The sequence below is a fragment of the Pseudomonas sp. P20 genome, from assembly GCF_016463925.1.
Lineage (GTDB): Bacteria > Pseudomonadota > Gammaproteobacteria > Pseudomonadales > Pseudomonadaceae > Pseudomonas > Pseudomonas aeruginosa.
In genome coordinates this window covers 1-111,827 of sequence record NZ_JAEMVM010000003.1, presented here as the reverse complement: position 1 = coordinate 111,827, position 111,827 = coordinate 1, and the positions used below count along the sequence as shown (strand labels likewise).

The 111,827-nt window shown below is 66.8% G+C and carries 102 protein-coding genes, 1 tRNA gene and 1 pseudogene (1 of these 104 running past the window's edge); 52 read left to right on the top strand and 52 right to left on the bottom strand.

The genetic code is table 11. The annotated features are described in order from the left end of the window. The 4 genes and pseudogenes from JHD77_RS04700 to ggt all read left to right on the top strand — a co-directional run. A protein-coding gene (locus JHD77_RS04700) for a GMC family oxidoreductase (protein ID WP_003102870.1) crosses the window boundary here: on the top strand, positions 1–1,409 show its 3' portion. It extends 187 nt beyond the left edge of the window; the window shows 1,409 of its 1,596 coding nt (coding positions 188–1,596); its start codon lies beyond the left edge, outside the window; the stop codon is at positions 1,407–1,409. A 151-nt stretch (positions 1,410–1,560) separates the two neighbouring features. Continuing rightward, positions 1,561–2,040 carry a pantetheine-phosphate adenylyltransferase gene (gene coaD, locus JHD77_RS04695; protein ID WP_003084466.1) on the top strand — a complete coding sequence of 160 codons (480 nt, stop codon included), beginning with the start codon at positions 1,561–1,563 and terminating at the stop codon, positions 2,038–2,040. Positions 2,041–2,160: 120 nt separating this feature from the next. Then, complete coding sequence (locus JHD77_RS04690) at positions 2,161–2,412, top strand: YfhL family 4Fe-4S dicluster ferredoxin (RefSeq protein WP_003084462.1); 252 nt, start codon at positions 2,161–2,163, stop codon at positions 2,410–2,412. 127 nt (positions 2,413–2,539) lie between these two features. Further along, positions 2,540–4,273: pseudogene (ggt, locus tag JHD77_RS04685) on the top strand (gamma-glutamyltransferase). 104 nt (positions 4,274–4,377) lie between these two features. Here the strand turns inward: ggt and JHD77_RS04680 are convergent. The 5 genes from JHD77_RS04680 to JHD77_RS04660 form a co-directional block, all read right to left on the bottom strand. Next, a complete protein-coding gene (locus tag JHD77_RS04680) occupies positions 4,378–5,364 on the bottom strand; it encodes a tetratricopeptide repeat protein (RefSeq protein WP_003112969.1) in 987 nt (328 codons plus the stop codon). A 269-nt stretch (positions 5,365–5,633) separates the two neighbouring features. Continuing rightward, a complete protein-coding gene (locus JHD77_RS04675) occupies positions 5,634–5,978 on the bottom strand; it encodes a hypothetical protein (RefSeq protein WP_003084452.1) in 345 nt (114 codons plus the stop codon). A gap of 82 nt (positions 5,979–6,060) precedes the next feature. After that, complete coding sequence (locus tag JHD77_RS04670) at positions 6,061–6,639, bottom strand: lysophospholipid acyltransferase family protein (RefSeq protein ID WP_003084450.1); 579 nt, start codon at positions 6,637–6,639, stop codon at positions 6,061–6,063. Positions 6,640–6,720: 81 nt separating this feature from the next. Beyond that, complete coding sequence (gene mutM / locus JHD77_RS04665) at positions 6,721–7,533, bottom strand: bifunctional DNA-formamidopyrimidine glycosylase/DNA-(apurinic or apyrimidinic site) lyase (RefSeq protein WP_003123869.1); 813 nt, start codon at positions 7,531–7,533, stop codon at positions 6,721–6,723. 58 nt (positions 7,534–7,591) lie between these two features. Beyond that, positions 7,592–8,416, bottom strand: coding sequence for an HDOD domain-containing protein (locus JHD77_RS04660; RefSeq protein WP_003118789.1), 825 nt, complete (start codon positions 8,414–8,416; stop codon positions 7,592–7,594). A 215-nt stretch (positions 8,417–8,631) separates the two neighbouring features. Here JHD77_RS04660 and pfpI point away from each other — a divergent pair, with 215 nt between their 5' ends. The 5 genes from pfpI (at position 8,632) to JHD77_RS04635 (ending at position 14,834) form a co-directional block, all read left to right on the top strand. Continuing rightward, positions 8,632–9,171, top strand: a complete 540-nt coding sequence (gene pfpI / locus JHD77_RS04655; RefSeq protein WP_003102879.1) for a protease PfpI — start codon at positions 8,632–8,634, stop codon at positions 9,169–9,171. Positions 9,172–9,243: 72 nt separating this feature from the next. After that, on the top strand, positions 9,244–10,440 hold the full coding sequence (locus JHD77_RS04650) for a class I SAM-dependent rRNA methyltransferase (RefSeq protein ID WP_003084438.1): 1,197 nt from the start codon (positions 9,244–9,246) through the stop codon (positions 10,438–10,440). 328 nt (positions 10,441–10,768) lie between these two features. Continuing rightward, positions 10,769–12,607, top strand: a complete 1,839-nt coding sequence (gene ilvD, locus JHD77_RS04645; RefSeq protein WP_003084436.1) for a dihydroxy-acid dehydratase — start codon at positions 10,769–10,771, stop codon at positions 12,605–12,607. A gap of 229 nt (positions 12,608–12,836) precedes the next feature. Continuing rightward, positions 12,837–14,222, top strand: a complete 1,386-nt coding sequence (locus tag JHD77_RS04640) for a nucleobase:cation symporter-2 family protein (protein ID WP_003102887.1) — start codon at positions 12,837–12,839, stop codon at positions 14,220–14,222. A 138-nt stretch (positions 14,223–14,360) separates the two neighbouring features. Beyond that, positions 14,361–14,834, top strand: coding sequence for a metallophosphoesterase family protein (locus JHD77_RS04635; protein ID WP_003102894.1), 474 nt, complete (start codon positions 14,361–14,363; stop codon positions 14,832–14,834). Positions 14,835–14,849: 15 nt separating this feature from the next. On the opposite strand, the gene JHD77_RS04630 is transcribed toward JHD77_RS04635, so the two are convergent. The 3 genes from JHD77_RS04630 to JHD77_RS04620 form a co-directional block, all read right to left on the bottom strand. After that, complete coding sequence (locus JHD77_RS04630; protein ID WP_003084430.1) at positions 14,850–15,356, bottom strand: dihydrofolate reductase; 507 nt, start codon at positions 15,354–15,356, stop codon at positions 14,850–14,852. An 82-nt stretch (positions 15,357–15,438) separates the two neighbouring features. Then, positions 15,439–16,479 carry a hypothetical protein gene (locus JHD77_RS04625; protein ID WP_031757012.1) on the bottom strand — a complete coding sequence of 347 codons (1,041 nt, stop codon included), beginning with the start codon at positions 16,477–16,479 and terminating at the stop codon, positions 15,439–15,441. After that, on the bottom strand, positions 16,476–17,570 hold the full coding sequence (locus JHD77_RS04620; protein ID WP_031693604.1) for a hypothetical protein: 1,095 nt from the start codon (positions 17,568–17,570) through the stop codon (positions 16,476–16,478). The genes JHD77_RS04625 and JHD77_RS04620 overlap by 4 nt, the downstream gene beginning before the upstream one ends. A gap of 209 nt (positions 17,571–17,779) precedes the next feature. Here JHD77_RS04620 and JHD77_RS04615 point away from each other — a divergent pair, with 209 nt between their 5' ends. After that, on the top strand, positions 17,780–18,931 hold the full coding sequence (locus tag JHD77_RS04615) for a glycerophosphodiester phosphodiesterase (RefSeq protein WP_003102904.1): 1,152 nt from the start codon (positions 17,780–17,782) through the stop codon (positions 18,929–18,931). A gap of 36 nt (positions 18,932–18,967) precedes the next feature. Here the strand turns inward: JHD77_RS04615 and JHD77_RS04610 are convergent, their stop codons facing one another. Further along, a complete protein-coding gene (locus tag JHD77_RS04610; protein WP_003102907.1) occupies positions 18,968–19,330 on the bottom strand; it encodes a hypothetical protein in 363 nt (120 codons plus the stop codon). 191 nt (positions 19,331–19,521) lie between these two features. Here JHD77_RS04610 and JHD77_RS04605 point away from each other — a divergent pair, with 191 nt between their 5' ends. The 3 genes from JHD77_RS04605 to JHD77_RS04595 are packed head-to-tail and all read left to right on the top strand — an operon-like array spanning position 19,522 to position 23,024. After that, complete coding sequence (locus JHD77_RS04605; RefSeq protein ID WP_196994400.1) at positions 19,522–20,820, top strand: DUF2868 domain-containing protein; 1,299 nt, start codon at positions 19,522–19,524, stop codon at positions 20,818–20,820. After that, positions 20,813–22,192 (top strand): GTPase/DUF3482 domain-containing protein, encoded by a 1,380-nt coding sequence (locus JHD77_RS04600; RefSeq protein ID WP_023117225.1) that lies wholly within the window; start codon positions 20,813–20,815, stop codon positions 22,190–22,192. The genes JHD77_RS04605 and JHD77_RS04600 overlap by 8 nt, the downstream gene beginning before the upstream one ends. Positions 22,193–22,226: 34 nt before the next feature. Beyond that, the gene (locus JHD77_RS04595) at positions 22,227–23,024 is read left to right on the top strand and encodes an FkbM family methyltransferase (RefSeq protein WP_031755852.1); all 798 of its coding nucleotides are present in this window, start codon (positions 22,227–22,229) and stop codon (positions 23,022–23,024) included. A 26-nt stretch (positions 23,025–23,050) separates the two neighbouring features. On the opposite strand, the gene JHD77_RS04590 is transcribed toward JHD77_RS04595, so the two are convergent. The 3 genes from JHD77_RS04590 to JHD77_RS04580 form a co-directional block, all read right to left on the bottom strand. Further along, positions 23,051–23,845: a thymidylate synthase gene (locus JHD77_RS04590; protein ID WP_016263933.1), complete on the bottom strand. Its 795-nt coding sequence runs from the start codon at positions 23,843–23,845 to the stop codon at positions 23,051–23,053. Between the two features lie 205 nt (positions 23,846–24,050). Next, the gene (gene lgt / locus JHD77_RS04585) at positions 24,051–24,851 is read right to left on the bottom strand and encodes a prolipoprotein diacylglyceryl transferase (RefSeq protein ID WP_003112963.1); all 801 of its coding nucleotides are present in this window, start codon (positions 24,849–24,851) and stop codon (positions 24,051–24,053) included. 9 nt (positions 24,852–24,860) lie between these two features. Beyond that, complete coding sequence (locus tag JHD77_RS04580; protein ID WP_003110587.1) at positions 24,861–25,664, bottom strand: sulfite exporter TauE/SafE family protein; 804 nt, start codon at positions 25,662–25,664, stop codon at positions 24,861–24,863. Positions 25,665–25,785: 121 nt separating this feature from the next. Between JHD77_RS04580 and JHD77_RS04575 the strand changes: the two genes are divergently transcribed. Next, the gene (locus JHD77_RS04575; RefSeq protein ID WP_003112962.1) at positions 25,786–26,541 is read left to right on the top strand and encodes an NRDE family protein; all 756 of its coding nucleotides are present in this window, start codon (positions 25,786–25,788) and stop codon (positions 26,539–26,541) included. A 3-nt stretch (positions 26,542–26,544) separates the two neighbouring features. Here JHD77_RS04575 and JHD77_RS04570 read toward each other — a convergent pair whose 3' ends face one another. The 3 genes from JHD77_RS04570 to JHD77_RS04560 all read right to left on the bottom strand — a co-directional run bounded on the left by JHD77_RS04570 (position 26,545) and on the right by JHD77_RS04560 (position 30,482). Beyond that, positions 26,545–27,582, bottom strand: coding sequence for a sensor domain-containing diguanylate cyclase (locus JHD77_RS04570; protein WP_003112961.1), 1,038 nt, complete (start codon positions 27,580–27,582; stop codon positions 26,545–26,547). A 118-nt stretch (positions 27,583–27,700) separates the two neighbouring features. After that, the gene (gene ptsP, locus JHD77_RS04565) at positions 27,701–29,980 is read right to left on the bottom strand and encodes a phosphoenolpyruvate--protein phosphotransferase (protein WP_003084404.1); all 2,280 of its coding nucleotides are present in this window, start codon (positions 29,978–29,980) and stop codon (positions 27,701–27,703) included. Positions 29,981–30,002: 22 nt separating this feature from the next. Then, the gene (locus JHD77_RS04560) at positions 30,003–30,482 is read right to left on the bottom strand and encodes an RNA pyrophosphohydrolase (protein ID WP_003084400.1); all 480 of its coding nucleotides are present in this window, start codon (positions 30,480–30,482) and stop codon (positions 30,003–30,005) included. Between the two features lie 203 nt (positions 30,483–30,685). Here JHD77_RS04560 and JHD77_RS04555 point away from each other — a divergent pair, with 203 nt between their 5' ends. Continuing rightward, positions 30,686–31,339, top strand: coding sequence for an HAD family hydrolase (locus JHD77_RS04555; protein ID WP_003110585.1), 654 nt, complete (start codon positions 30,686–30,688; stop codon positions 31,337–31,339). 49 nt (positions 31,340–31,388) lie between these two features. Then, a complete protein-coding gene (locus tag JHD77_RS04550; RefSeq protein ID WP_023118981.1) occupies positions 31,389–32,630 on the top strand; it encodes an MFS transporter in 1,242 nt (413 codons plus the stop codon). Here the strand turns inward: JHD77_RS04550 and JHD77_RS04545 are convergent. The 4 genes from JHD77_RS04545 to ilvA all read right to left on the bottom strand — a co-directional run bounded on the left by JHD77_RS04545 (position 32,603) and on the right by ilvA (position 36,514). Further along, positions 32,603–33,070, bottom strand: coding sequence for a DUF2269 family protein (locus JHD77_RS04545; RefSeq protein WP_003158448.1), 468 nt, complete (start codon positions 33,068–33,070; stop codon positions 32,603–32,605). The two genes, JHD77_RS04550 and JHD77_RS04545, sit on opposite strands and share 28 nt — an antisense overlap. After that, complete coding sequence (locus JHD77_RS04540) at positions 33,067–34,338, bottom strand: SDR family oxidoreductase (RefSeq protein ID WP_003118778.1); 1,272 nt, start codon at positions 34,336–34,338, stop codon at positions 33,067–33,069. The genes JHD77_RS04545 and JHD77_RS04540 overlap by 4 nt, the downstream gene beginning before the upstream one ends. 50 nt (positions 34,339–34,388) lie before the next feature. Further along, complete coding sequence (locus JHD77_RS04535) at positions 34,389–34,856, bottom strand: DUF2269 domain-containing protein (protein ID WP_003112958.1); 468 nt, start codon at positions 34,854–34,856, stop codon at positions 34,389–34,391. A 119-nt stretch (positions 34,857–34,975) separates the two neighbouring features. After that, positions 34,976–36,514 carry a threonine ammonia-lyase, biosynthetic gene (gene ilvA / locus JHD77_RS04530; protein WP_017001827.1) on the bottom strand — a complete coding sequence of 513 codons (1,539 nt, stop codon included), beginning with the start codon at positions 36,512–36,514 and terminating at the stop codon, positions 34,976–34,978. Positions 36,515–36,748: 234 nt separating this feature from the next. Between ilvA and rpiA the strand changes: the two genes are divergently transcribed. Then, positions 36,749–37,420, top strand: a complete 672-nt coding sequence (gene rpiA, locus JHD77_RS04525) for a ribose-5-phosphate isomerase RpiA (RefSeq protein WP_003084386.1) — start codon at positions 36,749–36,751, stop codon at positions 37,418–37,420. 122 nt (positions 37,421–37,542) lie between these two features. Then, on the top strand, positions 37,543–37,875 hold the full coding sequence (locus tag JHD77_RS04520; RefSeq protein WP_003117874.1) for a YegP family protein: 333 nt from the start codon (positions 37,543–37,545) through the stop codon (positions 37,873–37,875). Positions 37,876–37,917: 42 nt separating this feature from the next. Here the strand turns inward: JHD77_RS04520 and JHD77_RS32835 are convergent, their stop codons facing one another. Beyond that, the gene (locus JHD77_RS32835) at positions 37,918–38,643 is read right to left on the bottom strand and encodes a CatB-related O-acetyltransferase (protein WP_003084381.1); all 726 of its coding nucleotides are present in this window, start codon (positions 38,641–38,643) and stop codon (positions 37,918–37,920) included. 289 nt (positions 38,644–38,932) lie between these two features. On the opposite strand from JHD77_RS32835, the gene JHD77_RS04510 reads away from it, so the two are divergent. After that, a complete protein-coding gene (locus JHD77_RS04510) occupies positions 38,933–40,876 on the top strand; it encodes an autotransporter outer membrane beta-barrel domain-containing protein (protein WP_031755854.1) in 1,944 nt (647 codons plus the stop codon). A 39-nt stretch (positions 40,877–40,915) separates the two neighbouring features. Here the strand turns inward: JHD77_RS04510 and JHD77_RS04505 are convergent, their stop codons facing one another. Then, positions 40,916–41,881, bottom strand: coding sequence for an SdiA-regulated domain-containing protein (locus JHD77_RS04505; protein ID WP_014602377.1), 966 nt, complete (start codon positions 41,879–41,881; stop codon positions 40,916–40,918). Between the two features lie 327 nt (positions 41,882–42,208). Between JHD77_RS04505 and JHD77_RS04500 the strand changes: the two genes are divergently transcribed. The 6 genes from JHD77_RS04500 to aphB all read left to right on the top strand — a co-directional run bounded on the left by JHD77_RS04500 (position 42,209) and on the right by aphB (position 48,925). Further along, complete coding sequence (locus tag JHD77_RS04500) at positions 42,209–43,258, top strand: ABC transporter ATP-binding protein (protein WP_003112954.1); 1,050 nt, start codon at positions 42,209–42,211, stop codon at positions 43,256–43,258. Next, the gene (locus JHD77_RS04495; RefSeq protein ID WP_003112953.1) at positions 43,255–44,184 is read left to right on the top strand and encodes an ABC transporter permease; all 930 of its coding nucleotides are present in this window, start codon (positions 43,255–43,257) and stop codon (positions 44,182–44,184) included. The genes JHD77_RS04500 and JHD77_RS04495 overlap by 4 nt, the downstream gene beginning before the upstream one ends. Next, the gene (locus JHD77_RS04490) at positions 44,181–44,969 is read left to right on the top strand and encodes an ABC transporter permease (protein ID WP_031755855.1); all 789 of its coding nucleotides are present in this window, start codon (positions 44,181–44,183) and stop codon (positions 44,967–44,969) included. Before JHD77_RS04495 ends, JHD77_RS04490 begins: the two co-directional genes overlap by 4 nt. A gap of 47 nt (positions 44,970–45,016) precedes the next feature. After that, complete coding sequence (locus JHD77_RS04485) at positions 45,017–46,060, top strand: ABC transporter substrate-binding protein (protein ID WP_003084365.1); 1,044 nt, start codon at positions 45,017–45,019, stop codon at positions 46,058–46,060. Between the two features lie 420 nt (positions 46,061–46,480). After that, positions 46,481–47,875, top strand: a complete 1,395-nt coding sequence (locus JHD77_RS04480) for an APC family permease (protein ID WP_191519395.1) — start codon at positions 46,481–46,483, stop codon at positions 47,873–47,875. A gap of 15 nt (positions 47,876–47,890) precedes the next feature. Then, on the top strand, positions 47,891–48,925 hold the full coding sequence (gene aphB, locus JHD77_RS04475; protein ID WP_003110574.1) for an acetylpolyamine amidohydrolase AphB: 1,035 nt from the start codon (positions 47,891–47,893) through the stop codon (positions 48,923–48,925). 80 nt (positions 48,926–49,005) lie between these two features. Here the strand turns inward: aphB and JHD77_RS04470 are convergent, their stop codons facing one another. The 4 genes from JHD77_RS04470 to JHD77_RS04455 all read right to left on the bottom strand — a co-directional run bounded on the left by JHD77_RS04470 (position 49,006) and on the right by JHD77_RS04455 (position 52,679). Next, positions 49,006–49,356 (bottom strand): NirD/YgiW/YdeI family stress tolerance protein, encoded by a 351-nt coding sequence (locus JHD77_RS04470; RefSeq protein ID WP_003084357.1) that lies wholly within the window; start codon positions 49,354–49,356, stop codon positions 49,006–49,008. A gap of 83 nt (positions 49,357–49,439) precedes the next feature. Continuing rightward, the gene (locus JHD77_RS04465) at positions 49,440–50,429 is read right to left on the bottom strand and encodes an SdiA-regulated domain-containing protein (protein WP_003121726.1); all 990 of its coding nucleotides are present in this window, start codon (positions 50,427–50,429) and stop codon (positions 49,440–49,442) included. A 98-nt stretch (positions 50,430–50,527) separates the two neighbouring features. After that, the gene (locus JHD77_RS04460; protein WP_003110705.1) at positions 50,528–51,193 is read right to left on the bottom strand and encodes a fumarylacetoacetate hydrolase family protein; all 666 of its coding nucleotides are present in this window, start codon (positions 51,191–51,193) and stop codon (positions 50,528–50,530) included. A 91-nt stretch (positions 51,194–51,284) separates the two neighbouring features. Next, on the bottom strand, positions 51,285–52,679 hold the full coding sequence (locus JHD77_RS04455; protein WP_003112948.1) for an FAD-binding oxidoreductase: 1,395 nt from the start codon (positions 52,677–52,679) through the stop codon (positions 51,285–51,287). A gap of 203 nt (positions 52,680–52,882) precedes the next feature. Between JHD77_RS04455 and serA the strand changes: the two genes are divergently transcribed. Further along, positions 52,883–54,112, top strand: coding sequence for a phosphoglycerate dehydrogenase (gene serA, locus JHD77_RS04450; RefSeq protein ID WP_003112947.1), 1,230 nt, complete (start codon positions 52,883–52,885; stop codon positions 54,110–54,112). Between the two features lie 57 nt (positions 54,113–54,169). On the opposite strand, the gene JHD77_RS04445 is transcribed toward serA, so the two are convergent. Continuing rightward, on the bottom strand, positions 54,170–54,607 hold the full coding sequence (locus tag JHD77_RS04445; RefSeq protein WP_003084345.1) for a DUF4399 domain-containing protein: 438 nt from the start codon (positions 54,605–54,607) through the stop codon (positions 54,170–54,172). Positions 54,608–54,899: 292 nt separating this feature from the next. Between JHD77_RS04445 and JHD77_RS04440 the strand changes: the two genes are divergently transcribed. Continuing rightward, the gene (locus JHD77_RS04440) at positions 54,900–55,670 is read left to right on the top strand and encodes a cystine ABC transporter substrate-binding protein (protein ID WP_003112946.1); all 771 of its coding nucleotides are present in this window, start codon (positions 54,900–54,902) and stop codon (positions 55,668–55,670) included. A 71-nt stretch (positions 55,671–55,741) separates the two neighbouring features. After that, positions 55,742–56,434, top strand: coding sequence for an amino acid ABC transporter permease (locus JHD77_RS04435; RefSeq protein ID WP_003084339.1), 693 nt, complete (start codon positions 55,742–55,744; stop codon positions 56,432–56,434). Between the two features lie 2 nt (positions 56,435–56,436). Here the strand turns inward: JHD77_RS04435 and JHD77_RS04430 are convergent, their stop codons facing one another. Then, entirely contained in the window at positions 56,437–56,931 is a 495-nt protein-coding gene (locus JHD77_RS04430; protein WP_003112945.1) for a DUF523 domain-containing protein, read from the bottom strand. Between the two features lie 265 nt (positions 56,932–57,196). On the opposite strand from JHD77_RS04430, the gene JHD77_RS04425 reads away from it, so the two are divergent. Then, on the top strand, positions 57,197–57,751 hold the full coding sequence (locus JHD77_RS04425; RefSeq protein WP_003084327.1) for a DUF6160 family protein: 555 nt from the start codon (positions 57,197–57,199) through the stop codon (positions 57,749–57,751). Between the two features lie 21 nt (positions 57,752–57,772). Here JHD77_RS04425 and JHD77_RS04420 read toward each other — a convergent pair whose 3' ends face one another. Beyond that, a complete protein-coding gene (locus JHD77_RS04420) occupies positions 57,773–58,471 on the bottom strand; it encodes a 2OG-Fe(II) oxygenase (RefSeq protein ID WP_074231566.1) in 699 nt (232 codons plus the stop codon). Between the two features lie 48 nt (positions 58,472–58,519). Between JHD77_RS04420 and JHD77_RS04415 the strand changes: the two genes are divergently transcribed. Next, positions 58,520–59,272, top strand: coding sequence for a hypothetical protein (locus tag JHD77_RS04415; RefSeq protein WP_003084320.1), 753 nt, complete (start codon positions 58,520–58,522; stop codon positions 59,270–59,272). A 19-nt stretch (positions 59,273–59,291) separates the two neighbouring features. On the opposite strand, the gene JHD77_RS04410 is transcribed toward JHD77_RS04415, so the two are convergent. Next, the gene (locus JHD77_RS04410; RefSeq protein WP_003084318.1) at positions 59,292–60,233 is read right to left on the bottom strand and encodes an alpha/beta hydrolase; all 942 of its coding nucleotides are present in this window, start codon (positions 60,231–60,233) and stop codon (positions 59,292–59,294) included. Positions 60,234–60,309: 76 nt separating this feature from the next. Here JHD77_RS04410 and JHD77_RS04405 point away from each other — a divergent pair, with 76 nt between their 5' ends. Both JHD77_RS04405 and JHD77_RS04400 read left to right on the top strand, forming a co-directional pair. Then, positions 60,310–60,921: a DUF6436 domain-containing protein gene (locus JHD77_RS04405; protein WP_003118762.1), complete on the top strand. Its 612-nt coding sequence runs from the start codon at positions 60,310–60,312 to the stop codon at positions 60,919–60,921. 104 nt (positions 60,922–61,025) lie between these two features. Then, positions 61,026–61,529 carry a transcriptional regulator gene (locus JHD77_RS04400; RefSeq protein WP_003110710.1) on the top strand — a complete coding sequence of 168 codons (504 nt, stop codon included), beginning with the start codon at positions 61,026–61,028 and terminating at the stop codon, positions 61,527–61,529. Here the strand turns inward: JHD77_RS04400 and JHD77_RS04395 are convergent. Continuing rightward, positions 61,508–62,560, bottom strand: coding sequence for an AraC family transcriptional regulator (locus JHD77_RS04395; RefSeq protein ID WP_003112941.1), 1,053 nt, complete (start codon positions 62,558–62,560; stop codon positions 61,508–61,510). The two genes, JHD77_RS04400 and JHD77_RS04395, sit on opposite strands and share 22 nt — an antisense overlap. Positions 62,561–62,670: 110 nt before the next feature. On the opposite strand from JHD77_RS04395, the gene hacB reads away from it, so the two are divergent. Continuing rightward, on the top strand, positions 62,671–65,058 hold the full coding sequence (hacB, locus tag JHD77_RS04390; RefSeq protein ID WP_031755859.1) for an N-acylhomoserine lactone acylase HacB: 2,388 nt from the start codon (positions 62,671–62,673) through the stop codon (positions 65,056–65,058). A 177-nt stretch (positions 65,059–65,235) separates the two neighbouring features. On the opposite strand, the gene JHD77_RS04385 is transcribed toward hacB, so the two are convergent. From JHD77_RS04385 to JHD77_RS04350, 8 genes are all read right to left on the bottom strand, one after another. Beyond that, on the bottom strand, positions 65,236–66,105 hold the full coding sequence (locus JHD77_RS04385) for an ABC transporter permease subunit (protein WP_003084307.1): 870 nt from the start codon (positions 66,103–66,105) through the stop codon (positions 65,236–65,238). Between the two features lie 82 nt (positions 66,106–66,187). Further along, on the bottom strand, positions 66,188–67,069 hold the full coding sequence (locus tag JHD77_RS04380; protein WP_003121722.1) for an ABC transporter permease subunit: 882 nt from the start codon (positions 67,067–67,069) through the stop codon (positions 66,188–66,190). A 26-nt stretch (positions 67,070–67,095) separates the two neighbouring features. Further along, on the bottom strand, positions 67,096–68,250 hold the full coding sequence (potA, locus tag JHD77_RS04375) for a polyamine ABC transporter ATP-binding protein (protein WP_003084303.1): 1,155 nt from the start codon (positions 68,248–68,250) through the stop codon (positions 67,096–67,098). A gap of 54 nt (positions 68,251–68,304) precedes the next feature. Continuing rightward, on the bottom strand, positions 68,305–69,402 hold the full coding sequence (gene spuE / locus JHD77_RS04370; protein WP_003118141.1) for a spermidine-binding protein SpuE: 1,098 nt from the start codon (positions 69,400–69,402) through the stop codon (positions 68,305–68,307). A 418-nt stretch (positions 69,403–69,820) separates the two neighbouring features. Beyond that, on the bottom strand, positions 69,821–70,924 hold the full coding sequence (gene spuD / locus JHD77_RS04365; protein ID WP_003084299.1) for a putrescine-binding protein SpuD: 1,104 nt from the start codon (positions 70,922–70,924) through the stop codon (positions 69,821–69,823). Between the two features lie 115 nt (positions 70,925–71,039). Then, entirely contained in the window at positions 71,040–72,410 is a 1,371-nt protein-coding gene (gene spuC / locus JHD77_RS04360; protein WP_003084297.1) for a putrescine--pyruvate aminotransferase, read from the bottom strand. Between the two features lie 65 nt (positions 72,411–72,475). Continuing rightward, a complete protein-coding gene (locus JHD77_RS04355) occupies positions 72,476–73,834 on the bottom strand; it encodes a glutamine synthetase family protein (protein ID WP_003084290.1) in 1,359 nt (452 codons plus the stop codon). Between the two features lie 40 nt (positions 73,835–73,874). Further along, entirely contained in the window at positions 73,875–74,627 is a 753-nt protein-coding gene (locus tag JHD77_RS04350) for a gamma-glutamyl-gamma-aminobutyrate hydrolase family protein (protein WP_003112938.1), read from the bottom strand. 278 nt (positions 74,628–74,905) lie between these two features. On the opposite strand from JHD77_RS04350, the gene JHD77_RS04345 reads away from it, so the two are divergent. The 5 genes from JHD77_RS04345 to aguA all read left to right on the top strand — a co-directional run bounded on the left by JHD77_RS04345 (position 74,906) and on the right by aguA (position 80,558). After that, positions 74,906–76,282 carry a glutamine synthetase family protein gene (locus tag JHD77_RS04345; protein WP_003112937.1) on the top strand — a complete coding sequence of 459 codons (1,377 nt, stop codon included), beginning with the start codon at positions 74,906–74,908 and terminating at the stop codon, positions 76,280–76,282. Between the two features lie 255 nt (positions 76,283–76,537). Then, positions 76,538–77,599 carry a polyamine ABC transporter substrate-binding protein gene (locus JHD77_RS04340; protein ID WP_003107781.1) on the top strand — a complete coding sequence of 354 codons (1,062 nt, stop codon included), beginning with the start codon at positions 76,538–76,540 and terminating at the stop codon, positions 77,597–77,599. 60 nt (positions 77,600–77,659) lie between these two features. Continuing rightward, positions 77,660–78,325, top strand: coding sequence for a TetR/AcrR family transcriptional regulator (locus JHD77_RS04335; protein WP_003107783.1), 666 nt, complete (start codon positions 77,660–77,662; stop codon positions 78,323–78,325). Between the two features lie 162 nt (positions 78,326–78,487). Beyond that, on the top strand, positions 78,488–79,366 hold the full coding sequence (aguB, locus tag JHD77_RS04330; protein WP_003111119.1) for an N-carbamoylputrescine amidase: 879 nt from the start codon (positions 78,488–78,490) through the stop codon (positions 79,364–79,366). Positions 79,367–79,451: 85 nt separating this feature from the next. After that, positions 79,452–80,558 carry an agmatine deiminase gene (aguA, locus tag JHD77_RS04325; RefSeq protein ID WP_003144947.1) on the top strand — a complete coding sequence of 369 codons (1,107 nt, stop codon included), beginning with the start codon at positions 79,452–79,454 and terminating at the stop codon, positions 80,556–80,558. A gap of 134 nt (positions 80,559–80,692) precedes the next feature. On the opposite strand, the gene JHD77_RS04320 is transcribed toward aguA, so the two are convergent. From JHD77_RS04320 to desA, 6 genes are all read right to left on the bottom strand, one after another. Next, positions 80,693–82,075, bottom strand: a complete 1,383-nt coding sequence (locus JHD77_RS04320) for an OprD family porin (protein ID WP_003084265.1) — start codon at positions 82,073–82,075, stop codon at positions 80,693–80,695. Between the two features lie 612 nt (positions 82,076–82,687). Continuing rightward, positions 82,688–83,659 carry a GGDEF domain-containing protein gene (locus JHD77_RS04315; protein ID WP_003104500.1) on the bottom strand — a complete coding sequence of 324 codons (972 nt, stop codon included), beginning with the start codon at positions 83,657–83,659 and terminating at the stop codon, positions 82,688–82,690. Positions 83,660–83,771: 112 nt separating this feature from the next. Beyond that, the gene (locus tag JHD77_RS04310) at positions 83,772–84,734 is read right to left on the bottom strand and encodes a LysR family transcriptional regulator (RefSeq protein WP_003128540.1); all 963 of its coding nucleotides are present in this window, start codon (positions 84,732–84,734) and stop codon (positions 83,772–83,774) included. A 52-nt stretch (positions 84,735–84,786) separates the two neighbouring features. Continuing rightward, on the bottom strand, positions 84,787–85,743 hold the full coding sequence (gene speB, locus JHD77_RS04305; RefSeq protein WP_003104498.1) for an agmatinase: 957 nt from the start codon (positions 85,741–85,743) through the stop codon (positions 84,787–84,789). Between the two features lie 55 nt (positions 85,744–85,798). Continuing rightward, entirely contained in the window at positions 85,799–87,184 is a 1,386-nt protein-coding gene (locus JHD77_RS04300) for a sodium:solute symporter (protein ID WP_031755862.1), read from the bottom strand. Between the two features lie 228 nt (positions 87,185–87,412). Further along, positions 87,413–88,591 carry a delta-9 fatty acid desaturase DesA gene (gene desA / locus JHD77_RS04295; protein WP_003104496.1) on the bottom strand — a complete coding sequence of 393 codons (1,179 nt, stop codon included), beginning with the start codon at positions 88,589–88,591 and terminating at the stop codon, positions 87,413–87,415. Between the two features lie 171 nt (positions 88,592–88,762). On the opposite strand from desA, the gene JHD77_RS04290 reads away from it, so the two are divergent. From JHD77_RS04290 to JHD77_RS04265, 6 genes are all read left to right on the top strand, one after another. Next, the gene (locus JHD77_RS04290; protein ID WP_003118721.1) at positions 88,763–91,045 is read left to right on the top strand and encodes a putative bifunctional diguanylate cyclase/phosphodiesterase; all 2,283 of its coding nucleotides are present in this window, start codon (positions 88,763–88,765) and stop codon (positions 91,043–91,045) included. Between the two features lie 163 nt (positions 91,046–91,208). Next, positions 91,209–91,391, top strand: a complete 183-nt coding sequence (oscA, locus tag JHD77_RS04285) for a sulfur starvation response protein OscA (RefSeq protein ID WP_003084246.1) — start codon at positions 91,209–91,211, stop codon at positions 91,389–91,391. A 176-nt stretch (positions 91,392–91,567) separates the two neighbouring features. Further along, positions 91,568–92,566: a sulfate ABC transporter substrate-binding protein gene (locus JHD77_RS04280; RefSeq protein ID WP_003084243.1), complete on the top strand. Its 999-nt coding sequence runs from the start codon at positions 91,568–91,570 to the stop codon at positions 92,564–92,566. Between the two features lie 161 nt (positions 92,567–92,727). Beyond that, entirely contained in the window at positions 92,728–93,546 is an 819-nt protein-coding gene (gene cysT, locus JHD77_RS04275; RefSeq protein ID WP_003084241.1) for a sulfate ABC transporter permease subunit CysT, read from the top strand. Positions 93,547–93,556: 10 nt separating this feature from the next. After that, entirely contained in the window at positions 93,557–94,426 is an 870-nt protein-coding gene (cysW, locus tag JHD77_RS04270) for a sulfate ABC transporter permease subunit CysW (RefSeq protein WP_003084239.1), read from the top strand. 3 nt (positions 94,427–94,429) lie between these two features. Continuing rightward, a complete protein-coding gene (locus JHD77_RS04265; RefSeq protein WP_003084237.1) occupies positions 94,430–95,419 on the top strand; it encodes a sulfate/molybdate ABC transporter ATP-binding protein in 990 nt (329 codons plus the stop codon). A 13-nt stretch (positions 95,420–95,432) separates the two neighbouring features. Here the strand turns inward: JHD77_RS04265 and JHD77_RS04260 are convergent, their stop codons facing one another. Beyond that, entirely contained in the window at positions 95,433–96,131 is a 699-nt protein-coding gene (locus JHD77_RS04260) for an ArsR/SmtB family transcription factor (RefSeq protein ID WP_003104488.1), read from the bottom strand. A 93-nt stretch (positions 96,132–96,224) separates the two neighbouring features. Between JHD77_RS04260 and JHD77_RS04255 the strand changes: the two genes are divergently transcribed. After that, positions 96,225–96,977: a sulfite exporter TauE/SafE family protein gene (locus tag JHD77_RS04255; RefSeq protein WP_022580821.1), complete on the top strand. Its 753-nt coding sequence runs from the start codon at positions 96,225–96,227 to the stop codon at positions 96,975–96,977. Between the two features lie 171 nt (positions 96,978–97,148). Continuing rightward, the gene (locus tag JHD77_RS04250; RefSeq protein ID WP_003112168.1) at positions 97,149–97,907 is read left to right on the top strand and encodes a M48 family metallopeptidase; all 759 of its coding nucleotides are present in this window, start codon (positions 97,149–97,151) and stop codon (positions 97,905–97,907) included. Positions 97,908–97,946: 39 nt separating this feature from the next. Here the strand turns inward: JHD77_RS04250 and JHD77_RS04245 are convergent, their stop codons facing one another. Then, a complete protein-coding gene (locus JHD77_RS04245; protein WP_003107722.1) occupies positions 97,947–98,462 on the bottom strand; it encodes an Mpo1 family 2-hydroxy fatty acid dioxygenase in 516 nt (171 codons plus the stop codon). A 75-nt stretch (positions 98,463–98,537) separates the two neighbouring features. On the opposite strand from JHD77_RS04245, the gene JHD77_RS04240 reads away from it, so the two are divergent. The 4 genes from JHD77_RS04240 (at position 98,538) to JHD77_RS04225 (ending at position 102,462) form a co-directional block, all read left to right on the top strand. After that, the gene (locus tag JHD77_RS04240) at positions 98,538–99,224 is read left to right on the top strand and encodes a Crp/Fnr family transcriptional regulator (RefSeq protein ID WP_003107720.1); all 687 of its coding nucleotides are present in this window, start codon (positions 98,538–98,540) and stop codon (positions 99,222–99,224) included. A gap of 108 nt (positions 99,225–99,332) precedes the next feature. Continuing rightward, positions 99,333–100,103: a hypothetical protein gene (locus JHD77_RS04235; protein ID WP_003107718.1), complete on the top strand. Its 771-nt coding sequence runs from the start codon at positions 99,333–99,335 to the stop codon at positions 100,101–100,103. A gap of 162 nt (positions 100,104–100,265) precedes the next feature. Further along, complete coding sequence (locus JHD77_RS04230) at positions 100,266–101,480, top strand: CynX/NimT family MFS transporter (RefSeq protein ID WP_034022425.1); 1,215 nt, start codon at positions 100,266–100,268, stop codon at positions 101,478–101,480. 49 nt (positions 101,481–101,529) lie between these two features. Beyond that, entirely contained in the window at positions 101,530–102,462 is a 933-nt protein-coding gene (locus JHD77_RS04225; RefSeq protein WP_003106255.1) for a LysR family transcriptional regulator, read from the top strand. Here the strand turns inward: JHD77_RS04225 and JHD77_RS04220 are convergent. Genes JHD77_RS04220 through JHD77_RS04210 form a run of 3 tightly spaced genes read right to left on the bottom strand, consistent with a single transcriptional unit; the run spans position 102,459 to position 103,633 of the window. Continuing rightward, on the bottom strand, positions 102,459–102,743 hold the full coding sequence (locus JHD77_RS04220) for an antibiotic biosynthesis monooxygenase family protein (protein WP_003106257.1): 285 nt from the start codon (positions 102,741–102,743) through the stop codon (positions 102,459–102,461). The two genes, JHD77_RS04225 and JHD77_RS04220, sit on opposite strands and share 4 nt — an antisense overlap. Positions 102,744–102,776: 33 nt before the next feature. Next, entirely contained in the window at positions 102,777–103,184 is a 408-nt protein-coding gene (locus JHD77_RS04215; RefSeq protein WP_003084212.1) for a cupin domain-containing protein, read from the bottom strand. Positions 103,185–103,195: 11 nt separating this feature from the next. After that, a complete protein-coding gene (locus JHD77_RS04210) occupies positions 103,196–103,633 on the bottom strand; it encodes a carboxymuconolactone decarboxylase family protein (protein WP_003084211.1) in 438 nt (145 codons plus the stop codon). Positions 103,634–103,759: 126 nt separating this feature from the next. Between JHD77_RS04210 and pdxR the strand changes: the two genes are divergently transcribed. Beyond that, positions 103,760–105,181: a MocR-like pyridoxine biosynthesis transcription factor PdxR gene (pdxR, locus tag JHD77_RS04205; RefSeq protein WP_023092283.1), complete on the top strand. Its 1,422-nt coding sequence runs from the start codon at positions 103,760–103,762 to the stop codon at positions 105,179–105,181. Positions 105,182–105,334: 153 nt separating this feature from the next. On the opposite strand, the gene JHD77_RS04200 is transcribed toward pdxR, so the two are convergent. The 3 genes from JHD77_RS04200 to gabD form a co-directional block, all read right to left on the bottom strand. Continuing rightward, positions 105,335–106,534, bottom strand: a complete 1,200-nt coding sequence (locus JHD77_RS04200) for an HDOD domain-containing protein (RefSeq protein WP_003084206.1) — start codon at positions 106,532–106,534, stop codon at positions 105,335–105,337. Positions 106,535–106,859: 325 nt separating this feature from the next. Next, positions 106,860–108,140 (bottom strand): 4-aminobutyrate--2-oxoglutarate transaminase, encoded by a 1,281-nt coding sequence (gene gabT, locus JHD77_RS04195; protein WP_003106268.1) that lies wholly within the window; start codon positions 108,138–108,140, stop codon positions 106,860–106,862. A 244-nt stretch (positions 108,141–108,384) separates the two neighbouring features. Further along, positions 108,385–109,836 carry an NADP-dependent succinate-semialdehyde dehydrogenase gene (gene gabD, locus JHD77_RS04190; RefSeq protein ID WP_003106269.1) on the bottom strand — a complete coding sequence of 484 codons (1,452 nt, stop codon included), beginning with the start codon at positions 109,834–109,836 and terminating at the stop codon, positions 108,385–108,387. A 629-nt stretch (positions 109,837–110,465) separates the two neighbouring features. On the opposite strand from gabD, the gene JHD77_RS04185 reads away from it, so the two are divergent. After that, positions 110,466–110,542: transfer RNA gene (locus JHD77_RS04185), tRNA-Arg, on the top strand. Positions 110,543–111,827: the final 1,285 nt, after the last annotated feature.

The window sequence follows — 111,827 nt, the reverse complement described above, 5'->3', positions numbered from 1 at the left end:
CGCTGAAGACCAGCAGCGATTTCAAGATGCAGGAGGCCGACGCCTACCCCGAGCTGTACCAGGAAGGCATCGGCCGGATGAGCAAGGACGGCGCCATCACCATCCTCCAGGGCCGCGCCGTGGGCGGCACCACCCTGATCAACTGGACCAGCAGCTTCCGCACCCCGGAACCGACCCTGCAGCACTGGGCCCAGGTCTACGGGGTCAAGGGCCACAGCGCGGAGGACATGGCGCCCTGGTTCGAGAAAATGGAGCAGCGCCTGCACGTGGCGCCCTGGGCGCTGCCGCCGAATGCCAACAACGACGTGATCCGCCTGGGCTGCGAGAAGCTCGGCTATCACTGGAAGGTCATCCCGCGCAACGTCCTCGGTTGCTGGAACCTCGGCTACTGCGGCATGGGCTGCCCGGTCAACGCCAAGCAGTCGATGCTGGTCACCACCATCCCGGCGACCCTCGACAAGGGTGGCGAGCTGCTCTACCTAGCGCGCGCCAACCGGCTGCTGCTGGACGGCGACAAGGTGACGGGCCTCGAATGCCTGGGCATGGATGAGCGCTGCGTGGCGCCCAACGGCCGCCGGATCAGGGTCCGGGCCAGGCACTACGTGCTCTCCGGCGGCGGCATCAACACCCCGGCGATTCTTCTCCGCTCGAAGGCGCCTGATCCGAGCCAGCGGGTCGGCAAGCGCACCTTCCTGCACACGGTGAATTTCAGCGCGGGGCTGTTCGACCGGGTGATCAACCCCTTCTACGGCGCACCGCAGTCGATCTACTCCGACCATTTCCAATGGGACGACGGTGTCACCGGACGCATGTCCTACAAACTGGAGGTGCCGCCGCTGCAACCGTCGCTGGCCTCGGTGCTGCTCGGCGGCTTCGGCAGCGACAACGCCCTGCGCATGGAACAGCTACCGCATACCAACATGATGCTCGCCCTGCTCCGCGACGGCTTCCACCCGGACAGCGCGGAGGGCTCGGTCGGCCTGCGCGGCGACGACACCCCAGTGCTCGACTACCGGATGACCGACTACACCTGGGACGGTATCCGCCGTGCCTTCCATACCATGGCGGAGATCCAGTTCGCCGCCGGCGCCCGGGAAGTGCGGCCGGTGCACAGCGACGCGCGTAGCGCGAAGAACCTGCAGGAGGCGCGCGGGATCATCGACGGCCTGCGCCTGGAGATCTACCGCACGCGCCTGGGCAGCGCCCACGTCATGGGCGGCTGCGCCATGGGCGAAGACCCGGCCGTGGCGGTGGCCGACAGCCTCGGCCGCCATCACCACCTGCGGAACCTGTCGATCCACGACGGCTCGCTGTTCCCCACCAGCATCGGCGCCAACCCGCAGCTCTCGGTCTACGGTCTTACCGCGCAACTGGCCAGCGCGCTGGCCGAACGCCTGGCCAGGGCCTGAACCGCCGCCGCCGGGCCGGCCGCGCGCCGCGGCAGCCGGCCCGGCGCCATCAGACCTATGGGCTAAAGGCCGATGGCCCGTGCGTCTTGGCCGCACGGGCATCCCTGCGCTACCATCCGATTCCCTTACGAAACCCTGCCAGGACGTAGCGATGAACCGAGTGCTGTACCCAGGCACCTTCGATCCCATCACCAAGGGTCACGGCGATCTGATCGAACGTGCTTCACGGCTTTTCGACCATGTGATCATCGCGGTCGCCGCCAGCCCCAAGAAGAACCCCCTGTTCAGCCTGGAACAGCGGGTTGCGCTGGCCCAGGAGGTCACCAAGCACCTGCCGAACGTCGAGGTGGTGGGCTTCTCCACCCTGCTGGCGCACTTCGTCAAGGAGCAGAAGGCGAATGTCTTCCTCCGCGGCCTGCGCGCGGTTTCCGACTTCGAGTACGAGTTCCAGCTGGCCAACATGAACCGCCAGCTCGCCCCCGACGTGGAAAGCATGTTCCTCACCCCGTCGGAGAAGTATTCCTTCATTTCCTCGACGCTGGTCCGGGAAATCGCCGCTCTCGGCGGGGATATCAGCAAGTTCGTGCATCCGGCCGTGGCAGACGCCCTGGCGGAACGTTTCAAGCGCTGATCCGCGTCTCTCCGCCGGCCTCCCGTCGGCGTCCCGCGTGCACTGCGGGCGCCGATGCGGCACAATTCCGCTATTCCCGTTACCGATGCCGTGGCTGTCCGTCGCGGTTGGAGTTGTTAGATGTCCCTGAAAATCACTGACGATTGCATCAATTGCGACGTCTGCGAACCCGAATGCCCGAACGGCGCGATCTCGCAAGGCGAAGAAATCTATGTGATCGATCCCAATCTCTGCACCGAGTGCGTCGGCCACTACGACGAGCCGCAGTGCCAGCAGGTCTGTCCGGTGGACTGCATTCCCCTTGACGACGCCAATGTCGAGAGCAAGGACCAGTTGATGGAGAAATACCGGAAGATCACCGGCAAGGCCTGATCCCCGCCGGCGCCTGTCCTTCAGGGACGGTTCGCGCCCCGTCCGACGCGCTTTTGGCTATCCTTGGCAATCCAGTCTGAGGCGTTCGCGGCCCCGTCCCGCGAACGCCGCTGAACAGTGAGCCGCCATGTCCTTCCTGAACCTGCCCGTCCGTACCCTGGTCGCCGCCTGCGGCCTGTCCCTGCTCAGCCTCGCGGCGCATGCCGACAGCTTTCGCGGCGACGCCCACGCACCGCAGCAGGCCGCCGTCGCCACGCCACATCCGGCCGCGACCGTCGCCGGCCTGGAAACCCTGGCCAATGGCGGCAACGCCTTCGACGCTGCGGCGGCCATCGCCGCTGCCCTGGCGGTAGCCGAGCCTTACGGCTCGGGACTCGGCGGCGGTGGATTCTTCCTTCTGCGCCAGGCCGGTGCGCAGCCGACCTATCGCTTCCTCGACGCCCGCGAGCGCGCGCCGAAGGCCGCCTACGCCGACATGTACCGGCGCAATGGCAAGGTCGACCCCAGGCTGTCCGTCGACGGCCCGCTGGCGGCGGCGATCCCCGGCCTGCCGGCGGCGCTGGTCGAATTGAGCAGCCGCTACGGACGCAAGCCCCTGGCCGACAATCTGGTGCCGGCGATCCGCCTGGCGGTGGATGGCGTATCCGTCGACCGGATCTACCGTGACCGCGCCGCCATGCGCCTGGAAGCGATGCGCAAGGACCCGGAAACCGCGCGGATCTTCCTCGACAAGGGCGGAATCCCCGACGAATGGAACCTGCTCCGCCAACCGCAGTTGGCACGTACCCTGGAACGCCTCGGGCGCTACGGGCGGATCGGTTTCTACGAAGGCGAGACAGCGGACAAGCTGCTCACCGGGGTCCGCGCCGGCGGCGGCATCTGGAGCGCGGCCGACCTGCGCGACTACCGGGTGATCGAACGCCGCCCGCTGGAGGTGAAGCTGGCCAACGGCCGCGAACTGATCAGCGCACCGCCGCCCTCGGCCGGCGGCGTCGCCCTGGCGCAGAGCCTGCAGATGCTGGAACAGCTGCCGTGGCAGAAGGCCGAGCCGGTACAGCGCGCCCATTACGTGCTGGAGGTCCTGCGCCGTGCCTAGCGCGATCGAGGCCTGCTCGGCGACCCGGACTTCGTCGCCAACCCGCTGCCCAGTTTGCTGGCGCCGGACTACCTGAAGCGCCTTGCCGCCGGCATCGACCCGCGCCGCGCCACGCCCAGCTCGGCGCTGCCGGAGGCGCCGGCCTGGCGCGAAGGCGACCACACCACCCACTTCGCGGTGATCGATGCCCAGGGCAACGCGGTGGCCGCCACCCTCTCGGTGAACCTGCCGTTCGGCGCCGCCTTCACCGTTCCCGATACCGGCGTGGTGCTGAACAACGAGATGGACGATTTCGCCGCCGACACCCAGGGCGCCAACAGCTACGGCCTGGCCGGCAGCCAGGCGAACGCGGTGGCGGCCGGCAAGCGCCCGCTGTCGAGCATGAGCCCGAGCTTCCTGGAAAGCCCGACCGACTTCGCCGCCTTCGGCACCCCTGGCGGCAGCCGCATCCCGAGCATGGTGCTGATCTCCATGCTGCAGTACTTCGACGGCCGCCCGGTCGGCCAATGGGTCGCCGCGCCGCGCTACCACCACCAGTACAAGCCGGACGTCGTCGAGTACGAACCGCGCGCCTTCAGCGATGCCGAGGCCGCCGAACTGCGCCGGCGCGGCTATCAGCTCAAACGCCTGGAGCGCAGCTACGGCAACCAGCAGGTGCTCTACTGGGACAAGCGCAGCGGCCGCGTCGACGCCGCCAGCGACCCGCGCGGGATCGGCTACTCGTCTCTGTCCCTGGAGGCGCAAGCGCAGCCTCGGCCGCACTGAACAAACGAGAGACAGCGCTCAAAAAATGTTCGACGATCTCACCCAGATAGGCGCCGCGTAGGGATTTCGCCGACGAGTCCGGCTGGCAATCCAGGCGGCGTGCCTCACTGGCTCGCCGCTTCAACCGCCTGCTGCGCATCCTCCGCACTGGCTTCCACCGCCTCCGGGTCAGACGGGGCGCCCTCCATGCCTCGGCCGGAGTGCCGGCGATCGGCGGCACCGGAGCAGTCGGCGACGCCGGACAGCTCTCCATCCAGCGCAGCGTGAATCCAGTTTTCCAGGCGGGTGTACCAGGCTGCGTTCGCGGCGCTCTCCAACCAGGCGATGGCATCCGCATCCTGCTGCTGTGCGGCCTTTTCCAGCCAGAGCCGCGCTTGCAGCTTGTTCATCCCGGCACCGGAACCGTTCCAGTAGGCCTCGCCCACCTTGAACTGGGCACGGGCATCTCCCTGGGTCGCAGCCTTGCAGAACCACTGGAAGGCCTTTTCCCGGCTGCCGGCATAACGGTCCAGCAGGGCGGCTTCCTCGTCTGAAGTGGCGGAATAGACGCCTTGCGAGTCGTCCAGGTAGAACCATCCCAGATTGGTTTCGGCGTCTTCGCTACCGCTGGCCGCCGCGCGTTCGAACCAGGTCCCGGCCTTCACCCGGTCCTGGTCGACCCCTTCGCCTCTCCAGTAGAGAACGCCCATTTCATTCTGGGCGGCGGCATCCCCCTGCTCCGCGGCCTTCCGGAACCAGCGTGCCGCCTCGGTCTTGTCCTGTGGCCCGCCGTCACCATCGCGATAGAGCATGGCCAGTTGGATCTGCGCGCGGACCATCCCCGCAGCGGCCGCCTTGCCCCACCATTCGCGCGCGCTGGCGTAGTTCTGTTGCTGGTAGAAGTAGGCGCCGAAATCGAACAGAGCCTGCGGCTCCCCCGTCTCGGCGGCCTGGCGGAGGCGGGTGAATTCGGCGAACAGTTCATCGCCGCGCTTGTCGCCCTGCTCGGCCTTGGACTGCTCCCTGGCGAGGTCGGACACCGCATCCTCCGCCCAGGCGAACGAGGGTACGGCAAGAGCAAGGACGGACAGGAACACCCACTGACTGAACATACGCGAAATCCTTATCTTGGTTGAGTCGGTCGGCCACCCCTGGTCGACCTTGTGACCTTGCTGGTCAGCAGGACACTGTCACCATCGGAGAGTCCGATCAAGTGCCGCGAACGGTCCGTGCGGAACATCTGTCATCGGCCGATACGGCGCTATAGCTGCCGCCTGCCGTGGCGGAAGAAAAGACTTAGCCCAATCTCCGTGCCCCCTGCAATGCATCGAGAAAACAAAAAGCCGGTCGATGACCGGCTTTTTTTCATTCCGTTGGAAACTCAGCTTTCGTCGTGGTTATAGCCGCTGGTGGTGCAGCCCAGGCAACGGACGAAGGCTTCCTTGCCCGGATCGACCACCAGCGCCTGGCCGGCCTTGCCGACGCTGCCGCTGGCCGCGGTGAACGGCAGGCTGACCACGAAGGCCACCGCCCCGACGGCCGTGGCGGCGATCAGGAAGGGACGGGCGATGAGCAGATCGCCGATCATGGCGTACGCGGGGGGCGCTTCGACGGTGTACATCGGGTCGCCGCTGGCGTTTTCCTGCACGGCATCCGCCAGCGCGGGCATGGACGAGAGCCCGGTGGTCAGCGCCAGCACGAGCGCGGTGGTGCGAAACAGGTTCATGGAGGCGGTCCTTTCTGGTTTTTGGTTGGGCAGATATCGCCTAACTATAACAGCGCTGCGGGTAGTGCCAGCGTGACCGCCTTCAATCGCCGAGGAATGCGTAGTGCGGCTTTTTCGGGATGAACGGCCGGTAGAAGCCGATCAGGCTGCACAGGTCGGCGTCCTCGTTGCCGGTCGGCCAGAAGGGTTCGCCGATGACGATCCGCCGGTTTTCGTAGTCCAGCGCCGCCGGCACCACCGGTACGCCGGCGCCACGGGCGATGTGGTAGAAGCCCATGCGCCAGCGGTCGACCTTCTTGCGTGTGCCTTCCGGAGCGATGATCAGCATGAACTCACGGTGCTCGCGGAAGGCCTGGATCGCCTGGTCCACGGTATTCAACTTCAGGTGGCGCTGGATCGGGATGCCACCCCAGCGCCGCATCAGGCCGCCCAGCGGGCCGTTGAACAGGGTGTGCTTGCCGAACCAGCGGGCGTTCAGGCGCAGGACGAACTTGGCGGCAAGGAAGGCCACGAAGTCCCAGTTCGAGGTGTGGTGGGCGCCAATCACCACGAACTTGTCGAGCGCGGGCAATTGGCCCTCGATCTTCCAGCCGGAGAGTTTCAGCATGGCATGGCCGAGCGACTCGACCAGGGTGTTGCGAGGCAGGTAATTGCCGGACATCGTGCACCTTTCTTATGGCAGGCCGCTCACCGTGGCGGCCCTTCTTGTGGCGGTAGAGTATGCGCGGCGCGGCGCGGCGCTTCAGCGTTGGCAGCGCGGGCAGTACACGCTGGCGCGCTGGCCTAGGCGGATCTCGCGCAGGGTGCTGCCGCAGACCTTGCAGAACTCCCCGCCACGGCCATAGACGAACAATTCCTGCTGGAAGTAACCGGGCTGGCCGTCGCCGCCGACGAAATCGCGCAGGGTGGTGCCGCCGCGCTCGATGGCGATCGCCAGGATTCGCTTGATCTCCTCCGCCAGGCGCAGGTAGCGCGCCTTGGAGATGCTCCCGGCGGGCTTGCGCGGATCGATGCCGGCGGCGAACAGCGCTTCGCTGGCGTAGATGTTGCCGACCCCGACCACCACCGCGTTGTCCATGATGAACGGCTTGACCGCCATGCTCCGCCCGCGCGACAGCTCGAACAGACGCTGGCCGGCGAAAGCGTCGGTCAGCGGTTCCGGGCCGAGGTTGCGCAGCAACTCGTGTTCCAGTGGCGCCAGGCTCCAGAGCATGGCGCCGAAGCGCCGCGGATCGGTGTAGCGCAGGGCCATGCCCGAGGCCAGCTCGATGTCGACGTGCTCGTGGCGACTGGCCGGGGTGCCGCTCTCCACCAGCCTCAGGCTGCCGGACATGCCCAGGTGGCTGATCAGCGTACCGGACTCGGCGCCCAGCAGCAGGTACTTGGCGCGGCGCTCGACGCTGACGATGCGTTGTCCGGACAGGCGCACGTCCAGGTCTTCGGGAATCGGCCAGCGCAGGCGCCGCTCGCGCACGATCACGCGCTCGACGCGCTGGCCTTCGAGGTAGGGGGCGATGCCCCGGCGGGTAGTTTCGACTTCGGGTAGTTCGGGCATGGCGGCAGCAATCCGGTTGACCGCGGCACCTTAGCAGGAAGCGCCGCGGCGCGGCCAGTCAGTAGCTGCCCTGGCCGACGCCCAGCTCGAGGATCGAGCCCTTGAGGTTCTCGAAGTCGTAGTCGGTGAGCCCGACGTAGTCCAGCACCAGCGCACCGATGCTGTTCCATTCGTGGTCTTCCGGCTGGTTGCCGAGGACCCGGTGCGAACCGCAGATGTGTTCGGCCATCTTCAGGATCGCCAGCAGGTTCTTCAGTTGGGTATCGCGTGCCGATTCGTCGCCGAAGATCGACAACGCGTTGTGGTGGTTGGCGATCGCCTCGCAGACGTGCTCCGGCAGGCGCCAGGAGCGCGCGGTGTAGTAGCCGACCACCGCATGGTTGGTGTTCAGCACGCGGTTCTCGGTGTCCACCACCCGGCGTTCGTCGCTGGCGGCGGCGTAGGCCTCTTCCAGCACCGCCATGTAGTGCGGGAAGCGCTTGAGCATCAGCGGGATGCCGCAATTGTGGAACAGGCCGAGAGCGTAGGCTTCGTCCACCGATTCGTAGCCGATCCGCTTGGCCAGGCTCAGGCAGCTCATGGCCACGTCCTGGGCGGTGTCCCAGAAACGGTTGAGGGTGACGATGGTGTCGTCGCTCATCTCACCCTTGATCGACTGGGCGTTGATCAGGTTGATCACCGAACGACTGCCCAGCAGGTTCACCGCGCGCTGGATCGAAGTGATGCGATTGGCCAGGCCGAAGAACGGCGAGTTCACCAGTTTCAGGAGAGCCCCGGAAAGGCCCGGGTCCTGGCTGATCAGCCTGGCAATGTTCTTCAGGTCCGGATTGGGCATGACCTGCTCCATCTGCAGGTCGACCATGATCTGGGGTTGCGGCGGCACGCTGATGCCTTGCAGGACCTGGCGGATCTGCTCGGCGGTGAGTTCTTGGACCATGAGGACGGAGGCGAAAGTTGACGGTGCGCGCAGTTTACCCGGAGAACCCCGCCATGGGGCGGGCTTCTACCGGAAAAGCGGCGCCAGGCAACGGACATGGAACTTTTCCCGCAGCCGCCAGGGTCGGAATGAATACCCCTTCTGATATCGGGAGACATGCCATGACCCAATCCCTGCACGGCAAGGTCGTCGCCGCCCTGGTGACCGACGGTTTCGAACAGGTCGAACTGACCGGTCCGAAAAAAGCCCTGGAAGACGCCGGCGCCACGGTAAGGATTCTTTCCGACAAGGCCGGCGAGGTGCGCGGCTGGAACCATCACCAGCCAGCCGAGGCCTTCCGCGTCGACGGCACCTTCGAAGACGCCAGCCTGGACGACTACGACGCCCTGCTGCTGCCCGGCGGGGTGATCAATTCCGACCAGATCCGCAGCCTGGCCAAGGCCCAGGAACTGGCGATCCGCGCCGAACAGGCGAGCAAGCCGGTGGCGGTGATCTGCCACGGCGCCTGGCTGCTGATCTCCGCCGGACTGGTGCAGGGTCGTACCCTGACCAGTTGGCCGTCGCTCAAGGACGACATCAACAACGCCGGCGGCCACTGGGTGGACCAGGAGGTAGCGGTGGACGGCAAGCTGGTGAGCAGCCGCAAACCCGAAGACATCCCGGCCTTCAACCGTCGATTCATCGAAATCCTCGCCGGCTGAACGGCCCGCGTTCGCGCAGCGGTGAATCCCGTCGCTGCGCTATAATCGCGCTCTTTTGCCGGAGCCTTTCCCATGACCCTGCCCAGCTTGCGTCTCAAAGCCAACGCCGAGCGCCGCCTGCGCGCCGGCCACCTGTGGGTCTACAGCAACGAGGTGGATGTCGCCGCGACGCCGCTGAATGCCTTCGCCGCCGGCGACCAGGCGGTGCTGGAAATGGCCAACGGCAAGCCGCTGGGCATCGTCGCGCTGAGCCCGAACAATCTCATCTGCGGCCGCCTCATTTCCCGTGATACCAAGCACGTTCTCGACAAATCGCTGCTGGTTCATCGCATCAACATCGCCCTCAGCCTGCGCGAGCGGCTTTTCGACAAGCCGTTCTACCGGCTGGTCTACGGCGATTCCGACCTGCTGCCCGGCCTGGTGGTCGATCGCTTTGGCGACGTGCTGGTGGTGCAACTGGCGTCCGCAGCCATGGAACTGCGCAAGGACGAGGTGCTCGCCGCCCTGCTGCAGGTGCTCAAGCCCGCCGCCGTGCTCTGGAAGAACGACTCCAGCGCGCGCGACGCCGAGGGCCTGGAGCGCTACGTGGCCAATGCCTACGGCGAAGTGCCGGAGTGGGTCGCCCTGGAAGAGAACGGCGTGAAGTTCGAGGCGCCGGTGCTGGCCGGGCAGAAGACCGGCTGGTTCTACGACCACCGCATGAACCGCGCGCGCCTGGCGCCCTACGTGCAGGGCAAGCGGGTCCTCGACCTGTTCAGCTATATCGGTGGCTGGGGCATCCAGGCCGCCGCCTTCGGCGCCAGCGAAGTGATGTGCGTGGACGCGTCCGCCTTCGCCCTCGACGGCGTCGAGCGCAACGCGGCGCTGAACGGCGTGGCGGAGAAGGTCGCCTGCGTCGAGGGCGACGTGTTCGAGGCCCTGCGCGAGCTGAAGGCCGCCGACGAACGCTTCGACGTAGTGATCGCCGACCCGCCGGCCTTCATCAAGCGCAAGAAGGACCTGAAGAACGGCGAGGCCGCCTACCGCCGTCTCAACGAACAGGCCATGCGCCTGCTGAGCAAGGACGGCATCCTGGTCAGCGCCTCCTGCTCGATGCACCTGCCCGAGGACGACCTGCAGAACATCCTGATCGGCAGCGCCCGCCATCTCGACCGCAACATCCAGCTGCTCGAGCGCGGCGGCCAGGGCCCCGACCATCCGGTGCACCTGGCGATCGCGGAAACCCGCTACATCAAGAGCCTGACCTGCCGGCTGCTGCCCAACGGCTGAGCCCGTCCCGGCGGATGAGCGCCTGCGTTCATCCGCCCTACGGCCACCGCCTCTCGCGGCGCGACGGGCGGCGCAAGAGGCCAACCCTGGTCGCGACGCGCCGCTCCGCCGACCGCCAGCCTTCCCCATTCGCCCGCTCTGGGCTTAGAATCCGGGCATTCCTCGCCAATCATCCCCCGGCGGGCAGTGAGCCCAGGCCGTCGCCAATGGTGACCCCATTCAGACCCCGGCCAACTCCGTACACTCGGCTATTCCCCGTTTGCATCCGGTTCCTTCGACGCTCACGATACAGTCATAACCCGAACCTGATTAGCCGCAGGAAATCGTCATGCCCGATTACCGCTCGAAAACCTCCACCCACGGCCGCAACATGGCCGGCGCCCGCGCCCTCTGGCGCGCCACCGGGATGAAGGACGAAGACTTCAAGAAGCCGATCATCGCCATCGCCAACTCCTTCACCCAGTTCGTGCCCGGCCACGTGCACCTGAAGGACCTCGGCCAACTGGTCGCCCGCGAGATCGAGAAGGCCGGCGGCGTGGCCAAGGAATTCAACACCATCGCCGTCGACGACGGCATCGCCATGGGCCACGACGGCATGCTCTATTCGCTGCCGAGCCGGGAGATCATCGCCGACTCCGTGGAATACATGGTCAACGCCCACTGCGCCGACGCCATCGTCTGCATCTCCAACTGCGACAAGATCACCCCCGGCATGCTGATGGCCGCGCTGCGCCTGAACATCCCGGTAGTGTTCGTCTCCGGCGGGCCGATGGAAGCCGGCAAGACCAAGCTGGCCAGCCACGGCCTGGACCTGGTCGATGCCATGGTGGTGGCCGCCGACGACTCCTGCTCCGACGAGAAGGTCGCCGAGTACGAGCGCAGCGCCTGCCCGACCTGCGGCTCCTGCTCCGGCATGTTCACCGCCAACTCGATGAACTGCCTGACCGAGGCGCTCGGCCTGTCGCTGCCGGGCAACGGCTCGACCCTGGCCACCCACGCCGACCGCGAGCAACTGTTCCTACGCGCCGGGCGCCTGGCCGTGGAACTCTGCCAGCGCTATTACGGCGAAGGCGACGACAGCGTGCTGCCGCGCAACATCGCCAACTTCAAGGCCTTCGAGAACGCCATGACCCTGGACATCGCCATGGGCGGCTCGACCAATACCATCCTGCACCTGCTGGCCGCCGCCCAGGAGGCCGAGGTGCCGTTCGACCTGCGCGACATCGACCGCCTGTCGCGCAAGGTGCCGCAACTGTGCAAGGTGGCGCCGAACATCCAGAAGTACCACATGGAAGACGTGCATCGCGCCGGCGGCATCTTCTCCATCCTCGGCGAACTGGCCCGCGGTGGCCTGCTGCACACCGACGTCCCCACCGTGCACAGCCCGAGCATGGCCGACGCCATCGCCCAGTGGGACATCACCCAGACCCGCGACGAAGCCGTGCACACCTTCTTCAAGGCCGGTCCGGCGGGCATCCCGACCCAGACCGCGTTCAGCCAGAACACCCGCTGGCCGAGCCTGGACGACGACCGCGCCGAGGGCTGCATCCGCAGCGTCGAGCATGCCTATTCCAAGGAAGGCGGGCTGGCCGTGCTCTACGGCAACATCGCTCTCGACGGCTGCGTGGTGAAGACCGCCGGGGTCGACGAGTCGATCCACGTGTTCGAAGGCAGCGCGAAGATCTTCGAAAGCCAGGACGCCGCGGTGAAAGGCATCCTCGGCGACGAGGTGAAGGCCGGCGACATCGTGATCATCCGCTACGAAGGACCGAAGGGCGGGCCGGGCATGCAGGAAATGCTCTATCCGACCAGCTACCTGAAGTCCAAGGGCCTGGGCAAGCAGTGCGCCCTGCTCACCGACGGACGCTTCTCCGGCGGCACCTCGGGCCTGTCCATCGGCCACGCCTCCCCGGAAGCCGCCGCCGGCGGCGCCATCGGCCTGGTGCAGGACGGCGACAAGGTGCTGATCGACATTCCCAATCGCTCGATCAACCTGCTGGTCAGCGACGAAGAACTCGCCGCACGCCGCGCCGAACAGGACAAGAAGGGCTGGAAGCCGGCCGCGCCGCGTGCCCGCCGCGTCAGCACCGCGCTCAAGGCCTACGCCCTGCTCGCCACCAGCGCCGACAAGGGCGCGGTACGCAACAAGGCGCTGCTGGACGGCTGAATCGTCCAGCGACGAAAAAAGCCCGGTCCCGCGCCGGGCTTTTTCATTCACGCGTACGCGCGCCGAATGGCGGATAATCGCAAGCGGTCATTCGCCCTACCGCTCACCCACGCTCCAACCGCAGGGCGCATACGCCACCGGCGTTATCCGCCGACATGCGGCGCAGCCAGGCCTGGGCGAGACCGTGTTCGCCCAGTAAAATCGCGCTCTTTTTCCCCGGACCGCCACCATGAGTTCCCTGCAAAGCCCGTCGGACGCCAGCGCCCGCAACGACCTGGTCTATGGCCTGGACGACCGTCCCAGCGCTCCCATCGCCCTGCTCGCCGCCCTCCAGCACCTGCTGGCGATCATCGTGCCGATCGTTACCCCCGGCCTGCTGATCTGCCAGGCGCTGGGCGTATCGCCGCGCGACACCAATCTGATCGTGTCGATGTCGCTGGTGATCTCCGGCATCGCCACCTTCGTCCAGTGCAAGCGCTTCGGCCCGTTCGGCGCCGGACTGTTGATCGTCCAGGGCACCAGCTTCAACTTCGTCGGCCCGCTGATCGCCGGCGGGGCGCTGATGGTCAAGCAGGGTACGCCGGTGGAAAGCGTGATGGCGGCGATCTTCGGCGTGGTCATCGCCGGCTCCTTCGTCGAGATGGGCATCTCGCGCATACTGCCGTTCGTCAAGCGGCTGATCACCCCGCTGGTGACCGGCATCGTCGTGCTGATGATCGGCCTGACCCTGATCAAGGTCGGCCTGATCAGCATGGGCGGCGGCTTCTCGGCGATGTCCAACGGCACCTTCGCCAACGGCGAGAACCTGCTGCTGTCCGGCGTGGTGCTGGGCATCATCGTGGTGCTCAACCGCATCCCGGTGGTATGGATGCGCAGTTGCGCCATCGTCATCGCCCTGGCCGTCGGCTACGCGCTGGCCGGCTACCTCGGTCGCCTGGACTTCACCGGCATGCACCAGGCCGAGCTGTTCCAGGTACCGACCCCGCTGCACTTCGGCCTGGACTTCTCCTGGCCGCTGTTCATCCCGATGCTGGTGATCTACCTGGTCACCTCCCTGGAAGCCATCGGCGACGTCACCGCCACCAGCAAGGTGTCGAAGCAACCGGTGGAAGGCCCGCTGTGGATGCAGCGGATCAAGGGCGGCGTGCTGGTCAACGGCGCCAACTCGTTCCTCGCCGGTATCTTCAATACCTTCCCCAGCTCAGTGTTCGCCCAGAACAACGGGGTGATCCAGCTCACCGGCGTGGCCAGCCGCTACGTCGGCCTGTGGATCGCCGCCATGCTGGTCCTGCTCGGCCTGTTCCCGAGCGTCGCCGGGGTCATCCAGGCGGTGCCGGAACCGGTACTGGGCGGCGCGGCGATGGTGATGTTCGGCGCGGTGGCCGCTTCGGGCATCAACATCCTCGCCGGCATCCAGCTGGACCGCCGTGCCCTGCTGATCATCGCCGTATCCCTGGCCCTCGGCCTGGGCGTTTCGCAGGTGCCGGAGTTCCTCGCGCACATGCCCGCGGCGCTGCGCAACGTGCTGGAGTCCGGGGTCGCCACCGGCGGCATCTGCGCCCTGCTGCTGAACTGGTTCCTGCCGGAAAGCCCGGTCCAGAAGGCCGGACACTGATAGGCGCGGCGCCACCTCCGGGTGGCGTCGCGGTTTTCGCCGAAGGGTTTTCGTACCCGGCCAATGGTTGGGTATGATCGACGGCATGGCCATGCCCGTCGGCCACCCTCTTCCGTCCCGCAACCCGGACCCGCGCCCATGCCCCAGTCCCGCCGCCCGTTGCGCATCGGCCTGATCGCCGACACCCATGGCCTGCTCCGGCCCGAGGCGCTGGAACGGTTGCGCGGCTGCGACCAGTTGATCCATGCCGGCGACATCGGCAAGCCGGAAATCCTCGCCGAGCTGGAACGCCTGGCGCCGCTCTCGGTGGTGCGCGGCAACAACGACACCCAGGACTGGGCGGCGGACATCCCCGAGCGCCTGCTGCTAAAGATCGGCCGGCTGACCCTCTATGTGCTGCACGACCTCAAGCGACTCGACCTCGACCCGGCCGCCGAAGGCATCGACGTGGTGGTCGCCGGACATTCGCACAAGCCGCTGAAGGAAGAGCGCGACGGCGTGCTCTACCTCAACCCGGGCAGCGCCGGGCCGCGGCGCTTCAGCTTGCCGATCGGGATCGGCGTGCTGGAAGTGGCGGGGAAGAAGATCGAGGCGGAGCTGATCACCCTCTGACCCCGCCTGGAACCGTCAGCGGCGCTCCCATACCTCGAAGGCGTAGGCAGGCGCATCGTCAGCCGCGGCGTGTTCGATGCTCGACGCCAGGCGCCAGGCCGCACCATCGATCTCGGGGAAAAAGGCGTCGCCCTCCGGCGCCAGGCCAACCCGGGTCAGGTAGAGACGCGCGGCGCGCGGCAAGGCCTCGGCATAGAGCTGGGCGCCGCCGATCAGCATCAGTTCGTCGGCGTCCTCCGCCTGCGCCCACGCCTCGGCGCGCGCCAGCGCGGCGTCCAGGCTGGCGAACACTTCCGCACCCTCCAGTGCCAGGCCGGCCTGGCGGCTGACCACCAGGTTTAGCCGGCCCGGCAGCGGCCGACCCAGCGAGTCCCAGGTCTTGCGCCCCATGATCACCGGCTTGCCGAGGGTCATCGCCTTGAAATGCTTGAGGTCGGCCGGCAGGCGCCAGGGCAGGCGGTTGTCGATGCCGATCGCGCGGTTCTCGCCAAGGGCGGCGATCATCGCCAGCGGTCGTGCCATGGGGTTACCTCATCGTGGAAGGACAAAGGCGCGAGGATAAACACTCGCGCCGGCGGACTCCAGGCCAACTGTGCGGGCCGGCCTACAAGGGATTGGCATACGGCGGCACCTGCATGAAGAAGGTGCCATCCTCGTTGACCTGGGTGGTGCCGGTCGCCAGCACCTTGCGGTAGTCCTGCAGGTTGAAGGTCAGCACCTGGTCCGGGGTCTCGGTCTTCAGCAGCACCTGGGCGTAGGTGATGAGGATTTCGAAGATCTTCAGGTCGCCGGACTGTAGCCAGAGGAAGGATGGGCCCGCCGCGGCCGGCGGGCTGAACACCGGCGACGGCTGGCCGGGCGCCTGGGAGAAACGCAGGTGCAGCCCCTGGTCGTCGAGCCAGGCCTCCTGTACGTGGCCGTCGATGCCCAGCAGCGGGAAGACCTTGCGGTAGTCCAGGCGCATGGCGCTGCCCACCAGGCTCGCCCCCGGCCGATCGAGGCTGACCAGCGCCGACATCGGCAGGCCGACCAGGCTCATCGCCCCGTACAGCGGCAGACCGACCACCCTCAACTGGTCGGGCCGATAGACCAGCGCGCCGCTGGCCGCGTCCACCTCCACGCCGCCGCCCAGCCGCAGCGGCAGCCAGGGCCCTACGCCGAGCGGACGCACCCGCCCCTCCACCTCCAGGCGTCCCGCCGCACTGCTCATGCGGAAGTCCTTCAACATGGTCCCGTCGTAGGCGAGGATGTGCTCGTTGAACAGGTTGGCCAGTTGCCGCGGGCTGAGCAGCACCTCACCCTCCATCACCTGGAAATGCATGTCCTGCGGACGGTCGAAGTCCACCGGCTGGCCGGCCCGGTTCGGCACCAGCCAGCCCTTCAGCTCGGGCACGTGGAAACCGATGTTGCCGCGCAGGTACATGTCCACGTTGCGCAGCAGTATGCCGACACCATCCTGGCCGGAATCCGCCGGCCCGGCCGTACGCATGGGCAGCGGCACCGGCGCCGGGGGGACCTGCCGGTACCAGCCCTCGCGCAGCAGGGCCAGTTCGCGCTGCTGCCGGTCGATGGCGCTTTCGGCCTGGGCCGCGCTGGCCGCCAACAGGCAACAGCCAAGCAGTACGCCCCACGGACGCCGGCTCACAGCCGTGCCTCCAGCGGCGCCGGCGCCTTCACCGGCGACACGGCGATCTGCACCATGCCGTCCTCGCGCAGGCGGATCACGCCGTTCTGCAGTTGCCGCCGGTAGTCGTAGAGATTGAACAGCAGCGGCTGCCCCGGGCTGAGGCTGGTGAACAGGGCATAGGCCTTGACCAGCACGGTGCGCGCCATCTTGATATCGCCGCCCTCGATGAACATGTAGCTGTCCGGCGCCCGTAATGCCGGCCATTGCAGGTCGGCCAGGGAGTCGCCGAGGGCGAGTTGCATGCCGCCGTCGGCCAGGGCCAGGCGACTGACGCGGAAGTCCAGGCGCGGCGGCGGGAACAAACCGTCGAGGTCGACGCGGATGCGGTTGCCGACCAGTTCCATGTGCCGGGTCTTCAGCTTCAGCACCTCGGACATCTCGATCGAGGCCGCCGCCAGCGACGAAGTGACCTCGACCCCGTCGACGAAGATCCGCCGGGGTACCAGGGTCACCTCCAGCGGACCGCTCAGCTCGATCTCGGTGAGCATCCGCAGCGGCCGCCAGCGCCCCTTGCGCAACAACTCGCCACGCACTTCCTGGCCGTCCTTGCGGGTGTTCATACTGAGGTTGCGCACGGCCGCGCGGGACGCGGCGAGGTCCTGGTTGAGCAGGGTCGCCAGGGTGGCGTCGCTGACGAATATCTCGCCGGCCTGGATCCGCGCCACCATCGCCGTCGGATCGTCGAGCGACAAGGGCGCGCCGGGACGAGTCGGCTCCATGCGGATCAGCATGCGCTGGATGAAGAAACCGATGTCGTCGTGCAGGCGGAAGTCGGTATCGGCGATCCACAGTCGCGAACTCGCCGATCCCGAGCCGCGGGCGCCGACGCTCGCCTCCAGCGTGCGCGGCGGCACGGCGCTCATCAGGCTGTCCGGCTGGCGTCCCCAGTCATCGGTAGCGGTCGTCGGCACACGCGCTTCGACACGGGCCGGCGGCGCCACGGCCTGGCCGCCGCCGTGGGCATCGAAGGCCAGCCAGGCGCCCAGCAACAGGCAGGCCAGTTGCAACGACAGGCAGGGAAACGCGGAGGCAGGTTGCGCGGAAGCCATCACCGATCCTCTTATTGTTATGCGAGCGCCGTCACCCTATACCCTGCCCCGGCCGTCCGCCCCTTTCGTTGGATTGGCCGGGAAAACGCCGACGTCGTCACGCTGGCGGCGATTGTCACGGGAATGTCGCGAAACGGGCAAAGAAGTATCACCTGGCTGCGTCAATCTGCTGGACTGGAACACTCCCGAACCGCCGACGAGGACCCGTCATGCAACCAGCCTTCCTGCGCCGCCACCTCGGCGCCGCCTGCCTGATGCTCGCCGCTGGCCTGGCCAGCGCCGCCCACGCCGACACCGGCAACGTACAACGCGCCATCGACTGGGCCCAGGGCCAGGCCTCCGTTCGCCACCCGGCCAGCGACGAACGCTCGCCGCTGGTCATCGCCCACCGTGGCGCCAGCGGTTACGTACCGGAACACACCCTGGGCGCCTACGCCCTGGCGGTGATGATGGGCGCCGACTACGTCGAGCCGGACCTGGTGATGACCCGCGACGGCAAGCTAGTCGCCCGCCACGACAACGAGCTGGGCCTGACCACCGATGTCGCCCAGCACCCGGAATTCGCCGACCGCAAGCGCACGCAGAAAGTCGACGGAGTGGAACTCACCGGCTGGTTCAGCGAAGACTTCACCCTCGCCGAACTGAAGACCCTGCGCGCCATCGAGCGCATCCCCACGATCCGCCCGGGCAATGCGCGCCTGGACGGCACCTTCGAGATCCCCACCCTGCAGGAGATCATCGACCTGGTGAAAAGCCTGCAGATCAGCCAGCAACGCACCATCGGCCTGTACCCCGAGATCAAGCACGGCACCCACTTCCAGCGCCTCGGCCTGGCCATGGAACGCCCACTGGTGAAGACCCTGCACCGCAACGGCTACCTCGGTCCGCGCGCGCCGGTATTCATCCAGTCCTTCGAGGTGAACAACCTGAAGGAACTCAAGCGCCTCACCGGCATCCGCCTGGTCCAGCTCTACGGCAGCGGCCAGCCCTACGACCAGCAGGCTGCCGGCGGCAGCCTGACCTACGCCGAGATGGCCACCGCCAAGGGCCTGCGCCAGGTGGCGCGCTACGCCTACGGGGTCGGTCCGGACAAGAGCTACGTGATTCCCCGCGATGCCAACGGCAACCTCGGCCAGCCGACCCGCTTCGTCGGCGACGCCCACGCCGCCGGGCTGAAGGTGCATCCCTACACCTTCCGCGCGGAAAACAGCTTCCTTCCGGCGGAGTTCCGCAGCGCCGACGGCAACCCGCAGTCGCGCGGCGACCTGGCCGGCGAGATCAGGGCCTACCTCGACGCCGGCATCGACGGCCTGTTCAGCGACCAGCCGGACGTCGCCGTGCGCCTGCGCGAGCAGCGCTGACGCAGCCCGACCGGCGCTCGTACGCGGGCGCCGGCCTCATGGACACTCGATGTAGCCGTCGAAGGGCTGTGCCTTGCCTTTCTCCAGTGCCTGCCGCCTGATGTTCCGGCAGATCCGCCGATCGCGCTCGTGCATGGCGTCGATCGACGGGTTGCCAGTGGGTTCCATGCCCTTGTGGTCCTTCACGCCAAAGGTCACCAAGGGCTGCTCCGGCTCCACCCGGAAGCGCGACGGCGTTTCCTTCTCCTCCTTGCGCGACGGCGGATCCGCCGCCAGGGTCGGCAACTGGTCGGCCTGCACGCCATAGCGTTGCAGCAAGGAGCCATCGGGCAACTCGTCGGCCAGCGCGCCCGCCATCCCCAGCAACAGCGCCAGGGGGTATCGGCGTACTACCTTCATCTCAGTGTTCCTCTCGCTACCGGCGCCGAACGCTTTCGCCACGGCACCAGTCAAAATCCCACACCCCGCCGCCAGCCGGCTGGCAAGCCAGCATGAGCCGCCGGGGCGCTTTTTGCTATGTTTGGCGCTGATCAGACGCCGTTGGCCGGGCACGATTCACGCTCGGCAGGGAAATCGACACAGGAGGTGACTTGAGTCACACGACGCATCCCGGCCTCGACGCCCTCTGGCTGACCGAGGCCGTTCGCCTGCGCGAGGAGCAGGCCGGTCCGCTGGAAGACAGCGAGGCGGTTCGCCAGGCGCTGGCCCAGGGCGGTTCCCTGCCGCGCCGTATTCTCACCCGCGCCCACTGGCTGGGCCGCCGCGAGGGCCTGCTCGACGCCCAGCGGACCTGGCGCCAGGGTTCGCGGCTGGCGCTGGCCCTGCTGCTGGTGCTGGCCCTGGCCAGCGGCGCCGGACTGGCCTTCGCCGCGCTCGGCGATGGCCAGCGCCCGGTCAACGTGTTCTGGGCGCTGGCCAGCCTACTCGGCCTGCACCTGCTGACCCTGCTCGGCTGGGCCCTCGGCCTGCTCGCCGGCGGCGAGGCCGCGGGCGCGCTCGGCCGGCTCTGGCTGTGGCTCAGCGGCAAGCTGGCGCGCGATGCCCGCGCCGCGCACCTGGCGCCGGCGCTATTGGTCCTGCTCGGCCGGCGCCGGCTGGCGCGCTGGGGCCTCGGCGCGCTGGTCCACGGGCTCTGGCTGCTCGGCCTGCTGACCGCGCTGGCCATGCTCCTCGGCCTGCTGGCGACCCGCCGCTACGGTTTCGTCTGGGAAACCACCATTCTCGGCAGCGATACCTTCATCGCCCTTACCCAGGCGCTCGGCGCCCTGCCGGCGTTGCTTGGCTTCCCGTTGCCGGACGCCGAGCTGATCCGCGCCAGCGGCGACGCCGCCCTGGCCAGCGAAGCCGCACGGCACGCCTGGGCCGGCTGGCTGGTAGGCGTACTGCTGGTCTATGGGGTCCTGCCGCGCGCGCTGCTCGGTCTGCTCTGCCTGTGGCGCTGGAAACGCGGCCTGGCCCACCTCGACCTGGACCTCGACGACCCAGGCTACAGCCTGCTGCGCGAACGCTTGATGCCGGCCAGCGAACGCCTCGGCGTCAGCGACGCGGCACCGGACTGGCTGCCGAAGCTCGCCGAAGGCGTCGCCGACGCCGGCATCCTCGACGACGGCCAGCAGCGCCGTCGCCTGCTCGAACAACTGACCCGCTACCCGCCGGCGCGCCTGGCCATCGCCTGCGACCCGCGTCGCTCGCCGGACCGCGGCACCCTGGCACTGCTCGGCGAACTCGCCCGCTGCGCCGCCAGCACCCGCATCTGGCTGCTCCAGGCTCCGCCCGGCGAAGCGCTCGACAGCGACCGCCTGGGTGACTGGCACGCCGCCCTGGAACGCCTGCAACTGCCGCACGGCGAGACCTCGCCGCTGGCCTGGTTGGAGACCGGCCATGACTGAGCCGCTGATCCTGGCCGTGGTCGGCCACACCAATACCGGCAAGACCTCGCTGCTGCGCACCCTGACTCGCGACCGTGGATTCGGCGAAGTCTGCCATCGCCCCAGCACCACCCGCCACGTCGAGGGCGCCAGGCTGTCGGTGGACGGCAAAGCGCTGCTGGAACTCTACGACACGCCCGGCCTGGAAGACGCCATCGCCCTGCTCGACTACCTGGACGCCCTGGAGCGCCCCGGCGAGCGTCTCGATGGCCCGGAACGCATGGCGCGGTTGCTGGACAGCAACGAAGCGCGCGGGCGTTTCGAACAGGAAGCCAAGGTGGTCCGCCAGTTGCTCGCCTCCGACGCCGGGCTCTACGTGATCGACGCCCGCGAACCGGTGCTGGCCAAGTATCGCGACGAACTGGCGGTGCTCGCCGGCTGCGGCCGGCCGCTGCTGCCGGTGCTGAACTTTGTCGCCAGCCCGCAGCATCGCGAGGAGGAGTGGCGCGCCGCCCTCGCTCGCCTGGGCCTGCACGCCCTGGTGCGTTTCGACAGCGTGGCGCCGCCGCTGGACGGCGAACGGCGCCTCTACGAGAGCCTGGCGCTGCTGCTGGAGCGCGCCCGGCCGCAACTCGACCGGCTGATCGCCGACCATGAGACCCAGGCCGCCGCGCGCCTGCGCGCCGGGCAACGGCTGATCGCCGAATTGCTGGTCGACGTCGCCGCCTGCCGGCGCCTGGTGCCCGGCGGCGAAAGCGCCGTGCAGGAAGCCACCCGCGACCTGCACCAGCAGGTGCGCAAGCGCGAGCAGGCCTGCGTGGAAGCGTTGCTGCGGCTCTACGCCTTCGCCAGGGACGACGCCCGCGCCGCCGACCTGCCGCTGCTCGACGGCCGCTGGGGCGACGATCTGTTCAATCCGGAGACCCTGCGCCAACTCGGTATCCGCCTCGGCGGCGGGGTTGCGGCCGGTGCCGCGGCCGGCGCCGGCATCGACCTGCTGGTGGGCGGCGTCACCCTTGGCGCCGCCGCCGCCCTCGGTGCCCTCGCCGGCGGCGCCTGGCAGACCGTCGGCCACTATGGCTCGCGCCTGCTCGGCAAGCTCAAGGGCGCCCGCGAGCTGACCGTCAACGACGCCGTGCTGCGCTTGCTCGCGCTGCGCCAACGGCAGCTCCTGGCAGCCCTGCAAACGCGCGGCCACGCGGCGGTCGAGGCGATCCGCCTGGAAACCCCGGAGGACAAGCAGTGGCGCGAAGGCAAGCTGCCGGAAGCGCTGCGCAAGGCGCGCGCGCATCCGGAGTGGTCGTCGCTGAACGGCAGGCGGGTGGGCGGCAGCGACCGCCAGGAACAGATCGACGCGCTGGCCGAATTGCTGGAGAGCGGGCGCGGGGAATGACAGACTGGGCGACGATCGCCCAAGAGGTAGGCCCATGCCCTTCGTTTCCTACGCGCAGAACCTGGAAGACGTCCGACTCTGCCGGGCCCTGAAACTCTTCCCCAGGGGGTTCTACATCGACGTCGGCGCCAACCACCCGCGGATCGACTCGGTCACCCTGGCGTTCTACGAGCGCGGCTGGCGCGGCATCAACATCGAACCGCTGCCCCACCTGCACCGCGAGCTGGAGCGGGAACGGCCGGAAGACCTCAACCTGAACCTCGCCATTGGCGAGCGCGAAGGCCGCGCCACGCTCTACGAGATGGCCGCCTCGGGTCTCTCCACCCTGGACCCCGAGCTAGCCCGCCAGCGCCAGGCCGAGGGCTGCACGGCCACCCCGCGCGAAGTGAAGGTCAGCACCCTGGACGCGATCTGCGCGGCCCATGTCGAAGGGCCGATCCACTTCCTCAAGATCGACGTCGAAGGGCTGGAAGGCGCGGTGCTCCGCGGCCTCGACCTGAACCGCTGGCGCCCGTGGCTGATCCTCGCGGAAACTCCATTCGACCACGACCCCGAGTGGAAAGCGCCGCTGCTCGCCGCGGGCTACCGTTTCGTCCACTTCGACGGCCTTAACGGCTATTACCTGGCGGAGGAACAGGCCCGCCTGGAAGGCGCCTTCGCGCTACCGCCGAACCTGCTGGACGACTTCCAGCTCTGCCATGGCCACGCCATGAGCCATCCGGTCGCACCGCTGGAGCAGGCCCTGGAGCAGGCGCTGCAACGCGCAGAAGATGCGGAGCGGGCTTTGCGGGACTGGCGCGCGCTTCCCTGGTACCGTCGCCTGTTCGGTTGAGCGGAGCCGACGGCTCCGCCGAAGGGTCAGACCGCGACCGGTGCCTTGATGTGCGGATGGGCCTCGTAGCCGACCAGCTCGAAGTCCTCGAAGCGAAAGTCGAACAGATCCTTCACCTCGGGATTCAGCTTTATGCTCGGCAACGGCAGCGGCTCGCGGGTCAGCTGCAGGTCGGCCTGCTCCAGGTGGTTGGCGTACAGGTGGCAATCGCCGCCGGTCCAGATGAACTCGCCCGGCTGCAGGCCGGCGACCTGCGCCACCATCAGGGTCAGCAGGGCATAGCTGGCGATATTGAAGGGTACGCCGAGGAAGATGTCCGCCGAACGTTGGTAGAGCTGGCAGCTGAGCTTGCCGTCGGCGACGTAGAACTGGAACAGCGCGTGGCAGGGCGGCAGGGCCATCTCGTCGATCAGCGCCGGGTTCCAGGCGGAGACGATCAGCCGGCGCGAGTCCGGATTCTTCTTCAGCATCGCCATCAGGTTGGCGATCTGGTCGATGTGGCGGCCGTCCGGCGCCGGCCAGGAGCGCCACTGGTAGCCATACACCGGGCCGAGGTCGCCGTTCTCGTCGGCCCATTCGTCCCAGATCGAGACGCCGTGCTCCTTGAGGTAGGCGATATTGGTGGAGCCCTTGAGGAACCACAGCAGCTCGTGGACGATCGACTTGAGGTGGCACTTCTTGGTGGTCACCAGGGGGAAGCCCGCGGCCAGGTCGAAGCGCATCTGGTGGCCGAACACGCTATAGGTGCCGGTGCCGGTGCGGTCGCTCTTGAAGGTGCCGTGCTCGCGCACGTGGCGCATCAGGTCGAGGTACTGTTTCATCGGAGGCTCGGATCGATATCGGTGCGGCGCCGACGTGGCGGCTCCCACCGAGGGATGACAGAAGGATGGCCAAGTCTACGGCGACGGAGCCTGCATCGCCAGTTCGGCGCGACCGGCGCAAGCCATGCACGCCCTGGAGCGGAAAGCCGGCTGCCCGGAGCGGATGACGCCTGCGACGTTATCCGCCCCGGGCAGGAAAAGCGGCTCAGGCCGCCTTCGGCTGCGCCGCGTCGCGGCGGTAGGCCCAGACCATCAGGGCAATGCCGGCCAGCACCATCGGTACGCAGAGCACCTGGCCCATGGTCAGCCAACCCCAGGCGAGGTAGCCGAGCTGGGCATCCGGCACGCGGACGAATTCGACGACGAAGCGGAAGATCCCGTAGCACAGCACGAACAGGCCGGAGACCGAGGCGGTCGGCCGTGGCTTGCGGGTGAACAGCCAGAGGATGACGAACAGCGCCACGCCTTCCAGGGCGAACTGGTACAGCTGCGAGGGATGCCGCGGCAGCGGGCCGCCGTTGGGGAAGACCATGGCCCAGGGCACATCGCTGACCTTGCCCCACAGTTCCGAGTTGATGAAGTTGCCGATGCGCCCGGCGCCCAGGCCGATGGGCACCAGCGGGGCGATGAAGTCCATCAGCTGGAAGAAGCTCTTGCCATGGCGCTTGCCGAACCACCAGACCGCCAGCATCACGCCGAGCAGGCCGCCATGGAAGGACATGCCGCCTTTCCAGACCTCGAAGATCAGCGTCGGGTTGGCGATGTACTCGTCCAGGTTGTAGAACAGCACGTAGCCCAGGCGGCCACCGAGGATCACGCCGCAGGCGACCCAGAAGACCAGGTCGGAAAGGCGCTCCTTGGTCCAGGTCGGGTCGAAGCGCTTCATCCGGCGCGACGCCAGCAGCCAGGCGCCGCCGATCCCGATCAGGTACATCAGCCCGTACCAGTGGATCTTCAGCGGGCCGATGGCCAGCGCAACCGGATCGATCTGGGGATACGTCAGCATCGATAACTCCTACGACAGAAAAGCGAGATCGGGGGTCAGGAAACTTATGCCCACGCTGAACAGCAGCAGGGCGAACAGTCGCTTGAGTACGCGCGGCGACAAACGATGCGCCAGGCGCGCGCCGAAGCGGGCGAACAGCATACTGGTGGCGGCGATGCCGACCAACGCCGGCAGATAGACGTAGCCCAGGCTCCACTCCGGCAACTGCGGGTTGTGCCAGCCGACCGCGATGAACGACAGAGCGCCGGAAATGGCGATAGGAAGGCCGCAGGCCGAGGAAGTCGCCACCGCCTGCTGCATCGGCACGCTGCGCCAACTGAGGAAAGGCACGGTCAGCGAACCGCCGCCGATGCCGAAGATCGCCGAGGCCCAGCCGATCACCGCGCCGGCCAGGGTCAGGCCGCCCTTGCCGGGCACCTCGCGGCTACCCTTGGGCTTGAGGTCGAGAACCATCTGCAAAGCGACCAGGATGGCGAACACCCCGATTATCTTCTGCAACAGCGGCCCCTTGATCTGCGCCGCGGTCAGCGCGCCGAGGGCACTGCCGATGAGGATGCCGAGGGTCATCCAGGCGAACACCGGCCAGCGCACCGCGCCGCGCCGATGGTGTTCGAGAATGGAATTGATCGAAGTGAAGACGATGGTCGCCAGGGAGGTGCCGACCGCCATCTGGGTCAGGACGTCGCCGCCGAAACCGTGCGCGGTGAAGCTGAAGACCAGCGCCGGGACGATGATCAGGCCGCCGCCGACGCCGAACAGTCCGGCCAGCACGCCGGCACAGGCGCCCAGCACGATATAGAGGAGAAACTCCATGCACGCCCCCGTTGGAAAGCCGGCATGGTAACGGAATTGCGCGCCGTGCGGCAGGCGTCGTGCTTGAACGGCGATGGCGGATGCCTTTAGCCTGACGGCCAGCCCATCCCAAGGATCGCGCATGTGCCTGATCGTCTTCGCCTGGCAACCGGGGCACGCCCTGCCGCTGCTGGTCGCCGCCAACCGTGACGAATTCTATGCCCGCCCGAGCCTGCCGCTGGCGGCCTGGGAGGACGCCGAGGGGGTATTCGCCGGACGCGACCTGGAGGCCGGCGGCACCTGGCTGGGGCTCGGCCCGGCCGGCCGTTTCGCCGCCCTGACCAACGTCCGCGATCCGTCGCAGGCTCTCGGCAAGCGCTCCCGTGGCGAACTGGTGGCGGACTTCCTGCGCGGCGGCGGCAACCCGGCCGACTACCTGGCGCAGGTCGCCGGGCGCGCCGCGGACTATTCCGGCTTCAACCTGCTCATTGGCGATCGCCATCAGCTCTGGCACTACAACCCCCGCGTAGGGCCACCGCGCCTGCTGCCGGCGGGGATCTACGGGCTGTCCAACGCGGCCCTCGATACGCCCTGGCCGAAGCTGCTCAAGGCTCGCGCCGCCCTCGCCGAGCGGCTTGCCGAGCCGCATCCGCAGGCCCTGCTGGAGCTGCTGGCCGACGCAGCGCCGGCCGCCGACGGCCAGTTGCCGGATACCGGCGTGGGTCTGGCCACGGAACGCCTGCTCTCCAGCGTGTTCATCGCCAGCCCGAGCTACGGCACTCGCGCCAGCAGCGTCGTACGGGTACACGCCGACGGCACGCGGGAGATGATCGAGCGCAGCTTCGGGCCGTCCGGCGCCCGGCTCGGCGAGGTCAGCCTGGTGCTGCCGCCAGGCTGACCTTCAGCAACAGGCCACGCAATCGCGACGCTGCTTGGCCCGATAGAGGGCGTCGTCCACCCGGCACAGCAGCAGGTCGAGGGTCTCGCCATCATTCAGCACGCCGACGCCAAAGCTGGCGGTCAACCGCTCGCCCATCTCGAAGGACTGCGAGCGAACCCGCTGGCGCAGGCGTTCGGCCAAGGCCGCCGCGGCCTCCAGGCCGGTTTCCGGGAGCAGCAGGATGAACTCCTCGCCACCCCAGCGCGCCAGCACGTCGACCTCGCGCAGCTCGCTGGCAACCAGGCGGCCGAAGGCGACCAGCACGCGATCACCGGTGGAGTGGCCGAACAGGTCGTTGATCCGCTTGAAGTGATCGACATCGATCATCACCAGTGCCGTGGCGCGTCCATGGCGCTGCCGGCGCATCCATTCATGGTGCAGGCACTGCTCGAACTTGCGTCGGTTGTACAGCTCGGTGAGCGGATCGATTTCGCTCAGGCGCTGGGCCTCGGCCATCTTCGAGGCCAGCGCCTGGTTGACCCGGTGCAGCGCCTCGGTGCGCTCGGCCACCAGTTCCTCGAGACGCAGGTTCCAGTCGAACAGTTCCTCGTTGCGCTGCTGCAACTCCAGCTCGACCAGCTTGCGCTGATGGATCTCGTGGTGCGCACCGATCATCCGCCGCGGCTCGCCGCGCTCGTCGAACTCGACGAAACGCCCGCGATCGCTGATCCACAGGTAATCCCCGCTGTAGGTGCGGCAGCGGTATTCCTCGCAGTATTCCGGGCTTTCGCCGTCGAGGTAGGCCTGGAAGCTGGCCATCACCCGCGGATAGTCCTCGGGATGGATGATGCTCTTCCAGGTCTCCACGCTCTCCGGCAGGCTATGCGGCGGATAGCCGAGCATCAGGTACCAGCCGGCGCTGCGGCTGACCTGGTTGGTCGCGATGTTCCAGTCCCAGATCCCGTCGCTGACGATCTCCAGGGCATATCGCAGGGTTTTCTCAAGGTCTTCGCGTGACAGCGGAAGAAGACCTGGCGGCTTCGACGCCCGTTCGTCCATTTTGCGGCAATCCCTCGCACGTTCGACTGGCCAGTGGCCTCTACCGAATGGCAGGCAGTCTATACGCTTGCGGGGAAAGCGTAAGCGCCGCACGACGAAGCGTCCGGCGCGCGGGAAATCAGGGCTGGACGGTAGCCGCCGGGTTGATCACGCGACCCAGGCCGAGGTTGCGCAACGCCAGGTGCAGCGAGCTGTGGATGACCTGCGGGTTGTCGAAGGTGAGCAACTGGCCGAGCAGGTCCCGGGCCTTGTCCAGGGTGATCTGGCGCAGCAGCCACTTCACCTTGGGCAGGTTGGTGGCGTTCATCGACAGGCTGTCGAAGCCCATCGCCATCAGCAGCACGGCAGCCGCGGGATCGCCGGCCATCTCGCCGCAGATGCTCACCGGCTTGCCTTCCAGGTGGGCATCGTCGACCACCTTCTTCAACGCATGCAGAACGGCCGGATGCAGGTAGTCGTAGAGGTCGGCGACCCGCGGATTGTTGCGGTCGACCGCCAGCAGGTACTGGGTCAGGTCGTTCGAACCGACCGAAAGGAAGTCGACCTGGCGGGCCAGCTCGCGGGTCTGGTACACGGCGGCGGGAATCTCGACCATCATGCCGATGGGCGGCATGGCGATGTCCACGCCCTCGTCGCGCACCTCGCCCCAGGCGCGGTGGATCAGGTGCAGGGCCTCTTCCAGCTCGTGGGTGCCGGAGATCATCGGCAGCAGGATGCGCAGGTTGTCCAGTCCTTCGCTGGCCTTGAGCATGGCGCGGGTCTGGACCAGGAAGATCTCCGGGTGGTCGAGGGTGACGCGGATGCCGCGCCAGCCGAGGAACGGGTTGTCTTCCTTGATCGGGAAGTAGGACAGCGCCTTGTCGCCGCCGATATCCAGGGTGCGCATGGTCACCGGCAGCGGGTGGAAGGCACTGAGCTGCTCGCGGTAGATCGCCAACTGTTCCTTCTCGCTGGGGAAGCGGTCGTTGATCATGAACGGCACTTCGGTGCGGTACAGGCCCACTCCCTCGGCGCCACGCTCCTGGGCGCGGGCGACATCGGCGAGCAGGCCGGTGTTGACCCAGAGCGGCATGCGGTGGCCGTCGAGGGTCTCGCAGGGCAGCTCGCGCAGGGCCGCCAGGCCCTTGCTCAGCTCGCGCTCCTCGGCGACCACGTCGCTGTACTGGCGCACCAGCTCGGCGGAGGGGTTGGTGTAGACCTCGCCGTGGTAGCCATCGACGATCAGGTCGATGCCGTCGACCTTGGAGTACGGCAGGTCGACCGCCCCCATCACCGTGGGGATGCCCATGGCACGGGCGAGGATCGCCACGTGCGAGTTGCCCGAGCCGAGCACCGAGACCAGGCCGACCAGGCGCCCTTCCGGCACCTCGCCGAGCATCGCCGGCGACAGCTCCTCGCTGACGATGATGGTCTGTTCCGGGTAGGTCAGGTTCTGCTTGCGTTCTTCCTGCAGGTAGGCGAGCAGGCGGCGACCTATGTCCTTGACGTCGGAGGCGCGCTCGCGGAGATAGGCGTCGTCCATCAGCTCGAAGCGCTGCACGTGCTCCATCACCACCTGGCGCAGGGCGCCCTGGGCCCACTGGCCGGTACGGATGATGCGCTTGACCTCGTTGCCGATGGAGGCATCGTCGAGCATCATCAGGTAGACGTCGAACAGCGCGCGTTCTTCCTTGCGCAGCTGGCTGGCGAGCTTGCTCGACAGCGCGCGCATGTCGGCGCGAACGCCCTCCAGGGCCTGCTTGAACAGGGCGATCTCGGCGTCGATGTCGTCGACCTGCTTGTCCGGCACCACTTCCAGGTCGGCCGGCGGCAACACCACCACCGCCTTGCCCACCCCGACCCCGGGGGCGCCGGGCACGCCGACGAACTTGGCTTCCTGGATGCCCTTGCCGAGCTTGCCCAGGCCGCGGATCGAACCGGTCGCCTCGGCATGCGCGATGACCCCGGCGAGCTGGGCGCTCATGGTGACGAGGAAGGCCTCCTCGCCTTCGTCGAACTGGCGGCGCTCCTTCTGCTGCACCACCAGCACCCCCATCACCCGCCGATGGTGGATGATCGGCGCGCCGAGGAACGACGCGTAGCGCTCCTCGCCGGTCTCGGCGAAATAGCGGTAGCGCGGGTGGGCGGCGGCGTTCTCCAGGTTGAGCGGCTCCTCGCGGGTGCCGACCAGGCCGACCAGGCCTTCGCTGGGAGCCATGCTGACCTTGCCGATGGAACGCTTGTTGAGGCCTTCGGTGGCCATCAGGACGAAACGCTGGGTCTCGGTGTCGAGCAGGTACACCGAGCAGACCTGGGTACCCATGGCTTCCTTGACCCGCTGCACGATGATGCCCAGCGCCGCCTTCAGATCCTTGGCGGAGTTCACTTCCTGGACGATCTTGCGCAGCGTGTTGAGCATGCTCGGGGCCTTGTCTCCGTGTTCAGTCCCGCGCCAGAAGGCGCGGGGCCAGTTCCTTCAGGGCGCGGCGGTAGACCTCGCGCTTGAAGGTCACCACCTGTCCCAGGGGGTACCAGTAACTCACCCAGCGCCAGCCGTCGAACTCGGGCTTGCTGGTGATATCCATGCGCACGCGCGCCTCGTCGGACATCAGCCGCAGCAGGAACCATTTCTGCTTCTGGCCGATGCACAGCGGCTGGCTGTGGGTCCGCACCAGGCGCTGCGGCAAACGGTAGCGCAGCCAGCCGCGGGTGCAGGCCAGGATGCGCACGTCCCCGGCCTCCAGCCCGACTTCTTCGTTCAACTCGCGATACAGCGCCTCTTCCGGCGTTTCGCGATCATTGATGCCTCCCTGCGGGAACTGCCAGGCTTCCTGATTGATACGCCGCGCCCACAGCACCTGCCCCGCCTCGTTGGCGAGAATGATGCCGACATTCGGGCGAAAACCATCGGAATCGATCACGCTGGGACATCCTCGAAATCGCATGTGCCCGCATTGTTCCATAAAGCTTGTGATAGCGGCAACGCGCGGCTTTGCGACTCGTGCGGGGAGGATACAGGGCCGGCAAAAGCCGGTAGGCTAGGGGCTTTCCCAAGGCCCGGTGGGAGCCTTCGCAAAAGGCTCTCGCGGCCCTTCCGCCACCCGCCAACCGATGGAGTCACCCCGTGCGTCTGGCCCTTTTCGATCTCGATAACACCCTGCTCGCCGGCGACAGCGACCATAGCTGGGGCGAATGGCTGTGCCAGCGCGGCCTGGTCGACGCCGCCGAATACCAGGCGCGCAACGACGCCTTCTATGCCGACTACGTCGCCGGCAAGCTCGACGTCCTTGCCTACCAGGCCTTCACCCAGGCGATCCTCGGTCGCACCGAGATGGCCCAGCTGGAAACCTGGCACCGCCAGTTCATGCAGGAAGTGATCGAGCCGATCGTGCTGGCCAAAGGCGAGGCGCTGCTCGCCGAGCACCGCGCCGCCGGCGACCGGCTGGTGATCATCACCGCCACCAACCGCTTCGTCACCGGCCCGATCGCCGAACGGCTCGGGGTGGAGACCCTGATCGCCACCGAGTGCGAGATGCGCGACGGCCGCTACACCGGGCAGACCTTCGACGTGCCCTGCTTCCAGGGCGGCAAGGTGGTGCGCCTGCAACGCTGGCTCGACGAGAACGGCCTGGACCTGGAAGGCGCCAGCTTCTACAGCGACTCGCTGAACGATCTGCCGCTGCTGGAAAAGGTCAGCCGGCCGGTGGCCGTCGACCCCGATCCGCGCCTACGCGCCGAGGCGGAAAAACGCGGCTGGCCGATCATTTCCCTGCGTTGACCCACTGACAAGCGCGCCGTCCGACGGGCGGCGCCACGGCGGCCCCAGGATGCCCCACACAGCCCCCGCTCCCGGCTCGCTGCGGCCGGTCGTGATCGTCGCCCTGGTCACCGCGCTATGCCTGGCCGGCGACTCGATGCTTTATATCGCCTTGCCGATCTACTGGCACGAGGTCGGCCTGGAGGCGCTCTGGCAGGTCGGCGTGCTGCTGTCGATCAACCGCCTGATCCGCCTGCCCTTCAATCCGCTGATCGGCCGCCTGTACAAGCACCTGGCACTGAAGACCGGCCTGCTCCTGGCGGTCGTCATCGGCGTGCTGAGCACCGCCGGCTACGGCCTGGCCAGCGGTTTCCTGGCCTGGGTGCTGCTGCGCGGACTGTGGGGGATCGGCTGGTCGTTCTTCCGCATCGGCGGACTCTCGGCGGTGGTCTACTGCGCCGCCGACCACCAGCGCGGCCGCGCCATGGGCCTGTACAACGGCCTCTACCGCCTGGGCAGCCTGGTCGGCATGCTGCTCGGTGGGCTGCTGGTGCCGGTCCTCGGCCTGCCGGCGCTGGCGCTGTCCTTCGCGTTCCTGGCACTGCTCGGCCTGCCGCTGCTGGCGAGGGGTTTCGACCTGCCGGAGAATCCCGCCGGACATGCGCGGACCTCCGCCGCAACGGCAGCCACCAGCGTCGCCAGGCGCCCGCCTCCGCGCGGCCTGGTGATCCTCAGCGGCTTCGCCACCGCGCTCCTGATCCAGGGCGTACTCGCCGCCACCCTGAGCGCGCTGATCGCCCGCAGCTTCGGCACCGAGGTCAGCCTGCTCGGCCTGGCGCTCAGCGCCGCCGGCCTCTCCGGGATCATCCAGGCCCTGCGCTGGTCCTGGGAGCCCTGGCTGGCCGGGCGCTTCGGTGCCTGGTCGGATGGCCCGCGCGGGCGTCGGCGCTTCTACGTGGCTGCGCTACTGGTCGGCGCAATGGGCTTCGGCCTGCTTTCCAGCAGGCTGCCCATTCTCGCCTGGCTGGCCATCGCCCTGCTGGTGATGCTGGTCGCCACCGCCCTCACCACCCTGACCGACGCCCTCGCCGCCGACGTCGCCCGCGCCGGCGACGTGGTCGGCTTCATGACCCGCTATTCCATCGTCCAGGACCTCGGCGCCGCGCTGGGCCCGGCCCTGGCCTTCCTCCTGCTGGAGCGGCCCGGCGGCTTCGCCTGGTTGTACTGGGGCGGCTCCCTGGCGTTCCTGGTCCTGGCGTTGCTCTGGTTGCGCCGAGGGGACTCTCAGACCGGCTTGTTGACCATCAGGTAGAAGATGACCATGAAGGCGATGAAGGCCGGCCAGCCGAGGATGAACCAGGCGTTCATGTAGCGGTACGCCAGCGGTTCGATGGGCCGCGCCTCGCGCAAGGCCGCCTCGGCCATGTCGCGTACGCGGATCTGCAACCACACCACCGGTAGCCAGCAGAGCCCGGCGAACACGTAGAGGCCCAGGCTCCACAGCAACCAGCCCTGGGCCAGCGACCAGCCGGCGACATGCACCATGGCCAGGCCGCTGAGCGGCTGGAACACCGCTGTGGTGGCGATGAACAGCCAGTCGGCGGCGACCAGGTGGCGGAAGGTCACCGCGATCACCGGCAACTGCCCGCTGCGCCAGGCGCGCAGGGCGTAGTAGGCCGACCCCAGGCCGGTGCCGAAGAGAATGGTCGAGGAAAGGATATGCAGGGTTTTCAGCAGCAGGTAAAGGTTCATCCACGGGCCTCCCTGGCTCGAGGTTCGTCGCCCAGCAGCCAGAGCGTGGCCACCATCAGCACGATGTTCTTGCCGACCGCCATGTAGGGGTCGTACCAGTAGTGCGGCAGGATCAGGCTGATCGCCAGGCTGTAGCCAAGCATCAGCCAGAACTGCGCCAGCAGCGCGCGCCGGCGCCAGCGGCGGAGCAGCAGGCCGACGCCGAGCGCACCGTCGAGCAGGGCCCCGGCGATCACCGCCAGGCTCGCCGGCCAGCCGTGGATGCCGGCCTCGCCGAGGATCCGCAGGCCCCAACCGTAACCCGGCCCCAGGCAGGCGACCAGGGTACCCAGCCAGATCAGCACCAGGGCCGCCAGCATCAGCGGCCGCATCAGCGCCGCCAGGCTGCGTGCCGCCTGCGGCCAGCCGAGCAGGCGACTGGCCAGCGGCGCGCAACGATAGCCGCAGGCCGCATCGAGGAGTGCCGGGTCGGCCAGGTTGTCGTGGCGCACCAGCTTCAGCATCGATGGACTCAGTGTCCGCCAGCCAGCACGCCGGCCAAGCCCGCCCAACGCATCGAGAAGCGCCGCGGGCGGCACCACATAGCGGCCGCGCGGCCAACCCTGGGCGCGGCGCAGCTCGTCCAGCAGCTCGCCCTGGGTCAGCGCCTGCGGACCCACCAGCGGAATCACCTGCGCCCGCTCCGGCCAGCGGCGCAGCAAGGCCAGCACCGCGCCGACCAGGTCCTCGACATGCAGCGGTTGCAGGCGCGCGCGATTGTCCAGCAAGGGAATCAGCGGTAGCGGCGACAGGCGTTCCAGCCAGGCGCTGCTGGCGCCGCCCGGCCCCAGCAGCAGGGACGGGCGCAGCACCAGCGCCGGGATGCCCAGTTCCAGCAGGTGGCGGTCGGCCGCCGCCTTGCTGGCGAGGAAGGCCACGTCCGGGTGCGCACCGGCGCCCAGCGCGGAAATCTGCAGGACCTTCGCCCCATGGGCTGCAGCGAGGTCGAAGAGTGTTCGCGCGCCGCTGTCCTGGACGCGAGCCATGCTCGCCTCGTCGAGGCTCATGGTGCCGGCGGCATTGATCAGCAGGTCGACCCCGGCGGGCCAGGCGAAGCTGTCCGGCCTTTCCGCAAGCCGCTCCAGGTCGAGCGCCAGCCAGCGTACGCCGGCAGGCGCATCGACCGGCGGGCGGCGCGCGGTGAGGAGCAGTTCGTGTCCGGCGGCGAGCAGCGCCGGGAGCAGGTGCCGCCCGACGAAACCTCCCGCGCCTACCAGCAGAATACGCATGCGTTCCTACAGAACCGGCGAAGGCCGGTGAAGTCCATTTCGTTGGCGTTTCAGAGCGGCTTGCTGACCATCAGTACCGCCACCGCGATGAAGCTGGCCGCACCGAGCAGGGCCATGACCAGGCCCACCTTGATCTCGCGCAGGGTCTGCTCGCCCAGCGCGGCCCCCGCCGTCTCGGCGGCGCCGGCCTGGTGCTGGACCCGCGCCAGGCGGCCGGCGAGGACCAGCCAGAAGATGCAGCCGAGCAGATAGAGGCAGGCGCCGAACAGCAGCCAGCTCTGGCCCAACGGCCAGCCGGCCAGGTGCACCAGCCACCAGCCGCTGACCGGCAGGGCCAGCAGGCTGAGCCCCAGCAGCGGCCAGCCGATCAGGCGGACCCGCTTGAAACCGCGCGCGACCCGAGCCGCGTCGCCCGTCCGCCAGCTGCGCCAGGCGTAGAACGCCAGGCCGAGCAGGCCGCCGAACAGCAGCACGGTGGCGACTCCGTGGAGAATCTTGATCTGGAGAAAATGTTCCATCAGCGCATCCTTGTCCGTGTTCCCGGCCCGTTTGAGGGGCCGGGGGCGGGCTCAGTTCCCGAGGAAGGAGATCACCTGCCCGTGAAGCTTAGCAGCCCGTGTCGGCGAGCCGCCGCGGGTCAGCCGAGGAACAGCTGGTAGGCCGGGTTGGCGGTCTCGTCCCAGTACGGATAGCCGATCGCCTCCAGGGTCTGCGGGATCAGGTGGCGCTCGTCTTCCGGCACCTGCAACCCGGCCACCACCCGGCCGTCGGCCGCGCCATGGTTGCGGTAGTGGAACATCGAGATGTTCCAGCGCCCGCCGAGCTTGGTGAGGAAGTTGAACAGCGCGCCGGGCCGCTCGGGGAATTCGAAGCGGAACACCATCTCGTCGCTGACTTTCACTGCATGGCCGCCAACCATATGGCGGATGTGCAGCTTGGCCAGTTCGTTGTCGGTCAGGTCGAGGACCGGGAAGCCCTTCTCGCGCAGATAGGCCACCAGCGCCTCGCGCGGGTCGTTCTCCGGGTGGGTCTGCACGCCGACGAAGATGTGCGCCTCGCTGCCGCTGTGGTAGCGATAGTTGAACTCGGTGATCTGGCGCTTGCCGACCGCCTCGCAGAAGGCCTTGAAGCTGCCCGGCCGCTCGGGAATGGTCACCGCGATGATCGCTTCGCGGCGCTCGCCCAGTTCGGCGCGTTCGGCGACATGCCGCAGGCGATCGAAGTTGACGTTGGCGCCGGAGTCGATCGCCACCAGGGTCTGCCCCTCGGCGCGCTCGCGCTCGACGTACTTCTTGATCCCGGCCACCGCCAGCGCGCCGGCCGGCTCGGTGATCGAGCGGGTGTCGTCGTAGATGTCCTTGATCGCCGCACAGATCTCGTCGGTGCTGACGGTGATCACTTCGTCGACGTGGTCCTTGCAGATGTCGAAGGTGTGCTGGCCGATCTGCGCCACCGCCACGCCGTCGGCGAACAGCCCGACCTGGCCCAGCACCACCCGCTCGCCGGCGGCCATGGCCGCCTGCAGGCAGTTCGACTCGTCCGGCTCGACGCCGATCACCTTGATCTCCGGACGCAGGTACTTGACGTAGGCGGCGATGCCGGCGACCAGTCCGCCACCGCCCACCGGGACGAAGATCGCATCGAGGCGGCCGGGCTGCTGGCGGAGGATCTCCATGGCCACGGTGCCCTGGCCGGCGATGGTGTCCGGATCGTCGTAGGGATGGACGAAGGTGTAGCCCTTCTCGTCGACCAGCTTCAGCGCGTGGGCCAGCGCCTCGGGGAAGGCGTCGCCGTGCAGCACCGCCTTGGCGCCGTGGGCGCGCACCGCCTGGACCTTGATCTCGGGGGTGGTCTTGGGCATCACGATGACCGCCCTGATCCCCTGCCGCTTGGCCGCCAGGGCCAGGCCCTGGGCGTGATTGCCGGCCGAGGCGGCGATCACCCCGCGGGCCTTCTCCTCCTCGGTGAGCTGCGCGACCTTGTTGTAGGCGCCGCGGATCTTGAAGGAAAACACCGGCTGCAGGTCCTCGCGCTTGAGCAGGACCTGGTTGCCGAGGCGTTCGGACAACTGGCGGGCGGGTTGCAGGGGCGTTTCCACCGCGACGTCGTAGACGCGCGAGGTGAGGATCTTCTTGACGTATTGTTCGAGCATCGGAGGCGGTTCGGCGGACTTCACGGAAGCCCGGAGTCTACTCCAGGCCCGCCGGGCGGACTACCGGCGCGCCGCAGGAAAACACCGCGACTGCCGGTCATCCGGGGCAAGACCGGAGGACGCCAGGCCGCTATAATTCGTCCCTTCGTATCGCAGCGGCACAGGACGTGCCGGAAACCCGCCGGGCCGCCCCGGCCGCGCGCACCCTCCGCCTGCGCCGCCGGGACGGCCGGCCAGGCAACCAGACAGGCACCCGGGATGAACCAGGATCAGCTCAAGCAGGCAGTGGCACAGGCCGCCGTCGACCACATTCTTCCGCACCTCGACAGCAAGAGCATCGTCGGCGTCGGCACAGGCTCCACCGCCAACTTCTTCATCGATGCCCTGGCCCGCCACAAGGCCGAGTTCGACGGCGCAGTAGCCAGTTCGGAGGCCACCGCCAAGCGCCTGAAGGAGCATGGCATCCCGGTCTACGAGCTGAACACGGTCAGCGAGCTGGAGTTCTACGTCGACGGCGCCGACGAAAGCAACGAGCGCCTGGAGCTGATCAAGGGCGGCGGTGCCGCGCTGACCCGCGAGAAGATCGTCGCCGCGGTGGCCAAGACCTTCATCTGCATCGCCGATGCCAGCAAGCTGGTGCCCATCCTCGGCCAGTTCCCGCTGCCGGTGGAGGTCATCCCGATGGCTCGCAGCCACGTCGCCCGCCAACTGGTGAAGCTCGGCGGCGATCCGGTCTACCGCGAAGGCGTGCTGACCGACAACGGCAATATCATCCTCGACGTGCACAACCTGCGCATCGACAGCCCGGTGGAACTGGAAGAGAAGATCAACGCCATCGTCGGCGTGGTCACCAACGGCTTGTTCGCCGCCCGCCCGGCCGACCTGCTGCTGCTCGGCACCGCCGACGGCGTCAAGACCCTCAAGGCCTGAGCCCGCTCGCCCCAGGCCGATGACCGGAGCGGGGCGACACTGCAACAAAAGCGGCTACGCTGTGTCTCAGCAGACGGCTGGTCCGTTGCGATCCGCCTCACCCTGTGAACAAGGAGCTAGACATGGCAGCCAAATTCCATCTGAAGAAAGCGAAAGACGGCCAGTTCCACTTCAACCTGCATGCCGCCAACGGCGAGATCATTCTCACCAGCGAACTGTACAAGGCCAAGGACTCGGCGCTCGGCGGCATCGAGTCGGTGCGCAAGAACTCCCAGCGCGACGGTGCCTTCGAGGTCAAGCCGGCCAGCAACGGCAAGTTCCACTTCGTACTCAAGGCCACCAATGGCCAGGTCGTCGGCCAGAGCCAGCTCTATGCCAGCCAGGCCAACGCCGAAGCCGGCGTGCAGTCGGTGAAGCGCGCAGCGCCGGAAGCCGGTCTCAGCGACGAAAGCTGACCCAGCCCTGGCCGCCGTCGACACCGGCGGCGGCTGCGGGCCTCAGGACAGCCATTCGATGGCGAACGGCTTGTGCCGGATGCGCAAGCGCCGCGCCTCCTGGCGCGCCTGCGGCGGCCGACGCTCCAGCGCCTCGACGCAGGCCTGCGGATCGTCCAGCGGCAATTCGCCGAGCACGTCCAGCGGCAACTCCCACCAGCGACTCGCCAGCAGTCGCTCGATCAGCTCCGGCGCGAAGCGATAGCGGAGTACCCGCGCCGGCGAACCCGCCACCACCGCGTAGGGCGGCACGTCGCGATTGACCAGCGATTGCGCGCCGATCACCGCGCCGGTGCCGATCTCCACCCCATCGAGGATCAGCGCGTCGCGCCCGATCCATACATCGTGGCCGATCCGCGCCGGGGTCGCTTCGCGCTCGGGCTGCAACGGCTTGCGCAACAGCTTCGGATTGGCGGTGAAGGCGTGGGTGCTCAGCCAGTGCATTGGATGCGAGCGGCGCGGCTGACCGATCACCACCCCGGTGGCGATCGAGCAGAAGCGGCCGATGCTGGCCACCTCCAAGAACTCGCAGCCGCTGACCACGTCGGTATAGGCGCCGACCTCCAGTGCCGGCGAATGGATCTTCGCCTTGCCCAGCTTCACGTTCGGCTCCAGCGTCACCTGCGTGCCGTCGCGCAGCGTCTCGACCCCGCTGGCCATGCGGCAACCGTGACGTGCCAGGGCCTTCTTCAGGCGACGGTTGAGCAGGGCTTCGCGGAAAATGTTCATGCGACGGGTATCCAGGAGATCGGCAGGGCGAGCACTGTAAATCGACTGCTCGCGGTTACCAAGCCCCGAAACGGGAAGTCACGCCCCAGTACCGGCCATCGCCGGTAACACTACGTCCAGCACGAAGCTTCCCGCCCATCGCCAGGAGCGACGCTTCTTACAGCCTGGCGACACCGCAGGTCGACCAGGCGTCACTTCGTGCCACCGGGACATGAAACGGTCCGCATCCTGCTTTCCGCGGCGCGAGCATCATTCGATGCACCATCGTACCGACACAGAGGAAAGTGCCGTGTTCAAACCATTAGCTGTCGCTGTAGGCCTGGGATGTGCCGCGCTGTCGTTGGGCGCCAACGCCTACGAATACGGGGAATACGCCGGGGAGACCCTGGAGCGCCTGATCACCGACTACCCGGGCCGCTATCGCGGCACCGCCAGCTTCGCCGGCGCCAGCGAACTGATGCAGTCGCGCCTGGGCTTCGGCTACCAGACCAGTCGCCAGGACTTCACCTGGGCCGGCAACCGCAGTTCACAGAACGTCATCGCCTCGGCGCCCGGTAGCAGCGGGAAGTTCCTGGTACTCGGCGCGCACTACGACACCTACTACGGTCGCCCGACCCTGCAGGGCCTGGACGACAACGCCTCGGGCGCGGCGGTGCTCACCGAGATCGCCCGCAACCTCGGCGGCATCGCCCTGGAGAACGGCCTCGAGGTGGTCGGTTTCGGCGCCGAGGAGGAAGGCCTGCGCGGTTCGCGTGCCTACGTCGAGTCCCTCGACGCCAGCCAGCGCGCCAACCTGCTGGGAATGATCAACCTCGACAGCCTGGTCACCGGCGACAAGATGTACGCCCATGCCGGCTCCAACAGCGTGTCCAGCCCGGCCCTCGGCGCCTACCGCGAACAGATCCTGCGCATCGCCCGCGAGCTGGACATCCCGTTGTTCACCAACCCCGGCCTGAACGCCGAATACCCGGCGGGTACCGGCTGCTGCAGCGACGGCGAAAGCTTCAACGGGATGGACATCCCGGTGTTGTTCATCGAGGCGACCAACTGGGAACTGGGCGACCTGGACGGCTACGAGCAGACCGACAACCCGGCGATTCCCGGCGGCTCAACCTGGCACGACCCGGCCGAGGACAACAAGGAAGTACTGACCAACGCCCTCGGCCAGGAGCGCATCGAGCAACGCATGCGCGACTTTTCCCGCCTGCTGACGCGCCTGGTGCTGGAGCTGACCAACGCCGACCTGCTGGCCTCCACCGCCTCCGGCGGCGCCCTGGCGCGGCAGATGGAAGACCAGTTGCAGCGCCAGCATCAGGCACTGACCCGCCTGCACGACCGCCGCTGGCTGACCCTGCTCGGCAGCAACCGGCCGGTAGGCAGCTTCGACGGCGAGGTGGGCGCGGAGGGCGAGGTCTCGCCGGACAGCGGTTTCGACATGCCTGGCAATCCGGAGTCCAGGCGCGCCGGCGTGCATCTGCTCGGCGACTACCGCTACAGCGAGGCCCTGACCCTCGGCGGCAGCCTGGCCTTCCAGCGCAGCCGCGACAAGCTGGACCATGGTGGGCGCATCGAGGGCGACACCTGGCAGCTCGGCCTGTTCGGCCTGTACAACGACGGCGGTCCGGAATGGCTGGCCGGCGAGCTGAACCTCGGGCATACCCGCTACGACAGCAAGCGTTCGGTCTACCTCCAGGCCGCCGGCGGGCCGGTGCTGCTCGACCAGCGTCTGTCGGGCGACACCTCGGCCTGGTCCTGGGGCGCCCGGCTGGAAGGCGGCTATGACTTCAGCTTCGGCGAACTGCGGAGCGGGCCGCTGGCCGGCCTCGACTACATGCACTACCGCATCGACGACTTCCGCGAGGACGAGGCCCTGCGTACCGCACTCGGCTACGAGAAGCAGGACTACGACTCGCTGGAGGCGAGTCTCGGCTGGCGTCTGCGCGGCGAGCTGGCGCTGGGCGCGAGAATGCGCCTGCAACCCTACGCCAGCCTGCGCTGGGTCCGCGAGCTGGCGGACGGACGCCTGGACGACATGGACCTGACCAGCCGCGGCGACGGGCGTGTCCGGGTCGCCGACATGGGCGGCGTGGACAAGGATTTCGGCCGCGCCCAGCTTGGCGCGCAACTGGCGATCACCGAGCAGCTCGGGGTCTTCGCCGAAGCCAACAGCCGCTTCGCCCACAGCGAAGGCAACCAGGCGGGCTATTCGCTCGGGGTGAACTGGCAGTTCTGAGCGGGCCAGGGGACGCTCCTGCCGTCCCCGTATGCCGCGTCAGGGCTGCGCCGGCTCGTCCTTGCTGAACACGTAGAACAGGTTCGGCTCGCTGACCAGGTAGAGCACGCCACGGTCGTCCATCGCCACGCCCTCGGCCTGCGGCACGCTGCGCTTCAGGCCGTGCATGCCGCGCAGCAGCGACAGGGTGCTGACCGGCTCGCCGTCGGTGTCCAGCTCGACTACCAGACGCGACTCGTCGGACAACGCCAGCAGGTGCCCGGTGCCCTCGTCGAACTGCAGGCTGGACAGGTCGCGGACGAACAGGCGCTTGTCGCGCCCGGGGTCGTCCACCACGTGCACGGCGAACGGTTTGTCCGCCTGGGTGTGGGGGAAACCGTGGATCTCGTAGATGCGCACCGGGTCACGCTCCTTGGCGACGAACAGGCGCTTGCCCTCGGCGTCGTAAGCTAGCCCTTCGAAACCCTTGTTGCCGTTGAGGCCGATACCCAGCGAAAGCTGCTGGGCATCGGCAGCGTCGATGAAGCGCGTGTCGTCCTCCAGGCGCACCTTGACCAGGCGTTGCTGGCGCTCGTCGGTGATCACGTAGACGCCGCGGCTGATGTACTCGATGGCCTCGGCGTCGCCGAAGCCGGTCAGCGGGATGGTCCGCAGTACCTTGCCCTGCAAGGACAGCTCGATGATCTGCGCCGGCTGGTTGGTCACGGTGAACAGGGTGCGCCGGTCGGGATCGAAGGTCAGCGCGGAAACGTCGTCGTTCAACCCCTCGATGGGCTGCGCCTCGATCCGCACGCGGTAGTCCGGCAGCCATATCGAGCGCTCTTTCCAGGCATCGGCGTGACGCCACTCCTGGACGGCGAACCAGGCCCGGTCGAAGACCCGGAAGCTCTGGCCGAGAAGGACCAGCGCGGCCAGCGCGACCAGCAGGACGGCCAGCAGCAGACGGCGAGGCGTGAAAGCTCGGGACATGGAAAACGGCTCGGGAGTTTGGGCGTGGATAGTCATAGCATAGAGCCTGTACGCTGTATGGAAACGGGCTGCGCCCGACCTTTCCTACGCAAGCTACGGCTCCAGGCTGAAGCCAAGCTTAAAGTCAGCCAGCCGCCCGGGCGACTCGGACAGGTCCGAGTTTCCTGTCCGAAAGAGACGACAAGAGAGCATCCGCAGTCTTCTTCCAGCGCCACCAGATTGGCCTGTTCGATCCCTTATTGGCCGCATCTATCGTTCTGCGCCCGCGGCGCCCCGGTCATTATCGAACCGCAGCAGGTGAAGCGGGCCCCAGAAACCGCAAAACCTCAACAATAACAACTGCTTGACTGCATGGAATTCAGCATGACCAGCGCGATAGCCATCGAGCGGATCTGCATGGAATTCGGTACCCCCGGCCAAGGCCTGAAGGCCCTTGACGATGTGTCCCTGGATATCCACGCCAACGAATTCTTCACCCTCCTCGGCCCTTCCGGCTGCGGCAAGACCACCCTCCTCCGCCTCATCGCCGGCTTCGAACAGCCCAGTTCCGGCAGCATCCGCCTCTATGGCGAACACATGGAAGGCCTGCCGCCGTTCCGCCGCCCGGTCAACACGGTGTTCCAGAGTTATGCGCTGTTCCCGCACATGAGCGTCGCCGACAACATCGGCTTCGGCCTGGAGATGCAGGGCCGCCCGCGCAGCGAGATCGACGCCACCGTGAGCCGCATGCTCGACCTGGTGAAGCTGCCGGAGGTCGGCAAGCGCCGCGCCGACCAGTTGTCCGGTGGCCAGCAGCAACGCATCGCCCTGGCCCGCGCGCTGGCCAGCCGGCCCAAGGTGCTGCTGCTCGACGAGTCGCTGTCGGCGCTGGACCTGAAGCTGCGCAAGGAAATGCAGATCGAGCTGAAGCGCCTGCAGCACGAGACCGGGATCACCTTCATCTTCGTCACCCACGACCAGGAGGAAGCGCTGACCATGTCCGACCGCATCGCGGTGATGAGCAAGGGCAAGGTGTTGCAGGTCGGCACGCCCAGCGACATCTACGAGGCGCCGCTGAACCGGGCGGTCGCCGACTTCATCGGCGAAACCAACTTCCTCGAGGGCCAGGCCGACGCCGACGGCGTGCGCCTGGCGGACGGCCAGCGGCTGGCCGCGACGACCCCGGGCAGCGGCGCTGTGACCTTGGCGATCCGCCCGGAGCGCACCGAACTGGCCGCCGACGGCCAGTTGGAAGGCGTGCTGGAAAACATCGTCTATGTCGGCACCGATACCGTCTACCACCTGAACGTGGCCGGACAGCCGGGCTTCCGCGTGCGCCAGCAGAACCGCGACGGCGCACGCTGCCCGCACAGTCCGGGGGCGAAGGTGCGGGTGCGGATTCCCGCCGCCGCCATCCGGGTGCTTGCCGAATGAGCACCGCCGGCCGACCTACCGCGCAACAGTCGGCCGAACGCCGGCAGCTGCGTCGGCGCCTGCTGCTGAGCAGCCCGGCGATGCTGATGCTGGTGCTGTTCCTGGTGATCCCGCTGGGCATCATGTTCGCCGTGTCGATCCAGCAATCCGGCGACTACGGCGGAGTGAAATGGGGCCAGCACAGCCTGGAGGCCTACCTCAATTTCCTCTGGGAACGCGACCTGGACGACAGCCTGGTGTTCAACGCCGACTACCTGGGCATCTTCCAGCGCTCGTTCTGGCTGTCGCTGCTGACCACCCTCGGCTGCCTGGCGCTCGGCTTCCCCACCGCGCTGTACCTGGCGTTGCAACCGGAACGCCGGCGCAACCTGCTGCTGTTCCTGGTCACCGTGCCGTTCTGGACCAACCTGCTGGTGCGGGTCTACGCCTGGATCCTGCTGCTGCGCAACGGCGGGCTGGTGGACGCCGGCCTGCAAGGCATCGGCCTGACCGACACCGGGCTGGGGCTGCTCTATACCGACAACGCGGTGATCATCGGCCTCCTTTATACCTACCTGCCGTTCATGGTGCTGCCGATCTACAGCAGCCTGGAAAAGATGGACTGGCGCCTGGTGGAGGCGGCATTCGACCTCGGCGCCAACCGCTGGAAAGCGCTGCGCCGGGTGATCGTGCCGCTGGCGATGCCGGGGATAGTCGCCGGCTGCATCCTGGTATTCATCCCGGCCCTGGGCAGCTACATCATTCCGGAATTGCTCGGCGGCGGTAAGGCGCTGATGATCGGCAACCTGATCCAGCTGCAATTCGGTACCGCGCACAACTGGCCGTTCGGCGCCGCCCTTTCGTTCGCCCTGCTGGCCTTCGTCCTGCTGGCGATGCTGATCTACAACCTGCGCTTCCGGGCCAACGCCGGCGGAGGCCAGCCATGAACGGCCGCAATCCACTCTGGACCTTCAGCGGCGTGCGCCAGGCCGCCTGGCTGTTCTTCGCCTTCCTCTACATCCCGATCCTGGTGCTGGTAGTGCTCAGCTTCAACAGCGGCCAGTCGGCGACGCTCTGGGAGAGCTTCAGCCTGAAATGGTATGCGGTGGTGGCCAACGATCCGGAAATCCTCCGCGCGGCGAAGAACTCGCTGCTCGTCGCCACCCTCGCCACCCTGGCCTCGACCGTCCTGGCCACCCTCGCCGCGCTGGGCATGCGCGGTCGCGCCTTCCGCGGGCAGACCCTGATGAACGGCGTTCTCGGCCTGCCGCTGCTGGTGCCGGAGATCGTCACCGCGGTGGCGACCCTGATGTTCTTCTCCTTCATCGGCCTGAAGCTGTCGTTGTTCACCATCCTCATCGCCCACGTCGTGTTCTGCATCCCCTTCGCCTACCTGCCGATCCGCGCCCGCCTGGAGGGCCTGGACCCGCGCCTGGCGGAGGCCGCCGCCGACCTCTACGCCTCGCCGTGGAAGGCCTTCTGGAAAATCACCCTGCCGCTGCTGATGCCCGGCGTGCTGTCCGGGGCGATGCTCGCGTTCATCATCTCGATGGACGATTTCGTCATCACCTATTTCGTCGCCGGCGCCGGCGCAACCACCCTGCCGGTGTACATCTTCAGTTCCATCCGCATGGGCATATCCCCGAAGATCAATGCGATTTCCTCGATCATCCTCATGATTTCCATCGCCTTCGTCGCCCTGTCGTACTACCTCGGCCAACGCCGCCGCTGAGAACCTGCCTCCACGAAGAAAAAACAGAAGATCGCCAGGAGTCCATCATGACCTACCGCACACCGCTCACCCTGCTCTTCGCCGCCGGTCTAGCCCTGGGCGGCCAGGCTCGCGCCGAAGGCACCCTGCACTTCGCCAACTGGTCGGACTACTACCCGCCGGAGTTACTGAAGAAGTTCGAGAAGGACACCGGGATCAAGGCCACCCTCGACGCCTACGACAGCAACGAGACGCTGCTGGCCAAGCTCAAGGCCGGTGGCGGCGCCTACGACGTGGTGGTGCCGTCGGACAGTTTCATAGAAATATTCGTCAAGGAGGGGCTGCTGCAAAAGCTCGACAAGAGCCAGTTGCCGAGCCTGGGCAATCTGAAGGAAAACTTCCGGACCCTTGGCTTCGATCCCGGCCACGACTACAGCATTCCCTATCTCTGGGGCACCACCGGCTACAGCTACGATACGGCGAAGGTGCCGGGCGGCAGGCTGGAAGAAAGCTGGAAGCCGTTCTTCGAACCACCAGCCGAGCTGAAAGGCAAGGTGGTGGCTCTAAACTCCATCGAGGAACTGTTCATTCCCGCCACCTACTACCTCGGCATCGACGAATGCACCGAGGACGCCAGGGAAGCGCAGAAGGTCCTCGACCTGCTGCTCAGGCAAAAGCCGGCGCTGGCCATGTACAACAGCGACGGCACCATCGAGCGCATGGCCGCCGGCGAGGTCGCCATGCACCAGCAGTGGAACGGCGCCTTCCACCGCGCCCACGCCCAACGCGCCAGCCTCGAATACGTCTATCCGAAGGAAGGCATCCGGCTGTTCATCGACAACTTCGCGATTCCGCGCGACGCCAGCAACGTCAAGGAAGCCCACGTCTTCATCGACTGGATGATGCGCCCGGAGAACATCGCCGCCGCCTCCAACTTCGCCAAGTACAACAACGCCATCGTCGGCTCGGAGAAATTCATGGAGAAAGCACTGTTCGACGACCCGGCGATCAACACCCCGCAGGACAAGCTCGACCGCCTGAAGCCGTTCAAGCTCTGCTCGCCGAAAGCCCTGGCGTTGCGCAGCAAGGTCTGGACCAAGCTTAAGAAATGATCGACGCGGCGCTGGCGGCCAGCTCGCGCCAGCGCTGGCCGGCCAGCCAGCTTGGCCATTTCGATCCCTTTTTGACCGTCTACAGGGTTCTCCCCGGCGAAACCGGATTGCTAGAGTCGAACCGCGCCCTCCTCGAGGGGTCGCCCGGAGCCGCGGAAACGGCGCCGGCAGAGCCCAAGGGAACCTCGCGACCGCGAGCTAGAAATCCAACAAGAACGCTTCCTGAGAACGCCATGAACACTATCGACGCCCCAACGCCCGTGCCCGCACACGCCACGCGCCCTCTCGTCACTGCCATTTCCACCGACCCGGCGGAAACCCCAGCGGTTTTCCACTAGCCCGTCCATTCACCCGGCGCAGGAAAGGTCCGCCCAAGCGGCCGCCTGCGGGATCGATACGGCATTTCGCGAGGAGCGGAACATGGCCAGCGAACGCAACAACGGCATCCTCATCGGCGGCAAGCGCCCCGAGTACGTCCACAGCGCCCAGGGCACCGGCCTGCGGCGCATCCTCGGGCTTCCCGCCCTGGTCTTCTTCGGGCTGGTCTACATGGTTCCGCTGACCATGTTCACCACCTACGGGGTAGTCACCGAGATCACCGGCGGTCGTACCGCCAGCGCCTACCTGATCACCCTGGCGGCGATGCTCTTCACCGCCTTTTCCTACAGCTTCATGGTGAAGAAATATCCCATCGCCGGCTCGGCCTATTCCTATACCAGCCTCAGCTTCGGCCCCTGCGTCGGCTTCCTCGCCGGCTGGTCGCTGCTGCTCGACTACCTGTTCCTGCCGATGATCAACTACCTGCTCATCGGCCTGTTCCTCAACATCGCCTTCCCGATGGTGCCGGCCTGGGTCTTCGTGCTCGCGGCGATCGGCCTGGTCACCGTGCTCAACGTGATCGGCATCAGCTCGGTGGCCGGCATGAGCAACGTGATCGTCGGCGCCCAGTTCGTCTTCGCCGTGGTGTTCGTCGCCATGGCGGTCAAGCACCTGGCCGGCATCCCCTCGCTGGACCTGAGCCTGCCCTTCGTCGGTGACGGCAGCCAGCCGGGCTTCGCCCCGTTGATGGCCGGCGCGGCGGTGCTGTGCCTGTCGTTCCTCGGCTTCGACGCGGTCTCGACCCTGGCCGAGGAAACCCGCGACCCGCAACGCGACATCCCGCGCGCCATCGTCATCACCACGGTCGGCGCCGGCCTGCTGTTCACCGTGCTGGCGGTCTTCAGCCAACTGGTGTTCCCCGGCAGCGTATTCCAGGACGCCGAGTCGGCGGCCAACGAAGTGATGCTGGCGGCCGGCGGCAAGTTCCTCGCCAGCTTCTTCACCGCCGCCTACGTCGCCGGCGCCGCCGGCTCGGCGCTGGCCTCGCAGGCCTCGGTGTCGCGCATCCTCTACAGCATGGGCCGCGACGGCATCCTGCCGCGGCGCGTGTTCGGCAGCCTCTCGGAGCGCTTCAAGACGCCAGTGATCGCGATCCTGGTGGTCTCGGTGATTTCCCTGCTGGCGGTGGTCATCGATCTCACCACCCTGGCCTCGATGATCAGCTTCGGCGCGCTGGTGGCGTTCTCCGCGGTGAACCTGGCGGTGATCCGCAGCTACCTGCTGCTCGACGGCCGCCGCGCCCCGCGCGACCTGCTGCGCTACGGGCTGGTGCCGACCATCGGCCTGGGCCTGACCCTGTGGCTGTGGACCAGCCTCTCGGCGCTGACCCTGGTGATCGGCCTGACCTGGTTCGCCGCCGGCCTCGCCTACCTGGCGTTGCATACCGGCGGTTTCCGCCGCAAGGCGCCGACCGTGACCTTCTCCGAACAGAACTGAGCCCGGGAGCCCGACATGCTGACCATCTACAGCGACGACCATCGCCTGCACCACGGCCGGCACGAACTGATCGGCGGCCAGTTCACCCCCTGCTTCGAAAAACCCAGCCGCGCCGACATGGTCCTCGACCGCGTGAAGGCCGTCGGCCTCGGCGAAGTCCGCGCACCGCGCGACTTCGGCCTGGAACCGATCCGCCGGGTGCACAGCGAGGGTTTCGTGCGTTTCCTGCAGAACGCCTGGCAGGACTGGCTGGCCACCGGCCGCAGCCACGACATGCTGCCGATCGCCTGGCCGACCCGGCGCCTGCGGCAGACGGAGCCGGACAACATCGACGGTCGCCTCGGCTACTACTCCTTCGACGCCGGCGCGCCGATCACCGCCGGGACCTGGCAGGCGATCACCAGTTCGGCCAACGTCGCCCTCAGCGGCCAGTCCGAACTCGCCAACGGCGCGCGCTCGGTATTTTCGCTCTGTCGCCCGCCGGGCCACCACGCCGCGGCCGACTACATGGGCGGCTATTGCTTCTTCAACAATGCCGCCATCGCCGCCCAGGCCTTCCTCGACCGGGGCGCCGGGCGGGTGGCGATCCTCGACGTCGACTACCACCATGGCAACGGCACCCAGGACATCTTCTACGACCGCGCCGATGTGCTGTTCACCTCGATCCACGGCGATCCGCGCTTCGAATACCCCTATTTCCTCGGCTACGCCGACGAGAAGGGCAACGGCGTCGGCACCGGCTACAACTTCAACTACCCACTGGCGGCCGGCAGCGACTGGGCGACCTGGAGCCAGGCGCTGCAGGCGGCGATCCGGCAGATCCAGGCCTATGCGGCGGACGTCCTGATCGTTTCCCTGGGGGTGGATACCTTCAAGGAGGACCCGATTTCCCAGTTCCGCCTGGACAGCCCCGACTACCTGCGCATGGGCGAAGCCATCGGCAAGCTCGGCCTGGCCACGCTGTTCGTGATGGAGGGAGGCTACGCGGTGGAGGAAATCGGGATCAACGCGGTGAACGTGCTACAGGGTTTCGAAGGGGTTCACCGGTAAGCCCGCCCGCAACTTCGCCCGGTCGGAACGCGAAACGGCCCGCCTCTCTTCCGGGAGGCGGGCCGTTTCGATTCAGGGCCTTACTTGATCACTTCGACGAACTCGACGTCGATCTCGCGGCCGACCAGGTCGCGGTCGACTTCGCCGGTCAGCTTGACCCGGGTCTTGTCGTTGATTTCCATCGGCGGGAAGTCTTCGTCGTCGATCTCCACCTTCATGCTGCCGGTGGCATCGCGGAACTCGTAGATGTCGCCCTTGATGCGCTTGACGATGGTGCCCTGGAGGACCACCGGGGTGTCGTCGGCGGCTTCCAGCGCGGCCTTCACCGTGGTGGTGGTCGGGGTAGCGCCCGGGCCGGTATAGCCGGCGGCCAGGGTGACGGTGGAGAACAGGCCGATGGCAGCGATGAGGGGCAGGTGACGAAGTTTCATGGGTAACGCCTCGTAGTTGGTTTCGATGGGTCCAGGCTACGAAGCCTTGCTGAAACCAGGCTTAATCGGCGCTTAAGCGAAGCTTAATCGGCGTCGCTGGTGGCCAGGCGCTCGCCGCTCTTCTTGCGGAACACGTAGAACAGGTTCGGCTCGCTGACCATGTAGATGGTGCCCTCGTCGTCGATGGCCACCCCTTCGGCGCGCGGGATCTTGCTGTCCAGGCCGTTGAAGCCGCCGAGCAGGCTGATGAAGCTGACCGGCTCGCCCTTCTCGTCCAGCTCCAGCAGCAGATGCGATTCGGCCGACAGCACCAGGGTATGGCCGGTACGCGGGTCGACGCTGAGGGCCGAGACGTTGCGCATGTACAGGTCGTCGCTCGGTAGCGCGGTCATCGCCCCGCTCAGGCTCGGCCCGCCGTCGCTCTTCCAGCTGAACAGGGTCATCGGATCGCGCTCCTTGCTCAGCAACAGACGCTGCTGGCGCGGATCCCAGGCGATGCCCTCGAAGCCCTTGTTCTTCTTGCCGATATTGCCCAGCGGGAATTCGGCCAGGCTCTTGGTGCTCAGCTCGGCGGTCTGCGGGTCGACATGGAAGATGGTCAGGGTATTGCGGCGCTCGTCGGTCACCGCGACGTTGCCGTTCTCCAGCACCGCCACGCCTTCGGGATTGCTCAGGCCGAGCAGCGGGATGGTACGCAGCACGTCGCCGGTGAGCGACAGCTCCACCAGCAGCGGCCGCTTGCCGGTAACGGTGAACAGGGTCCTGGTTGCCGGGTTGTAGGCCAGGTCCGAGGTTTCTTCCTCCTCCAGGCCCTGCAACGGCTTGGCGTCGATCACCACCCGATAGCCCGGCAGCCAGATGCTTTCGTCGCGCTGCTGCTGGCTGGCCTGGCTTTCCTTCCACCAAAGGCCGGCGCGATCGTCCCAATGCATGACGATGGTCAGCACCACGCCGACGAGCACGACGAACGCCGGCAGCAGCCAGCGGAAACGGGGAAGCTTGGAGGCAAGGGACATGGGCGAGGCTCGACTGTTTGGCCAGGTGTTTTCTTGGGCGTCGCCATGAAAGGGCATTGCCCCCGGCCTGTCAATCGAAGCGTCGGCCAGCCGACCGACAGTCGCTTCCGCTGCCGGCGCTAGGGAAGTCGGCCGCCCCCGGCGGCCGCAGCGGTTCAGAGCACGCGGGTCTCGAAACGGCTGGCGCCCGGCAATTCGAGCAGCAACTCGTCGCCGCTGTTCAGCGGCCCGACCCCGGACGGCGTGCCGGTCAGCACCACATCGCCGGCCTGTAGCGAGAAATGCCCGGCGATGTGCTGGATCAGCGGCACGATCGGATTGAGCATGTCGCGGCTGTTGCCGTCCTGGCGCACCTCGCCGTTGATGGTCAGGCGGATGCCGATGTCGGTCGGGTCGGGAAACTGGTCGGCGTTCACGAACGGCGACAGCACGCCGGCGCCATCGAAGCTCTTTGCCAGCTCCCAGGGCAGGCCCTTTTCCTTCAGTTTCGCCTGGACCTCGCGCAAGGTCAGGTCCAGCGCCGGCGCATAGCCGGAGATCGCGTCGAGGACCTCCTCGCGGTTCGGCTTGCGCGACAGCGGCTTGCCGATCAGCACGGCGATTTCCGCCTCGTAGTGTACCGAGCCGCGCTCCTGCGGCAGGCTCAGCCCGCCGCTCACCGGCACCACGCAGGAGCCGGGCTTGATGAACAGCAGCGGCTCGGTGGGAACCGGGTTGTTCAGTTCCTTGGCGTGTTCGGCGTAGTTGCGCCCGACGCAGACCAGCTTGCCCAGGGGGAAGTGGATCGGGGTGCCGTCGATATATTGATGCTGGTAACTCATTTACCGACTCCTGAACGGGTGGAAAGGCATCCGTGGCGCCCGCCACAGACGAGAAGGGCCGGATGACCGGCCCTCTGCGTTGCGACACCTGCTACTCGGCGAAGATCTTGCCGGGATTCATGATCCCGTTGGGGTCGAACACCGCCTTCAGTGCCTTCATATAGGCAATTTCGGTTTCCGAGCGGGTGTAGGTCAAGTAGTCGCGCTTGGTCATGCCCACGCCATGCTCGGCGGAAATCGAGCCGTTGTACTTCTCGACGGTCTCGAACACCCACTTGTTGACGGTCGCGCACTTGGCGAAGAACTCGTCCTTGCCGAGGTTTTCCGGCTTGAGGATGTTCAGGTGCAGGTTGCCGTCGCCGATGTGGCCGAACCACACCACCTCGAAGTCCGGGTAGTTGGCCTCGACGATGGCGTCGATGTCCTTGAGGAAGGCGGGCACCCGGGAAACCGTGACCGAGATGTCGTTCTTGTACGGCGTCCAGTGGGAGATGGTCTCGGAGATGTACTCGCGCAGCTTCCACAGGTTCTGCAACTGCTGCTCGCTCTGGCTCATCACCCCGTCCAGCACCCAGCCCTGCTCGACGCAGTGCTCGAAGGTGGCCAGCGCCTCGTTGGCGACTTCCTCGGTGGTCGCCTCGAACTCCAGCAGGGCGTAGAACGGGCAGTCGGTTTCGAACGCCCGCGGTACGTCGCCACGGGCCAGGACCTTGGCCAGGGCCTTGTCGGAGAAGAACTCGAAGGCGGTCAGGTCGAGCTTGCTCTGGAAGGCATGCAGCACCGGCATGATCGAGTCGAAGTCGGGCGTGCCGAGGACCATAGCGGTGAGGTTCTTCGGCGTGCGCTCCAGGCGCATGGTCGCCTCGACCACGAAGCCCAGGGTGCCTTCGGCGCCGATGAACAGCTGGCGCATGTCGTAGCCGGTGGCGTTCTTGATCAGGTCCTTGTTCAGCTCGAGCAGGTCGCCCTTGCCGGTGACGACCTTCATCCCGGCCACCCAGTTACGGGTCATGCCGTAGCGAATGACCTTGATCCCGCCGGCATTGGTGCCGATATTGCCGCCGATCTGGCTGGAACCGGAAGAAGCGAAGTCAACCGGGTAGTACAGGCCGTTTTCCTCGGCGAAGGTCTGCAGTTGCTTGGTAACCACGCCCGGCTGGCAGACTACGGTGCGGTCGAAGGCATTGAAGTCGAGTATCCGGTTCATGTAGTCGAAGGCCACCACGACTTCGCCGTTGGCCGCCACGGCCGCGGCGGAGAGCCCGGTACGACCGCCCGACGGGACCAGACCGACCTTGTGCTGGTTGGCCCAGCGGACGATCGCCTGGACCTGCTCGACGCTCTTGGGGAACACGATGGCCAGCGGCGCAGGGGCGAAATGCTTGGTCCAGTCCTTGCCGTAGGCGTCCAGGGAGGCGGCGTCGTCGAGCAGCTTGCCAGGCTCGACCAGGGGCTTGAGCGATTCGATCAGGGCTTCGCGGGTCATTCGGGAACTCTCAAATGATTCATGGTCGTCCTGAGAACAACTCAGGTCGCAACCGGGCAAGGAAAAGGGAGAACATGCTAGCATACGCCCCCCGCGCTTAGTGCCTCTGGGCGCCGAGTTGCGGGTGCCGGCCAGCGCCGGCCGGACCCGCTTCGCGCAGTTCGCTTTCCAGCCACTTCCTCCGGGACAACAGGTTTACGCAGATGAGCAAGACCTCTCTCGACAAGAGCAAGATCAAGTTCCTTCTTCTCGAAGGTGTCCACCAGAACGCCGTGGACACGCTGAAGGCCGCCGGCTACACCAACATCGAGTACCTCAAGACCGCGCTTTCCGGCGACGAGCTGAAGGAAAGGATCGCCGATGCGCACTTCATCGGCATTCGCTCCCGCACCCAGCTGACCGAAGAGGTCTTCGACTGCGCGAAGAAACTGATCGCGGTCGGCTGCTTCTGCATCGGCACCAACCAGGTCGACCTCAACGCCGCCCGCGAACGCGGTATCGCCGTGTTCAACGCGCCCTACTCGAACACCCGCTCTGTGGCTGAGCTGGTACTGGCCGAGGCGATCCTGCTGCTGCGCGGCATCCCGGAAAAGAACGCCTCCTGCCATCGCGGCGGCTGGATCAAGAGCGCGGCGAATTCCTTCGAGATCCGTGGCAAGAAGCTCGGCATCGTCGGCTACGGCTCGATCGGCACCCAGCTCTCGGTACTCGCCGAGGCCCTGGGCATGCAGGTGTTCTTCTACGACACCGTGACCAAGCTGCCGCTGGGCAACGCGGTGCAGATCGGCAGCCTGCACGAGCTGCTGGGCATGTCCGACATCGTCTCGCTGCACGTTCCCGAACTGCCCTCCACCCAGTGGATGATCGGCGAGAAGGAAATCCGCGCGATGAAGAAGGGCGGCATCCTGATCAACGCCGCGCGCGGCACAGTGGTCGAGCTGGACCACCTGGCCGCCGCGATCAAGGACGAGCACCTGATCGGCGCCGCCATCGACGTGTTCCCGGTCGAGCCGAAATCCAACGACGAGGAATTCGCCAGCCCGCTGCGTGGCCTGGACCGGGTGATCCTGACCCCGCACATCGGCGGCTCCACCGCCGAGGCACAGGCCAACATCGGCCTGGAAGTGGCGGAGAAGCTGGTCAAGTACAGCGACAACGGCACCTCGGTGTCCTCAGTCAACTTCCCCGAAGTGGCCCTGCCGTCGCACCCGGGCAAGCACCGCCTGCTGCACATCCACGCCAACATCCCCGGCGTGATGAGCGAGATCAACAAGGTCTTCGCCGACAACGGCATCAACGTTTCCGGCCAGTACCTGCAAACCAACGAGAAGGTCGGCTACGTAGTGATCGACGTCGATGCCGAGTACTCGGACCTGGCCCTGGAGAAACTCCAGCAGGTCAACGGTACCATCCGTAGCCGCGTGCTGTTCTAAGGCAGCGTCCGGCGGAAAGGAAAAAGGAGGCCCAGCGGCCTCCTTTTTTCGTTTCCGTCACTTGACGGTAACGGTGATCTTCTCCGACTCCACGGTCGGCTCCAGCGGCACGTGGTTCTTGTCGCCCACCAGCAGTTGCAGGGTGTGCTTGCCCGGCGGCAGGGTGATCTCGGTTTCGGTCTGGCCCTTGCCGAAGTGGCGGATGTTGTCGGTCATCGGCAGCGGCAGGTTCATCGCCGGCTGCTCCTTCAGGTCCACCAACAGGTGATGGTGGCCGGTATCCGGCATGTCGACGCCGGCCGGCGCCACGCCCATGCCTTTCAGGCCGAATTTCACGGTGAAGGTCTTGTCGACGGTTGCACCATCGGCCGGCGTGATGAAATACACTTTCGCCCCTTCGGGCGCCTTCGTCCGGGGCAGGTCGGCAGCCATCAGGCTGGCGGATGCGCCGAACATCAGGGCGGCTAGACCGAGGCAAGGCAATGTCACTCTCATGGGAGTCTCCTGTTTTCACTTCCGTTAGCACCCGGGAAACACCACTGGACGGAATTTCCCCGGCACTCTTCGTGCCTTCCGAATCAGGGAAAGGCATCGCTGGCACAGCGATTTCCACTGCGAAGCCCGTGTTAGAGCGGCGCTCGCGCACATAATCCGGGTCAATGCCCGCAACCCCTGGAAAGACCGCATGCAACCCAGTAGGTTCGCGATTGTCCAGGACGCGGGCCCGGCTAAGCTGAACGAACAGCATAGGCCCGACCGACGTTCATTCCCACCCGAGGAGTACTACATGCGATTTCTGCCCCGCCTGCTGATGCTGGTATCCCTGGCCGCTCCGCTGGCCCATGCCGAGCTGCTCGACGACGTCCACCAGCGCGGCGCCCTGCGCATCGCCCTGGAGGGCACCTATCCGCCGTTCAACTTCAAGCAGGGCGGCAAGCTCACCGGCTTCGAGACCGAACTGGGCGAACTGCTGGCCGCCGAACTGGCGGTCAAGCCGGAATTCGTCACCACCGAATGGAGCGGCATCCTCGCCGGCCTGCAGAGCGGCAAGTACGACATCGCGCTGAACCAGGTCTCGGTGAACGAGCAGCGGCGCAAGGTCTTCGACTTCAGCGAGCCATACACCATCTCCAGCGCCCAGTTGATCGTGCGCGCCGACGAAACCCGCCAGTTCAAGTCGCTGGAAGACCTCAAGGGCCTCAAGCTCGGCGTCGGCCAGGGCACCAACTACGCCGACCTGGCGAAGTCGGTGGCCGGCGTCAACGTGCGCACCTATCCGGGCGCCCCGGAATACCTGCAGGACCTGGCCAGCAAACGCATCGACGCGGCGCTCAACGACCGCCTGCTGATCCCCTTCGCCATCCGCGAGGCCAAGCTGCCGGTCAAGCCCGGCGCGGCGGTGGGACCGGTGGCGAACATGGCGATTCCCTACCGGAAGAACAATCCGAAGTTCGGCGAGGCGCTGAATGCGGCGCTGGAGAAGATCAAGGCCGACGGCCGCTTCGCCAAGCTCTCGGAAAAGTGGTTCGGCCTGGACGTCAGCCAGCCGCCGAAGTGAGCTCCCGCCCGAACGGGGGAAGCGGCCGCGCCCGAGAGACGCGGCCGTCGTGTTTGTCGATGGAGTGTTGAATGAATTCGCTGCAGAAATTGCTCGAATGGCTCGCCAACCTGGTCGAGCTGCTCGGGATGGCCTGGCCCTTCCTGCTCCAGGGCGCGATGTATACCGTGCTGTTCGCCGCGGTATCGATGGTCCTGGGCCTGATCCTCGGCTTCAGCGTCGCGGTGGTCCGGGTGACCAAGGTGCCGGTGGTCTCGCAGATCGCCGCGGTCTACGTCAGCGCCTTCCGCGGGACGCCACTGCTGGTGCAGATCTTCGTCCTGTACTACGGGCTGCCGAGCGTAGGCATCGAGTTCACCCCGGTCACCGCGGGCATCCTGGCGCTGACCCTGAATGTCGCGGCCTATCTCTCGGAGTCCATGCGCGGGGCGATCCTCGGCATCGACAAGGGACAATGGGAAGCCGGGCTCTCGGTCGGCCTGACCTGGGGCCAGACCCTGTGGAACATCATCACCCCGCAGGCCCTGCGCCTGGCGGTGCCGAGCCTGTCGAACAGCCTGATCAGCCTGATCAAGGACACCTCGCTGATCTCCGTGATCACCGTGACCGAACTGATGCTGGCGACCAAGGAGGTCATCGCCGAGACCTTCCAGCCGCTGCCGCTCTATCTCGCCGCCGCCGGGATCTACTGGCTGCTTTCGGCACTCTTCGAGCGTGTGCAGAAAGCCCTGGAGAACCGCCTGACCGCGCCGCTGCGGCGCTGAGTTCAGCCGCCGGCGTCGAGGCCGGCCAGGCAGACCGCGGCGCGGTCCAGTTCATCCTCGTTGAATACCAGCACGCCCATGCGCTTGAGGGCGGCGGCGGTAACGCCCTCGCCGGCGACCCGGTTGCCGTTGAAGCGCCCGTCGTAGTTCTCCAGGTTGCCGCAGGAAGGACTGCGCGCCTTGAGCACGGCCATCCGGATGTCATGGCGGCGGACCAGCTCCACTGCCGCCTCCGCACCCAGCAGGAATGCTTCGCTGACATCCTCGCCGTCGACGGTGAAGACCCGGTTCAGCCGGTCCAGCACTTCGCCGCCCTGGCCGCCGGGGATCTCCGCTGGCGGGCGGGGCGTCGGCAGGCCTCCGGCGACCTCCGGGCAAAGGGCGACGATCCGCCCCTGCGCATGCCAGCGCGAGAGCAGGTCGAACGGGCCATGGCTGCCACCGTCGTAGCGCACCAGGTGGCCCAGCAGGCAACGGCTGACCAGAACCTTCTGCATGGATGCTCCACCCCTTTGACAGGCACACAGAGTAGCCCGCCGCTCGCCGATGGTCACGCCCGGTAACAGTAGCCGGGAAACACCAGGGAAACCCGCCCTCGACCCAACCGGAGTTAGGCCTCGCGGTCGCGCTCCAGCGCCCGTATGGCGGGGACCAGGGCTATTTCTTGCCGATCCTTAGGATAGAACTGCGGGCGGCCCATGGCGAACCTCCGCCGCCCCGAGCAGACTGGCTTCCCGCGCAACCGCGAAGGACCCGCCCGTCATGCTCCCGACCCGCTCGCTTCTACCGTTTTTCCTGGCCCCCGCGTTGCTCGCCAGCGCTGCCAGCCAGGCGGCCATGGAGGCCCTGGACAACGACAGTCTCAGCCAGGTCACCGGCCAGGCCGGCATCAGCCTGCGCCTGGACCTGCGCGCCGGCGCGGCCAGGGTCGCCTGGGTGGACGACGGCGGCAGCCTCTCGCTGCGCAACCTGGTGATCGACAACGGCTGCGTGAAGGCCGGCGACTGCCCGGACGGGCGCGGCGGCAACATCCCCCTGGGCGCCGCCCAGCTCGGCCTGAGCTTGCCGATCTTCGGCGTCGAGCAGCCGACCCTGGCACTGGACGTGACCACCGGCAGCGGCGGCGGGCAGCAACTGGCGATCAGCCTGCCGGACCTCGCCACCATCAACGACCAGTTGATCGCCAGCGGCCTGCCGGCGCAGCGCATCCGCCTGCGGGTGGCCAGCGACCTGTACATCGGCGACAACTCGATCGGCCGCATCGAACTGCGCGACATCACCGACCTGCGCGGCACGATCAAGGTCTGGGGTCACTGAGGCGGCGACCCCGCCGAGGGTTCAGGAGAGTTGCAGGAGGGATTCGTTGCGCCGGCGGAACCAGCCGGTCAGCGACAGCCGGTCGCGGCTGGCGGGCAGGACTTCGTGCTCGGTGCCGGCGGACATAAACACCACCAGGCTACCGCCCATCGGCTGGATGTCCACCTGCCGCTGCGGCAGGTGCAGGCGCAGCGCGCCGCCATGCTCGGGCAACCAGGCATCGTTGAGGTAGAGAACCGCGGAGACGGTGCGTGCGTCGTCGTCGCGGAAACGATCGACATGCTTCTGGTAATAGGCGCCCGGCGGGTACAGCGCGAAGTGGCACTCGAAATCCTCGAGGCCGAGGAACAGCGAGGCGTTGAGCGCCTGGCGCAAGCTGTCCATCACCCCCAGGTATTCGTCGCAGGCCTCGGATTCTCCGGGCTCCAGCCATTGCGTGAGGTCGCCGCGGATGCCTTCGCGGATCACCTGGCCGTCGCCGCGGCCGATCGCCGCCGGGGTCAGGTCGCCCGCGACCGCACGGGTGCGGCACTCTTCGGCCAATCTGGTGGTCAGACGCTCAGGCATGAAGATGCTCTGGTGCGACCAGCCCTGGTCGACCAGTTCATCGACGATGCGATGCAGGAGGGGATGATTGACGTTGATGTGCATTGTCCATTGTAGCGTGCCGCCCCGGTGTCTCGACAAGCGGTCCGCCGCATGTCGACAATAGCGCCCCATGGACGGCACCACCCGAACGACGAGGCTTTCGCCGCCAAAGGAGTATCAATGCGCGCTTTGCTCGCCTTCGCTTTACTGCTGGTTGGTCTGCCCGCCCTGGCCGACCCTTATCAACGCCTGTACCAGGCCGCTGGCTGGCCCGACCAGCGCGCGCATTTCAGCGATGCCCTGGACGCGGCGCAGAAGCGCTACCAGGACAAGCTGCCGCCCGCGCTCTACCAGACCCTGGTGGACAACAGCAATCGCCGCTTCGCCCCGGCCGAAGTCGACCAGCGCGCCCTCAACGGCCTGCGCGAGAACCTGCCGGACAGCGCCAGCCCGCTGAATTTCTTCGAGTCGCCGCTGGGGCGCAAGGTGGTCGCCGCCGAGGTGCTCGCCACCCGCCGCGACCAGTTGCTCCAGCACAGCAACGGCCTGCCGCGGCAGACCGCCAGCGAGCCACGCCGGGCCCTCGTCAAGCGCCTGGCCCAGGTCCTTCCGGCCCGAGAGGCCGGCGCGGAAGTCAGCCTGGCCCTGGCCGGGGTCGCCGCCGACAGCCTCAGCCAGATGCTTCCGGGCCTCCCCGGCCTGCTTGGCGGCGGACAGACCGGCCAGTTGCTGGAAGGCCAGCGCCAGCGCCTGGTGCAGCAGATCGGCGCGGACCTGGAGAACACCCTGCTGTATGTCTACCGCGATCTCTCCGATGCGGAACTCACCCAGTACGTGAACTTCGCCGAGTCGCCGGCCGGCCGCAGCTACTACCAGGCGGCCCTGGCCGCGCTGAAAGCCGGCCTGGCGGTGGACCAGGCGGTCGCCCCCTGATCGCCGCGGGGCCTGGAACTCAGGCCCCCAGCGCGTCGCTCAGGAAATCGAAATAGCGCCGCCGCAGCCCCTCGCTTTCGTTCGCCAGGTGATGGCGCGCCTCTTCCAGCAACAGTATCCGCGGCTCGTCGAATTTCTCCCGCAGCACCTTCAGGCCATGGCGCCAGTCCACCGTCTCGTCGGACTCGCCCTGCACCACCAGGGGGCTCAGGGCACGCCGAGGCGCCCGCTCGATGCGCGGCACCCAGCGGGTCAGCGCGCCGACCCAGGCGGTCGGCAGGGTGCGTGGCTGCAACGGATCGTGCTCGCGGAGGAAGTCGAGGAACTGCGGATCGCTGGAGTTCTCCGAGAAGCGCCGCGGGATCGAGTCGACGAAGGGGCTCAGCAGGCGGTAGCTGAGCTTCGACCAGCCCCAGGCGCGCGGGCGCACCAGCGGCGCCAGGAGAATCGTCTCGCCCAGCTCGGGACGTTCGCCGCCGTGCAGCAGGTAGTCCAGCAGGATCGCCCCCCCGGTGCTTTGTCCGCAGAGGTGCCAGGGCGCCGCCAGGTCGAGTTCGGCAGCCTGGCCCAGCAGGCCCTTGAACACCGCCTGGTATTCGGCGAAGTCGCGGATGCTGGCCCGCTCGCCTTCGGACAGGCCATGCCCCGGCAGGTCGCAGGCGAGCACCGAGAAGCCCATGCCCAGCGCCCAGTCGACCACGTGCCGATACAGTCCCATGTGGTCGTAATAGCCATGCATCAGCAACAGGCTGCCGCGCGCTTCCGGCAGCAGCCAGGCCTGCACCGCCAGGCGGCGCCCGTCGACCGCCATGCTGCCGAGCCGCGCTTGCAGGCGCGGATGGCGGGAGCGCAGGTCCAGGCCGTAGTAGGCCTGGTAGGCGAGGACGGCGGCGTCCGCCTCGGCCGCGGCCAAGGGTCGCAGGTGCTGGCGCAGGTAATCGGGGTTGAAGGCTTCTGACATCGGCGGTTCCGGGCTGCAATCGATTCGTGGCCGGGCCACGGGCGAAACCCAGGGATATTCAGCTGCGCGCGAACACATGGCAAGCTTGGCACCCGTTTTCCGTGTGAATGCCATGACTCCCCGCCGCAAGACGCTCCTCGTCAGCCTGGTCGGCCTGCTCTGGGCCGGCGGCCTGCTCGCCGCCTACTGGTGGTTCGAGATCCGCTACATCCGCCCGTTCAGCGAGCAGACCACCCTGTTCTCCGGCGACAGCCTGCGCCTGCCGGCCGAGCTGGCCGGGCCGGGGGCGATCCGCCTGGTGCATTTCTGGGACCCGGCCTGCCCCTGCAACGTCGGCAACCAGCAGCACCTCGGCGAGCTGATCGAACGCTTCGCCGGCAAGGGCGTGGAGTTCCATGTCCTGCAGAAGCCTGGCAGCCAGGGCCGCCTGCCGGACAACCTGGCCGCCCTGCGCCCCCTCGCTGGTCTGCCCGGTTCCGAGCAGTTGCCGGCCAGCCCGGCCGTGGCGATCTGGGACCGCGACGGCCGCCTGGCCTACTTCGGCCCCTATAGCGAGGGCGCGGTATGCACCTCCAGCAACAGCTTCATCGAACCGATCCTCGAAGCGCTGCTGCAGGGACGTCCGGTGGATGCCACCCATACCCTCGCCGTGGGTTGCTACTGCCCCTGGACCCCGGAAAAAGGCTGACCTGGCTCAACACCGGGCCTTCCGGAGGGGGCGCCGGAAGGCGTAGCGGCTACACTGCCCGGGTCGGCCCACGAGGGGCCGTTGCCGAACCAAGGAGTCGCTGCATGTCCCTACGTCCCACCCTCGCCCTGCTCGCCCTCGTCAGCCTGCCGCTGATGGCCGCCCAGAACGACCCTCAGCCCAGCAGCAAGGAACTGATGAAGGAGCACCAGGCGCAGATCCAGAACGACCTGGCCGACGTCGACTACAAGCGCAAGCGCATCGTCGAGGCCAACATGAACCTCACCGACCAGGAAGGCGAGAAGTTCTGGCCGATCTACAACACCTACCGCACCGAGTCGGACAAGCTCAGCAAGGAAACCCTCAGGCTCCTGCTCGACTACGCCCAGGCCTACAACAGCGGCAACGTCAGCGACGACCAGGCGAGCAAGCTGATCGAGCGTGTCGACGACCTCCAGGAGGACCGTCTGGAACTGCGCGACAAGTACGTCAAGCGCATCGCCAAGAACGTCTCGCCCAAGCGCGCCATGCGCTTCCTGCAGATCGAGATCCAGCTCGACGCCATCGCCACCCTGGAGATCGGCCGTCAGGTACCGCTGGTCGAGTAACCCTCTTCCCGCTTCGCCAGCCGCGCCCTGTATTGCTCCGGGGGCGCGGCGTGCCAGCGGCGAAAGGCCCGGTAGAACGGCGACAGCTCGGCGAACCCGCAAGCCTTGGCCACCTCGCGGATGGCGCGACCGGCCAACAGCATCTCGCTCGCCCGCTGCCGGCGAACCTCATCGCGAACCTGCCGGAAACTCGCTCCCCCAGCGGCCAGCGCACGCTGCAAGGCACCGCTGCCAAGGCCCAGCTCCGCCGCGCACTGGCGCAAGCCATAGCCCTCCCCGAGGCGCAGCTCGATCAGGTAGCGCACGCGATTGAGCAAGCGGTTCTCGCTGAGTTCGCGGGACTGTTCTTCCGCGTGGCGGGTCAGCACGTCATGCATGTCCGGATTGGCGTTGCGCGAAGGACGCCGCAGCAAGGCGGCGGAAAACACCAGGGCATCGTGCGGCCGCGAGAACAGCGGCAGCCTGCCGAACAACCGGCGGTGTTCGCCCAGCCGCGGCGGGGCTCGGTGGCGGAACTCGATGCGCTCGGCGACGAACTCGTCGTCGCTGATCAGCGCCAGCAGCTTGAGGAACAGCAGCATCAGGCATTCGATCTGCTGGCGCAGCGAGGCATAGCCCAGGTAGTTGATGTCGAGGATCAGCCTTGCCGTTTCCCCTTCGACCTCGAGGCGCGCGGCGAAACCGCCGGAGAGAATGTGCTGGAAACGCACGAAGCTGCGCAGCGCCTCCTCCAGGTCGCGCGCGGACAGCAGCAGGTAGCCGACCACATCGAGCAGGCGCGGCTTCATTGCCTCGCCCAGGTGCAGGCCGATGTCGGCATCGCCGGTCACCGCCGCCAGTTCGGTCCAGAACAACGGGGCGTTGTCATGCACCAGGCGGCCGCCCAGGGTCGGCGGCGGCAGCGGGATACGCCGGTAGACGCTGCGGTAGACGCGGGTGGGGTCGAGCCCGAGGGCGTCCAGGGCTTCATACAACAGACGCCGCAACGTGGCGGAATGGGTCAGGGGGCTGGTAGACGGGTCGTCCTGCATGGCGGCTCCTCGCGATTGACCAAAGACTTCCAGGGTCCGAGCATTCGGTCAATGCCGCGGGCCGGCGGCATCCGCAGAATGCTCGGCACTACAACAAGGAGAAAGGATCGATGAAACGCACCCTGACCGTGATCGCCGTGGCGGTCGCCGCCGCGGCTGCCGGCGGCGCCTGGTACCTCCATGCCAAGCAGCCGCTCCGCAACGGCTCGCTCGCCGTGGCCCACCTGCAGGCGCCGGTCGACGTGCGCTACGACGAGCGCGGGGTTCCGCACCTGTATGCGCAGAACCAGACCGACCTCTACCGCGCCCTCGGCTACGTGCACGCCCAGGACCGCCTGTTCCAGATGGAAATGCTGCGGCGCCTGGCGCGCGGCGAGCTGGCCGAAGTGCTCGGACCCAAGCTGGTGGATACCGACCGTCTGTTCCGCACCCTGCGCATCCGCGACCACGCCGCCGAGTACAGCGCCCGCCAGGACAAGCAGTCGCAGCCCTGGAAAGTGCTGGAGGCCTACCTGGACGGGGTCAACCAGTTCCAGGAAAACAACCCGGCGCCGCTCGAATTCGATCTGCTGGACATACCCAGGCGTCCCTTCACCCCCGAAGATACCCTGAGCATCGCCGGCTACATGGCCTACAGCTTCGCCGCCGCCTTCCGCACCGAGCCGGTGCTGACCTACATCCGCGACGAACTGGGCAGCGACTACCTGCGCATCTTCGATCTCGACTGGCATCCGCAGGGCGTGCTGACGCCCTCCGGCGCACTGGGCGCCGGCGACTGGAAGGACCTCGGCGCCCTCGCCCGTCTCAGCCAGCAGGCCCTGGAGGACGCCGGCCTGCCGCAGTTCGAGGGCAGCAACGCCTGGGTCGTCGCCGGCAGCCGCACCGCCAGCGGCAAGCCCCTGCTGGCCGGCGACCCGCATATCCGCTTCGCCGCGCCGGCGGTATGGTACGAGGCCCAGCTGAGCGCGCCCGGCTTCGAACTCTATGGCCACCACCAGGCGCTCAACCCCTTCGCCTCGCTGGGCCACAACCGTGCGTTCGGCTGGAGCCTGACGATGTTCCAGAACGACGACCTCGACCTGGTCGCCGAGAAGGTCAACCCGGACAACCCCAACCAGGTCTGGTACCAGGGCGAATGGGTCGACCTGCAGAGCGAGGAGCAGGAAATCGCGGTCAAGGGCGCTGCGCCGGTGAAGCTCACCCTGCGCCGCTCGCCCCACGGTCCGATCGTCAACGACGCGCTCGGCGCCAGCTCCGGCAAGACCCCGATCGCCATGTGGTGGGCTTTCCTCGAGACCGAGAACCCGGTGCTCGACGCCTTCTACCAGCTGAATCGCGCCGATACCCTGGCCAAGGCCCGCGCGGCGGCCTCGAAGATCCATTCGCCGGGACTCAACCTGGTCTGGGCCAATGCCGCCGGCGATATCGGCTGGTGGGCCTCGGCGGCCCTGCCGAAGCGGCCGGAGGGGGTGAACCCGAGCTTCATCCTCGACGGCAGCAAGGGCGAGGCGGACAAGTCCGGCTTCTATCCGTTCGCCGACAACCCACAGGAGGAAAACCCGGCGCGCGGCTATATCGTCTCCGCCAACTTCCAGCCGGTCCCGGCCAATGGCCGGCCGATTCCCGGCTACTACAACCTGGCGGACCGCGGCCAGTGGCTGGATACCCAACTGGCCGACCGCGGCACCAAATGGAACCTGGACAACAGCCGCGCGCTGCAACTCGGCAATCGCACCGGCTACGCGCCACGCCTGCTCGCACCCTTGCTGCCGGTCCTGCGCGAGGTGGTCGACGACGCCGAAGGCAAGCGCCTGGTCGAGCAACTGGCGGCCTGGAACGGCGACTACCCGGTCGACTCGACCGCCGCCACGCTGTTCAACCAGTTGCTGTTCCAGATTGCCGAGGGCGCCTTGCACGACGAACTGGGCGATGCCTTCTTCGACAGCCTGATCGCCACCCGCGCCATCGACAGCGCGCTGCCTCGGCTGGCTGCCGACGCCGACTCGCCCTGGTGGGACGACCGCCGCACAGAACGCCGGGAAACCCGCGCGGATATCGTCAGGGCCGCCTGGAACGCCTCCCTCGCGCATCTGCGCCGCACCCTCGGCAACGACCCGTCCGGCTGGCTGTGGGGCAAGGCGCATACCCTGACCCACGAGCACGCCCTGGGCCAGCAAGCGCTGCTCAGGCGCCTTCTCAACGTCGGTCCGTTCGCCGCCCCCGGCACCCACGAGGTACCGAACAATCTGTCGGCGAAGATCGGCCCGGCCCCCTGGGCGGTCACCTACGGTCCATCGACCCGGCGCCTGGTGGACTTCGCCGACCCGACCCACAGCCTCGGCATCAACCCGGTCGGGCAGAGCGGCGTGCCCTTCGACGGCCACTACGACGACCAGGCCGAGGCCTACATCGAGGGCCACTACCTGCCGCAGCACTACGAGGAAAACGAGGTGAAGGCGAACAGCAAGGGCGTGCTGGTGCTGGAGCCGAAGCGCTGAGCCGGCCGGCGTGGGGTCGGGCGAGTAGCCGCATGGTGGTTGTCCGCCGGATACAACGGGCTATCGGCGGATAACGCCTCGGGCGTCGCCCTACGGAGCGTAGCCAGGCATTTCCCGCCACCGACGCGCCAATGAAAAAGGCCACCCGCAGGTGGCCTTTTCTTTTCGGCGGAGGGCTCAGGCCGGGGTCGGCGAGCCTTTCTGCCAGTCGGTCGCGGTCTCTTCCATCGCCTGCTGGATCGCCCGGCGACGCCGCTCCTCGGCCTGGCGGGTGAAGTACCAGGCGAAGAAGGTGAACAGCGAAACGCTCAGCAGGATCAGGCTGGCCACCGCGTTGATCTCCGGCTTCACGCCCAGGCGTACCGCCGAGAACACTTCCATCGGCAAGGTGGTCGAGCCGGGTCCGGAGACGAAGCTGGCCAGTACCAGGTCGTCCAGCGACAGGGCGAAGGACATCATGCCGCCCGCCGCCAGCGAGGGCGCGATCATCGGGATGGTGATCAGCAGGAACACCTTCCAGGGCTTGGCGCCCAGGTCCATCGCCGCTTCCTCGATCGACAGGTCGAGTTCACGCAGGCGCGCCGACACCACCACCGCCACGTAGGACGAGCAGAAGCTGGTGTGGGCGATCCAGATGGTCACGATACCCCGTTCCTGCGGCCAGCCGATCAGTTGCGCCATGGCCACGAACAACAGCAGCAGCGACAGGCCGGTGATCACTTCCGGCATCACCAGCGGCGCGGTGACCATGCCGCCGAACAGCGTACGACCGCGGAAGCGCGGGATGCGGGTGAGGACGAAGGCCGCCAGGGTGCCGAGGAGCACCGAGGAGAACGCCGTATAGAAGGCGATCTCCAGGGAGCGTCCGACCGAGCTGACCAGTTGGGTGTTGTCCAGCAGGCCGACGTACCACTTCACCGACCAGCCGCCCCACACCGTCACCAGCTTGGAGGCGTTGAACGAATAGATCACCAGGATCAGCATCGGCAGGTAGATGAAGAGCAGGCCGACGATCAGCATGACGTTGGAGAAATTCCAGCGCTTCATACCTTGCCCTCCAGTTCTTTGGCCACGCTTCTGGATGGAGAGCCTGTTGAACGGGATACGGAGCGGGATACGCTGTGCTGGCTCATACCTTGCCCTCCAGTTCTTTGGCCTGGTTCTTGTTGAACAGGATGATCGGGATGATCAGGATCGCCAGCATCACCACCGCCAGGGCGGACGCCACCGGCCAGTCGCGGTTGTTGAAGAACTCCTGCCAGAGCACCTTGCCGATCATCAGGGTCTCGGGGCCGCCGAGCAGTTCCGGGATGACGAACTCGCCCACCGCCGGGATGAACACCAGCATGCAGCCGGCGATGATGCCGTTCTTCGACAGCGGCACGGTGATCTTCCAGAAGCTGGTGAAGTTACGCGCGCCCAGGTCGGAAGCGGCCTCCAGCAGGCTCGGGTCGTGCTTCACCAGGTTGGCGTAGAGCGGCAGGATCATGAACGGCAGGTAGGAATAGACGATGCCGATGTACACCGCGATGTTGGTATTGAGGATGGTCAGCGGCTCGCTGATGAGCCCCAGCCCCATCAGTACGCTGTTGAGCAGGCCGTTGTTGGAAAGGATGCCCATCCAGGCATAGACCCGGATCAGGATCGCCGTCCAGGTCGGCATCATGATCAGCAGCAGCAGGACGGTCTGCGAGGACTGGCTGGAGCGGGCGATGGCGTAGGCCATCGGGTAGCCCACCAGCAGGCAGATCAGGGTACTGATGAAGGCCATCTTCAGCGAGCCGAGGTAGGCATCGATGTAGAGCGGGTCATCGGTCAGCATCAGGTAGTTGCCGAGGTTGAGGAGCACCTGCAACTGCTGGTCCGCGTAGGCGAAGATCTCGGTGTAGGGCGGGATGGCCACGTCCGCTTCCGCCAGGCTGATCTTCAGCACGATGGCGAAGGGCAGCAGGAAGAACAGGAAGAGCCACAGGAACGGCACCCCGATGACCGCATGCCGCCCGGTGGGCATGCGCTTTTTCAGGCTGTTGGCGAATTTCATGACTGCAGTACCACGCCGCTGTCGTCGTACCAGCTGATGTACACCGACTGGTCCCAGGTCGGCCGGGCGACGTGGCGCTCGGCGTTGGCCATGAAGGCCTGGACGATCATCCCGGAGGCCAGCTTGATGTAGTACACCGAGTGGCCGCCAAGGTAGGCGATGTCGTAGACGGTGCCCTGGGCCCAGTTGTGCCCGGCGTGTTCCAGGTTGTCCGGCTTCTGCGCGCTGATCATCACTTTCTCCGGCCGCAGCGCGTAGGTGATGCGCTTGTCCTCGGCGCGGGTGCTGATGCCGTGGCCGATGTAGATCGGGTTCTCCAGCTGCGGGCAGGCGATCACCGCATGGTCCTGCACGTCCTCCACCAGCACGCCGTCGAACAGGTTGACGTTGCCGATGAACTCGCAGACCAGGCGGCTCGCCGGGGTCTCGTAGATGTCCATCGGGCTGCCGATCTGCTCGATGCAGCCCAGGTGCATGATGGCGATGCGCTGGGCCATGGTCATGGCCTCTTCCTGGTCGTGGGTCACCATCACGCAGGTCACGCCGACGCGCTCGATGATCTCCACCAGTTCCAGTTGCATCTGCGAGCGCAGCTTCTTGTCCAGCGCGCCCATCGGCTCGTCGAGTAGCAGCAGCTTCGGCCGCTTGGCCAGCGAACGGGCCAGGGCCACCCGCTGGCGCTGGCCGCCGGAGAGCTGGTGCGGCTTGCGCTTGGCGTACTGGGTCATGTGCACCAGCTTGAGCATCTCGGCCACGCGCTCGTCGATCTCGGCCTTGGGCAGGCCGTCCTGCTTGAGGCCGAAGGCGATGTTCTGCGCCACGCTCATGTGCGGGAACAGCGCATAGGACTGGAACATCATATTGATCGGCCGCTCGTAGGGCGGCAGGTCGGTGATGTCCTGGCCATCGAGGAAGATCCGCCCCTCGGTGGGCCGCTCGAAACCGGCGAGCATGCGCAACAGGGTGGATTTACCCGAACCGGAGCCGCCGAGCAGGGCGAAGATCTCGCCCTTGTTGATGGTCAGGGACACGGTGTCCACCGCCAGCGTCTCGTCGAACTGCTTGGTTACCCGGTCGATCTTTACCAGCACCTCTTTCGGCTGCTGGTTGCCCTCTAGGGCTTTCTTGTAGGCACCGGAGGCTATCGCCATTACCACAACTCCCAAGTCGTTGAGCCCGGTCACGCTACCGGGCGGAATTTGAACTTATTTGCCGGTCTTGATCCGGGTCCAGGTACGGGTCTGCAGGCGCAGCACCTTGGCCGGCAACACGGCGGAAACGTAGAGCTTGTCGAGCACGGCCTGCGGCGGATACACCTCCTCGCTGTCGCTGACGCTCTTGTCCATCAGCGGGCGGGCCCCCGGTATCGCGTTGGCGTAGCCGACGTAGTCGCTGACCTTGGAGATCACCTCCGGACGCAGCAGGTAGTCGATGAACGCGTAGGCGTTATCGGCGGCCTTGGCATCGGCGGGAATCGCCATCAGGTCGAACCACAGGTTGGCGCCTTCCTTGGGAATCACGTACTGGATGTCGATGCCCTTGCCGGCCTCTTCGGCGCGGGCAGCGGCCTGGAAGACGTCCCCGGAATAGCCGAAGGCGACGCAGATGTTGCCGTTGGCCAGGTCGGAGATGTACTTGGAGGAGTGGAAGTAGCTGACGTAGGGGCGAACCTTGGTCAGGACTTCCTCGGCCTTCTTGTAGTCCTTCGGGTCGTGGGTGTTGGGATCCAGCCCCAGGTAGTTGAGGGCGGCGGGCAGCATCTCGTCACCGCTGTCCATGAAGGCCACGCCGCACTTGGCGAGCTTCTTCATGTTCTCCGGCTCGAAGAGGATGGCCCAGGAGTCGATCGGCTGGTCACCGAGGACTTCCTTGACCTTGGCCACGTTGTAACCGATGCCGTTGGTGCCCCACAGGTAGGGAACCGCGTACTGGTTGCCCGGGTCGCTGACCTCCAGTTGCTTGAGCAGCGCCGGATCGAGGTTCTTCCAGTTCGGCAGCTTGCTCTTGTCCAGCTTCTGGAAGGCACCGGCCTGGATCTGCTTGCCGAGGAAGTTGTTCGACGGCACCACGATGTCATAGCCGGAGTGGCCGGAGACCAGCTTGCCCTCGAGGGTCTCGTTGGAGTCGAAGACGTCGTAGCTGACGTCGATCCCGCTCTCCTTGGTGAAGTCCTTGAGGGTGGTGGGAGCGATGTAATCGGTCCAGTTATAGATGTGCAGGCTCTTCTTCTCCGCCTGCACGGGGCCCGCGATCGCCGTAGCCAGAGCGGCTACCAGCAGTGTCTTGCCAATGGAATGTTGCATGTCCGACTCCTGTTCCGGGCCTTTTCACGGCAGCACCCTGCCTGTTCGACCCGTGTTCTTCAAGTGCCGATGTAAGCCCAGATCACTCGGGTTTCATGACAACCCGACGATTCCGCCGGGAAACATGAGTGAGCTGGGTTCCCTACCGGCGTGTTGGTTTCAGGTTTTCCGGGCCCTCGGCCCCGGTGCGAGCGACACGACCGGCCCCGGCGCGGCAGATTGGCGCAGCGCCCATGGCAGCGTCTTCGTCGTCGATACTGCGTCCGGTCGTCGGGCCCCCAGGAGGAAGCGTCTGGACGAACGGGCAAAAGAGTCGAACCTCTTCGCAGGGGAGCGTGGCCGGAGGAAACCCGGCCGCGTTCCGGTTCTCTCGTGCCGGAGCGCCGGCGGCTTCAGGCGCCGCCGGGCTCCTCGCGGATCACTTGCCGGACTTGATCTTGGTCCAGCTGCGGGTCATCGCCCGCTGGGTCTTGGCCGGCAGGTCGGGGAAGGTATACAGCTTCTTCATGACCTCTTCGCTCGGGTAGATGCCCGGGTCGTTGCGGATCGCCTCGGACACCAGCGGGGTGGCCGCCGCGTTGCCGTTGGGGAACTGAACCACGTCGGTGATCTCGGCCATGATTTCCGGCTTCATCAGGAAGTTGACGAAGGCCAGGGCGCCCTCGGTGTTCTCGGCGTCCTTCGGAATGGCGACCATGTCGAAGAAGCTGCCGGCGCCTTCCTTGGGAATGTTGTACTTGACGGTGACCTTGTTCTTCGCCTCTTCGGCGCGGGACTTGGCCTGGTAGATGTCGCCGGAGTAGCCGATGGCGACGCAGATGTTGCCGTTGGCCAGGTCGGAAATGTACTTCGACGAGTGGAAGTAGGTGACGTAGGGACGGATCTTCAGGAACAGCTCTTCGGCCGCCTTGAGTTCCTTGGGATTGTCGGTGTCCGGCTTGTAGCCGAGATAATGCAGGGCCGCCGGGAGGATCTCGGTCGGCGAGTCGAGGAAGCTGACGCCGCACTGCTTCAGCTTCTGGATGTTCTCCGGCTTGAATACCAGGTCCCAGGAATCCACCGGCGCGTTGTCGCCGAAGGCCGCCTTGACCTTGTCCGGGTTGTAGCCGATGCCGATGGTGCCCCACATGTAGGGAATCGCATGCTCGTTGCCCGGGTCGCTGACTTCCAGGGTGTGCATCAGGTCCTTGTTCAGGTTCTTCCAGTTCGGCAGCTTGGACTTGTCGAGCTTCTGGTAGACCCCGGCCTTGATCTGCTTGGCGAGGAAGGAGTTGGACGGCACCACCACGTCGTACCCGGACTTGCCCGCCAGCAACTTGGCTTCCAGCACTTCGTTGCTGTCGTAGACGTCGTAGACGACCTTGATCCCGGTTTCCTTGGTGAACTTCTCCAGGGTGTCCGGCGCGATGTAGTCGGACCAGTTGTACACGTGCAGCACCTTGTTGTCCGCAGCCTGCGCCATACCGGCCACAGAGCCCGCCAAGGTCAGGGCGAGCAGGGTCTTACCGAAACGTTTCATCATGCGGGGTAGCTCCATTTTTGTTGAAGTATCCGGGCGGTGGCGCAACCGATCGCGTCACCACCCGGTGAGCCTGGCCAACGCACTGGCGCAGTCTGGCAAAAGTCCGCTCAGGGACTCAAGCCAGGACGGCGGCGGCGGTCTGATCGAGGCACTTGCGCGCCAGGGTGATCAACTCATCGATCTGCGACGGATCGATCACCAGCGGCGGCGAGATAATCATAGTGTCGCCCACCGCGCGCATGATCAAACCGTTGCGGAAACAATGTTCCCGGCACAGCATCCCGACGCCCTTGTCGGTGAAACGCTCGCGGGTCTTCTTGTTCTTGACCAGCTCCAGGGCGGCGACCATGCCGACCCCGCGCGCTTCGCCCACCAACGGGTGGTCGGCCAGCTCCTGCCAGCGTTTCTGCAAATACGGTGCCGTTTCCGCCTTCACCTTCTCGATGATCTTCTCTTCGCGCAGGATGCGGATGTTCTCCAGGGCCACGGCGGCCGCCACCGGGTGACCGGAATAGGTGAAGCCGTGGTAGAACTCGCCGCCCTGGTTGAGCACTTCGACGATCTCGTCGCGCACCACTACCCCGCCCATGGGGATGTAGCCGGAGGTGAGGCCCTTGGCGATCGGCATCAGGTCCGGGGCGTTGCCGTAGTACTGGCTGCCGAACCACTCGCCGGTACGGCCGAAGCCGCAGATCACTTCGTCGGCGATGAACAGGATGTCGTACTTGGCGAGGATCTCGCGGATCTTCGGCCAGTAGGTGTCCGGCGGGACGATCACGCCGCCGGCGCCCTGGATCGGCTCGGCGATGAAGGCGGCGACGTTTTCCTCGCCCACTTCGAGAATCTTCTTCTCCAGCTGCTCGGCGGCCCAGACGCCGAACTCGTCCGGCGACATGTCGCCGCCCTCGCCGTACCAGTAGGGCTGGGCGATGTGGACGATGCCCGGGATGGGGAAATCACCCTGCTCATGCAACGCCTTCATGCCGCCCAGGCTGACGCCGGCGACGGTGGAGCCGTGGTAGCCGTTCCAGCGGCCGATCACCACTTTCTTCTGCGGCTGGCCCTTGGTCGCCCAATAGTGGCGGACCATACGCAGCACGGTGTCGTTGGCCTCGGAGCCGGAGCCGGTGAAGAACACGTGGTTCATGCCTTCCGGAGCGACGTCGGCGATCGCCTTGGCCAGCTCGACCACCGGCGGGTGGGCGGTCTGGAAGAACAGGTTGTAGAACGGCAACTCGCGCATCTGCCGGGTGGCGGCCTGGACCAGCTCCTCGCGGCCGTAGCCGACGTTGACGCACCAGAGGCCGGCCATCGCATCGAGGATCTTGTTGCCCTCGCTGTCCCAGATATAGACGCCTTCGGCCTTGGTGATGATCCGCGCGCCCTTCTCGTTCAACTGCTTGTAGTCGGTGAACGGCGGCAGATGGTGGTCGCGGCTCAACGCCTGCCACTCACGGGTCTTGGCGTTGGTGATTTGGCTGTTCATGTCACACCTCTTCTATTCAAGACTGTCCGGGAGCGGCGGACCACGCCGGCCGCCCCCGGTCAGGATCAAACGGAAAGCAGGAGGAATTCCCGCTCCCAGGAGCTGATTACCCGCTTGAAATTCTCGTGCTCCGCACGCTTCACCGCGACGTAGCCGCTGATGAACTTGCTGCCGAGATACTGCTCGAGGGGCTTGCAGTTCTCCATGCGCTCCAGCGCCGCTTCGATCGTCAGCGGCAGGCGCAGGTTGCGGCGTTCATAGCCGCGACCTTTGACCTGGGCGCTCGGCTTGATGCCTTCGACCATGCCGATGTAGCCGCACAGCAGGCTGGCAGCCAGCGCCAGGTAAGGGTTGGCGTCGGCGCCGGCGAGACGGTTCTCGACCCGGCGGTTCTCCGGGCTGGAGTCCGGCACGCGCAGGCCGACGGTACGGTTCTCTTCGCCCCACTCGACGTTCACCGGCGCCGAGGTATCGGGCAGGAAGCGGCGGAACGAGTTCACGTTGGGCGCGAACAGCGGCAGCACTTCCGGGATGAACTTCTGCAGGCCGCCGATATGGTGCAGGAACAGCTCGCTCATGGTGCCGTCGGCATTGGAGAAGATGTTCTTGCCGGTCTTCACGTCGACGATGCTCTGGTGCAGGTGCATCGCGCTGCCCGGCTCGCCGGTCATCGGCTTGGCCATGAAGGTCGCGGCGACGTTGTGCTTGAGCGCGGCCTCGCGCATGGTGCGCTTGAACACCAGGATCTGGTCGGCCAGGTCGAGGGCGTCGCCATGACGGAAGTTGATCTCCATCTGCGCGGTGCCTTCCTCGTGGATCAGCGTATCCAGGTCAAGGCCCTGGGCCTCGCACCAGTCGTACATGTCCTCGAACAGCGGGTCGAACTCGTTGGCGGCGTCGATGGAGAACGACTGACGCCCGGTTTCCTGGCGTCCGGAGCGGCCCACCGGGGCCTGCAACGGATAGTCGGGGTCGTCGCTGCGCTTGGTCAGGTAGAACTCCATCTCTGGCGCCACGATCGGCCGCCAGCCCTTATCGGCATACATCTTCAACACGCGCTTGAGGATGTTGCGCGGCGACAGCTCGATGGGATTGCCGAGCTTGTCGAAGGTGTCGTGGATCACCATCGCGGTGGGCTCGATGGCCCAGGGGACGAGGAACACGGCATTCTCGTCCGGGCGGCAGACCATATCGATGTCGGCCGGGTCGAGCAGGTCGTAGTAAATGTCGTCTTCCACGTAGTCGCCGGTGACGGTCTGCAGCAGAACGCTCTCCGGCAGGCGCATGCCCTTTTCCGCGATGAATTTGTTGGTCGGCGAGATCTTGCCGCGGGCGATGCCTGTCAGATCGGAAATCAGGCATTCCACTTCGGTGATCTTGCGTTCCTTCAGCCAGCTGGTCAGCTGGTCTAACTTGGTAGTCATAAAGACCTCAGGGTTGAGAGTCCGGCCCCAACAGCCGGACTCAACGTTGCCCCGCCCTCTTGCTGCAGGCCTTACCGAAAGCCTGGAAGATAGCGAGATAGTTGGGGTTCGTCAGAACCTGCCACTCCGGGTGCCATTGCACACCAAGAGCGAAGGCTTTTGCACCTTCTACGGAGATGGCTTCGACCAACCCGTCAGGCGCCAGTGCTTCTACTCGAAGGCCCGGCGCCAGACGATCAACGCCCTGGCCATGGATGGAATTGACCTGGAACTCGCTCGGCAAGCCGATACCGGCGAGCACTCCGCCCGGCTGCACATGCATGGCATGGCGCGGCGCGTACTGAACCTCGAGCGGCTGGTCGGCCGGCTCGCGGTGGTCCATGAAGGTTCCGACCTCGTGCACCTTCTGGTGCAGGCTGCCGCCGAAAGCCACGTTCATTTCCTGGAAACCGCGGCAGATGCCGAGGACCGGAATGCCGGCGTCGATGGCGGCGCGGACCAGCGGCAGCGTGGTGGCGTCGCGGTCGGAGTCGTGGAGGGTGCCGGGCTCGCTCGCCGGTCCACTATAATGACGGGGCTCGACGTTCGACGGCGAGCCAGTGAAGAGCAAGCCGTCGACGCTGTCCAGCAGGGCTGCCTGGTCGATCGACTCGCCCAGCGCAGGAATGATCAGCGGGAGACCGCCAGCGCCGTTGACGACGGCACGCAGATATTTGTCGCCGGCAATGTGGTAGGGATGAAGACCGATCTGCTTGGTGCAGGCGGTGACGCCGATTAACGGCAGGCGAGACATGAGACACCCGTTGTTTGTAGATGTTATGGGGTTTGGCCGAGCTTAGCGTTGTTCATTTTTTTACACAATAGGCCTGTAAAAAATTGAACACGCACTCCTGAACACCCTTCGACGCGAGGTTTTTTTCGGCTTTTCGTCCGGCGAAAATGCCCTGAAAACGGCCTCAACGCCCCACAAGAGGGCGTTTTTGGCGGCTATTGACATCCCACAGGCTTTCGGATTGACTCATAGCCTACCCCCCGCATGATTGAAATTTTTAACAAAAAAGGTGTTGCATCATGTCGGTACCCCAGCGTGCCGTTCAGCTCACTGAACCGAGCGAGTTCCTCAAGGAACATCCCGAGGTCCAGTTCGTCGACCTCCTTATTGCAGACATGAATGGCGTGGTTCGCGGCAAGCGGATCGAACGCAACAGTCTGAACAAAGTCTTCGAAAAAGGTATCAACCTTCCCGCTTCCCTGTTCGCCCTCGATATCACCGGCTCCACCGTAGAGAGTACCGGCCTGGGTCTCGACATCGGCGACGCCGACCGGATCTGCTACCCGATCCCCGGCACCCTCTCCATGGAACCCTGGCAGAAGCGACCGACCGCGCAACTGCTGATGACCATGCACGAACTGGAAGGCGAGCCGTTCTTCGCCGACCCCCGCGAAGTCCTGCGCCAGGTGGTGGCCAGGTTCACCGAGATGGAACTGACCATCGTCGCCGCCTTCGAGCTGGAGTTCTACCTGATCGACCAGGAGAACGTGAACGGCCGGCCGCAACCGCCGCGCTCGCCGATCTCCGGCAAACGTCCGCAGTCGGTGCAGGTGTACTCCATCGACGACCTCGACGAATACGTCGAGTGCCTCCAGGACATCATCGACGGCGCCCGCGCCCAGGGCATCCCGGCCGACGCCATCGTCGCCGAATCCGCACCGGCGCAGTTCGAGGTCAACCTCAACCACGTCAACGACGCCCTCAAGGCCTGCGACCACGCGGTGCTGCTCAAGCGCCTGGTCAAGAACATCGCCTACGACCACGAGATGGACACCACCTTCATGGCCAAGCCCTATCCGGGCCAGGCCGGGAACGGACTGCACGTGCATATCTCGCTGCTCGACAAGCATGGCAACAACATCTTCACCAGCGAGGATCCCGAGCAGAACGCCGCATTGCGCCATGCGATCGGCGGTGTGCTCGAGACCCTGCCGGCCTCCATGGCCTTCCTCTGCCCGAACGTCAACTCCTACCGCCGCTTCGGTTCGCAGTTCTACGTGCCGAACGCGCCGAGCTGGGGCCTGGACAACCGCACCGTGGCCCTGCGCGTGCCCACCGGCAGCCCGGACGCGGTACGCCTGGAACATCGGGTGGCCGGTGCCGACGCCAACCCCTACCTGCTACTGGCAGCGGTGCTGGCAGGCGTTCATCACGGGCTGACCAACAAGGTCGAGCCGGGCGCGCCGATCGAAGGCAACTCCTACGAGCAGATGGAGCCGAGCCTGCCGAACAACCTGCGCGACGCCCTGCGAGAGCTGGACGAAAGCGAGATCATGGCGAAGTACATCGACCCGAAGTACATCGACATCTTCGTCGCCTGTAAGGAAAGCGAGCTGGAGGAGTTCGAGCACTCGATCTCCGACCTCGAGTACAACTGGTACCTGCATACCGTCTGAGGTAGCGGTATCGGCGCGCCGGTCCTGGGCCGGCGCCGTACGCAGCGAAATCCGGGGCGGTTTCGCAGACACTCAACGCGGGGGCGTCTGTGTCTGGGAAACCGCCCCGGTCCTTTTCTCGGAACCGGGAAATGTGCGCCACGGCACAGCCTGCCGCCACGCCTCCCGCCAGACTCGATGCTGGCCTGCATCAATGCCTCTGCCGCCTGGCTCCGGCACCATCGTCCGCTCCGTTCCGTCCAGCGAGAAGATTCCATGCCCCGCCTTTCCGCCCTGCTGTTCCTCGCCCTCGCACCCTGGCTGGCCCAGGCCGAGGAGACCCTGCGCGTCTACAACTGGAACGACTACATCGACCCGCAGGTGCTCGAGTCGTTCCAGAAGGACACCGGCATCCGCGTCGAGTACCACACCTTCGCCACCGCCGAGGAACTGGACAAGGCGCTGCGCAGTGGCGAGGCGATCGACGTCGCCGTCCCCTCCCACGACACCCTGCCGGCCCTGCTGAAGGACAACCTGCTGCGGCCGCTGGACTTCACCCAGCTGCCCAACCGCAGCCATCTCGACCGTCAATTGCTGAGCAAACTGGCCGCGGTCGATCCTGACAATCGCCACGCCGTCCCCTATCTATGGGGTGCCGTAGGCCTGGCCATCAATACCCCGCAGGCCGAAGCCGCCTATGGCGGGCCGCTGCCCAACAGCTGGAGCCTGCTGTTCGACGCCAGCCAGAGCCAGCGCCTGAAAAGCTGCGGCATCAGCCTGCTGGACGCGCCGGACGAAACCCTGGCGATCCTCCTCAACTACCAGGGCCGCAACCTCGGTCGTACTGCGCCGAGCCAGGTACGCCGCGCCGCCGAGGCGCTGCACGGACTGCGACCGAACCTGCGCTACGTCGACAGCGAGCGCTACATCGCCGACCTCGAAGGCGGTCGCCTCTGCCTGGCCATGGCCTGGGTCGGCGACGCCCTGCGCGCGGCCAAGGCGGGCCAGCCGGTAAGTTTCGAGGTACCGCAGGAAGGCTCGGTGCTGTTCATCGACAACCTGGTGATCCCGGCCGGCGCCCAGCATCCACGCGAGGCGCACCGTTTCATCGACTACCTGATGCAACCGAAGATCGCCGCACAGATCACCGCCGCCACCCTCTACCCCAGCGGCAACGCCGACGCCGCCGGCTTCCTCGATCCCGCCCTGCGCCAGCAACCGGGCCTGTATCCGGACCGCGACACCAGCCGCCGCCTGTTCGCCCTGGAAACGCCGCCGGAAAAACTCCGGCCGGTGGTCGACGAGATCTGGAAGGCCTTCCGCGGCGCCAGCCACTGAGCGGCTTGCCCCGGTCGCGTGAGCTGGCGTCCAATAGCCGCTCACGCCCGGAGACCCGCCATGCAGCCCACCTCGTCCACCCGCAAGCCCCGCGCCAGCAGCCAGGCCCGGATCGCCGCGATCCTCGACGCCGCCCGCGGCCTGCTCGCCGACGAAGGCATCGGCGGCCTGACCATCTATAGCGTGGCCGAACGCGCGGAAATGCCGCCATCGTCGGTCTACCACTTCTTCCCCAGCGTGCCGGCCCTGCTCCAGGGGCTGACCGGCGAGGTCCACGCCGCCTTCCGCGCGTGCCTCGAACAGCCGGTGGACCATGCAGGCCTGCGCTGCTGGCGCGACCTGTCGCGGATCGTCGAGGAGCGCATGCTGGCGGTCTACGCCCGCGACGCGGCGGCCCGCCAACTGATTCTCGCCAGCCACGGCCTGGCCGAAGTCACCCAGGCCGATCGCCAGCATGACGTGCAACTCGGCCAGGCCATGCGCGCCCTGTTCGAGCGGCATTTCCTGCTGCCACCGCTGCCGACCGATATCGAGATCTTCAGCCTGGCCATGGAGCTAGGCGATCGCGTCTACGCATTGTCGGTCCAGCGTCACGGGATCATCGACGCACGCCTGGCGGAAGAAGGCATGCGGGTGTTCGACGCCTACCTGGGGCTCTACCTGCCGCCGATCCTGGAAAAGCGTAGCGAACCATTATCCGGATTTATATCCGATTTAAATCGATAGAAAATCCATAACACTCTCTTAAACCGCTTCACAGTCCGATTTTTATCGGATATAAATCCGCCCATCACTCGATCGGGCGCGACACCCCGTTCCCGCCCGCCCGACCCACAACCGGCCGCCGCCAAGCCCGGCAGCCATCCGAGCCAGCACACGAGGTGCTCCATGACCCGCAACGTCACCGTCGCCGCCACCCAGATGGCCTGCTCCTGGGATCGTCCGGCGAACATCGCCCGCGCCGAGAAACTGGTGCGCCAGGCCGCCGCCAGGGGTGCGCAGATCATCCTGATCCAGGAACTGTTCGAGACCCCCTACTTCTGCCAGAAGCCGAACCCGGACTACCTGCAGCTGGCCACCACGGTCGAGGAGAACGCCGCCATCGCCCACTTCCAGGCCCTCGCCCGGGAGTTGCAGGTGGTATTGCCGATCAGCTTCTTCGAACGCGCCGGGCGCGCCCGCTTCAACAGCATCGCGGTCATCGACGCCGATGGCGGCAACCTCGGGGTCTACCGCAAGAGCCACATCCCGGACGGCCCGGGCTACCACGAGAAGTACTACTTCAATCCGGGCGACACCGGCTTCAAGGTCTGGCAGACCCGCTACGCACGGATCGGCGTCGGTATCTGCTGGGACCAGTGGTTCCCCGAATCGGCGCGCAGCATGGCCTTGCTCGGCGCGGAACTCCTGTTCTACCCGACCGCCATCGGTAGCGAACCGCACGACGCCAGCATCAGCTCGCGCGATCACTGGCAGCGCGTGCAGCAAGGCCATGCCGGAGCCAACCTGATGCCGCTGGTGGCTTCCAACCGCATCGGCCGCGAGGAGCAGGATGGCTACGACATCACCTTCTATGGTTCTTCGTTCATCGCCGACCCGTTCGGCGAGAAAGTCGAGGAGCTGAACCGCACCGAGGAAGGTATCCTTGTCCACACCTTCGACCTCGATGCGCTGGAGCGCACCCGCAGCGCCTGGGGCGTGTTCCGCGACCGCCGGCCGAACCTCTACGGTCCGCTGAAGACCCTGGACGGTTCGCTGGAGTCGTGAGGCCTCGGGAAACGATCCGCGCGGGGACGCCCCGCGCATTCCGCGCCGGCGTCCGCCGCGCATAGCAACGATTTCAGGAGCAGCGATGAGCAACCCGACCAGCACCCCACGCGCCGACGGCTTCCGCATGCCCGCCGAATGGGAACCCCACGAGCAGACCTGGATGGTCTGGCCGGAACGCCCGGACAACTGGCGCAACGGCGGCAAGCCGGCCCAGGCGGCCTTCGCCGCGGTGGCCAAGGCCATCGCGCGCTTCGAGCCGGTCACCGTCTGCGCCAGCGCCGGGCAGTACGAGAACGCGCGCGCACGCCTCGACGACGGCAACATCCGCGTCGTGGAAATCAGCAGCGACGATGCCTGGGTCCGCGACACCGGCCCGACCTTCGTCATCGACGACAAGGGCGATGTACGCGGCGTCGACTGGGGCTTCAACGCCTGGGGCGGCTTCGAAGGCGGCCTGTACTTCCCCTGGCAGCGCGACGACCAGGTGGCACGCAAGATCCTCGAGATCGAACGGCGCGCCCGCTACCGCACCGACGACTTCGTCCTCGAGGGCGGCTCGATCCACGTCGACGGCGAAGGCACGCTGATCACCACCGAGGAATGCCTGCTCAACCACAACCGCAACCCGCACCTGAGCCAGGCGGAGATCGAGCGGACCCTGCGCGACTACCTTGCGGTGGAGAGCATCATCTGGCTGCCGAACGGCCTCTACAACGACGAGACCGACGGCCACGTCGACAACTTCTGCTGCTACGTGCGTCCCGGCGAGGTGCTGCTGGCCTGGACCGACGACCAGGACGACCCGAACTACCTGCGCTGCCAGGCCGCCCTCCGCGTGCTGGAAGAAAGCCGCGACGCCAAGGGACGCAAGCTGGTGGTACACAAGATGCCGATCCCCGGCCCGCTGTACGCGACCCAGGAAGAGTGCGACGGCGTGGATATCGTCGAGGGCAGCCAGCCGCGCGATCCCTCCATTCGCCTGGCCGGCTCCTACGTGAACTTCCTGATCGTCAACGGCGGCATCGTCGCGCCGAGCTTCGACGATCCCAAGGACGCCGAGGCCAGGGCGATCCTCCAGCGCGTGTTCCCCGAGCACGAGGTGGTGATGGTCCCGGGGCGCGAGATCCTCCTCGGCGGCGGCAACATCCATTGCATCACCCAGCAGCAACCGGCGCCGCGCAAGGCCTGACGGGCATCCCGCAGGGCGGATGGCCAGCCGCGGCGCTGTTCGCCCTGGCCGGCCCGGCACGCCGAGTGGCGCCATGAATGAAAAAAGCCCGCGTCCTCCAGGAGGACGCGGGCTTTTTCCTGTCCGGCCGGAGCTTACAGCAGCGGCAGGGTGTAGCTGACGATCAGGCGGTTCTCGTCCTGGTCGCGCTGGTTGTTGCTCGAACCGGCAGCCGGCAGGCCGCTGCGGAAGGAGGCGTTCTTCCAGGTGAAGCCCAGGCCCTTGAAGGTGCCGTCCGGGATCACGTAGGCCAGGGAGATATCGCGTTCCCACTCGCTCTGGTCGCCGCGGGCGGTCTTGATCTTGTCGCCGCTCAGGTAAATGGTGTTGAAGGTCAGGCCCGGCACGCCGACGGTGGCGAAGTCGTAGCCGTAGCGGACCTGCCAGGTGCGCTCGCCGGCACGCTGGAACTTGCCGATCTGCACGTCGGTGATCAGGTACGCGGTAGAACCTTCGCCATCGCCACGGTTCAGGAACGGGAAGTCACTGTCGCCGTTGAGGATCTGGTAGCCGGCGCCGATGCTGTGGCCGCTGACGGTATAGGTGAAGAGGCCGCTGAAGGCGCGGTTGTCGACTTCGCCCTTGGTCACGCCGCTGCCGTAGTAGCCGCTGCTGACGTAGCCGTCGGCACGGCCGGAACGGCTGCCGTTCTTGCCGTCGGAGCTGCTGTCGAAGGCGCGCAGGTCGGTCTTCAGGACGCCCGGGCCAATCTGCCAGTTGTGGATCAGGCCGAGGAAGTGCTGCTTGTAGAAGTCGTCCAGGTTGCCGTAGTAGTACTGCAGGGTCAGGTCCTTGTTGACCTTGTAGTCGCCACCCGCGTAGTAGAACTTGTTGCTGTCGCGCGAACTGGCGCTGCTGCCGTTGGCGCCGGCGATGCTCAGGCTGCGGTTGTCGGTGGAGTTACGGCCCTTGGAGTGCTCCAGTTGGCCGGCAACCAGGGTGAAGTCCTTGAGGTCGGTCGAGGTGACCTGGCCGCCCTCGAAGGTGACCGGCAGCAGGCGGCCGTCGTTGTAGGTGACCACCGGCAGCTTCGGCTGCAGGGTGCCGTAGCGGAACTCGGTGTTGGACACCTTGGCCTTGGCGGTCAGGCCCAGGCTGGCGAAGTCGTGCACCGGCTCGCCGTTGCTTTCCAGCGGGAACACGGTGCCCGGCTGGCGGTCCAGGCCGCTCTTGCCGGCACGGCCGCCGCCGTCCAGGCGCACGCCGAGCAGGCCCAGCGCGTCGACGCCGAAGCCGACGGTGCCCTGGGTGAAGCCCGACTGGTAATTCAGGATGAAGCCCTGGCCCCACTCTTCCTGCTTGCTCGGCGAGGCGGTGCCATTGCGGTTGTCGGTATTGATGTAGAAGTTGCGCAGGGTCAGCGATGCCTTGCTGTCCTCGATGAAACCGGCGGCGACCGCCTGTTGCGCCAGGGCACCGAGGGTACCGGCAGTGATGGCCAGGGCCAGTCGTGACTTGTTGATCTTGCGACTCTTCATTGGTCTTTTCCCCATTGGTATTGCTAATTGTCTTCCGGTCGGGGGAAGTGGAACGCGTGGGCCCGACCGGTCGTTGAAACACTGAGCGCCGTACCATCCCGGAAGATGGCGCGCGCGAAACTCGGCATTCGATGGATCAGGAAACGGCGCAACCCGCGACGATGGAACGACGGGGCAGGCAAGCAGGCAGGGAGGCAGCGAACGGAAGCGTGTGCATGGGCGTACTCGTGTCTTGTTATTGTGCGGCGGGTGTCTCGACCCACCGCCAGTGAAGGCAATTTGTAAGCCAATCTTTCCATCGGGCTCCGCCTTCGCGTCCTCTCGGGCTTCCTGCCCTTCTCCCGGCTGACGGGCCGAAGGGTGTCGGCAGAAAACCGCCTATTACAGCTTCCTTTGTGGCGAGTTACCGCCACGTTTCAGAAATCGTTATTTCCCGCGCTTTATAGCGCGTGGGTAATAAACAGTAAAATATCCGCAATAAACCTAAAAAGAATTAATTATTCATATTTAATAGCTTTAAGGAATATTGTACCGCAGCCGCGACCTGCCGGTCGCCTCCCCAAAGAGGTATTCCGTGGCGCCGTCGACAAAACGGAAACGTTTGCCCAGCGGTCAGCCCACGACGATGCAGTCCTTGCCCTGGCGCTTGGCCGAGTACATCGCGGCGTCGGCCCGGCTGTAGAGGGCGCCGAGCCCCTCGTCATCGGCCTGGAGGACCGTCAGGCCCTGGCTGACGGTGATCCCGAAGCTGTGCTCGCCCTCCTGGAAGCGCAGGCGTTGCACCTCGCGCTGCAGGCGTTCGCCGATCTGTCGCGCGGTCTGCTCGTCGCAGCCGGGCAGCAGCACGGCGAACTCCTCGCCGCCGATCCGCCCGAACAGGTCGCCACGGCGCAGCGCGGCACTGCCGCTCTGGGCGATACGCTGGAGGACCTGGTCGCCGACCTGGTGGCCGAAGCGGTCGTTGATCTTCTTGAAATCATCGACGTCCAGCAGCAGGAACGCCAACGGTATCCCCTCGCGGCGACACTCCTTGAAGGCCGCCTCGGCACTGTCGAAGAAATAGCGACGGTTGCTGCTCTGGGTCAGCACGTCGGTGGTGGCCAGCCGTTGCAGCTCGCTCTCCATGTGCTTCTTGTCGGTGATGTCCTCGGCGATGCCCACCACCATCAGCGGCAGTCCCGCCTCGCCCTGGCGGCTGACGAAGCACTTGTCGTTGAGCCAGCGGACCTCGCCGTCGCCACGCACGATGCGGTATTCGCGTTGTTCCACGGCGCCACGTTCGAGCACCTGCAGCAGGCTGCTGTCGGCGTAGTCGAGGTCGTCCGGGTAGATGCTGTTGCGCCATTCCTCGTAGTCCGCCAGCAGCAGCGCCGCGGAACGGCCGAAGATTTTCTCGTAGGCGGGACTGACGTAGACCATTCGCCGGTTCTGCCAGTCGTAGGCCCAGAGCACCGAGTTGACGCTGGCCAGCAAGGCGCTGAAGAGTTGCTCGCGCTCCTTCAGCCGGGCCACTTCGGCACGGCTGTGCAGCAAGGCCAGCGCGGCCTCCTGCGGGTCTTCGGGAATGCCGGTTAGGTCGTCCATGGATCGTCGCTCTGCTCGCGGAACGGGTTCGACCGCCAACTTAGCGCAGGGGTCGCGGCGATACAGAAATGCCCGCCGAACGGCAGGGAAAGGCTCCAGCCAGTGCGCTTGATCACAATTGCCGAGCGATGCCGTTCGTATTCGCCGGAGCCTGCACGCCCAGTTGTTTCTGCGCCTCGAACAGCGAGCGCAGGAACAGGGTCAGGGTCGGTCGTTCTTCGTGTCCCTGACGGGTAATGCAATGGAATTCCGAGTCGTAGGCCAGTTGCCGTGGCCGGATCGCCCGCATGCGCCCTTCGGCGACCCAGGTGGCGGCATAGTGCGTCGGCAGGTAGCCGATGTAGGTGCCGCTGAAGACCAGGGTAGCGATGGCCTCCATGGTGTAGGCGTCGGTCCCCTGGTTGAAGCGCAGGTCGTGCGGGCGATGGTTTTCCGCCATGTAGCCGCGGCCGACATAGTCGGCGGCGCAGATCTCGTCCAGCGCCGGTTCGTCGTCCGCCCGGGCGAAGAAGGGGTGCGCGCTGCCGCAATAGAGGTTCTGCTCCTCGCGGAACAGGGGTTGGTAGTAGAGCCCGGACAACCGGTGGTGGAAGGCCCCCACCGCCAGTTGCAGGCGCTCTTCCAGCACCGCGTGCTCGAGTTCGTCGGGACGCCGCGTGTGCAGCTTGAGTAGGACCTCCGGGGCGCGCTGGCGAAACAGCCGGATGGCCAGCGGCAACGGTAGGCAATGCTGGCCGATGACGCCATCGACGCAGCCCAGGTGCAACGCCTCGCGATCGCGCCCGCCGAGGCCACGGACCTGCTCGCGGAAACGGGCGATGTCGCTGAACAGGCCGAGCGCGGCGTCGTAGAGTTCCTGTCCCTCCTCGGTCAACTGGAAACCGCCGTTGCCGCGCCGGCACAGGGAATAGCCCAGGCGCACCTCCAAGTCGCGCACCAGCACGCTCAGGCGCGACAGGCTGGTGTTCAGGCGCGCCTGGGCGGCAGTGAAGCCGCCGGCCTCGACGATGGCGCAGAAGGTGCGCAGCATGCGCAGGTCGATGTCGTTGAGGTTGCCCAGCATTCCCGCCCCCATGGCGTTCGGTCCGCCTTCGTTATAGCGCCAAAGCCGGGCCGGCGGAACGCCGTCAGGCGCTTCGCGCGGCCGACTCGGCAAGCAGGCAGAGCAGCTCGAACATCATGGTCGCCCCCACCAGCGCCGTGGCGCCGCCGACATCGAACGGCGGCGAGACTTCCACCACGTCGGCGCCGACCAGGTCCAGCCCGCGCAGGCCGCGGACCAACTGCTGGGCCTGGAGGCTGGTCATGCCGCCGATCTCCGGGGTACCGGTGCCGGGCGCGAAGGCCGGGTCGAGCACGTCGACGTCGAAACTCACATAGGTCGGCCCGTCGCCCACCACCCGCCGGGCTTCGGCCAGGGTCGCCTCGACGCCCAGTTCGACGAACTCTTCCATGTGGATCACGCGGATGCCGCACTCGCGGGCGAAAGCGTCGTCGTCCGGCGAATACACCGAGCCGCGGATGCCGATCTGCACCGTGCGCAGCGGATCGAGCAGGCCTTCCTCGATGGCTCGGCGGAATGGCGTGCCGTGGGTGTAGGGGTTGTCGCCGAAGTAGCGGTCGTTGGTATCGGAATGCGCATCGAAATGCACCATGCCCAGCGGCCGCTCGCGACCCAGGGCGCGAAAGATCGGCAGGGTCACCAGGTGGTCGCCACCGACCGACAGCGGCAGGGTGCCGGCGGCATGGACCTGGCGATAGAAGCCTTCGATGCGGCGCAGCGAATCGAGCAGGTCGATGGGATTCACCGGCGCGTCACCGAGGTCGCCGACCCGCACCAGGTCGTAGGGCGCGATGCGGCTGACGTGATGCACCTTGCGCATCAGGCTGGACAGGTTGCGCACCTCGCGCGGGCCATGGCGGGCACCGGCGCGGTTGGTGGTACCGCCATCCCAGGGCACGCCGATCAGGCCGACCTGCAGCGCCGCCGGGTCGGTGAACGCCGGCAGGCGCATGAAGGTCGGGATACCGGCGAAGCGGGGAATCTCGGCGGCGTCGAGGGGCTGCGGATGGTCGTTCGACATGGGGCGTCTCCGTGTGGCGGGAAGAAAGCGCCGGGCGCCGCCCGGCGCGGTGGGTTCATTCCGGCTGGGCTCGCAGGCTGGCGGCAGGACGGGTAGCCAGGCTGACCGCGACGAAGGTCGCCAGGCTGGCCAGCAGGCCGTAGACGATCGGCGAGTTGGCGAGCAGGCCGTCGCGGGCCATGCAGGCGATCACCGCCAGGCAACCGGCGACGATGCTGGCGATCGCTCCCTGCGGACTGGCCCGACGCCACAGCAGCGCGCCGACGATCGGCACCAGCAGGCCGCCGACCAGCAGGTTGTAGGCGATGCTCAGGGCCGCGATGACGTCGTTGACCAGGCACGCCAGGACCAGCATCGCCACCCCCATCAGCAGGATGATGCAACGGCTCAGGCGGATGTCGCTGGTGATACCGGGGCGGAGGAAGCGCGCATAGATGTCTTCCTGCAGCACGGTGGCCGCCGCCAGCAGACACCCGCTGGCGGTGGACATGATCGCCGACAGCGCGGCCGCCACCACCAGGCCGCGTAGGCCCGGCGCCAGTACCTCGCGGGTGATCTCGGCGTAGGCGTTCTCCGGCACCGCCAGGTCCGGCAGGAGGACCCGCGCCGCCGCGCCGATCAGCGCGCAGGCGGCGCCGTAGAGCATGCAGTAGACGCCGGCGCCAAGCCCGGCGTAGCGCACCACCGTCTCGCTGCGCGCGGTGAACACCCGCTGCCAGATGTCCTGGCCGATCAGCGCGCCGAAGAAGTACAGGAGGAAGTAGGTGAGTATGGTATCCAGGCCGATGTGGCCGAGGTCGAAGAAGCCCGCCGGCAGCACCTCCTGCATGCGCGCCAGGCCACCGGCGCCGTCGATCGACAACGGCAGCAGGACCAGGAAGATACCGACGGTCTTGATCACGAACTGGATGATGTCGGTCAGCGTAAGGGACCACATGCCGCCGATCACCGAATAGACGATGACGATCCCGCCACCGCAGAGGATCGCCGGGATCCGCGGGATGCCGAATACCACCTCGGTGACCGAGCCGATGGCGATGGTCGCGGTGACCGCCACCATCAGGTCGTAGGCGACCATGACCACCCCGCCGATCAGGCGCGAGGAGGCCTGGTAGCGCTGCTCCAGCACCTGGGTCACGGTGAACACCCGCAGGCGCGCGATCTGCCGCGAGAACACCAGGCTGAGGACGATGATCCCCAGGCCGAGCATGAACACCAGCCACAAGCCGGACAGGCCGAACTGGTAGCCGAGCTTGACCGTACCGATGGTCGACGCGCCGCCGAGCACCACCGCGGCCATGGTTCCCAGGTAGAGGCCGGGGCCGAGGCGGCGTCCGGCGACGAGGAAATCGCTCTGGCTCTTCGCCTTGCGCATTCCGTACCAGCCCAGGCCCAGCATGGCCAGGGCGTAGACCAGCATGATCAGGTAATCCAGCAACATCGCCCGCGCTCCTTTTCTTGTTGTTCTGCGTGACGCCCGGCGTGGCGCCTGGGCACGCCGAAGATAGGCCGGGCGCCGCCCGGGCTGAATCCCGGATCGGGCAAGTCGACTTGCGGAGGAAGAGAAGTATCGGCGGGGCGTCGCACTGGCGACGCCGAAACGCAACGCGCCGGCAGGAGCCGGCGCGTTGCAGAGGCGGCTGACGCACCCGCGAGGGCGTGCCAGGCGTCAGGCGGGACGCAGCGAGTAGGTCTTCAGTTGCGCGGCGAACTCCTTCAGCGACTGGATACCGCTGGCTTCCGCCTCATGCACCCAGTCCTTGATCGCCGCCAGCATGTCGTGGCCGTTGGCGCTGGTCTTGGCCCAGATCTGCTGCAACGCCAGGCGCTTCTCGTAGATCACCTTCAGCGCCTGGCTGTGGGCGAGCATCGAGTCGATGCGCACGTGGTGGCGGTCCTGCAGCAGGCTGGTCTCGCGCGACAGCAGGCGCTTGGCGCGGCGGAACAGGTGGCGCACCGACTCGTCGGCCTTGGCCACTTCCTGCTTGACCAGCGGCGCGATCACCAGCTTGCGGTACTGCGCCATGATCTGGAAGCGGTTGTTGAGGATCGCCATGGCGGTGTCCATGTCCAGGCTGTGCTTGCCCTCGACCCGATGGGCGATCGGCGCGACCCGGGCGACCCTGGCCAGGCGCAGGAAGCTGAACAGCTTGATCCAGGCCCAGCCCAGGTCGAATTCCCACTTCTTCACCGACAGCTTGGCCGAGTTCGGGTAGGTGTGGTGGTTGTTGTGCAGCTCTTCGCCGCCGATGAGGATGCCCCAGGGCACCAGGTTGGTGGCAGCGTCGCGGCATTCGAAGTTGCGATAGCCGACCGCGTGGCCGAGGCCGTTGACCACGCCGGCGGCCCAGAACGGAATCCATACCATCTGCACGGCCCAGACGGTCAGGCCAAGGGCGCCGAACAGGGCCAGGTCGATGAGCGCCATCAGCACCACGCCGCCGATCGGGAAGCGCGAGTAGAGATTGCGCTCGATCCAGTCGTCCGGGCAGTTCTTGCCGTAGATGCGCAGGGTGTCCTGGTTCTTCGCCTCGGCCTTGTACAGCTCCGCGCCTGCGCGCAGAACGGTGAACAGGCCCTTGTGCACCGGGCTGTGCGGATCCTCGACGGTCTCGCACTTGGCATGGTGCTTACGGTGGATCGCGGTCCATTCGCGCGTGTTCATCCCTGTGGTCAACCACAACCAGAAACGGAAGAAGTGCTGCAGCGCGGGGTGCAGGTCGAGTGCACGGTGGGCGGAATAGCGATGCAGGTAGACGGTCACGCTGACGATGGTGATATGCGTCAGCACCAGGGTAACTGCCACCAGTTGCCACGGCGACAGGTCGAGAAAACCGTTGAACCACATAGGCGGTACTGAACCTCGGGGGGACTTGGGAGTGATGAGGGCCTTGTCTGACAAAACCTGGGGGCATTATCACCAAGCGGCTGGGGATTACCATCCGTTCTTTTAGATATGAACAGGGCCGGATGGCCATCATTTATACTGCCCGGCCAATAATTGCCCACTGAAAATCCCATGAGCCCCCGCCTGAGTGCCCTTCGCCTGAGCCTGGCTTATCTCGCAATCGCCATCGCCTGGGCGTTCCTGAGCGATCATTTGTTACAAAACCAGGTCCAGGACCACGACCAACTGGTGTTCTGGATGACCGCCAAGCGGCTGTTCTTCTTCGCCGCAACCGGCCTGCTCCTGTACCTCTACCTGGTACGCCAGTTCCGCCGCAAGGCCCAGGCCTACGACGAACTGCACGGCAGCGAGCAGCGCCTGAACCGCGCCCTGGAAGCGGTGCGCGACGGACTCTGGGACTGGGACCTGGTGACCGACCGGATGTTCGTCTCGCCGGGCTACGCCGCGCTGATCGGCCTCGCTCCGGAGGAACTCGGCGACCCCATCGAGACCTGGAAGAAGCGCCTGCACCCCGAAGAGTACGCCACCGTGCTGGAGGCCCACCGCAACCACCTGCAGGGCCTGACCGACAATCTCGACCACATCTACCGCCTGCGCCACAAGGACGGCGACTACCGCTGGATCCACTCGCGCGGCCGGGTCCTCCGCGACGCCCTGGGCAAGCCGCTGCACTACACTGGCGTGGCCCGCGACATCACCCTGCAGCGGCTCAAGGAAGACCACCTGCGCCAGGCCGCGGCGGTATTCGACAGCACCCGCGAGGGCGTTCTGGTCACCGATGCCCAGGCGGTGATCGTGCACGTCAACCCTTCCTTCGAGCGCATCACCGGCTACCGCTCCGAAGACGTGCTCGGCAAGACCCCGGCGATCCTCCGCTCCGGCCGCCAGGACCAGGCGTTCTACCAGCGCCTGTGGCTGGCCCTGCGCGAGCAGGACGTCTGGAGCGGAGAAATCTGGAACCGGCGCAAGAGCGGCGAGATCTACCCGCAGTGGCTGCACATCCGCGTGGTGCGCAACGACCAGGGCCAGCTGACCCACTACGTCGGGGTGTTCTCCGACCTGAGCAGCATCAAGCGCTCGGAGAACGAGCTGGACTTCCTCGCCCACCACGACTCGCTGACCGGCCTGCCCAACCGCGTGCTGCTGCGCGAGCGCATCGAGCAGGCGCTGGAGAACGGCAAGGACCGGACGGTGGCCGGGGCCCTGCTGCTGATCGACCTCGACCACTTCAAGCACATCAACGACAGCCTCGGCCATACAACTGGCGACATGCTCCTCAAGGAGGTCAGCAAGCGCCTGCAACACCAGCTCGACGAGCGCTGCCTGCTGTCGCGACTGGGCGGCGACGAATTCGCCATCCTCGTCGAGAACGACGACCCGGAAGCCGTCGCGCGCCTCTCGCAGCGCATCCTCGACGGTTTCAACGCGCCGTTCGACATCCACTGCCAGCCGATCTATATCAGCGCAAGCCTCGGTGTCAGCCTCTACCCGGAAGACGCCAGCGACGTCGACCACCTGATGCAACACGCCGACGCCGCGCTGTTCCAGGCCAAGGACAGCGGGCGTAACGCCTACGCCTTCTACACCCGCGTGCTGACCGCCCGGGCCCGCGCCCATGTCCAGGTGGAATCGGCCCTGCGCCATGCGCTGGATCACGACGAACTGCGCGTCCACTACCAGCCGGTGCACGACCTGGCCAGCGGGCGGATCGTCGGCGTCGAGTCGCTGGTGCGCTGGCAGCATCCCGAGCGCGGCCTGGTGCCGCCAGGCGAGTTCGTCCCGGTGGCGGAGGAATGCGGGCTGATCGCCGCGCTGGACAACTGGGTGCTCAAGCGTGCCTGCCGGCAGATGCGCGAGTGGCAACAGCGCGGCGTCGAGCTGGAGTTCGTCGCGGTCAACGTCTCCAGCCGGCTGTTCAACCGCGGCGGCCTGGAGGAAAGGATCGCCAATGCCCTGGAAGAGTCCGGACTGGAGCCCCGCTACCTGGAGCTGGAAGTCACCGAAAGCGCGGTGATGGAGGACTTCGAGCAGTCCCTCAACCTGCTCTGCCGCCTGCGTATCCTCGGCGTGAACCTGGCCATCGACGACTTCGGCACCGGCTATTCCTCGCTGATGCGCCTCAAGCGGCTGCCGGTGCACAAGCTGAAGATCGACCAGGGCTTCGTCGCCGGCCTGCCCGGCGCGGTGGACGACGCCGCGATCGCCCGGGCGATCGTTGCCCTGGCGCAAAGCATGGGGCTGCGGGTGGTTGCCGAGGGCATCGAGCATCAGGACCAGGCGCTGTTCCTGCGCGAACATGGCTGCGACTTCGGCCAAGGCTACTGGTACGGACGGCCGCAACCGGCGGAAGCGCTGCGCTTCGACCTGCCGCCCGTGGCGCTGCCGGAAGACTGAGCCTGGCGGCGAAGCCGGGCCGCTTCGCCGTCTTATAACCACTTTACCTATAAAGATTCTTAAACAATATTTTTAAGAATATTGCCCACTGCTTACTATGCGCCTCACGCCGCCTCCACTTCGTCGAGCAACGCGGCACCTCGAGCCACAGGAGCAGAGACCCATGAGCGCAACCCTCAGAAGCCTGGATGGCCAGGACGAAGCCACCATCCTGCGTGAAATCCAGAGTGCCCTGCGCGGCCTGCGCTTCGGCGCCGTCGAGATCACCGTGCACAACGGCCAGGTGGTGCAGATCGAGCGCAAGGAAAAATTCCGTCTGCAGCAACCGGCCGTCAAGCAGGCCTGAAGCACACGACCCGACTGGACCACCGGAGGCGTCTCGCCATGAACATCCGTTCGATACCCCATCCGCACCGGTACTGCAGCTGTCGGCCGCGAATGCGCGCCTGACGCCCCGTGTTCCCGTCGTTCCGCCAACACCCCATTAGAACAATCGAAACAGCACACACCTAGGAGCTGCACATGTCCCTTCGTCGTTTCGCCCTGGCCGCACTCGCCAGCGCCCTGGTCTCCGGCCCGGTTGCCGCAGCCACGCAACTGCTGAACGTTTCCTACGACCCGACCCGCGAGCTGTACCAGGCCTACAACGCGGCCTTCATCAAGCACTGGAAGGCCCAGGGCGGCGAGGACCTGACCGTCCAGCAGTCCCACGGCGGCTCCGGCAAGCAGGCCCGCGCGGTGATCGACGGGCTCAAGGCCGACGTGGTGACCCTGGCCCTGGCCGGCGACATCGACGAACTGCACAAGCTCGGCAAGCTGCTGCCGGCCGACTGGCAGGCACGCCTGCCGGACAACAGCACCCCCTACACCTCGACCATCGTGTTCCTGGTGCGCAAGGGCAACCCCAAGGGAATCAAGGACTGGGGCGACCTGACCAAGGAAGGCGTGGAAGTCATCACGCCGAACCCGAAGACCTCCGGCGGCGCGCGCTGGAACTTCCTCGCCGCCTGGGCCTGGGCGAAGAAGCAGTACGGCAGCGACGAGAAGGCCAAGGACTACGTGCAGGCGCTGTACAAGCACGTACCGGTACTCGACACCGGCGCCCGCGGCTCGACCATCACCTTCGTCAACAACCAGATCGGCGACGTGCTGCTGGCCTGGGAGAACGAGGCGTTCCTGGCGAAGAAGGAACAGGGCGGGGAAAACTTCGAGATCGTCGTGCCCTCCATCTCCATCCTCGCCGAACCGCCGGTCGCGGTGGTCGACAAGGTGGTCGAGAAGAAAGGCACCCGCAAGGTCGCCGAGGCCTACCTGCAATACCTGTACAGCGAGGAAGGCCAGCGCATCGCCGCGCAGAACTTCTACCGGCCGCGCAACCAGAAGGTCGCCGCCGAGTTCGCCACGCAGTTCCCGAAACTGAACCTGGTCACCGTCGACTCCGATTTCGGCGGCTGGAAGACGGCCCAGCCGAAGTTCTTCAACGACGGGGGCATCTTCGACCAGATCTACCAGGCGCAATGATCGCGACGGCAGACCCGTCGCCCGAACCACGGCCCCTCTCCCAGACCCTCTCCCGGACGGGCGAGGGGGCTAGCAGGCCCGGTCCCGTACCGGGCCCACTGCCGGAAGGAACCGGCACCGGGAGAGCCACCAAGCGTTCCAACGCAGAGTAAGGACAGAACATGTCACGACGCATTTCCCCGGTCATACCCGGCTTCGGGCTGACCCTGGGATACACCCTGGTGTACCTCAGCCTGCTGGTCCTGATCCCGCTGGGGGCCATGTTCCTCAAGACCACCCAGCTCAGCTGGGAGCAATTCTGGGCCATCATCAGCGCGCCGCGGGTGCTCGCCGCGCTCAAGCTGAGCTTCGGCACCGCGCTCGCCGCCGCCGTGCTCAACGGCTTGATCGGCACGCTGCTGGCCTGGGTCCTGGTGCGCTACGAATTCCCCGGACGGAAGATCATCGATGCCATGATCGACCTGCCCTTCGCCCTACCCACCGCCGTCGCCGGTATCGCCCTCACCGCGCTCTATGCGCCGGCCGGCCTGGTCGGACAGTTCGCCAGCGACCTCGGCTTCAAGATCGCCTATACCCCCCTGGGGATCACCCTGGCGCTGACTTTCGTGACCCTGCCGTTCGTGGTCCGCACGGTGCAGCCGGTGCTCGCCGACATTCCCAAGGAAGTCGAGGAAGCCGCCGCCTGCCTCGGCGCCAGGCCGCTGCAGGTGTTCCGCCATATCCTCGTGCCGGCGCTGCTGCCGGCCTGGCTGACCGGTTTCGCCCTGGCCTTCGCCCGGGGCGTCGGCGAATACGGCTCGGTGATCTTCATCGCCGGCAACATGCCGATGAAGACCGAGATCCTGCCGCTGCTGATCATGGTCAAGCTGGACCAGTACGACTACACCGGCGCCACCGCCATCGGCGTGCTGATGCTGGTGGTGTCCTTCATCCTGCTGCTGCTGATCAACCTGCTGCAGCGTCGCATCGAAACCCCGTAAGGAGGGCGCCATGTCCAGTGCAAGCATTTCCGCTGCCACCGCCAGCGCCTCCCGCCGCGGCAACGCCGGCGGCCGCCTGGCCCTGATCGTCCTGGCCTGGCTGGTCTTCGCCCTGTTCCTCCTGCTGCCGCTCTACGTGGTCCTGAGCGAGGCGCTGAAGCAGGGTTTCGGCACCTTCTTCGAGGCGATCCTCGAACCCGACGCGCTGGCCGCGCTGAAGCTGACCCTGATCGCGGTGGCCATCTCGGTGCCGCTCAACCTGCTGTTCGGTGTCGCCGCCGCCTGGTGCGTGAGCAAGTTCGAGTTTCGCGGCAAGAGCATCCTGGTGACCCTGATCGACCTGCCGTTCTCGGTCTCGCCGGTGATCGCCGGCCTGATCTACGTGCTGTTGTTCGGCGCCCAGGGCTACTTCGGCGAATGGCTGAGCGACCACGACATCCAGATCGTCTTCGCGGTGCCCGGAATCGTCCTGGCGACCCTCTTCGTCACCGTGCCCTTCGTCGCCCGCGAACTGATCCCGCTGATGCAGGAGCAGGGCACCCAGGAGGAGGAAGCCGCCCGCCTGCTCGGCGCCAACGGCTGGCAGATGTTCTGGCACGTGACCCTGCCGAACATCAAGTGGGGCCTGATCTACGGCGTGGTGCTCTGCACCGCCCGGGCGATGGGCGAGTTCGGCGCGGTGTCGGTGGTTTCCGGACACATCCGCGGCGTCACCAACACCCTGCCGCTGCACGTCGAGATCCTCTACAACGAATACAACCATGTCGCCGCCTTCAGCGTCGCCAGCCTGTTGCTGCTGATGGCGCTGGTCATCCTTCTGCTCAAGCAGTGGAGCGAATCCCGCATGTCCCGACTGAAAAGCAATGCTGACGAGGAATGAACCATGAGCATCGAAATCCGTAACGTCAGCAAGAACTTCAACGCCTTCAAGGCCCTGGACGACATCAACCTGGACATCCAGAGCGGCGAGCTGGTGGCCCTGCTCGGCCCCTCCGGGTGCGGCAAGACCACCCTGCTGCGGATCATCGCCGGGCTGGAAACCCCGGACGCCGGCAACATCGTGTTCCATGGCGAGGACGTCTCGCAGCACGACGTGCGCGACCGCAACGTCGGCTTCGTCTTCCAGCACTACGCGCTGTTCCGCCACATGACGGTGTTCGACAACGTCGCCTTCGGCCTGCGCATGAAGCCCAAGGGCGAGCGGCCGGGCGAGTCCGCGATCAAGGCCAAGGTCCACGAACTGCTCAACATGGTGCAGCTCGACTGGCTCGCCGACCGCTATCCCGAGCAGCTCTCCGGTGGCCAGCGGCAGCGTATCGCCCTGGCCCGCGCGCTGGCGGTGGAGCCGAAGATCCTGCTCCTCGACGAACCCTTCGGCGCCCTCGACGCCAAGGTGCGCAAGGAGCTGCGCCGCTGGCTGGCGCGCCTGCACGAGGAGATCAACCTGACCTCGGTGTTCGTCACCCACGACCAGGAAGAGGCGATGGAAGTGGCCGACCGCATCGTGGTGATGAACAAGGGCGTGATCGAGCAGATCGGCTCGCCCGGCGAGGTCTACGAGAACCCGGCCAGCGATTTCGTCTACCACTTCCTCGGCGACTCCAACCGCCTGCAACTGGGCAACGATCAGCACCTGCTGTTCCGCCCCCACGAAGTGTCGCTGTCGCGTTCCGCGGTGGCCGAGCACCGCGCCGCCGAGGTCCGCGACATCCGTCCGCTGGGGGCGATCACCCGGGTAACGCTGAAGGTCGACGGCCAGGACGAACTGATCGAAGCCGAAGTGGTGAAGGACCACGACAGCCTGGCCGGCCTGGCCCGCGGCGAGACCCTCTACTTCAAGCCGAAGGCCTTCCAGCCGGTGGCCAATCTCTGATCCCGCGGCGGGTTCAGCCCGCCGTGCGCTCCGCCAGGCCGCGCAGTCCCGCGCGGCCCTTCGACGACACCTGCAACGCCCGCGAGCCGTCCTGCGGCCGCAACCAGCCCTGGCGCAGACAGGCCTCCAGCAACGCCGCCCCCAGCGCGCCGCCGAGGTGCGGCTTGCGTTCGCTCCAGTCGGGGCAGGCGCAGGCGAACTGCCGACGGCGGCGGCGGACCTCCGCCAGGTCGATTCCCAACCTGGCCAGCCCGGCCTCGCCGGTCGCGCTCAGGCGCAGCGTCCTGCCCTCCTGCTCGATCCAGCCGGCATCCAGCATCCGTGCGAACACACCGACCGCGAGTTCGCCGGCCAGGTGGTCGTAGCAGGTCCGCGCCTCGCGCAACGCCGACGGCGTGCCGTGGCTCGGCGGCAGGCTGCGCCGCTGCGGCTGCAGGGCCAGGGAGGCGCTGGCCAGCGCTTCCACCGCCTGCCCCACTTCGGGCCCGGCCAGGCGATAGAAGCGATTGCGCCCGCGCGCCTCCAGGCTCAGCACGCCGCCCTCGACCAGCCGTCCCAGGTGGCCGCTGGCGGAGGACGGCGAGACGCCCGCCAGCAGCGCCAGCTCGCTGGCCGGGCGGGCGCTGCCATCCATCAGTGCCCAGATCATCTGCGCGCGGCCGGGATCGGCGAGCAGCGCCGCCAGCGAACTGAAGCCGGGATTGAATTGCATGCTTCACCTCCGGATGAAACATTGCCTGTCGACGACGAGAGATACTGGCCGCCATCGCCCGTTCGCGCCAGCCCGAGACAAGGAAGAACCCGCATGTCCGTCGACCTCCACGCCCTGATCCCGCTGATCGCCCTCACCTTCCTTCTCGCCGGCTTCGTCAAGGGCGTGGTCGGCCTGGGCCTGCCGACGGTCTCGGTGGGTCTGCTCGGCCTGGCCATGCCGCCGATGCAGGCGGCGGCGCTGCTGATCGTACCGTCGATGGTGACCAACCTCTGGCAGCTCGCCTGCGGCCCGCGCTTCCTCGGCTTGATGAAGCGCCTGGCCGGCCTGCTGCTCGGGGTGGTCGTGGGCACCCTGCTGGTCGGCGCATGGCTCGGCGGCGACGCGCCAAGGCAGGCCACCGGCGTGCTCGGCCTGGCCCTGGCGGCCTACGCGCTGCTCGGCCTGGCCGCGATCCCGCTGCACCTGCCGGCACGCCACGAGCCCTGGGCCGGCCCGCTGGTCGGGCTGGCGACCGGCGCGCTGACCGCGGTCACCGGGGTTTTCGTGATTCCCGCGGTGCCCTACCTGGGAGCCCTAGGATTGCAGCGCGACGAACTGGTCCAGGCCCTCGGCCTGTCGTTCAGCGCCTCGACCCTGGCCCTGGCGGTCACTCTCGGCGTGCATGGCGACCTGCTCGAACCGCAGATGCTCGGCGCCTCGCTGCTGACCCTGGTCCCGGCGCTGGGCGGGATGCTCCTCGGCCAGTGGCTGCGCCAGCGGATCAGCGCGACGCTGTTCAGGCGCTGCTTCTTCGTCGGTCTCCTGCTGCTCGGCGCCGACCTCGCCTGGCGCGGTTTCCACTGACGCCAGGGACGCATTGCGCACCCGCCAGGGCGGGCCTGCGGCCTTCGCGGGACTTCCGACGAACGGCACAAGCCGCTATCATCCGCCGCCGCGCGACCCCCACCGGGCGCGCGGCACCGGGCGGAACACGCCCGTCCGGCACGGAACGCCACCTATCGCAAGGAGCACACGATGAAGACCCGTCTTTCCCTTTCCGCCCTGGCCCTCGCCTGCGCCACCCTGGCCGGCTGCCAGAACCTGCCCCAGGGGGACCTCATGCAGCACGGCATGATGGCGGTGAAGGCCGCCACCCTGAGCGACGCCGAGGTCCGCCAGGTCGCCGACCAGGCCTGTGCCGAGTCCGACCAGCAGAACCGCATCGCCCCGGCCAACAGCAAGTACGGCCAGCGCCTGGACAAGATCGCCAAGGCCCTGGGCGACCAGATCGACGGCGTGCCGGTGAACTACAAGGTCTACCTCACCGAGGAGGTCAACGCCTGGGCCATGGCCAACGGCTGCATTCGCGTCTACAGCGGGCTGATGGAACTGATGAGCGACAACGAGATCGAAGGCGTACTCGGCCACGAGATGGGCCACGTCGCCCTCGGCCACACCCGCAAGGCCGCCCAGACCGCCTACGCGGCCGCCGCGGTGCGCGGCGCCGCCGGCGCCTCGAAGAGCGGCGCGCTGGCCGCCCTGTCCGGCTCCCAGCTGGGCGAACTCACCGAATCGCTGATCAACGCGCAGTTCTCCCAGTCCCAGGAATCCGACGCCGACGATTTCTCCTACGAGCTACTGAAGAAGCGCGGAGTGAACACCCAGGGCCTGGTCACCGCCTTCGAGAAGCTGGCCAAGCTGGGCGGCGGCGACAGCAGCATGTTCGATTCGCACCCGGGCTCCCAGGCCCGCGCCGATCACATCCGCCAGCGCATCGCCGCGGATCGCAAGTAACGCTCCCACCCCGGTCTCCCGCGCTCGCGGGAGACCTTCTCACGCCGCCCGCTTGTGCTCGCGAATGCAGGTCGGGCCGGCGCGCTCCTCGACCTCGCGCTGCACGTCGCCGCGCAGCCCCAGCAGAAAGGCTAGTTCCGCCAGCACGAAGAGCGGACCGACGATCAACCCGCTGAGATCGTCGACGAAGGCCGGCTTGCGCCCTTCGTAGTAATGACCGACGAACTGGATGATCCAGCCGACCACGAACAGGCCGACGCCCCAGCCCAGCCAGGCAGCGGTAGTCCCCGCCGCCAATTGCGCAGCTCCCCACACCGTCAGCGCCAGCAGCGCCGTCATGGCCACGCCGAAGCGCAGGTCCAGGCGCAGGTAGAACAGCGCCGCGGCGAGCGCCAGCAGCAGCGCCGGAGACAGGCCGAACCCCAGCGCCGGCCGCGCCAGCAACACGGCGATGGAGAGGACGATCATCGGAATGCCGATGAAATGGCTGAAGATGTTGCGCCGGTCGCGGTGGTAGGCGGCGTATTGCGCAAGGTGATCGACTAGGGTTTTCATTGTTGTGGTCTCACGCCAGGGTTCTCGCATCATCGCGCCGCCCCGGTTTTCCACTCTGTCAGCTAGACGACAAACATGAACGAGCGTACCGACTACCGTTCGCAACTCCAGGCCGGCCGCTGGTTCCAGGGTTTGCCGGAGGCCTTGCAGACGCACCTGCTGGCACTCGCCCAACCGCGCCAGTTGCCGCCGGGCCAGCGCCTGTTCGCCCGCGGCGACGCGCCCTGCGGACTGTACTGCGTGGTCGAGGGCGCGATCCGTATCAGCGCGGTCAGCGAGAACGGCAAGGAGGCGCTGCTGATCCTGGTGGAAGCGCCGCACTGGTTCGGCGAGATCGCCCTGTTCGACGGCCAGGCGCGCACCCACGACGCCTACGCCGAAGGCCACACCCAGCTACTCCAGGTGCCGCAGGCGGCGCTGCTCGAACTGCTTCGCCGCGAGCCGCACTACTGGCGCGACGTGGCCCTGCTGATGAGCCACAAGCTGCGCCTGGCATTCATCGCCCTGGAAGAGATGGCCCTGCTGCCGGCCGCACAACGCCTGGCGCGGCGCCTGCTGATGCTCGCCGAGGGCTACGACAACAGCCGCAGCCGGCAGGTCCTGCACCTGCCGCAGGAGCAGTTGGCATTGATGCTGTCGCTGTCGCGGCAGACCACCAACCAGATCCTCAAGGACCTCGAAGCCCAGGGCATCCTCCAGCTCAGCTACGGCGGCATCGAGATTCTCGACCTCGCCGGCCTGCGCGCGGCCACCCACGGCTGAGCGCGAATCACACTTTCGAACGCTTGCAGGCGCGCCATGGCCGGCTACCGTGTGCAGGGCACCTGCCCTCGGTGCGGATATCCATAACGACAACAACAGGATCTCCCCATGCTCCGTCCCGCGCTTCCCGCTGTCCTCTGTCTTTACTGCCTGCTGCTGGTGCTGCCGGCGCGCGCCGCCCTCGACGACCAGCAACGCGCCCTGCAACAACTGCAGGTCCAGGCCTGTCGCGCGGTGGGCAGCCTGTTGTTGCTGCGCGGCGAGGGTTTCCAGGAACAGCACGCGGCGCAACTGGAGAAGGACCTCGCCAGCCTCGACCGCGCGCTCGCCGCCGCCCCCGAGGGGGTGCTCCTGCGGCAAGACGAAAAGACGCTGGTGGCGCGCATCCGTGAAGGCGCGGCCTACGGCCCCCGCGAAGAGGACCTGCCCTGGCGCTACCCGCAGCAACTGAGCCGCGCCCTGCGTGACTTCCTCAACCTGGTGGAACGCCAGGTGCCACCGCCCCCGCCAGGCCAGCCCCTGCCGCTCTGGCAGTTGCCGGTGCGGGTCGAGTACCTGTCCCTGCAATACCTGGCGCGCGCCTACCTGGGCGGGCTGGAGACTGCCCGCGAGCAGCCCCGGGACTATCTCGGCCAGGACGAGAGCGTGCTGGTCCCGCTGATCGACCGGCGCATCGCCCTGCTGGTGGCGCAAAGCGCCAACCCGGCGGGACTGAAGAAACTGGAAAACCGCTGGGAGTACCTGAGCCAGGCCCTGCGCGACCTGAACAGCAAGAGCAGCGCGCTGGTCAGCGCTTCCGGCAGGCCCTGGGCGCCGATCATCGTCGACCGCCACGCGCGGGCCCTGAGCGAAAGCCTGATGCGCTTGAGTGCGGAGTGAGGCCACGCGCCGCACGGGGCGGATAACCTCGCGACTCGCAACGTTGCGCCAGCGTCCGCCCCGACTCCCTGGCCAGCGCATTTTTTCGAATCCGCCCTGCGGATTTTGATTTGCCGCCACGCCCTGGCGCAGGCGCAATGGTGCTCCCGAAAGGAGATCGCCATGCCCACTGCCAACCCACCCGGCCGCACCCTCTGGCTGATGGCCGCCATCGTCCTGGTCGGCCTCAACCTGCGGCCCTCCATGGCCGCCGTCGGCCCACTGCTGAACGCCATGCGCGGCGAGATCGCGCTCAGCTTCGGCGACGTCTCGCTGCTGACCGCCCTGCCGGTGCTGACCCTCGGCCTCGGCATGTTCTTCGGCCTGGGCATCGCCCGCCGCGTCGGCGAGTGGCGTTCGGTGGCCCTCGCCCTGCTGCTGATCGGCACCGCCAGCGCCCTGCGCCTGGGCAGCCGAGGCCTGCCCGACCTGCTCGGCAGCGCCATGCTCGCCGGTCTCGGCATCGCCCTGATCCAGGCGCTGATGCCGGCCCTGATCAAGGCCCGTTTCGGCGCGCGCACGCCGCTCTGCATGGGGCTCTACGTCACCGCCATCATGGCTGGCGCGGCGCTGTCCGCCAGCGCCGCGCCGACCCTGGCGGAGCACGCCGGCTGGCGGCTCGGCCTCGGTGCCTGGGCGGCGCTCGCCGCGCTCGCGCTGCTGGCCTGGTGGCTGCAACCCGGCACCCGCCTGCGCCTGCCCGCCGCGCAGCCGGGCAGGAGCCTCCTGCGCTATCCGCGGACCTGGCTGCTGGTCCTGTTCTTCGGCCTCGGCACGGCCTGCTACACCTGCGTGCTGGCCTGGCTCGCGCCCTATTACCTGGAGCAGGGCTGGAGCGCCCAGGAATCCGGGCTGCTGCTCGGTTTCCTGACGGCCATGGAGGTGCTCTCCGGGTTGCTCGCGCCGGCCCTGGCCAGCCGCTCGCGGGATCGCCGCCCGGTGCTGGTCGGGCTAACGGCGCTGATGCTGGCCGGCTTCCTCGGCCTCGCCTGGGCGCCGGCCAGCCTGCCGCTGCTCTGGGCGCTGTGTCTCGGACTGGGCATCGGCGGGCTGTTCCCCATGGGCTTGATCGTCTGCCTCGACCACTTCGACGCGCCGCAACGCGCCGGTCAACTGGCTGCCCTGGTACAAGGCGCCGGCTACCTGATCGCCGGGGTCTCGCCATGGATCGCCGGGCTGCTGCGCGACAGCCTCGGCAGCTTCACCGGAGCCTGGCTCGGGCTGGCCACGGTGGCGGCGCTGCTACTGGGGCTGGGCCTGCGCTTCGACCCGCGGCGCTATGCGGCACTGTTCGACGAGCGACAGCCGCAAGGCGTCGGCGCCGAAAGCTTGCGCTGAGGAAAGGGACGGGTTCTGATGGCGCTCCCGACGCCGTCAGGACGCCCCGATGCTGATCGCCAACGGCCTGCGCAAGGTCGACATGCAGGACCTGCTGGTCTTCCTACAGGTCCACCAACGACAGAACCTCGTCGAGGTCGCCGAACACCTGAACCTCAGTCCGTCGACGGTCAGCTACTGCCTGAAGAAGCTGCGCCAGGCCTTCGACGACGAGCTGTTCATCGCCACCCGCGGCGGCATGCAGCCGACCCACAAGAGTCGCGCCATGCTGCCCCACGTGGAGGAAATGCTCGCCCGCATCAACGCCTGTCACGCCGCCCAGGGCAGCTTCGACCCGCGTGGCGAGCCGCGGACCTTTACCCTCTGCGCGCCGGAATATGTCGAGCTGCTGATCCTTCCGGCACTCCTGCGACGGCTCGCCGCCAACGGCCCGAGGATCGGCCTGGACATCCGCCGCCTGGGTCCCGAACTGCCCACCGAAGCATTGCTCGACGGCCAGGTCGACCTGGTCTTCGACTTCGGTCCCGAGTACCACCGACCGGCACCGGAGCTACAGGCGCTCGCCCTGTTCAGCGACGAGCTGCTCTGCGTACAGGATCGTGCCCAGCCGCGCCACGAGCGCCTGGAACTGGACGAGTTCTGCAGGCGCCGCTTCGTCTTCCCGACCCCGCTCGACGCCAGCAACGCCAACCTGGTGGACACGTGGCTGCGACGCCAGGGCCGCAGCCGCGAGGTCGCCGCGCGCGCCAACAGCTACGTCGCCGCCCTGCAACTGCTGTCGGGCAGCGACTTCGTGCTGATGCTGCCACGGCGTATCCATGCACTGCTCGACGATGGCCGCCATCACGCCTGCCTCGCACCGCCCGGGCTGCCGCCGTTCGCCCTGCACCTGTCATGGAGCCGCGCCGCCGACCAGGACCCGGCGAACCTCTGGCTGCGCGAACAGGTGCTGATCGTCTGCGCCGAGCTGGGTTTGCTCTAGCCTGCGTCATCCTGCACTTCGAGGCTCGCCGCCAGGGAGCGCCAGAGCACTTCGGCGAATACCTGCTGGATGCCGCCGGCCAGGTAGTCGAACATCTGCTGCGCTTCCCGCCACTGGCTGCACACCAGCCAGAGATCCGGCTCGAGGGCGTCCCTGCGCACCTGGTACTCCAGGCAACCCGGCGCCTCCAGCCCCGGTTCGACCAGTTGTTGCAGGCGCAGGCCAAGCCGTTCCGACTGACCGTTGCGCGCGCGAATACGGATGACCTGGCTGGCGCTCATGACGGACGCTCCTCCGGACGAACGAGCGACGCCTCAGTGGGCGCCGCGCTCCAGTGGCTTGAGGATCGGGTCGCCCTCTTTGAGCAACTCCCAGACCAGCAACTTGGCCGGCTTCATCGGATCGGGATTGCGTGCCAGCAGGTGCGGCACGTTCGCCGGCTCGTACCAGCTCTGGCCCACCGTGTAGGTTTCCACCGGGCCGCCTTCCAGTTGCGTCTGCACGGTGCCTTCGAGCACGTAGACGAACACCGAGCCGGGATGCACATGGGGCGCGGAGACCTGGCCGGGCTTGAACGACACCGTCAGCATCAACCCACGATGGCCGGGAATCTCGGCCAGGGCCTGGTCGCGCAGGGTTTCCACCTTCTCCGCAGCATGGGCGCTGGCCAGCGTCGGCAGCGCGGCGAGCAGCAGGCAGGCGATCGATCGATTGGCCTTCATCGCCGCCCACCTCACTCCGGTTGCATGCCCATGCCGACGCCGAAGCGGTTCCAGGCGTTGATGGCCGAGACCGCCAGGGTCAGTTCGGCGATCTCCTTGTCGTCGAAGTGCTCGCGCAGTTCGTCGAGCAGGCCGTGCGGCAACGGACCCTGACTGAGGCGGGCGAGTTGCTCGGTCCAGGCCAGGGCGGCGCGCTCGCGCGGGGTGAAGTAGGGGGTTTCCTGCCAGACGCAGAGCGCTTGCAGACGCTGCTCGGTCTCGCCGGCCTTGCGCGCGTCGTTGGCATGCATGTTCACGCAGTAGGCGCAACCGTTGATCTGCGAAGTGCGCAGGTAGACCAGTTCGATCAGCGGGCGCTCCAGGCCGGCCTTGGCCAGGGCCTTTTCCAGGCCGAGCATGGCGGCATAGGCGTCGGGGGAGGCTTTGGCCCATTCGAGGCGGGTGGTCATGGCGAATCTCCTTGGCTGATTGGCAGCCGCGAGAGTGGAAAGCGGCGCGGCATGGGGTAACACTAAGCCTGCCTTTGGCTTCCACGAAGAGCCAATTACCAGAAATACCAGGTAGCCAATTTCGCCATGGAACTGCAACTGATCCTCGACGGCCGCCACGACCTGGTCGGCCAGCTCTATCGCCAGCTGCGCGACGCGATCCTCCACGGTCGCCTGGCCACCGGCGATCGCCTGCCAGCCACGCGCTACCTTGCCGAACGCCTGGAAGTGTCGCGCAAGACCGTCAGCGAAGCCTACGAGCGCCTCACCAGCGAGGGCTTCCTCGAAGGCCGGGTCGGCAGCGGCACCTTCGTCGCCCGCGGGCCCGCCGGGGAAGCGCCGCCGCAGCGCGCCGACGGTCCGCTGCGGCCGGCCGCGCGCTGGGCACGCATCGAACCGCAGTCCGGTCTGATGGACCAGCGAGCACCGCTCCGCTACAGCTTCGCCGGCGGCACGACCGACAAGCGCCGCTTTCCCTTCGATACCTGGCGTACCTGCGTGCTCCAGGCGCTACGCCTGCAACAGCGCTCGCCGGCGTTCTACAAGGAAACCGAAGGCGACCCCGAACTGCGCCTGGCGATCTCCCGCTACCTGGCGATCAACCGCGCCGTGCAGTGCGACTGGAACGCCCTGATGGTCACCCAGGGCGCCCAGCAGGGACTCGACCTGCTGGCCCGGGTGATGCTCGACCCCGGCGACCTGGCGGTGGTCGAGGAACCCGGTTATCCGCCGGCCCGCGCCAGCCTGCTGGCCACCGGCGCCGAGGTGCGCGGAGTGCCGGTGGACGCCGAGGGGCTGCGCGTCGACCTGCTGCCGGACAACGCCAAGCTGGTCTACGTCACCCCGTCGCACCAGTTCCCGCTGGGCATGCCGATGAGCCTGGAGCGGCGCCTGCAGTTGCTGGACTGGGCGCAGCGCCACCGGGCGCTGATCATCGAGGACGACTACGACAGCGAGTACCGCTTCGACGGGCGTTCGCTGGAGTCGCTGCGCAGCCTCGACCGGAACGGCCAGGTGGCCTACCTCGGGACCTTTTCCAAGACCCTCTTCCCCGAGCTGCGCCTCGGCTACCTGCTGCCGCCGGCAAGCCTGCGCGAAGCGGTGCTGGCGGCGCGCAAGCTGGTCGACCGGCACAGCGAGACCTTGCAGCAACGCGCCCTCGCGCTGTTCATCCAGCGCGGCGACTTCGCCCGCCATACGCGCCGCTTGCAACGCGAATACGCCCAGCGTCGCGGGCGCCTGCTGGAACGCCTGCACGGCGACCTGAGCCCCTGGCTCGAAGCGCTGCCGGCGGTGGCCGGGATCCACCTCGCGGCGCGCTGTCGCGAACCGCTGGATGTGCTGCGCATCGCCCGTCATTTGCGCCAGCAAGGCCTGGAGGTCGGCACCCTGCCGCCCTTCTACGCGGAAACCCCGGCACAGGCCGGCTTCCTCTTCGGCTTCGGCTGCATCGAACGGGACGACATCGACCCGGCGTTGGACCTGTTGCGCGCCGAGCTGCGGCGCTAGGCGCGCTTCCGCCCATCCACGGCCGGCAACTCGGCGGCGTGCGTAGGAGCCGATCTCCCCGGCAAGAGGCTCGATTGCAACCGCGCCCATGCCCAGCGGCGCATGACGCGCCGCGTTATCCGCCCTATGGGACAAAGGCCCGGCGAGGACGGCTCAGGGCTGCAGCAGTTTCGCCAGTCGTTCGCCGTCCAGCCCGAGCATGCGGGCAGCCTTGCTCTCGGCCAGTTGCTCCGCGTCGTCCTCGGGCAGGCTGGCGGCCTGGGTCGCCAGGCTGAGGATCAGCTCTTCGCGGGAAAGCACGCCACCGAACTGGTACGCCGCAGCGATCAGCCGGCGCAGCTCCAGCGGCAGCCGCCAACGCGCCCGCAGGGCCGAGCCGAAGCTGGCGCCGAAACGCCCCAGCAGCTCGTCGAGCCGCGCCTCGTCCAGCGCGCCGCCGCCATCGCACCAATCCTGCAATGTCCGCAGCAGCGCCAGGTCGCCCAGGCGATGCAGCAGCCCTGCGGTATAGCAGCGCTCGACGTCCGCGCCGAGGGCGTCGGCCAGTTCCCAAGCGATGTCCGCGCAACGTTGCGAAAGATCCCAGAAGTGCATGGCGCGCTCGGCCAGTAGCGGCTCGCCGAGCTGGATGGCCCGCTGCAGGCTGAAACCGAGCACCAGGTTCAGGCTGTGCCCGAGTCCCAGCCGCCGCAGGGCCTGGCCCAGGGTCTGGCAGGCCGGACCGACGTGCCGGGCGGCGCTGTTGGCGGCGGCGATCAGGCCAGCGGTGATCTGCGGGTCGCGACCGAACTCATCCTCCAGCACGCGCAGCGGATGCTCCTCGGCGCTCAGGCAACGATCGCTGGCGGCACGCACGTCGGCCAGCAACGGCGCCCCCTCCGCGGAGTCGCGCGCACGTTCGAGGAAAGCCTCCAGGTTCTCGCCCGCGTCCCGCTCCGGCAGCGGACAGGCGACCACCTCGTCGCCCTTCAGCAACAACCCTCGCAGGCGTTGCATCAGGTTCTCGGCCTGGAACGGCTTCACCAGGTAGGCGGTCGGCGCCAGTGCCACGGCGGCGCGCACGCTGGCCTGGTCGGCGCGGTCGCTGATCAGGATGAACGGCTGCTCGGCGACCGAGCGGCGCAGGCGCGCTTCGCGCAGTAGCTCGAAGCCATCCACCTGCGGCAGGTTCAGCTCGGCCAGGATCAACGCGAAGCGCCGGCGCCGGCAATGCGCCAGCGCTTCTCCGCCATCGCCGCAGAGGACCAGCCGGGCATCGCAACGCACGCCGAGGACCAGTTGGCCAAGCAAGTCGCGACTCCAGGGGTCCGGGTCGGCAATCAGGATGACGGGGGCCTTTTTCGCGGCACTCATGGCGTTCCTCTTCGAACCTGGCGAACCGAGCGGGACGCACCAGGCATGACAGGCGGGCACGACACGGCCCGCGGGCACACAAGGGTATGACGGACGAACACGGTGCGCCTCTAGGACCTGTCCTAATCGCCACGAACGGAACGACCGGAGGAATGCGGGAGGATTCGTATGCGCCAGGCGCCCAAGGGTAACAGGGGAAAACCGTTCGTCGGGCGTTTCGCGGAAAACCCTGGCAGAAAAAAGAGGCTTCCGTTTCCGTGAAGCCTCTGAAAGAAAGGCCCGCGCGGACGCGCGGGCCTCGGGGGTATCGCTTTGCCGGTGAAGCTTAAGCGAGTTCGTCGAAGCACTCGGCCAGGATGGCCAGGCCCTTCTCCAGTTGCGCGTCGGGGATGGTGACGGGCATGAGGAAGCGGATGACGTTGTAGTAGGTGCCGCAGGAGAGCAGGATCAGGCCCTTCTCGCGCGCACGGACGACGATCTTGCTGACCAGCTCGGCGGCCGGCTTGTGGGTATCGCCGCCCTCGAACAGCTCGATGGCCACCATCGAACCCAGGCCACGAACGTCGCCGATCACCTTGTGCTTGGCCTGGATCTCGCGCAGGCCGGCCTTGAGGCGCTCGCCGACGGCTTGCGAACGTTCCAGCAGCTTCTCTTCCTCGAACACCTTCAGCACGGCCAGTGCCGCGGCGCAGGCGATCGGGCTGCCGGCATAGGTGCCGCCCAGGCCGCCGGGCGCGATGGCGTCCATGATCTCGGCCTTGCCGGCCACGCCGGAGATCGGGAAGCCGCCGCCGACCGACTTGGCGAAGGTGGTCAGGTCAGGAACGATGCCCAGTTGCTCGGTAGCGAAGAAGGTGCCGGTACGGCCGGCGCCGGTCTGCACTTCGTCGGCGATCAGCAGGATGCCGTGCTGGTCGCACAGGGCGCGCAGGCGCTGCATGAAGGACTTGGAGTTGACGTAGAAGCCACCCTCGCCCTGCACCGGCTCGATGATGATCGCGGCGATGTCCTGGGGCTGGGCATCGTTCTTGAAGATGCGCTCGATGCTGGCGATGGAGTCGTCCTCGCTCACGCCGTGCAGCTCGCAGGGCGCCAGGGCGCGGAAGATGCCGCCCGGCATCAGGCCCATGCCGGCGGAGTACGGGACCACCTTGCCGGTCAGGCCCAGGGTCATCATGGTGCGGCCGTGGTACGCGCCGGTGAAGGCGATCACGCCAGCGCGGCCGGTGGCGGCGCGGGCGATCTTGACAGCGTTCTCCACGGCTTCGGAGCCGGAGGTGACCAGCAGGGTCTTCTTCGGGAAGTCGCCCGGCACGCGCTTGGCGATTTCCTCGGCCAGCTCGATGTAGGGTTCGTAGGCCAGCACCTGGAAGCAGGTGTGGGACAGCTTGCCCAGTTGCTCCTGGACCGCGGCGATCACCTTCGGATGCAGGTGGCCGGTGTTCAGCACGGCGATGCCGCCGGCGAAGTCGATGTACTCGCGGCCTTCCACGTCCCAGACGGTGGAGTTCTCGGCGCGCTCGGCGACGACCGGGTGGATCTGGCCCACGCCGCGGGGTACCGCGGCCTGGCGACGCTTCAGCAGGGATTCGTTGGTCTTGCTCATGGCTTCCTCAGTGGCCGCTCATCGGGTCGGCCGGGTCAAAGGATGAAGGCGGGAAGGAAGCTCCCCAAGGCAGCATGCGATGATCGACTGCCTCGGGACTTGCAGGCCCGCCAGGGCTCGGAGCCGCTTCGCGATCGGCGACCGCGTCTCCCGGTTCGTCCGGTGCCACCACCGGCAACGTCGACACCGGACGGCGCAGCTCTTGCCTGCCGTCCGGCCCCTCCGGATGCGTTCCTCGCCGGGCTCAGATACCGCCCAGGCAGAGGTACTTGATCTCGAGGTAGTCCTCGATCCCGTACTTGGAACCTTCGCGGCCCAGGCCCGAGGCCTTGATGCCGCCGAACGGCGCCACTTCGTTGGAGATCAGGCCGGTGTTGATGCCGACCATGCCGTACTCCAGTTGCTCGGCGACGCGGAACACGCGGGCCAGGTCGCGGGCGTAGAAGTAGGACGCCAGGCCGAACTCGGTGTCGTTGGACATGGCGATGACCTCGGCCTCGTCCTTGAAGCGGAACACCGGCGCCAGCGGGCCGAAGGTCTCGTCCTTGGACACCAGGGCGTTCTTCGGCACGTCGACCAGGATGGTCGGCTCGAAGAAGGTGCCGCCGAGGGCGTGCGGCTTGCCGCCGGAAACCACCTTGGCGCCCTTGGAGACCGCGTCGGCGATGTGTTCCTCGACCTTGGCCACGGCCTTGGCGTCGATCAGCGGACCGGTGGTCACGCCGGCTTCCAGGCCGTTGCCGATGTTCAGCTTGGCCACGGCGGCCTTCAGCTTGTCGACGAAGGCGTCGTACACGCCGTCCTGCACGTACAGGCGGTTGGCGCAGACGCAGGTCTGGCCGTTGTTGCGGTACTTGGAAATCAGCGCGCCCTCAACGGCGGCGTCCAGGTCGGCGTCGTCGAACACGATGAACGGCGCGTTGCCGCCCAGCTCCAGGGACACCTTCTTGATGTCCTGGGCGCACTCGGCCATCAGTTGGCGGCCGATTTCGGTGGAACCGGTGAAGGTCAGCTTGCGCACGATCGGGTTGCTGGTCAGCTCGCCGCCGACTTCGCCGGCGCTACCGGTGACCACGCTGAACACGCCCTTCGGAATGCCGGCGCGCTCTGCCAGTTCGGCCAGGGCCAGCGCGGAATACGGGGTCTGCGAAGCAGGCTTGAGCACCATGGTGCAGCCGGCGGCCAGGGCCGGGCCCGCCTTGCGGGTGATCATCGCCGAGGGGAAGTTCCACGGCGTGATGGCCGCGGTCACGCCGATTGGCTGCTTGATCACGATGATGCGCTTGTCCGGCTGGTGGCCGGGAATGGTGTCGCCGTAGATGCGCTTGGCTTCTTCGCCGAACCATTCGAGGAAGGAGGCGGCGTAGGCGATCTCGCCCTTGGCCTCGGCCAGCGGCTTGCCCTGCTCGATGGTCATCAGGCGGGCCAGGTCGTCCTGGTTCTCGATCATCAGGTCGAACCAGCGGCGCAGCTTGTTGGCGCGCTCCTTGGCGGTCAGCGCACGCCAGGCCGGCAGGGCCTTGTCGGCAGCCTCGATGGCGCGGCGGGTCTCGGCGGCGCCCATCTTCGGCACGCTGCCGATGATCTCGCCGGTGGCCGGGTTGTTCACCTTGATGGTCTGGCCGTTGTCGGCATCCACCCAGGCGCCATCGACGTAGGCTTGTTGACGGAACAGCTTGGCATCTTTGAGTTGCATGACCTGTCTCCTTCGAGGAATGCCGTGAGCAGCGGGTCTACCTCGACTACCCCGCGTGCCTGGTTGTCTGGTTCGGTTGTAACCGGAAAGTGTTGCCTGCTGGTTATTCGAAAGGGCCAGCGCCCCGGTGTTCCATTTCCTGCGCCCTGTGCCAGCGGCGTCGCCGTTACCGGCCGGCCACCGTGCGCAACGGGCGGACGCGGACGAACGCGACCGCCGACAGGCGTCGGGGAGGATACGAAAGGCTCGTGCGGGAAAGGGAACGCGGACGAAACGCCACGCCGGCACCACGGCGGCCCGGCAGCGCGAAAGGCCGGACGAGCGACGGGCAGGTCAGAAAGAGGTCATTCCAGGGGCACGCGGCCGGCTGAACTGATGCCAATTCCCCGGTCTCCTGTTGTTGTGGCTTTGGGGGCGTTTGAAATCTCAAACGAATCCTAGGGCCACCACTGACAAAGGGCAATACCCCGTTCGATAAAATCAACGAAAGTCGGAAAATTCTGCTGCTTTTCTGAGCACATCCTCGACGGACGGTCGTTTTCGTTCGAAATCACGAACGTACGCACATGGAATGGACTCCCGCCGACGAGATGCGTATGATTGCGGCCTGCCGCGCGAGCCGCGGCGCTGCATCCGTAGCTCAGCTGGATAGAGTACTGCCCTCCGAAGGCAGGGGTCGTGGGTTCGAATCCCGCCGGATGCGCCATACAAATCAAGCACTTACCAAAAGTCATTAGCCACAAGCCACCTCTCATGGGTGCATGGTGGGTGCAGTAAGCCTAAAGGAAAGCCCCGTCCTGAATCGCTCAGGCGGGGCTTTTTTATGCCGGCCAGCTCAAATGTCTGTCGTCAGTTCCAGCAGGGCAACCGGGTGGCCTGCGTCGCTCCCGGTAAGTTCGATCCCCTGGCGATTGGTCAGGCAAGGTGGGATTCTCCTCACTTCCCCCATTGGTGGTTGTGAGATAGCGCCGCGTTAGCCCATGGCTCAGTTCGGAGCCATCGCTGGTCGCGCCAAGGGGCGCACTTGAAATGCGCCCCCTTCCCGGTAACGCGATCAACGTTAGTCCACCGTTAGCCAACGTTGCTCCAACGTTAATGCCCGAGGCCGTAACTCAGCGGGGTCGCCATCTCCACAAAATTGCGGCCACGGTCGCGCGATCATCTCCTGAAAAATCAGGGCATGTTCACTACGAATATTTTGTAGTGGCGGCTTCAGCCGGTGGCTGGAGTGAGAGTTTTACGAGACTCTCGTAATACCCCGAATCTGGGGGATTTTGTGCGTCCGAAATTCGGACGCACAAAACACCGACTGACGACGAATTTCGTCCGCAGTCAAAAGGACGTTTTGCGTACTTTTCAAGCCGGGTTTTCAAATGCGGGATATTCCCGTATTTGCGCTTGAACGCAGCGAGCCTTTGCCTGCAATGCAGGAGATCCAAAACCGGCGATTTGCCGGTTTTGAGGTCAGACTATCCGACTTCAAGCCGGCCGCCCGCATTTGAACGGCGGTTCGCCCCCATTGGGGGAATACCGGCTGAGGGAGAGGTCACGCATACGGTGGAAAGGTGAGCTTGTACCGGCTGGGCTTGGTGAACGTTTGGACAATCAGACTACCCGTGCTGAAGCGTTGTTTGGATAGGGGCAGAAAATACTCCGACCATTCAGCCTCACAATCCAAAAGCCATTGTGCAACTTTTTGGTGGATAAAGCTGTGGATAGAACGCTAGGGAGCAAATACCCAAAGGGCTCCGAGAGAGTGCGCAACTTTTTGCAAGCGGTGCGCAAAAAGTTGCGCAATTTTCAGTGTTCTTCCCATGAGAATCGCCAGCGAATTTTTGGCTTCCCCCAATAACGCCTTGATGGAAAAGAGTTTCAAGACTAGTGGCACGGTTCTTGTCTAGCACCGATGCCCCCGGCATATCGCCTGGGCACTTTCAACGACAAGGAACGTATCCATGGCAACCCCCGCCTACATGTCCATCACCGGCACC

What these genes read in the sequence shown, in the direction of transcription:
- mutM (WP_003123869.1), bottom strand. Translation starts at nt 7,533, where the DNA reads ATGCCCGAACTACCCGAAGTCGAAACTACCCGCCGGGGCATCGCCCCC.
- JHD77_RS04445 (WP_003084345.1), bottom strand. Translation starts at nt 54,607, where the DNA reads ATGAGAGTGACATTGCCTTGCCTCGGTCTAGCCGCCCTGATGTTCGGC.
- JHD77_RS32835 (WP_003084381.1), bottom strand. Translation starts at nt 38,643, where the DNA reads ATGAACATTTTCCGCGAAGCCCTGCTCAACCGTCGCCTGAAGAAGGCC.
- ilvD (WP_003084436.1), top strand. Translation starts at nt 10,769, where the DNA reads ATGCCCGATTACCGCTCGAAAACCTCCACCCACGGCCGCAACATGGCC.
- JHD77_RS04225 (WP_003106255.1), top strand. Translation starts at nt 101,530, where the DNA reads ATGCTGATCGCCAACGGCCTGCGCAAGGTCGACATGCAGGACCTGCTG.
- JHD77_RS04610 (WP_003102907.1), bottom strand. Translation starts at nt 19,330, where the DNA reads ATGAAGGTAGTACGCCGATACCCCCTGGCGCTGTTGCTGGGGATGGCG.
- speB (WP_003104498.1), bottom strand. Translation starts at nt 85,743, where the DNA reads ATGTCGAACGACCATCCGCAGCCCCTCGACGCCGCCGAGATTCCCCGC.
- JHD77_RS04355 (WP_003084290.1), bottom strand. Translation starts at nt 73,834, where the DNA reads ATGACTACCAAGTTAGACCAGCTGACCAGCTGGCTGAAGGAACGCAAG.
- oscA (WP_003084246.1), top strand. Translation starts at nt 91,209, where the DNA reads ATGAGCGCAACCCTCAGAAGCCTGGATGGCCAGGACGAAGCCACCATC.
- JHD77_RS04630 (WP_003084430.1), bottom strand. Translation starts at nt 15,356, where the DNA reads ATGGCACGACCGCTGGCGATGATCGCCGCCCTTGGCGAGAACCGCGCG.
- JHD77_RS04505 (WP_014602377.1), bottom strand. Translation starts at nt 41,881, where the DNA reads ATGACTATCCACGCCCAAACTCCCGAGCCGTTTTCCATGTCCCGAGCT.
- JHD77_RS04460 (WP_003110705.1), bottom strand. Translation starts at nt 51,193, where the DNA reads ATGAGTTACCAGCATCAATATATCGACGGCACCCCGATCCACTTCCCC.
- cysT (WP_003084241.1), top strand. Translation starts at nt 92,728, where the DNA reads ATGTCACGACGCATTTCCCCGGTCATACCCGGCTTCGGGCTGACCCTG.
- JHD77_RS04640 (WP_003102887.1), top strand. Translation starts at nt 12,837, where the DNA reads ATGAGTTCCCTGCAAAGCCCGTCGGACGCCAGCGCCCGCAACGACCTG.
- spuE (WP_003118141.1), bottom strand. Translation starts at nt 69,402, where the DNA reads ATGCAACATTCCATTGGCAAGACACTGCTGGTAGCCGCTCTGGCTACG.
- pfpI (WP_003102879.1), top strand. Translation starts at nt 8,632, where the DNA reads ATGACCCAATCCCTGCACGGCAAGGTCGTCGCCGCCCTGGTGACCGAC.
- JHD77_RS04435 (WP_003084339.1), top strand. Translation starts at nt 55,742, where the DNA reads ATGAATTCGCTGCAGAAATTGCTCGAATGGCTCGCCAACCTGGTCGAG.
- JHD77_RS04245 (WP_003107722.1), bottom strand. Translation starts at nt 98,462, where the DNA reads ATGAAAACCCTAGTCGATCACCTTGCGCAATACGCCGCCTACCACCGC.
- JHD77_RS04595 (WP_031755852.1), top strand. Translation starts at nt 22,227, where the DNA reads ATGCCCTTCGTTTCCTACGCGCAGAACCTGGAAGACGTCCGACTCTGC.
- cysW (WP_003084239.1), top strand. Translation starts at nt 93,557, where the DNA reads ATGTCCAGTGCAAGCATTTCCGCTGCCACCGCCAGCGCCTCCCGCCGC.
- pdxR (WP_023092283.1), top strand. Translation starts at nt 103,760, where the DNA reads ATGGAACTGCAACTGATCCTCGACGGCCGCCACGACCTGGTCGGCCAG.
- coaD (WP_003084466.1), top strand. Translation starts at nt 1,561, where the DNA reads ATGAACCGAGTGCTGTACCCAGGCACCTTCGATCCCATCACCAAGGGT.
- JHD77_RS04240 (WP_003107720.1), top strand. Translation starts at nt 98,538, where the DNA reads ATGAACGAGCGTACCGACTACCGTTCGCAACTCCAGGCCGGCCGCTGG.
- JHD77_RS04670 (WP_003084450.1), bottom strand. Translation starts at nt 6,639, where the DNA reads ATGTCCGGCAATTACCTGCCTCGCAACACCCTGGTCGAGTCGCTCGGC.
- JHD77_RS04455 (WP_003112948.1), bottom strand. Translation starts at nt 52,679, where the DNA reads ATGACCCGCGAAGCCCTGATCGAATCGCTCAAGCCCCTGGTCGAGCCT.
- JHD77_RS04615 (WP_003102904.1), top strand. Translation starts at nt 17,780, where the DNA reads ATGCAACCAGCCTTCCTGCGCCGCCACCTCGGCGCCGCCTGCCTGATG.
- ptsP (WP_003084404.1), bottom strand. Translation starts at nt 29,980, where the DNA reads ATGCTCAACACGCTGCGCAAGATCGTCCAGGAAGTGAACTCCGCCAAG.
- JHD77_RS04315 (WP_003104500.1), bottom strand. Translation starts at nt 83,659, where the DNA reads ATGGACGACCTAACCGGCATTCCCGAAGACCCGCAGGAGGCCGCGCTG.
- JHD77_RS04545 (WP_003158448.1), bottom strand. Translation starts at nt 33,070, where the DNA reads ATGAACCTTTACCTGCTGCTGAAAACCCTGCATATCCTTTCCTCGACC.
- JHD77_RS04520 (WP_003117874.1), top strand. Translation starts at nt 37,543, where the DNA reads ATGGCAGCCAAATTCCATCTGAAGAAAGCGAAAGACGGCCAGTTCCAC.
- JHD77_RS04600 (WP_023117225.1), top strand. Translation starts at nt 20,813, where the DNA reads ATGACTGAGCCGCTGATCCTGGCCGTGGTCGGCCACACCAATACCGGC.
- JHD77_RS04550 (WP_023118981.1), top strand. Translation starts at nt 31,389, where the DNA reads ATGCCCCACACAGCCCCCGCTCCCGGCTCGCTGCGGCCGGTCGTGATC.
- JHD77_RS04410 (WP_003084318.1), bottom strand. Translation starts at nt 60,233, where the DNA reads ATGTCAGAAGCCTTCAACCCCGATTACCTGCGCCAGCACCTGCGACCC.
- JHD77_RS04570 (WP_003112961.1), bottom strand. Translation starts at nt 27,582, where the DNA reads ATGGACGAACGGGCGTCGAAGCCGCCAGGTCTTCTTCCGCTGTCACGC.
- JHD77_RS04620 (WP_031693604.1), bottom strand. Translation starts at nt 17,570, where the DNA reads ATGGCTTCCGCGCAACCTGCCTCCGCGTTTCCCTGCCTGTCGTTGCAA.
- JHD77_RS04425 (WP_003084327.1), top strand. Translation starts at nt 57,197, where the DNA reads ATGCTCCCGACCCGCTCGCTTCTACCGTTTTTCCTGGCCCCCGCGTTG.
- JHD77_RS04440 (WP_003112946.1), top strand. Translation starts at nt 54,900, where the DNA reads ATGCGATTTCTGCCCCGCCTGCTGATGCTGGTATCCCTGGCCGCTCCG.
- JHD77_RS04220 (WP_003106257.1), bottom strand. Translation starts at nt 102,743, where the DNA reads ATGAGCGCCAGCCAGGTCATCCGTATTCGCGCGCGCAACGGTCAGTCG.
- JHD77_RS04480 (WP_191519395.1), top strand. Translation starts at nt 46,481, where the DNA reads ATGGCCAGCGAACGCAACAACGGCATCCTCATCGGCGGCAAGCGCCCC.
- JHD77_RS04200 (WP_003084206.1), bottom strand. Translation starts at nt 106,534, where the DNA reads ATGAGTGCCGCGAAAAAGGCCCCCGTCATCCTGATTGCCGACCCGGAC.
- desA (WP_003104496.1), bottom strand. Translation starts at nt 88,591, where the DNA reads ATGTGGTTCAACGGTTTTCTCGACCTGTCGCCGTGGCAACTGGTGGCA.
- serA (WP_003112947.1), top strand. Translation starts at nt 52,883, where the DNA reads ATGAGCAAGACCTCTCTCGACAAGAGCAAGATCAAGTTCCTTCTTCTC.
- JHD77_RS04320 (WP_003084265.1), bottom strand. Translation starts at nt 82,075, where the DNA reads ATGAAGAGTCGCAAGATCAACAAGTCACGACTGGCCCTGGCCATCACT.
- JHD77_RS04340 (WP_003107781.1), top strand. Translation starts at nt 76,538, where the DNA reads ATGCCCCGCCTTTCCGCCCTGCTGTTCCTCGCCCTCGCACCCTGGCTG.
- JHD77_RS04300 (WP_031755862.1), bottom strand. Translation starts at nt 87,184, where the DNA reads ATGTTGCTGGATTACCTGATCATGCTGGTCTACGCCCTGGCCATGCTG.
- gabD (WP_003106269.1), bottom strand. Translation starts at nt 109,836, where the DNA reads ATGCAACTCAAAGATGCCAAGCTGTTCCGTCAACAAGCCTACGTCGAT.
- JHD77_RS04535 (WP_003112958.1), bottom strand. Translation starts at nt 34,856, where the DNA reads ATGGAACATTTTCTCCAGATCAAGATTCTCCACGGAGTCGCCACCGTG.
- JHD77_RS04400 (WP_003110710.1), top strand. Translation starts at nt 61,026, where the DNA reads ATGTCCCTACGTCCCACCCTCGCCCTGCTCGCCCTCGTCAGCCTGCCG.
- JHD77_RS04380 (WP_003121722.1), bottom strand. Translation starts at nt 67,069, where the DNA reads ATGCCCACCGGGCGGCATGCGGTCATCGGGGTGCCGTTCCTGTGGCTC.
- JHD77_RS04395 (WP_003112941.1), bottom strand. Translation starts at nt 62,560, where the DNA reads ATGCAGGACGACCCGTCTACCAGCCCCCTGACCCATTCCGCCACGTTG.
- JHD77_RS04470 (WP_003084357.1), bottom strand. Translation starts at nt 49,356, where the DNA reads ATGAAACTTCGTCACCTGCCCCTCATCGCTGCCATCGGCCTGTTCTCC.
- JHD77_RS04345 (WP_003112937.1), top strand. Translation starts at nt 74,906, where the DNA reads ATGTCGGTACCCCAGCGTGCCGTTCAGCTCACTGAACCGAGCGAGTTC.
- JHD77_RS04540 (WP_003118778.1), bottom strand. Translation starts at nt 34,338, where the DNA reads ATGCGTATTCTGCTGGTAGGCGCGGGAGGTTTCGTCGGGCGGCACCTG.
- spuC (WP_003084297.1), bottom strand. Translation starts at nt 72,410, where the DNA reads ATGAACAGCCAAATCACCAACGCCAAGACCCGTGAGTGGCAGGCGTTG.
- JHD77_RS04465 (WP_003121726.1), bottom strand. Translation starts at nt 50,429, where the DNA reads ATGCCCTTTCATGGCGACGCCCAAGAAAACACCTGGCCAAACAGTCGA.
- JHD77_RS04405 (WP_003118762.1), top strand. Translation starts at nt 60,310, where the DNA reads ATGGCAAGCTTGGCACCCGTTTTCCGTGTGAATGCCATGACTCCCCGC.
- JHD77_RS04575 (WP_003112962.1), top strand. Translation starts at nt 25,786, where the DNA reads ATGTGCCTGATCGTCTTCGCCTGGCAACCGGGGCACGCCCTGCCGCTG.
- JHD77_RS04335 (WP_003107783.1), top strand. Translation starts at nt 77,660, where the DNA reads ATGCAGCCCACCTCGTCCACCCGCAAGCCCCGCGCCAGCAGCCAGGCC.
- JHD77_RS04350 (WP_003112938.1), bottom strand. Translation starts at nt 74,627, where the DNA reads ATGTCTCGCCTGCCGTTAATCGGCGTCACCGCCTGCACCAAGCAGATC.
- JHD77_RS04210 (WP_003084211.1), bottom strand. Translation starts at nt 103,633, where the DNA reads ATGACCACCCGCCTCGAATGGGCCAAAGCCTCCCCCGACGCCTATGCC.
- JHD77_RS04280 (WP_003084243.1), top strand. Translation starts at nt 91,568, where the DNA reads ATGTCCCTTCGTCGTTTCGCCCTGGCCGCACTCGCCAGCGCCCTGGTC.
- JHD77_RS04690 (WP_003084462.1), top strand. Translation starts at nt 2,161, where the DNA reads ATGTCCCTGAAAATCACTGACGATTGCATCAATTGCGACGTCTGCGAA.
- gabT (WP_003106268.1), bottom strand. Translation starts at nt 108,140, where the DNA reads ATGAGCAAGACCAACGAATCCCTGCTGAAGCGTCGCCAGGCCGCGGTA.
- JHD77_RS04250 (WP_003112168.1), top strand. Translation starts at nt 97,149, where the DNA reads ATGAAGACCCGTCTTTCCCTTTCCGCCCTGGCCCTCGCCTGCGCCACC.
- lgt (WP_003112963.1), bottom strand. Translation starts at nt 24,851, where the DNA reads ATGCTGACGTATCCCCAGATCGATCCGGTTGCGCTGGCCATCGGCCCG.
- JHD77_RS04650 (WP_003084438.1), top strand. Translation starts at nt 9,244, where the DNA reads ATGACCCTGCCCAGCTTGCGTCTCAAAGCCAACGCCGAGCGCCGCCTG.
- JHD77_RS04590 (WP_016263933.1), bottom strand. Translation starts at nt 23,845, where the DNA reads ATGAAACAGTACCTCGACCTGATGCGCCACGTGCGCGAGCACGGCACC.
- JHD77_RS04230 (WP_034022425.1), top strand. Translation starts at nt 100,266, where the DNA reads ATGCCCACTGCCAACCCACCCGGCCGCACCCTCTGGCTGATGGCCGCC.
- JHD77_RS04235 (WP_003107718.1), top strand. Translation starts at nt 99,333, where the DNA reads ATGCTCCGTCCCGCGCTTCCCGCTGTCCTCTGTCTTTACTGCCTGCTG.
- JHD77_RS04420 (WP_074231566.1), bottom strand. Translation starts at nt 58,471, where the DNA reads ATGGGGCGCTATTGTCGACATGCGGCGGACCGCTTGTCGAGACACCGG.
- aphB (WP_003110574.1), top strand. Translation starts at nt 47,891, where the DNA reads ATGCTGACCATCTACAGCGACGACCATCGCCTGCACCACGGCCGGCAC.
- JHD77_RS04290 (WP_003118721.1), top strand. Translation starts at nt 88,763, where the DNA reads ATGAGCCCCCGCCTGAGTGCCCTTCGCCTGAGCCTGGCTTATCTCGCA.
- JHD77_RS04500 (WP_003112954.1), top strand. Translation starts at nt 42,209, where the DNA reads ATGACCAGCGCGATAGCCATCGAGCGGATCTGCATGGAATTCGGTACC.
- potA (WP_003084303.1), bottom strand. Translation starts at nt 68,250, where the DNA reads ATGGCGATAGCCTCCGGTGCCTACAAGAAAGCCCTAGAGGGCAACCAG.
- JHD77_RS04255 (WP_022580821.1), top strand. Translation starts at nt 96,225, where the DNA reads ATGTCCGTCGACCTCCACGCCCTGATCCCGCTGATCGCCCTCACCTTC.
- JHD77_RS04680 (WP_003112969.1), bottom strand. Translation starts at nt 5,364, where the DNA reads ATGTTCAGTCAGTGGGTGTTCCTGTCCGTCCTTGCTCTTGCCGTACCC.
- JHD77_RS04430 (WP_003112945.1), bottom strand. Translation starts at nt 56,931, where the DNA reads ATGCAGAAGGTTCTGGTCAGCCGTTGCCTGCTGGGCCACCTGGTGCGC.
- JHD77_RS04415 (WP_003084320.1), top strand. Translation starts at nt 58,520, where the DNA reads ATGCGCGCTTTGCTCGCCTTCGCTTTACTGCTGGTTGGTCTGCCCGCC.
- JHD77_RS04580 (WP_003110587.1), bottom strand. Translation starts at nt 25,664, where the DNA reads ATGGAGTTTCTCCTCTATATCGTGCTGGGCGCCTGTGCCGGCGTGCTG.
- JHD77_RS04675 (WP_003084452.1), bottom strand. Translation starts at nt 5,978, where the DNA reads ATGAACCTGTTTCGCACCACCGCGCTCGTGCTGGCGCTGACCACCGGG.
- JHD77_RS04310 (WP_003128540.1), bottom strand. Translation starts at nt 84,734, where the DNA reads ATGGGGGCGGGAATGCTGGGCAACCTCAACGACATCGACCTGCGCATG.
- rpiA (WP_003084386.1), top strand. Translation starts at nt 36,749, where the DNA reads ATGAACCAGGATCAGCTCAAGCAGGCAGTGGCACAGGCCGCCGTCGAC.
- spuD (WP_003084299.1), bottom strand. Translation starts at nt 70,924, where the DNA reads ATGATGAAACGTTTCGGTAAGACCCTGCTCGCCCTGACCTTGGCGGGC.
- JHD77_RS04495 (WP_003112953.1), top strand. Translation starts at nt 43,255, where the DNA reads ATGAGCACCGCCGGCCGACCTACCGCGCAACAGTCGGCCGAACGCCGG.
- JHD77_RS04265 (WP_003084237.1), top strand. Translation starts at nt 94,430, where the DNA reads ATGAGCATCGAAATCCGTAACGTCAGCAAGAACTTCAACGCCTTCAAG.
- JHD77_RS04385 (WP_003084307.1), bottom strand. Translation starts at nt 66,105, where the DNA reads ATGAAGCGCTGGAATTTCTCCAACGTCATGCTGATCGTCGGCCTGCTC.
- JHD77_RS04260 (WP_003104488.1), bottom strand. Translation starts at nt 96,131, where the DNA reads ATGCAATTCAATCCCGGCTTCAGTTCGCTGGCGGCGCTGCTCGCCGAT.
- aguA (WP_003144947.1), top strand. Translation starts at nt 79,452, where the DNA reads ATGAGCAACCCGACCAGCACCCCACGCGCCGACGGCTTCCGCATGCCC.
- JHD77_RS04215 (WP_003084212.1), bottom strand. Translation starts at nt 103,184, where the DNA reads ATGAAGGCCAATCGATCGATCGCCTGCCTGCTGCTCGCCGCGCTGCCG.
- JHD77_RS04490 (WP_031755855.1), top strand. Translation starts at nt 44,181, where the DNA reads ATGAACGGCCGCAATCCACTCTGGACCTTCAGCGGCGTGCGCCAGGCC.
- JHD77_RS04635 (WP_003102894.1), top strand. Translation starts at nt 14,361, where the DNA reads ATGCCCCAGTCCCGCCGCCCGTTGCGCATCGGCCTGATCGCCGACACC.
- hacB (WP_031755859.1), top strand. Translation starts at nt 62,671, where the DNA reads ATGAAACGCACCCTGACCGTGATCGCCGTGGCGGTCGCCGCCGCGGCT.
- aguB (WP_003111119.1), top strand. Translation starts at nt 78,488, where the DNA reads ATGACCCGCAACGTCACCGTCGCCGCCACCCAGATGGCCTGCTCCTGG.
- JHD77_RS04485 (WP_003084365.1), top strand. Translation starts at nt 45,017, where the DNA reads ATGACCTACCGCACACCGCTCACCCTGCTCTTCGCCGCCGGTCTAGCC.